This is a genomic window from Neisseria sp. S1 (genome assembly GCF_048060015.1).
GTDB lineage: Bacteria > Pseudomonadota > Gammaproteobacteria > Burkholderiales > Neisseriaceae > Neisseria > Neisseria arctica.
In genome coordinates this window covers 1-115,343 of the sequence record NZ_JBLUPI010000006.1, presented here as the reverse complement: position 1 = coordinate 115,343, position 115,343 = coordinate 1, and the positions used below count along the sequence as shown (strand labels likewise).

The window sequence follows — 115,343 nt, the reverse complement described above, 5'->3', positions numbered from 1 at the left end:
CTTGCGTGCGAAAAACTCTTGCGGCTGAGGCTCGAAAACCACGGCTACAGCCGGTAATCCGCGGCTTTTCGCTTCAGCTTTCAATCTTTGCAATATGTGAAGATGCCCCAAGTGCACACCATCAAAATTACCGATGGTTACCGCCGCACCCTGAGGAAAATTTGGGGCTTGGTTTTGCCCGAACCAAATGTTCATGAAGTAATTTTTTTACGTTTGGATAACGCGCTATTGTAAACGCAATCGGCGTTTTAATAAACCTTAACAGAAGACACGCTATCACCTGATGTAAAAACCATCCGCCGGCAAAACGCAGCAGCCGTCAACAGTGTTTCAAATCATATTAGGCACAACACCCCGTACCTGTCGGATCAGTATGTGGAAATTAGGGAAGTTATCTGTAAATTTAAACGCCCAATCATGTTTTTTTATTGTAAAATGGCGAGTTTTACGGCAAATATACTGCCTATTTCCTTATCCGTCCAACCACCTGAATTAAAGAAGCCGATATGGATTTCCGTTTTGACATTATTTACGAATATCGCGAGATGTTCTTTTACGGCGCGCTCACCACGCTCGGATTAACCGTAGCCGCCACTTTAGGCGGTACAGTATTGGGCTTGATCGGTGCTTTAAGCCGAATCATCCGCTTTGAAAAAGGCAACGCCCTGATGCGCGCCGTAGCTTGGCTGTTGCGCACTTTCTCGCTGATTTATGTCACCTTGTTCCGTGGTACGCCCCTATTCGTACAAATTTTTATTTGGTACTTTATCTGGGCGGTCGCTTTGATTAATCCTACTGATGGCTGGCTTATCAGCGGTGATTTGGCACAAGAATTACGCCGCAACTACGGCGCGCTGATTGCCGGTACTTTGGCACTCACCGCCAATGCCGGCGCTTATATTACCGAAATTATCCGTGCGGGTATCCAATCTATCGACAAAGGCCAAATCGAAGCGGCCCGCTCCCTCGGTCTCACCTATCCCCAAGCCATGCGCCATGTGATTCTGCCCCAAGCATTCCGCCGCATGCTGCCGCCTTTGGCTAATGAATTCATTACCTTGTTGAAAGACAGTTCGTTGCTTTCCGCCATTGCCGTTGCAGAGCTGGCCTATATCCAGCGTACTATTTCGGGCCGCTTTTCAATTTACGAAGAGCCGCTCTATACCATCGCGCTGATTTATTTGCTGATGACTATGTGCTTAAGCTGGTTTTTTGCTTGGCTGGAAAAACGTTACAACACCAAAGGCCAACGATAAAATCTATTTTTACCACCGTCTGAAATATGAAATATAAGCCCGCACATAATGCGGGCTTTTTTTACCAAATGCCGTCTGAACATTTCAGACGGCCTGTTTTTTATGATTCCAACCGTTTGCCTCTTTGTTATCTTGATATTTTCCGCCTTGATAACCATACGCAATCGGCTTGCCAGCTTAAGCACATAGCGGCCTAACCGTCTCCACAAAATATGAAACTTCACAGCAACAACCGCCACAACATTTTGTAATATTACAGCGACTCCGGCCACAAAAATCAATGTTTATAGATACGATCAAATACACCCCCGTCAGCAAAAAAACGCTGTTGGGCTTTCTCCCAGCCGCCGAACTCCTCATCAATCTTGACCAAACTGATGACCGGGAAAGCATTGGCAAACTCAGCTCGTACTTTTTTATTCACCGGGCGGTAAAAGTTTTTGGCGATAATGCGTTGGGCTTCTTCGCTGTACAAATGGCGCAAATATTCGCTTGCTACTTCCCTCGTACCTTTTTCATCAACATTTGCATCCACCACAGCAACCGAAGGTTCGCATAAAATCGATAATGAAGGAATGATGATTTCATAAGCTCCGCCCGACTGCCGCACTGCCAAATGCGCTTCATTTTCCCAAGCCAAAAGCACATCGCCCAAGCCGCGCTGGGTAAAGGAAATGGTCGAAGCCCTCGCTCCCGCATCCATCACCGGCACACGTTGATAAAGCTTTCGGACAAACTCTTCGGCTTTGGCATCACTACCTCCCGGCTGGTGTTTGGCATAAGCCCATGCCGCCAAAAAGTTCCAACGTGCCCCGCCTGATGTTTTCGGATTAGGCGTGAGCACCGCAACATCATCTTTTACCAAATCACCCCAATCGCGGATATTTTTCGGATTGCCCTTGCGCACCAAAAATACCACGGTCGATGTATAAGGCGCACTGTTATCAGGGAAAGCCTGCTGCCACTTGGGATTGACCAAAGGTTTGATTTTGTTTAACGCATCGATATCATGCGCTAAAGCCAATGTAACCACATCTGCTTTCAAGCCGTTCATCACCGCTAAAGACTGTTTGCCCGAACCACCGTTCGACTGTTGTACGGTTACTTCCTGGCCTGTCTTTTCACGCCAATATTTTTGAAACAGCGGATTGTATTCCAAATAAAGCTCACGGGTAGGATCGTAAGAAGCATTCAATATCGATACAGATGAAGCCGCGCCCTCAGCTCCTACCTTACCACTTCCGGGACTGCAAGCCGCCAATACCGGAGCCAACAAAAATACCTGCCATAAAGATTTGATGCCCATCACCTGCTCCTACTGTCAAAATTAGCCTGCAAGCAATATAGCAAGCGGTATTTACGGCAGGAAATATTGTTTTTTCATTTATTTATAACTAATTTACCTTCAAATAAAAATATGCCGTCTGAAACACTCATATTTTCAGACGGCATAATTGGTTTACGAGCCTAAACTATAATATATAACCAATTGCCAATACTATATTACAGCATCTATACATTCAGTCACAAACAGCCTTATTTTCCGGGCTCTGTCATAAATTTGACACACCCTATCAGAACGAAAATTTAAGTATCTGCTTTTATGCGGAGGTTTAAGTTTTCATTTTTATATAGCTATAGAAAAAATTAAATCCCAATTATAAATTATAATTGGGATTTAATTTTTTAGCTTAAATGGAATTCAAATGATTTTTTTATTTTTACATTTTTGCTATTAATAACTTTTAAAATACGAAAGGTATCAATATTATTCAACTCTCTGTAGATAAGCTCGCCATTCTCCTCATTATCTTTTTCATTACTTTCATAAATTGTATAGGTTAATTTTTCTAACCATATAACTTCAGAACCTTTTTTGGCAGCATAACGATTTAATACTTCGCACGTAGCACCTTTGGTTCTAGTTGCAGAGATAGCAATATCAGGTTTATGTTTATCAAAAAAAGCACAATTTTCTTCTAAGATATCAAGAATATCACCACCTGTTGCTATACAAATTTTTTTACCTTGATATCGTACACAACAAAGCTGATCTTTAGAGGTGCTGCCTTTTTGATAATCAATCTCTTTCCCAACACTTTTTAGCTGTTCTATCACTTGATTTAGTGTAGTAGTTTTCCCGCTATCTGAGCTACCGAATAATCCTATTACTACCATGTTATAACTCCTCGTTTTAAATTGTAAAAAATTTTCTTAAACTTGTTCCAGCCAGCTTTTTAATGCCGCACGCAAACGTTGCAATGCCGCATCCAAATCTTCATCATTCAGCAGCAAGCTAGGCGCCATCCGCACGACATCGCCGCCAGCCACCAATATCATCAAACCGTGTGCCAAGGCATGCTGCACGATTTCGGCGGCGCGGCCCGCATACTGCTCCGCCAACACGCATCCAACCAGCAAGCCCATACCGCGCACCTGCCGGAATACGCCCGTTTCCTCGCCCAATACCCGTAAAGCCGCTTGCAGCTTTTCGCCTTGCCGGCACACATGAGCCAAAGTTTCGGGAGACTGGATAATATCAAATGCACGCCCCGCTACTGCGCACGCCAACGGATTACCGCCGAAAGTGGAACCGTGCGTACCCGGGCCGAAGCTGGGGGCGACTTTATCGGTAGTCAGCATCGCGCCGATCGGGAAACCGCTGCCCAGTGCCTTCGCGCTGGAAAGAATATCCGGCACAACGCCGTAATGTTCATAAGCAAACAATTTTCCAGTACGACCCATGCCGGTTTGCACCTCGTCAAAAACCAACAACGCGCCGTGGGTATCGCAAACCCGCCGCGCTGTTTCCAAAAACGCCTTATCCGCCGGCAAAACACCGCTTTCGCCTTGAACCGGTTCGATAATCACCGCGCAAGTTTGCTGGCCGACTGCCGCTTCCAATGCAGCGGCATCATTGTAAGGTATATGGGTAATAGCAGGCGGCAGCGGGGCAAAATCGCGGCTGTATTTGGGTTGCCCGCCCACTGAAACGGTAAAGAGGGTACGCCCGTGAAAACCGTTTATACAGGCGACAATCTCATTTTTACTTTCGCCGTAATGGTCGCGGGCATATTTGCGCGCCAGTTTCAATGCCGCTTCATTTGCCTCCGCACCCGAATTACAGAAAAATACTTTGTCGGCAAAAGTATGCTCTACCAGTTTGTGCGCCAAATCCTGCGCCGCTTTGGTCGTATAGATATTGGAAATATGCCATAACTTTTGCACCTGTTTGGTCAGCGCTTCAATCAACGCCGGATGGCAATGCCCTAAGGCATTTACCGCAATTCCACCTGCCAAATCGATATATTCGCGCCCTTCACCGTCCCAGACACGGCTACCCGCACCCTTTTCCGGAACCATCGGCGCAAATGAAAAATTGGGGGTAAGGTAGTTTTGCATATCGTTATCCTTGCTTAAAAAGCACATCAGAAATTACGGAAAATGTATTGCCAACGCTGATTATAGCGATAAAACTTATCCGTATGCTTGATTATTTCCTTTTGATGAAAACGAAGTTTGTATTTATCGGATAATTTTCAGACGGCATCGGATCGAGGCCGTCTGAAATATTGCCATCTGCCTGAAAATGTAAAAGGCCAAATCCTTTTATCGAAGCAGGTTATAAAGCCGGGCGATATTTTCCGCTGCCGACAACAAATTATCATAGCCGTTTTGCAAGGCCTCTTCCAAAACGCCCGGGGTGCGGATAATCGGGAAAACCGCATCGATACCATATTCGTATACAACCTCATAACCCTGCCCTATGCTACCTACCACCGCAATAACAGGTTTTCCCAATTTTTTTGCCGCAAGCGCCACGCCCACGGGTGTTTTGCCGCGGATACTCTGACTGTCCATGCGCCCTTCTCCGGTCAACACCAAATCGGCATCACGTATTTTTTCTTCCAACCCCACCGCGTCCATCACAATCTGCACACCAGATTGCAGCATTACATCAGGCAACAGCAATACACCTCCGCCCATACCGCCCGCTGCGCCGGCCCCTTCGTGGTTAAGGATATTAATACCCGTATCACGCAATACAATATCGGCAAAACGGCTAAGCGCACCATCCAGCAATCCTACCATAGCCGGCGTCGCTCCTTTTTGCGGGCCGAAAACCGCCGAAGCGCCTTGCTCACCGCATAAAGGGTTACGCACGTCACACGCTACCCGTATCGAAACATTTGCCAAGCGGGTATCCAAACCGCTTAAGTCCACATATTCCAAATCCGCAAGACAGCCTCCGCCGTAACCCAAAGATACGCCGTGCTTATCGGATAATTTGACGCCTAATGCCTGCAACATCCCTGCGCCGCCATCATTTGTCGCACTGCCGCCTATGCCAAGAATAATATTTGTGACTCCTTGGTCCAAAGCTGCTGAAATCAATTCACCCGTACCATAGCTGGTGGTATAGAGCGGGTTTCTTCGTGCCGGCGGAACCAAATGCAAACCCGAAGCGGCGGCCATTTCGATAACCGCCGTTTTGCCATCCCCCGAGATACCGTATACCGCTTGTATTCTTCCGCCCAACGGATCGGTTACTTCCGCCTGCATCATCCTGCCTGCCGTAGCTTCAATCAACGACTGCACCGTTCCCTCGCCCCCGTCTGCCATCGGAACTTTCACATATTCGGCATGGGGAAACACCGTTTTCCATCCGGCTTCAAGCGCATCAGCCACTTGCAGCGCGCTCAAACTTTCCTTAAACGAATCGGGAGCAATAACAATTTTCACAAGATTTCCTTTTGTTGTGATAAATCACGAGGCCGTCTGAAAATCAATATTTCAAACCAATAAAAACACAAAATAATAAAAAACGGCCTGCAGGGAAAGCACCTGTCAGACCGTTTTCAATATTGCGCAGCAATCAATTAGCCAAATCGCCTTTCAAAGCCACACCGGCAATCACCGCACCCACATGGCATTCATATTCCTTAGTACTGCTAAACGTATTACGTTTGTAGTAACTTACTAAATTAACCACCCGCGAAGCACCGCTTGCTTTAGCCGAATCTTGAAACTGTTTTACAGCCGATAAAAACGCCCATTGGCAAGCTTTCTCATCCGATTTGCCAACCGCATTGGTTTTTTTGTTGCTCACCAATCCCTGCTTCACAATTTTACCGCCGCCGGAAGCAAAAGACACCTTGATAGAAGGATCCAATACCTTTTCCGCCTCAGGAGAACTCATAGCCTCCTGAATCGACAGCTTCAGCTGGGTGTCTCGGGCTTGGGCGGTAAATGCCAACGAAGCCAATACGGCACCCAATAATAATCCTGTTGCTTTTTTCATCGTTTTCTCCATAAGATTAACCGGTTCGGCAGCTACTTGAAAAATCGTGCGCACCGAAGTTTTAAAGATTGTACTGGATTTCTTGCCAAATGAATACAAAATACGGCCATACTATCAACATACTACTTGCCGGACCGGACTGTGCTTTCCGATATCAAGGCCAAAATCTGGATGAAGCGGATCAAATGCGCCTGAGCCGAAATCCCGCTTTAAAGCAACGCCCTGATTGGCAGACCAGCCGTTTTCTCAAACAAGAAAGCCGCCTGAACATCTTATCGCTTTCGCACAGCAAAGGTGCCGCTGTGCTGGCCGATGCCGCCATAGAGCTGCCGATCGGCGTAGATATCGAATATATATGCACGCGTGATTTTCCAAACTTGGCCGCTTATTCATGCAGCGGACAAGAGCAAACATGGTTGGCTGCACGGGGTTGGCTGGCTGTTGATTTTTATCGGTTCTGGACACTCAAAGAATCACTTATCAAAGCCGCCGCTTTGGATTTTCCGGCCGACATGGCCAAAGTCGGCATAGACATACAGACAGACGGCAATCCGAAAATTAAAAATCTCGGCGGATATTCATGGCATGGCATTTCGGCCTTGTGCGGCAATTGGGCTCTTGCCTGTGTATGGCGGGGCGAACCGAACCTTGCCCCCCAATGGCATATTTTCGGTAATTTGGGAACAAAAGGCTTACAAGATATTTGGTTGCTGTGAAACACAGCTAAAAAGCCACCAAAACAAAAATGCCGTCCGAATAGTTTTTCAGACGGCATTTTACATTCACATTCCGCGCCAGCGTTTGAATATCAATGAAGTATTAACTCCGCCGAAAGCAAAATTATTATTCATCACATAATCTGTTTCGATATATCTACCCGTGCCGCGAATATAATCCACTTTACCGCAACGGGGATCGATTTCATCCAAATTAATAGTCGGTGCAAACCAACCGCAATTCATCATCTCGATTGAAAACCATGATTCCAACGCACCGCATGCCCCTAAAGTATGCCCAAAATAACTTTTTTGCGAACTCATCGGAATACGGTTGCCGAAAACGGCCTCGGTCGCCAGCGTTTCGGCAATATCGCCCTGTTCTGTTGCCGTACCGTGGCCGTTGACATAACCGATGGCGGCAGCTTCAATGGCGGCGTCTTTCAAGGCCAACTCCATACAACGCTGCATGGTCTCTTTTTGGGGACGGGTAACATGACTGCCATCGCTGTTGGCTCCGTAGCCGACAATCTCTGCATAAATCTTCGCGCCGCGTGCTAAAGCGTGCTCCAATTCTTCCAGTACAAAAATACCCGCACCTTCTCCAATGACCAATCCGTCCCGCCCCGCATCATAAGGGCGCGGTGTTTTTTCCGGCTCGGCATTGCGGCGGCTCGCAGCATAAAGCGAATCAAACACATACACTTCCGATGGGCAGAACTCCTCTCCTCCGCCGGCCAGCATCATCGGAATCATGCCGTATTTAATGGCCTCATACGCATAGCCGATGCCCTGGCTGCCTGAAGAGCAGGCACTCGATGTCGGAATAATGCGCCCGGTCAGCCCGAAAAATATACCAATATTGGCCGCGGTGGTATGCGGCATCATCCGCACATAAGTGTTGGCGCTGAAATTCTGCGAAGTACCCGTTATCAGCAATTCGCCCACATCGCGGATATCTTTGGTACTTCCGGTAGACGAGCCGCACGCCACCCCCATACGTCCATCACAAATTTCGCTGTTACCCAGCAAGCCCGAGTCGGCCAATGCCTGTTCGGCCGCATCGACACATAAATAAGATACCCGCCCCATACTGCGCAACTGCTTACGAGTCCAATGGGCAGGCGGTGCGTACCCCTCAATAGGCGCCCCCAATCTCGCCTCTAAATCCGGATATTGCTGCTCCTGCCAATCCATCGCCCGAACGGCATTTTTACCTTGCTCGAAAGCCCTACGGATACTTGCCCAATCTCGCCCGAATGCGGTAATACCGCCTATTCCCGTTACCACTACCCGTTTCAACACAAACCTCCGTTCACCGCAATCACTTGTCTGGTAATATACGCCGCTTTTTCGTCCATCAGAAAACGTACGGCATGTGCCACCTCTTCGGGGCTACCCATACGCTGAGCCGGAATCATTTTTAAAATTTCGTCTACCGGCGTGTTTTCATCTAAAATATCGGTATCAATCAAGCCCGGCGCAACACAGTTGACGGTAATCTTGCGCTTGGCAAGCTCAATTGCCAAAGCTTTGGCCGCACCGATCAAGCCCGCTTTCGAAGCGCTATAGTTCACTTGGCCGCGGTTACCTATAAGACCTGATACAGAAGCCATACACACAATCCGCCCGGGCTTGCGCCGCCGTATCATCGGCATGCAAACCGGATGCAACACGTTGTAAAATCCGTCTAAATTCGTACGCAGTACATGATCCCAGTCGTCGTCTTCTAATGCAGGAAAAGCATTATCGCGGGTCAGCCCTGCATTCAACACCACACCGTAATATGCGCCGTTTGCTTCGATATCGGCAGTTAGCGTCTCACGACAGGCGGCACGGTCGGACACATCAAACTGCAATACCCGTGCTTGCCGCCCCAATGCACGCACTTGTTCCGCAACGGCTTCGGCCTCCTCTCGGCGGCTGCGACAATGTACGACAATATCATAACCATCTTGTGCCAAAGCTAATGCCACTGCCTTACCGATACCTCGGTTAGAGCCTGTGATTAAAATCGTTTCACTCATACGTTTCCCTTATTTTCAATATGTTTCAGACAGCCTGATTATCTTTTGGGCTAAATACATTCAATGCCGCCCGTATCAAAAGGCCATCGGAAGGCAGATTCGCTTTGGCATCCTCCGGTGCATCCGTCCAGCGGAGTTCGCAATCAAACACACCGAAACCGCCCGCATCCTGAGTAGAAGCACGCACATGGATTGACAACCGCATACCTACAGGTACGCCCTCGGCAAACAAATTCAGCTTGCGCGTACCCAACAAAAACCCCAAACGTACCGGCTCGCCTGCATTGCGGGCATGACACCCCGCCAATGCCGCAATCCCTTGCGCCATGATTTCCATGCCTGCCAACAGCGGCAAAACACCGTTTTGCAGCAGTATATGCTTTTCGCCAACCCGAGCTTCGGCATAAAGATAATCCTCGCCGTATTCGGTAATGACATCCAAAAGCACCATATGGCCGCTATGCGGCAGTAAAGGAGCGACTTCGTAGATAGGGCAAATTAATTTTTGCTGCATCTTTTATTCTCTAACTTTTTAGTACATTACTGGTTTGGCATTAATCCTGCCATATTTTGTAAATCACTAGCATTAAAACGAATACATTCGGTACCAACCTTTGAACCTGCCATTCTTATAGGATTATTCTTTTCATCAAAACCATCCGGTGGGCAAAGAATTTTTATATTTTTTGTATTAACTACTAAACTCCCATATAAATATAAATTATCCTGATTATTTTTTATATTTCTATTATCTTTTAAATTAGAAAACTTAATCAATAAAAATTTCAAGCCATCATCAGACATTCCCGTTCTTTCAAAAAAGCTTTTGTTAACCATAAAAAGAGAATGTTCATCATTAGAAAATTGAATTAACTCAAAGGGGGCACTAACCCTTAACCTATGGTCACTCCCCAATAAATTAGAAAGATTAAAAAATAAATAGCATACAAGGTACCATGAAAAAAATATTAATATTGGCATTAATATTTTTAAATTTTCACTCTTCCTATCAAATAAAAAATATAATAATTGCAGAAAAATAATACAAGCAACCCAAACAGCAGCCATGACCAATGCTGCATCTTTATCAAAAATAACAGCAAAACCAAAACCAGAAACAAAAAAGGTAAATATATACAATAAAACAACAAGAATCCATATCATTGAATTCTCAAAAAAATTTAATATTTTAAAAAAACCAGTATATATTTTTTTGTCCTCAAAAATTAATTTAGAATAAATAATAAAAATTGGAAAAATAAATTGAGTAAAAAAAATAAATAGACCAAATACAACCGAAATCCAAACACCAGAAATATCACTAGCAATATCTATGAAAATAGCTCCTAACCCAATATTATACAAGTATGCCCAAAGCAATATAAAACCTAAAAGATAAAAAATTGAAATAGAGGCTAAAAAAATAGTGGAAAAAAATATAATTTCTCATAATATTTCTTATCAGAAACTGTTTTTTCAGCCACTTCAATATTATTTAAACTTTTAGAAAGTTTAGATAGTTTACCCTTCATTTTCTTATATTGAATTTTTAAATCATCCTTCAAATTATTATTTTCTTTAATAAGATTTGAAATCTTATTCAAAATATAATTTTCTTTTATAATAATTTTACACTTAAGTACAAAAAATATAAAAAACAACAAAATCCATTTAATGCATAAAATTTTCTTACCAATTCTTTTTTATACAGCTTAATCTCTTTTTTATTAAAATTATTCCATTTTTCAATTTCATTTCTGCAAGCAAAAATCTTTCCCCTAATTTCCCTTATCTTCAAAACTACAAATCTATTGCTTTCAAATGCCTGACATTGTTCTAAATCGTGAATATCTTTTTGTATATCATCAATACTCTTAAAAATATCTTTTTCTTTAATCATTAACCTCTCCTAAAGCTATATATCAAAATACAATTATAAAGGTTAGGTATTTATATTTTCACTACCGCCAATCACCACTACTGCATTGCTGCCGCCAAAGGCAAATGACGAACTTGCGCCGATACGGGTTTCAGACGGCCAAAACCTTTCGTTATCCGTCAGCGAGATTACGGGTAAGGCGGTATCCTGTATGCCGTCCCACAATTGCGGCGGCAGCCTGCCGTGCGGGTTGTGGCGACGACTGACCATGCCCCATAAGAAAGCCGCCTCTAATGCACCGGCTGCTCCCAGCGTATGACCGGTAAGCGGTTTGGTTGATGTACAAGCGGTATGGCTTCCGAACACTTTATTTACCGCGATGCTTTCCATGCTGTCGTTATGTACCGTTCCCGTACCGTGCAGATTAATCCAGCCGATTGCTTCAGGCGGTAAATCCGCGCTTCTCAGTGCGGCTTCGAAAGCCATGATTGCTCCTAACCCGTCGGGACGTGGTGAAGACATATGGTAAGCGTCGCTACTGCTGCCGAAGCCTAACAAAGGCAGGCTTTCGGCAAAATCCGCTTCACGAGTCATTACAAAAGCAGCGGCGGCCTCACCTATATTAATGCCGTTGCGGTTATGTGAAAACGGATTGGCTATGCCGTCTGAAAGTACTTCCAACGAAGCAAAACCGTTAATCGTCAGAGGCGACAACGTATCCACACCACCGCATATAACGGCATCACATAAGCCCGCCCGTAAGAGACGAGCCGCGCTTATCAAAGCGCGCGCACCCGATGTGCAAGCGGTGGAAACGCTATAACAAAGGTTTTGCAGCCCATACACGGCGGCTGTGAAATCAGCAGGGGCAGATAAGGTTTGCTGCTGCTGGTTGAACGATACCTCCTCCCAACTACCGCCTGCGGCAATATGTCGAAACATGGGTAGGTTTTCATCCACGCCACTAGTGGATGTACCGATCACGACGGCAATACGGTTAGCACCGAAGCGTTGTTTGGCCGCCTCGATATCACCCTCGATTTGTGACAATGCATGCCACAGCAATTGGTTATTACGGCTTTTATGGCCGTCTGAAAGTGTTTCGGGAAAAGCCCTCAGCATTTCGTTAACCGCACCAAAAGCATAATTTTTTCCGGCTACCCATTGATCGGACAATGTCAGGGGAGATGATAGCGGAGGTCGTAGCAATACATCTATATGGTGTTGTAAACCGCTGCCTAGTGCGCTGGTAACGGCGGGGGTAGTGAGATAAACAGGTTGCATTTTTATTTTTCTTAAAAAATTCACACAACAAAATTAAGGCTCAATCTGGCTGACACGCCATTGTTTGCCATCAGGAAAAAGAATATCCGTATGGCCGTCTGAAACCCGAATACGCCATAATTCCCGGTTACCCGAGAGATATAAGGTTTCCCCATCATCACGGCGGATTTGCTGCTGCGGATACAAGGTGTCATCCGATTGGATCAATAACGGCAGCATCGCACCGAATAAGCGGCGCGACTCCCGATTCGGCGGAACGAAGCCTTCGTTTACCCATCCTTGGCGGTCTAATATCTGGCGCGATACCGGCGCACCCAATGCATCGGTTTGTACAAACCTGATATTTTCCGCTTCGGGCTGCACCGCCAGCAGACTGGTTTGCGCCACATTACCCGCCGGATCCAAAAGCTCAAGCCGAAACCATTGGGTTTCGCTGCTTTTCCATTGCGGCCAGCTTTGCAAACGGGGAATGTCGCCTGAAAAAGCACAAGCCGCCAAACACAACACCGCAGATGATACGGCTGCTTTTCTTAACAGAAAAAATATTTTCATCATTTCAGACGGTCTCTTCCGCTGCTTTAAACCAAACCTAATCAATCTTGTGAAGCCCAGCCGACAAGTTCGGCCAATGCATTCAACCGGCGTTCTGATTTTTCCACATAAGGATTGTTTTCATCCCAAGCGTAACCCGCCAAAATCGAACTGAGCATCCTGCTGATATCGGGATTGCGGTTTTTAGCATAAATCACATCCTGAAAACGGCCGTCATACCAACCGTTTACATAGGTTCGGAATGCATTTACCCCCACCATCAGCGGCTCCGCAAACTCGGCCTGCCAATCGGCACAACCGCCCTTCAACTGCTTCTCCAACAGATCCGCAGCTAATTTGGCCGAATGCAACGCAATGGTTACGCCCGATGAAAATACCGGATCCAAAAATTCGGCCGCATTACCTAACAAGGCAAAATTTTTACCGTGTAACGCTTTGACGTTTGCCGAATATCCCTGAATGCTGCGAAATGGAAATTCGTTATCCCACACCGCATCGGCCAACACATCGGCCAACATCGGACACTCGAGCGCAAACTTTTTCAATACGGTTTCGGAATCGCCGGTCAGCTTTTCGGGAGTACCGACAACGCCGATAGAGCAACGTCCGTCTCCAAACGGAATCGTCCATAACCACACATCCCGATGTTCCGGATGTGTGGTTATCAAAATTTTATTACGGTCGAATTTCGTGCTGGTAATGTTGTCATCAATATGGGTAAAGTGTGCCATACGCGGCGGCAGTTCGGATGGCGTTTCCAAATCCAACAAGCGCGGCAGCACACGGCCGTAACCGCTCGCATCCAATACAAATTTAGCATTCAGCGGGTAGCTCTCCCCTTTATCGGTTTCTACCCGAAGCAATACCTCGCTTCCGCTATTGTCAAAAGCCGTTACACCGTGACCGAAGCGGACTTCCACTCCCTGCTTGGCCGCTTCATCAATCAAAATTTTATCGAACAGCGCACGGCGTACTTGAAACGTAGTACCCGGCCCAGCGGTAAATTTGTCTGTAAAGTCAAAATAGGTGTAACGGTTGCCCCAAGTAAACGCGGCACCATTTTTAAATTGAAAGCTAGGTTCGGCCGTCACTGCCTCGGTAAAGCCCGCTTCATCCAAGATTTCCATACAGTGCGGCAACAAGCTTTCGCCAATCACGAAGCGCGGAAAATGCTGTTTTTCCAACACGCATACTTTAAAACCCTTTTTATGCAGCAAAGCCGCCGCCGCCGAGCCTGCCGGCCCTGCACCGATAATCGCAACATCAACAGAATGATTCATTTTTGGCTTTCAATCATTTAACTTTAAAAGATAATCTTATGCTTCCGGGTGATGTTGATTAAAACTTCTTGTTTTCCATATCCAACAGCCACGAAGCAAACAGCAAATTAAATACCACGCCCACCGCCACGCTGATACCGAATGCGGCAACGGCGGGCGTACTGCTCGTTGCCAACAATACAAATGAAATGCCGGTAGTGAGTGCGGCTAGCAGCATTCCACCCAACCTAGCTTCCGCCGTCTCATGTACGGCACCTGCATAAACAGCATAATCCACGCCGATGGCCGATACCAGCAGCAAACCGAACATCGCAAACAGGCTGACCGGCAAACCGATCCAACCCAATACGGCAACGGTACATAAAGCTGATGCCAGGGGTACGGCCAAAACCAACATGCCGCGCCATATCCCAAATATTTTCCACAACACCAGCAATGCCAAAGCATAAGAAGCCAGCTTCAACCAAGCGGCCTGATTTCGGGTGTGGTGGAACAACTCGTTGAGGTGTGCGCGCTTATCCGCCCAATGTATTCCGCTGATTCCGGTTACCACCGCTTTTACCGCAGAAACATCATGCACGCCGTTTAACCTCACTACAGCAGCCCAACGACCCGGTATAACTTCTCCCAGATACAAAGGCTGCCAAGCCTCGGCCAAAGGCGTTTGCAAGCTTTGCGATAATGTTACGGTTGGAGCCGAAGCCGCCTGCTCCAGCGCACTTTTCATGGTTTGGCGCGGTACGCCGATTTCACGCATCGAAGCCCAAGCGCGCGGAGTCAAAGCTAAATTTTTCAAGTGTGTTCTCAAAGTTTGCTGGTCGGCGGTATTTTGTATCCATTGGTTAAGCGATTGCACGCCATCCAATTTTTTATCTGCTATCAACGGTTGCAAAGCCGCCTCTACCCGCGCGCTTTGAAGCAATAGCCCGTCTTCGTCTGCCGCCTCCACCACTATATATTGCCCTCCGAAATCGGCACCGCTCAAGTGACCGATGGCTTGCGCCTCTGCCAACATTTCAGGCTGGACGGCTACCCATTGGCGGATATCGTCGTGCCAATCGCTGCGCCATAAACCTATGGCCAGCAATATACCTGCCAATATCACCCAACCGCGCTTTTGCAAACGTTTTTTCAGACGGCCCGCCAAAGGGTAGAGCTTATCCGTCAATGTTGCAAAAGGAACGCTTTTATTTTGGTAGCGCACAAACAAAAGCGGCAACCAGCACACGGTTGCTCCGAATGCGCCAAGTAAAGCGAAGCCTGAAAAAACAGCTGTTTGGCGCAATATCGGCAACGGTGTAAACCACAGTAACGCGTAACCCGCCACCGTAATAACCAAACTAACGGCAAAAGTCGGCAACACATGCTTCATTGCCCGCTCTGCCTGCCAAATACGCCCTTTAGCGGAAAAAACCGAGGGCGTCAGCCAATGCAGGGGAAAATCGACCAACATACCGATCAGGCTGGTGCCGATAACAATTGTCAGAATATGAATTTGTCCGAACACAGCTAATACGGCGGCCAACCCGGCCAACATCCCAGCCAAAAGCGGTAAGACCAAAACCAGCACCCTGCCGCTACGGAACACCCAAAGCAGCAAAGCCAAAGTCAGCCCCAAACCTGCCGTGCTCATCAGACGGCTTTCTCTTTCGGCATCCTTTTTTGCAGTGGCCGCAAAAACCGCGCCGCCGGCACTTAAAACCTCTGCCTGCTGTTTTGCCGCCAAAGCCCGACTCTCTTTCAACAGCTTCGGCAAATCGGCACTGGCATTAACAATATCATTGTTTTTCGGCAAGCGGCCTCGCAACCATACCCAAGTTTTTCCGTCTTCACCTTCGGTAAACAGCATTCCGCTGGCCGCATGCCATTGTAAACGGCTCTGCGGCGCGGCCTGAGTCATCGTAAAGCGGCCAAAGCCTAGCCAATCCTCATCTAAAGGCAAAGGTGAAGGAGCCGCGAAAGGATTAACCGCATCTTGTGCGCGCTCTTTAAAATAAGCTTTCGGATCGTCAAACAGCAAACGGCGGACATGAAGCGGCAATACGGCCAAGCCTAATTTGGCTGTATCACTGCGCACTTGCTCCAAATCCGGTGTGATTTCACTGTCTACCGCCTCAAATATGCCGCTGCTGCGCCACGATTGCGCCAGTTCGGAGGCCGTCTGAAAAGCTTTATCGGCGTCACTGCTGCCTACCAACAATACAACCTGCCCGTTTAGTTGGGCTTCGCTCACCCGATCCGCTGCCTGCAGTAAAACGTCTTGAGCCTGCTCCTGCGGCAGCAATGCGCTCAAATCGGTTTGCAACCACGAACGCGCCGCCAACATATAGGTTAAAAATACGGCGGCAGCGGCCATCGCTATACAATAAAGAATATGGGACGGCTTTTTCATCATAATCGGTTAATCTGCTTCAATAAGCGGGAATCGGCAAATCCGCACTGATTAGAGTATCGGCTGCAAGCTACTGCATACTAGCAAACCTCTTCAGCACAGATATTCATACGGCATTGAGATAAACTTATTGCAACGCTGCTTGCGCAAAAGCATCCAATGCCTGATTGGTATTGATACCGTTAAATGTCATAACGGTGCGATCTCCCTGTTTTTCATTCAGTTCGATTTTACGTACAACGCTGTCACCACTGATGTCGATCCGGGTAAAAACCTGTTTCATCACAACGGTTTTCGGAATCAGGCGCAATGTCCACTGACGTTCATTTCCCGAAAGTTGCAAATCAAACTGCTGCTGTAAGCCCGCCGTATTACCGCCCAGCAAATCCAAAAACAACTTAATCTGCTGTGACTGTGCACTTTTACTGCCTGATGCTGCCACCCAATTTTTACCGTTCCACTGCATAATGCCGTCCGAACGTACGCGCAAGCGGTTTTCAAAAGGTTTTTGCATCTGCCAGAGCAAGCCGCGGTGCGGCTGTAAAACGAAACGGCCCTGGGTCGTCATCGGTTTGGACAATGATTTCAAATAACGCTGCTGCACAAAGCTGCCTTGCACGTTCTGCGGTTTTTGCAGTGTTTGCGCCAATTCGGCAGTGTCAAAGGCCCATAAAAGCGGGCTGCACACAGTCAATACCACGCCTATCATCCATCTTTTCATCTTGAGCAATCCTTTCACTATTATTTCAGGCCGTCTGAAAACTCCGGTGCCGCTTAACCGCCTCCAGCCAGCTTGAAGGCGTTTGAAACTGCATTTCTCCGTTTTCCAATGAAACGGCCACCTGCGTAGTCGATGCCTTGGTCAGCTTCTGCCCGCTCTCCGAATCCACTATGGTATAGTCAATTCGCAAACAGCTCTCTATTTCCACAACGGCCAAGTCCACACGGATTTTTTGGCCGAAACGGGCAGGCTTCACATATTTCAAATTCAATTGTACAACCGGCCAGCTATAGCCGTTTTTTCCCATTTCGTTATAGTCATAACCGATAGAAGATAAAAACGCGCAACGGGCAACTTCCAAGTATTTCACGTAATGGCCGTGCCATACGATATGCATGGCATCTACATCAAAAAACGGCACTTCAATTTCAATACTGTGCCGGCAATAAATATGTTTAGCCATTATCTTCGTCTTTCCAAAAATCGTAAAAATTAAACCATTGCAAAGGATTTTCCGCGCATTCCAAGGCCAGGCGGTCTGCAAACTTTTGGGCCGCTTCGGCCACCGCCGCGCTACGATTGCTGCGCGTCCATTGTGCCGCATCGGCAAAACGATGTAATTTCAAATGGTAACGACCGTTATGCCAAACACAAAACAAAGTGTTTAATCTCGTTTTCAGCAGGCTGGCCAGCAACCATACACCTTGCGGCATTTCAGCGCTTGCCCCGAGAAAATCCACGGTTACCGTTTTTTCACCGCGTACCGGGATACGGTCGGCGGCAATGGCAATCCACTCACCCTCATCCAATCTACGGCTGAGCTCCATCATCAAAGCCGCATCCAAATCGGTTACCTGTATTAATTGGATACGGTCGGCTCCCGCCCTTACCAGTGCATCATTAAACGCCTGTGCATGACGACTGTGTACCAATACATTGAGTTTAAACCCTTGATGGTGCGACACTAACGCCCGACAGATTTCTACATTGCCCACATGCGAGCATACGAAAATCTGCCCGCGCCGTCCCGTCTGGTGCATATCAGCATAAATATTATCCGGGTCGTGCAACACCAAATCTTCGTAACGTAATTTACGCTGCCAAACGGCAAAACGATCACAAACTGCCCTGCCAAAAGCTACAAACTGCTTCAAAACCGGAAATCTTTTAGGCAGCGGCGCATCGGGAAACGACTCTTTCAACCGTAACTGATACCGGCTAATGTTGCGTCTTGGTTTTGGAGCGGTCAGATAAAAATATAATACGACAAACCAAATGCACGGGTTCATTAAAAAAGGTGGCAGATAGCGTACCATCAAAGTAGTAATACGGAGAAACAGTCGGTTTCCCCGTTCTTGTTGCTGCGCCCAATGATTCGACTGATTCATGGTTTTCAGACGGCCTTATTCCGTTTGTTCGACATATCGCCTAACCTCCTTCTCAGCATTTCAAAAAACAAGCGGGCATGCATTTTGCTGATGCGCACATTATCCGCCCATGCGTCAAAGTGGGAAATGCCGTCTGAAGCATATCTTACAGGTGTTTTTATCCAAACAGTTTTCACGCCGCGCCAATGAAGGCGTACTAAAATTTCGGTATCAAAATCCATACGGTCGCCGACACATTCCTGCCGTATCACGGCTAATACCGGATCCACGGGATACAGCCGGAAGCCGCACATTCCGTCTTTAATATCGGTAGATGCCGTATTAACCATATTCCAAAAGTCGGTGATTTTCCGACCGTATAGTCTTGCTTTTGGCGCATCGCTACCATACTGCGGCCAACCGCATACCACTGTCGAAGGCTGCTCCCTGGCAGCGGCCAATAATTTTTCAGTATCGGGAAAATGATGTTGTGCATCCGCATCCACCTGCAAAACATGGCTGAAGCCTTGTTGTTCGGCATATTTCAGCCCACACTTCACCGCTGCTCCCTTCCCCCCGTTAAGCGGACGGTACAGGACGTCAATACCCTCTTGGGCGGCCAATGTTTCTAAAGTGCGGCGGCTCTCCTCACCCGAACCATCGTCTACAATCAACACAGGCAAATCAAAACCACGCATCGCAAGCGCCACATCACCCACCGTATCGGGATGTTTGTAATGCGGTATCAGCACCAATACTTTCATTTCAGAAGGCCTCCTGAGAAAAACTGCCGAATACAATGCGCCCTGATGCGCAAACCGCTTCTTGGTTTTCCAGCTTAAATGTCAGCTTGTTTTTCGCACCATCATATTTCAATGAGAGTTTTATCGAATCGTACGGCCGCAAAAACTGTTGGTATTTCAAATTTTCTACGCATACAACAGCCTGTCGGCCCCAATCGAAACGTGCAGCTGCATCCCGTACCCACTGCAACTCCACCACACCGGGTACCAATGGGAAATTAGCGAAATGGCCACCGAAATAAACCAAATCCAACGGTACCCGACTTTCGAGCAGCCATTCATTATCTGAAATCTGCTTCATTTCGGACGGCCACACAGGGGCGGTTTGGCTATCTGTAAAAGCCGTCTGAAAATCTGCGGCGGCAATTTTAGCTTGGGTATTGCGTGGCAATATATCAGCAAACCGCCAATAACGCGGCACGGCAATCATATCCTGAGCCGCCGAAGTATGCCGTTTCAGATGGCTGACTATTGCCGCCCGCCCATGTTCACGCAATGCCGCAATACCCATTTCACTCAACGCCACCCAAACAGCCAGCCGTTTGTATTTCGGATGTATGCCGCAATAAGCATCAGCTACCCATTCATGCATCAGCAAATCTTGTTCGATTTGTGCCAATGAAACGCGCTTGTCTTCAAACTTGATAATACGGTCACTCCGTCCCAGCAATAAAAAACCGCCTTCTTGTTTTTCAACCACATCGGCAGTCTGTTGCTTTCCGTCACTCCACGGTGACTGCACCCACAAAGCACCCTCCCCCGCACTTTGGCCAAACGCTACTCCCGGTAAAGGCTGCCATGACTGAGAGCCATAACGCGAAGCGATAACGCCAGTTTCGGTGCTACCGTAAATTTCCAACGGCAGCATAAGATGCCGCTCAAGTAATTCTGCTGTCGAATAGGGTAATGCACCGCCTGCAGAGACAATACCGGACAACTTCGGCCTAACCGCCTCCCAATTCCGCTCCTCTCCCATGCGGTTTAGCAAAGCCGGACTGGTAATCCAAACAGTACGCACGCATGCCGACGTTTCCGCCAGCAAATTTTCAGGATATACGCTCTGTTTGCGCGAAATGGGCAAACCCGCACTAAGCGGCAATGCAAAACGGAAAGTAAAGCCATACAAATGCTGCGGGCTGACGCTGCCCATAACCACAGCACCCTTATCAGCAAATAAGGGTAACTGAGCCAACACTTTTGCTTCGGCTTGTATCTGAGCCAATGTTTTCACTACTACTTGGGCTTTGCCGCTGGAGCCCGAAGTTTTTAAATAAACCTCTGCCTGTTCATTTAAAAAATCGGTTTGCATCGCCGTAATACTATCGGGCTCCATTGCGTGAAAACAATCCGGCAACACAAAAGTAGAATGCTTTGAAATATCTACCGCCGCCAATTGGTCTACAACATCGGTTAACCATACCTCCGCCTCGCTATCTGCCCATCTTGTATTGTCGTACGCAAGGTTCGGCGGCAAGATTACCCTCGCCCCTGCATACCATACCGATAAAACGGCACATGCGAATAATGCCGCATCATCAAACCACAACGCGGCACTTTTTACACCTGCGGCTTTCAGACGGCCTGAAAGATAAAAAACCGTACGGTTAAAATCCGCACGTTTCCAATCCGGAGAAACGGCAATCAAATCGTCGCCAAACAAATTTTCAGAAAAGATCTGAGATAAACTATACATAACAAAACTACCGTTACCCTATGCGCAAAGCAAAGACGCAATAATGTTGATTAACGGATATCACAACTTGCATCAAAAATCTTTTTATACTTTTCCGTTTTCAGCCTTTTTAATGCAAAGTGCATTGTTTCCGGCAAAGTAACTAACGGCAACAAAAGTAATGCCAATAGCAATATAATAATTGGCAATAACCAAAAATCATAAATTCTATATTCAAACCCAAAGGCGAGCATATATATCGTTAATAGGGAAATTAAAATAGGACTAAAAGCTATCCAGCCCCAATATTCTTGTTTAATAAATCTATTGAGCCTTTCTCTTTTAAAAAATAATTTTTCTTCATATCTATACTCGGCCCCATTCCACTTAATCGCCGCCCCCATACCAAACCGCCTTTAGCAAATACCACATCCAAAATACCGTTCAAATCAATTTCTTTTTCCAACAAAAAATCCAATTCCTCTACCGAGAGTTCCTTTAAATAAGGAATTTTTTCTGCTCTATTTGGCGCATTAAAAAACCGCGGTAATCGTTTTTCATATGCTTGTTTCTTGTATCGGAAAAATACACGCTTGTTAAAAACCGCCTGATCTTGTCTAGCTCATCTTCCGTTGGCTCGAATTCGCCATGTACATATTTTTTTAGATTTTTTCTGCTCCAAAACGCAAGGATATTTTGCAAAATGTGATTTATATTCCCCATAGTACATATCCGTTATTCACAATAATCCGGCCATTACAAACGTAACACTATTTTCCTATACAGCCATTCGCCGCCCAACAGCATACCCATTAAAACGTAGGAAATGATACCGGTATAAAAAGCCCACCATTCATACTGTTCCGCCCACACCAAAACAGCGGCGGCTAATGCATTTAATATAAAAAACACGCACCATATTTGTGTTACCTTGCGAGTATAGCGCACTCCCTCAGGCGGCAAATCCGGATTCTGCAAACGTGCCAACCGCTCAATCACACTCTGCTTGGCAAACAAGCTACCGCCAAATACAGCCAGCATCAACAAACTCACGCCCACCGGATACCAATACATGGTTTGCGGCAAACGCAGCCACAACACTATGACAAAAAAAACAGCCACAATTACAGCTACCGTACGTTGGCTACTTTCTCGGCTGAAAAAGGCCCTCAAAAGCCACAAGCCGCACATCAACCCAGCAAGCCAATAAAAAGCGCCGTTGTCGCGCCCCCAATACCACAACAGCGGATAGGCCACGCTCAACAGCGCCAATATTATCTGCCAAACGGTACGCACTTATTCTGCCGCACCTTTACGCAACACGGCCTGTACGACATCTTCAACCGTACGTACGCTACGAAAATCTTCAGCCAACAATTTATGCCCGGTCTGTCGCTTGATATGATCGATTAAATCGATGGCATCGATACTGTCTATTTCCAAATCTTCATAAAGATTAGTTTCCGGCTTGATGCGCTCAGGCTCGATTTCGAAAAGATTTACCAAAGCATCACTTAGAATTTTTCGGATTTCTTGTTCAGTCATTTTTTATCCCCAATTATTGTGCCTGTTGGGTACGCACGAAGTCTGCCAAGGTTTTTACACTAGTAAAATGATCGCGCAAATTTTGGTTTTCTCCGTCCATTTGAAAACCGAATGCTTTTTGAACTGCCAAACCAAGCTCCAGAGCATCCACCGAATCCAACCCCAACCCTTCGTCGCCAAACAAAGGCATATCGGTTTCAATATCGGAAACAGTTATGTCCTCAAGCCCTAAACTGTCAATAATTAATTGTTTGATCTGATTTTCCAAATTCATGTTGTTTCCCGTATAAAATAATCTTGCAAATAAGCATTCAACCTTCTGGCTGCAATCGGTAACGGTTTTTCAGCAAGCCAGCTTTGCGGATCAATATCTTCACCGACATTAATCTCATAGTGAACTTTTCGGGATGGGATTTTATACCATGGCTGGCCTTTTTTAAAATTAGGAGGTGTCATTTTTATGACTACCGGCGTAATCACTGCAGCGCTACGCAAACCGATCGATACCGCTCCCCGATTTAATTTAACCTGCCCATCCCAGCCGGTACGCGTTCCCTCCGGGAAAACCAACAAAGATTGCCCGCCTTTTAAAACCGTATCAACCTCTTCCAACATTTCCATCGATTCATCGTTCGGAATATAGCCGGTTGCCAGAATCGGGCTCTTCATAGCCGGATGGTTTAATAAATCCTTTTTAACAATACAGTTCATACGCGGTTCGTGGCTAATTAGTAAGACGACATCCAATAAAGAAGGATGATTGGCCAACACCAGCTGCCCAGGTCGTCCTAGCTTTTCCAAGCCGTTAAACTTTACGCTCAACACACCGGAAACAAGCAGGTAACGTACAAAAAAATGCCAAATACCACCTACCAACCTGCGTGCTTGCAATTGACGTTTTAACTGCCCACGAGTGCTATTCAACGTATATGGCAGCAGCACCAATTTAAATAAAACACCCACTACTCCAAATAGTACGAATCCAAACAAAGTAGCCAAAAAACGGCGGCTATAATCCAAATACCTCATTATTTTTTCTGCCACAACCAACGACGTATACCGTAATCCTGTATATGCTCCTCGGCATCAGAATGTAAGAATGTCAACCAATCCAAGGCACCTTCATATACGGGCAAATCGCTATTTGCCTTTGGCGCAGCCGGAAGCATACTGAAAACATATTCGTTCCCTTCTTCCACCATCATCGCCATCGCATAGGCAAAAGGGGCTCGTGTTGCCACAACCGGGTATTCTTTCCTAAGCGGATCATCTGCCACAACAACAAGTACTCGGGAATGCCCCTCACCCAGCAGTGCATAGGCTTCTGCCAAAGCTGTTTCCAAGCCATCACAACATACCGATAATGCGGTATTTTCGCTCATATCACCACGCAGCATCGACCATTGGCCTGGCAAGGCATTATGTACGGACAAGCCGAAAGAGGTAGGAGAAACCGTACCTTCACGCAACAATGCCAGCCATAATTCGAAACTGCGGTTCAACTCACCATCGTGAGAGACAAACACCAAAGGAATATTGGAATATTGTTCCACCAGCGGCCAAGCCGCATCAAAAGCCAAACGGGCTGCGATACCGAGGCGGCGACGTTGCATTGCAGGTAAGAAAGCAAGGGCCGGCTTATACTCGACATCAAGATTAATCCGCCCTTCTTGCCCCCATAAACGCCATGCCTCATCATCCGAGAAATAAGGGCAAACGGCACGAAACTGAGTAATTTTTATAGAAAAACAACACGCCGTATCAGCCCGATTCATAGCAACTTTCAAAACTTTACAAAATGAACGTATTTTAACCTATTTGCCATATTTTAACCAGCAACAACCCTATTTCTTCCGGCTCATATTTCTATGTGAAATACATAGGCTTAATGTAGTTTTGAGAGGCAGGCTACACTTCATCTATAACCATAATCAACCAGGCTTAACAATGCCTTGTATCTTTATATAACCAAACCCTATTTAGATACAACCAGCCGTTCTTTCCCTTTTCAGACGGCCTATATTAAAGTAAAGCAATCCATAAATCCCTATCGTTCCAAGGAGAAACAACAATGTCTGCAGCTATCCGTACATTTAGGATTGCTACCTTATTGGGTATAGTAGCAACACTTGGTGCCTGCTCGCCCTCTAGCTCCAATGAGGCAGCTAACGAACCCTCCTCCCAAACTACCAATGGAGCCACAGCATCAAGCCAATCGGTCAAACTGCTGAATGTATCTTACGATGTAGCACGAGATTTCTACAAAGATTACAACCTTCTATTTAAAAAAGAGTATGAAACCAAACACAGCGGCAGCAGTATTGATATCCAGCAATCACACGGCGGTTCCAGCAAACAAGCTTTGGCGGTAGCCAACGGATTACAGGCTGACGTCGTCAGTATGAATCAGACTTCAGACATCGAATTACTACAAGACAAAGGTCTGGTGGCTCAAGATTGGGCAGGCCGGTTGCCAAACCAATCGGTACCCTTTACCAGCACAACCGTTTTTTTGGTACGCAAAGGCAACCCTAAACAAATCCGCGATTGGTCTGACTTAACCAAAGATAATCTTCAAATCGTTATTGCCAATCCCAAAACCACCGGCAACGGCCGCTATGCATTTTTAGGAGCATACGGCTATGCCCTGAAAACCAATAATGGTGATGAAGGCAAAGCCAATGAATTTACGCGTAAACTGTTGGCCAATGCTCCCGTTTTTGAAAACGGCGGTCGGGCTGCAACCACTACCTTTACCCAACGAAATATCGGTGACGTGCTGATTACTTTTGAAAATGAGGCAAATCATGTCAGCAGGGTATTAGCACCCAATCAGTTTGATATTGTTTATCCGAGCTACACGATTCTTTCCGAAAGCCCGGTAGCGGTAGTCGATAGTGTGGTGGATAAAAAAGGAAGCCGTAATGCGGCTAATGAATACCTGCAATATCTATGGAGCAAGCCGGCACAAGAGTTGGCAGCCAAGCTCTATCTACGCCCAAGTGATAAAGAAGTTTTGGCCGCCCACAAAGCAGATTTTCCCGATATAGAAACTTTCCGCCCGAATGATAAATTCGGCAGCTGGCCCGAAATTATGAAAAAATACTTTGCAGACGGCGGCCTTGTTGATCAACTCAGTCCAAAACAATAACCGCTTTATTTCTATAATGATAAATATGCCGTCTGAAAATTTTCAGACGGCATATTTATTCAAACCAATCAAAAGTTTTATAAACTTAAAATATATAGCCTACCAACCGCAATTTTGGGCTTAAAAACGACTCTTATATTACCTTTTATTGCTCTTACTCCCATCCTAACTAAAATAAATACGGCACGATATCGCACAACTTTATGCGTCAATATCGTACCGTACCTTACTTTATACCCGACTGCTAAACTGCTAAAACGCCATCAGGCTTCTTTAGTTTCCGCAGTTTTTTGGCGCAAACGCAAGCCCAGTTCGCGCAATTGCTTCTCATCTACATTATTCGGAGCATCAACCAACAAATCTTGGGCGCGTTGGGTTTTCGGGAAAGCAATCACATCGCGGATAGATTCTGCTCCGGCCATTAAAGTTACCAACCGGTCAAGGCCGAAAGCCAAACCACCGTGCGGAGGTGCGCCGAATTTCAAATTATCCAAGAGAAAGCCAAATTTATTTTGCTGCTCTTCCGGGCTGATTTTTAATGCGGCAAATACTTTTGCCTGAACATCCGCACGATGGATACGGATAGAACCGCCACCGATTTCCCAGCCGTTCAATACCATATCATAAGCACGCGCCAAACAATTCTCCGGGTCGGTTTCCATCAAATCTTCATGTCCCGGCTTGGGTGAAGTAAACGGATGATGTACTGCGGCATAACGGTTGTTTTCTTCATCATATTCAAACATCGGGAAGTCAACGACCCACAGCGGACGCCATTCATTATTGGTGAAATAGCCGTTTTCCGCACCATGCTCATGGCCGATTTTAATACGTAATGCACCAATGGCTTCATTCACAACCTTAGCCTTATCCGCACCAAAGAAGATGATGTCGCCATTTTGGGCACCCGTTTGGGCAATGATTTCTTTCAACGCGTTTTCAGACAAGAACTTCACGATCGGCGATTGCAAGCCGCTGTCTTCTCCGTTAGAAAGATTGCTGATATCGTTTACTTTGATATACGCCAAGCCTTTAGCACCATAGATACCGACAAACTTGGTATATTCGTCAATATCTTTACGGCTCAATTTCGCACCGTTAGGAACACGCAAGGCGACTACCCGGCCTCCTTTCATATCCGCTGCGGCACGGAAGACTTTGAACTCCTCCGTTTTCATCAAGTCGGTCAGCTCTGTAAATTTAAGGTCCACACGCAAATCGGGCTTATCCGAACCGTAATAATACATAGCCTCGCTATAAGGCATGCGCGGGAAATTACCAAGATCTACACCTAAAGCATCTTTAAACACTTTTTTGGCCATACCTTCGGTAATGTCCATAATTTCATCTTCACCCAAAAACGAGGTTTCCAAGTCGATTTGGGTAAACTCGGGCTGGCGGTCGGCACGCAAATCTTCATCACGGAAGCATTTGGTGATTTGGTAGTAACGATCAAAACCGGCCACCATCAACAATTGCTTGAAAAGTTGGGGAGATTGCGGCAATGCGAAAAACTCGCCCGGATGTACCCGGCTGGGAACAAGATAGTCACGCGCACCCTCGGGAGTGGAGCGCGTCAACATAGGAGTTTCAATGTCAATGAAACCTTGCGCGTCCAAATAGCGGCGTACACCCATAGCAACTTTATAGCGCAATTTCAAATTATTTTGCATTACCGGGCGGCGTAAGTCGATAACACGGTTTTGCAAGCGTACATTCTCGCTGATATTTTCATCATCGATTTGGAAAGGTGGCGTTGCAGCAGTATTCAAAACCTCGATTTCTTTAGCCAAAATTTCAATTTTGCCGGAAACCATTTTATCATTAGAAGTGCCTTCGGGACGATTACGCACCCGACCGGTAATACTCAATACGAATTCGTTACGAGAAGAATCAGCCTGTGCAAAAGCTTCAGGCGTATCAGGATCTACCACTACCTGAACGATGCCTTCCCGATCGCGTAAGTCGATAAAAATTACCCCCCCGTGGTCTCGCCGGCGGTGCACCCAGCCTTTAACGGTAACGGTTTGGTCAAGATACTGCTCGTTAATCAAGCCACAATAATTGGTACGCATAAAGATATAATCCCTTTGACAATCGGATTTAAATTCAAATAAATATTTCTCGAAATTGTTTGCTAACGGCTATTTTGCCGATACTTATTCGAGGCCGTCTGAAACATTACTCTTGGATTCATACGGTAGGTTTTCAGGCAAGGCAGCCGAGTTATTCTGAATATTTGCCTCAGGCAAAACCATTCCCAAGGAAATAACATACTTCAACGCATCGTCTACACTCATATCCAATTCACGGATATCGGTGCACTTTACCATAATGTAATAACCACCGGTCGGATTAGGTGTTGTCGGCACGTATACGGGTACATATTCCTCACCATGTCCCAAAGCCTGTTGCACAGCGGTAGGTATATTTCCCGATACAAACGCCAAAGTCCAAATATTAGGTTGCGGGAAAGGCACCAATACTGGTGTTTTAAACGATTGGCGAGAATCCGAAAGCAACGATTCGGATACTTTTTTCACACTCGAATAAATTGATTTCACTACCGGAATCCGGCCAAGCAAAGCATCCCAGGCAGCGATGATACGCTTCCCCAGCACATTCGCACCAAACAAGCCGGTTACGAATAATACGACTACCGCAACAATCACCCCCAAGCCGGGAATGTTAAACCCTAAAAAATGCTTAGGCTGCCAATGTTGCGGCAACAGATTAATTAGCTGATCAGATGCAGAAACAATATAGGTAATCACCCATACCGTAACGGCTATCGGCAGCCATACCAAAACACCTGTAATCAGGTATTTTTTCAGGGCCTTGGAAATTCCGCCGCTTTCTGCTGAATTTTTTACCATGCTATTTTATCCGTAAGCGTATTTTTGCCAAATCCGACATTATACGCCTTCAACCTGAGGGGAATGAAAATATTTTAATGCCTCTTGCAGATTGGTCTGCTGTTTTCAGACGGCTTTCCCAAATAGTTTGGGGTTTCAGTTTTATTTAGAAACCATCCCAATCATTTAACATCAGGCCAAAACCAATGCTGTTTTGTTTATGGTTGTAATCCAGCAAACTTTCGCCATAGCCATGATGGCCTTGAATATAGCCTTTGAGCTTTCCTTTGATTGGAAATGTGTAACCAAGTTGCACTCCGCCATAACCGCTTTTAGGGTTATATCGCAAAGTAGTGGCTACCGTTTGCATATCATTAAAACGGTATTGTAGTTTCAAATCACCATATCCCATATAGTTGGAAATATCAGCGTTATCATCCTCCTCGCCACTTTGATCAAATGCCCTCATCCATATGCGCGGCATCACCGTTAATTTACCCCATTCCATACCCGCCATACCATAGATACGATTCCACGACCGTGACAGCGGACGGCTTTTGCCGTTAGATTGATGTACGAAACCCAACCCAACCATCCGCAACTTACCGCCTCCCGGCAAATCAGCCTTTACCGGCTGGGTAATGAATACCTCGGGGCTATAATCATTGTTTCTAAACGGAGCAGATTCCTTTCCTTGGTTCCATACCTGCCAATTCGATACTTGGGTATAACCGAACCAAAGGTCGGCACGCGTTTTGAATAAGTCTTCCATCAACTTGGTTTTGAAGGAAACCTGCATTTTTGACTCAAGCCGCTTTTGCTGTTGCGAGACGTCGTCATCCGAAATTCCACGCGTAGTGGTTACCGGATATCGGTTGGGGCTGCTGTTATACCATACAGGCATCAAATACATCGGATTATGCTCACGCACCGAAAGAATACCGCGCGGGTCATTCTGGTCCAAATCGTACATTACGCTTAAAGGCGTATAAGCTTCCGCCGCCTCACGCAAAGCTTCCGTAGGCTCAGTATCTTCTGCCGTAGGCCGATCAAAAACAATCGTTGCCTGTTGGTTAGCCAAGCTGGCATCCACCGTACGAACCAAATCCACTGATTTAGACTCGACGGCAGCTGTCGTATCCGGCAATGCTTTTGGCGGAAACTGAGCCGCATAAATAGCATCAAAACAAGCCAAGCGCATGGCATTATCCCGCACTAGCGTACACTGCAAAGCCGCATCTTCCGCCGCTGCCGCAAAAGGAACGCCCAAAGCCAACCCTGCACCCAAAACCACCCAATATCGCATTAACATTCCCAGATTCTAAATACCACACAACGCCTGCGCCGGCATTTCATTTCCAACAAGTAGCGTTCGTACCGAAAACACTATCTAAAAATAAAGCAATGCCCCCGAAGAACAAGCAACTTGTCCGTTCGCGGGGCATCTACGCCGCAACGTTATCAGGCAGAAATTAAGCCAAAGCTTTAATTTTTGCAGACAGACGGCTTTTATGACGTGCCGCTTTGTTTTTGTGGAAAACGCCTTTATCGGCAATACGGTCCATTACTTTTACAGACTCGCGGTATACAGATTGTGCAGCAGCTTTGTCACCTGATTCAACGGCTTTCAATACTTTTTTAACCGCAGTGCGGAAAGCGGTACGCAAGCTGGCGTTGTGGGCGCGGTTTTTGATTGCTTGGCGGGCACGTTTACGGGCTTGTGCGCTATTGGCCATAGATTGTCTCCTGATATAAAAATCAAATTTCGTAAACGTGTAATTTTAAATAATAGCCAATACAAACGCAAGTATTTTAGTAAGTTTTTAAGATTTACAGCCTCCATGGTATGCGGATGCGACACCTCTGCACACCCGACACATCGGTTCAAATCCTTTTCATAACACTTCTTTCCATATCACTTTGATTTTTATAATTCATTCGGTTACAATACCAAATGAAAACCGCACTACCCAGCTCCAACCGGCCGGTCTTGCGGTTTTTCCGTTCGTTATACACACTTTCGTATCAATAAATTAAATATCCAACATCAGGAATCCGTTTTTATGAAAAAATCCGTATTGAGCGCGCTCACCCTGCTGGCATTGGCAGCTTGCGGCGGCAACAGCGAGACTGCCACCACCCCGACCACTCCGGCAAGCGGTGGGGATGCAAGTGCCGTTACAACCTCTGCCCTGCCCGAAACAGACACCCTCAATATCTATAACTGGTCAAACTATGTTGACGAAAGCACCGTAGAAGACTTCAAAAAAGCCAATAACTTGAAGCTAACCTACGATCTGTATGAAAACAACGAAACACTTGAAGCCAAAATACTGACCGGAAAATCAGGTTATGACCTAGTGGTTCCAGGTATCGCCTTCCTGCCCCGCCAAATTGGCGCAGGTGCCTACCAAAAAATTAATAAAGATCTGATTCCGAATTATAAAAATATCGATCCGAAGCTTTTGGAAATGATGCAGGTTGCCGACCCAGGCAACGAATATGCCGTTCCTTATTTCTCGGGCGTAAACACTTTGGCTATTACCGCCAAAGGTAAAGAAGCTTTAGGCGGACAATTGCCTGAAAACGGCTGGGATCTGCTTTTCAAACCGGAATACACCAGCAAACTCAAAGGCTGTGGCATCGCTTTATGGGATACTCCTAGCGAGATGTTCCCCATCGTGCTGAACTATCTCGGCAAAGATCCGAAAGGCAGCAATGCGGATGATATCAAAGCAGCAGCCGAGGTATTGCAAGCCATTCGCCCGGATATCAAACGTTTCAGCCCTTCGGTTATTGATGAATTGGCCCGTGGTGATGTGTGCTTGGCAGCAGGAAACGGCGGTGACCTGAATATGGCAAAAGCACGCTCGGAAGAAGTAAAAAATAATGTAGGCATTGAAGTATTGACGCCGAAAGGCATGGGCTTCTGGATTGAATCCTGGCTGATTCCCGCAGATGCAAAAAACGTAGCGAATGCGCATAAATATATTAACTATACATTAGATGCCGATATTGCTGCCAAAAACGGTAATTTTGTAACTTTCGCTCCTGCAAGCCTTCCTGCCCGCGAAAAAATGGATCCGGCTCTCGTTGCCACCCGCTCTATTTTCCCTAACGAGCAAGATATGAAAGATGGTTTCGTTATGCCGCAAATGAGCGATGATGCGAAAAAACTGACCGTAAACCTGTGGCAAAAAATTAAAGTGGGCACCCACTAACCTTTTGCCTAAGTAGCATAAAAAACGACTGCCTAAAATGCAGTCGTTTTTTTTATTTTCGCTTATTTTACGGCATTTGCCTCATCAAAGCATGGCCATACCTAAATCATTAAAATACCAATCAAAGGCCATCTGAAAATATTTTATGAGCGTGCCTCCATTAACCATTTTTGCGCTTCGGCAGCATCATCAAAATACTTGGGATGACTTTGGGTAATCAAGCTCGACAAGCGCGTACCTAACTTAATCCATACATCATCCACAACAACGGCAATACGCCCGAAGTCATTTTCATGATCACGCATGAAGCGCAACTGTTCGATAGCCATATCCACTGTAAAATCTTTCAGCATGGAAAGGTCCATCAGCATATCCGGGCGGTGGATTCGTTCAGCACATTTCAATGCCGCATTTTCAAATTCATGAAAATCTTCTAAGGTAAATTCATTATATAAAGCCACATTCAAACCGTATGACTGTTCTCTAATTGAAATCATCACCCACCTCTACTTCACAAAATAATATTTATTAACGGGTATAGAGTTTTTCGTGTATTCAGATGATTACCCGAAAACCTCATCTGCCTGTCATTCTCCATTCTACTTTAATATAGCGAAATTTCAATCGACTCTAAGCAGGAGGCTTACCCACTTCGTTTACGCAAAAATTTTCGGTAATCTACACTACTGAGCAAACCGCTAGCCACAATCAACACCATACCGAATATTTCCTGCCAACCGATTGCGTCACCCAGCATCCATACACCGACAAAAGTAGAAAACACAACAGTTAAATAAGAAAGCGCAGCCACAGTCAACTTGTCTCCTACTTTATAAGCCCTTGTCAAACATAATTGGGCTACCAATGCCGAAGCGCCAATACCTATCAAATATGGCGCCGCCTGCCAACTTACCCTATGCCAACCAGTCACACTAGCCCATACCGCCCCCATCAGCATACCCACCAAAGACAGATAAAAAACCACCCTCCATCCCGGCTCACCCAATAGCGATAACTCTCTTACCTCCATATAAGCCCAGCCGGCAAACAATCCACCCAGCAAGCCAATAAGAGCCGGCCATTCCTGACCACTGCCTACGGAAGGTTTCAACAACACCATCACTCCTAAAAAACCCAATACCAACATAGCCTGCTTGTATTTGGATAATTTTTCACGCAATACCAGCATCGACAACAATGCCAAGAATATCGATGAGGTATAACTCAACGTTACTCCAGTAGCCAACGGTAAATGTACTATTGCATAAAAAATAAAAAACATACCCAACGTACCCGACACGCTGCGCCTCATATGTGCGCGCCAATACGGCGTAGCAAATGTTTTACCTTGTGCCTTGGCTAAAATACCAAGCACAAAAGCAGAAAAGCCCATACGCCAAAAAACCAACTCTCCCGAGCCGAATGCGAAACGGTTACCTGCCTCTTTTACCCACCAGTTCATCAAGGTAAAACTTAAAGCTGCAATAATCATCCAGCCTGAACCGAGCGGATCTTTTTTTAATTGGATATCAAACATAACTGTTATATTTTCAGACGGCCTCTACCGCATATCCCTACAATTTAAATCATCAAGCGGCAAATTTATTTTGCAGACACAAAACACTAGCAGCTAAAGCAAAAACAAAACTATATTTTTCAAAATAATATGATAATCAATGTCAAACATTAAATCATCTTTTAAGGTTTATTATCCGTACAATAATTTTTAAAACAATATAAATATAATAAAAAGGCCGTCTGAAAATAATCATGATTTCAGACGGCCTTTATCAACAATTCAGATTAAGCATTATTTATTCTTGATCACTGTTATTCCCAACGGTATCCGCCGTATCGACAGCAAGAGCTTCACCGGCGCTGGCGGCTTCTTCGTCAGCTTCTTCCGGTTCAGCCACTCGTTCCAAGCTCACCAACGTTTCGCCCTCATCCAAATTAATCAAGCGCACACCTGCTGCGGCACGGCCGGTTTCACGGATTTCTTCCACTTTAGTACGGATCAACACACCGCCACTGGTAATCAGCATCAGATCATCACTTTGAGCCACCAATGTCGCCGCCACCAATTCGCCGTTACGTTCTCCCGTATTAATTGCAATATTTCCTTGTCCGCCCTTACCTTTGCGGCTGTAATCTGCAATCGGCGTACGCTTGCCGTAACCATTAGCCGTAGCAGTCAATACTTGCAATTCTTGCTGTTTTTCACATTCGGGAGCAAAAGTAATCAAGCTCACGATACGGCCGTCTTCCGGCAAACGCATACCACGCAAACCACCGCTGCCACGACCAGATGGGCGAACACCTTTGTTGGTTCGAGGAGCGGCACTCTCAATACCTTCCTCGTTATCTTGGGCTTCACCGTCAATATCACTTTCAATATCGTCTTCAGCTTCTTCACTGTCTGAACCACCCTCCCAATACTCGTTAAAACGAATGGCCTTACCGAGATTTGAGAACAGCATGATGTCATCGCTGCCGCCGGTACGCGCCACACCGACCAAGCTGTCACCTTCCTTCAAAGCAATGGCTTTGATGCCTTGGGCCCGTACATTTTTAAATGCGCTCAATTGTACTTTTTTCACCATACCTTGCGCAGTTGCGAAGAAAACGTACTCGGTCTCAGGGAAGTCGCGCACCGCTAAGATTGCGCTGACTTTTTCACCATCATCCAATTGGATAACATTATTAATCGGACGGCCACGGCTATTGCGCCCGCCTTCCGGTAACTTGTAAACCTTAATCCAATGACATTTACCAAAATTAGTAAAGCACATCAGATAGTCATGGGTATTTGCCACAAACAGGCTTTCAATGAAGTCTTCGTCTTTAGTAGCAGTAGCTTGTTTACCTCTACCCCCGCGACGCTGTGCCTGATAATCGCTTACCGGTTGGGTTTTAATGTAACCGCCATGCGTTAGCGTCACCACCATATCACGCGGAGGAATCAAATCTTCATCGGCAATATCACCGCCAAACGGGTTAATTTCACTACGCCGCTCATCACCAAACTGGCTTTTTACCTCCTCCAGCTCATTATGAATGATGGCGGTAATACGCTCAGGCTTGGCTAAGATATCCAGAAAATCAATAATCTGAGCCATAATATTTTTATAATCACCGATAATGCTGTCTTGATCCAAGCCGGTGAGGTTACGCAGGCTCATACGCAAAATTGCATCCGCCTGAATCTCACTTAAAAAATATCCCTCGCCTCGCAAACCAAGATCAACAGGCAATCCCTCCGGACGTGCCATACTCAGATCTAAATCGGCACGGTTCAGCATATCTTCAACCAAAGCCGAACGCCACGGACGCGCCAATAAGCGCTCTTTAGCCTGCGAAGCATCAGCAGAAGTTTTGATTAACTCGATCATTTCGTCGATATTAGACAAAGCAACCGCCTTACCTTCGGCAATATGGCCTTCATGGCGCGCTTTTTTCAAGCGGAAAAGCGTGCGGCGGGTTACCACTTCACGACGGTGGCGCAAAAACTCGCTTAAGATCTGCTTCAAATTCAGCAAACGCGGTTGACCGTCAACCAGCGCCACCATATTGATGCCGAAACTGTCTTGCAACTGGGTCAGTTTGTAAAGCTGGTTCAACACCACTTCGGCATTTTCATTGCGTTTCAGCTCGATAACGACGCGCATACCGGATTTATCCGATTCGTCACGCAGATCGGAAATACCTTCCAATACTTTGTCCCGAACCAATTCACCGATTTTTTCAACCAGCTTGGCTTTATTAACCTGATAAGGAATTTCATCGATGATAATGGCTTCGCGCTCGCCGTTTTTACCAATTTGTTCGATATGGGTTTTACCGCGCATTACGACACGACCGCGGCCGGTTTTATAACCCTCCCTCACACCGCCCAAACCGTAAATAGTTGCCCCTGTCGGGAAATCGGGAGCAGGCATATGCTGGATAAGCTCCTCTATACTCATCGCAGGATTATGCAGCAAGGCTACACAGGCATTAATGGTTTCGGTCAGATTATGCGGCGGGATATTGGTCGCCATTCCGACTGCAATGCCCGACGATCCGTTTACCAGCAAAGAAGGAAATTTGGCCGGCAAAACCAACGGTTCGCTTTCGCTTCCATCATAGTTCGGCCCGAAATTTACTGTTTCTTCTTCGATATCCGCCAACATTTCATGGGCAATCTTAGACATGCGGATTTCGGTATAACGCATTGCCGCAGCACCGTCGCCGTCAACGGAACCAAAGTTTCCCTGGCCGTCTACCAACATATAGCGCAATGAAAAATCCTGGGCCATACGCACAATGGTATTGTATACCGCAATGTCGCCATGCGGATGGTATTTACCGATAACGTCGCCCACAATACGGGCAGACTTCTTATAAGCACTGTTCCAGTTATTTTTCAGCTCGTGCATGGCAAAAAGCACGCGGCGGTGTACCGGCTTCAAGCCGTCACGCACATCAGGAAGCGCACGGCCTACGATTACGCTCATCGCGTAATCCAGATAGCTGCGGCGCATCTCGTCTTCTAAACTGATGGGGATGGTTTCTTTGGCAAAATGATGGTCGTTTCGTACGGTTGCGTCGGTCATGATTTATCTGACATTCTTTACAAAAAACTATCCGCCATTCTAACACAAAACCATACTTCTTGCGCTGCCGCCCCACTCGAAACATCTCTTGCAACCATGCATTTTTATCTTAGCCACAACTATAAACACGATATTTTTCCCATACTCTGATAACAAATAAAAAAGAAGTTTCAGACGGCCTATTTTTCAATTTGCTTTCACACTGAGACAAAGCCACTAAATGGTTTATGCTGATATCAACATTCAATTGAAACACGCTAAATATTCCAGCAACAATCTGTATGTAATCTACATGCGAAATATTAGCTTTTATTTAATATGTCCAATAAATACTCCGCCTGTTCATCTGAGTAGAAAACCATTCTTTCCTGAAAACCTATCTTTTTAAATTTTGCAATGCCAAAATCATAAAACAAGGCAGAACAAGGCTTTTCAGATTTACACACAAAAGCTGTGGATAACTTTGTGGACAGCATGTGGGATTTTGGGATTTTTCCCGAGAAATCAGGCATTGCACCAATATTGCACAAAAATTAAGCCAAAACAAATTTTATATAATTTTCATATGGTTATATATTTCAAAAAGTTGTCAAGCAATTAAATTAAAGTTTTTCTTAGTAAACGGGCCGGATTATTTGCCAATGTGGATAAGCAATTTTATTGCACGCCCGGCACTTGACAAAAATGTAGATGAGCGTAAAACCTTCACCCTTCTCAATTTTTATCCGTATCCCTTTTAAAATGTCCCTAATACCTTCCATCCAACCCGTATGCTGGCTGTTTTGCAACGTAATCGACAATTATGGCGACATCGGCGTTGCTTGGCGGCTCGCCCAAGGCCTGACGCACGAACTTGGCTGGCAGGTTTATCTTTGGTTGGATGATGAAACAGCCCTGCGCACACTCTGCCCTACTTTGCCTTCTTTACCTTGCCAATATGAAAATATCCGTATCCAGAAATGGCAGCCGGCCATTCATGCCGAAGGTCTTACCAATACCCCACCGCCTACTGTAGCCATCGAAACATTCGCTTGTGATTTACCACCCGAGGTTTGCCAAATTATCCGGAAACATAATGCGTTATGGTTGAATTGGGAGTATTTGAGTGCGGAGGAAAGTAACGAACGCTTACACGGCCTTTCTTCGCTACAAACCGACGGCGGACAAAAATACTTCTGGTTTATGGGCTTTAGTGAAAAAAGCGGTGGCCTATTGCGCGAAAAGAATTATGCCGAATCCAAATACATGGTAGCCGGCAATATGCGCCGCCAACTCCTTTTGCCCGTTAAAAAAACACCCGAATGGCTTTGGTTCGGCTATAAAAGCGAAGTGTGGGCAAAATGGCTGGATACGCTCAGATATCTTTCCAGCCCTGTCACCCTATTACTGGCCGGCAACCAAATCATTGAAAGCCTTAAAGAAAGCAAACACATACCTCAAAACGCTCTGCAATACGACGGCGATACATTTCAGATGGCCTCTGTAACATTGGTCAAAATCCCCTTTATTCCGCAAAAAGATTTCGACCATTTACTGCACATGGTAGACAGTGCGATCGTACGCGGGGAAGACAGCTTCGTACGAGCACAATTTTCCGGCAAGCCTTTTTTATGGCATATCTATCCCCAACAGGAAAATATCCATCTCGACAAACTGAGCGCTTTTTGGCAGCGTGTTTACGCCTATTATCCGACCGACATTATCCATGCCCACAATGCGTTGTCAGACGAACTCAACGGCGCGCGCCAGCTAAACAACACCCAACGCCTTGCAGCATGGCAAGAGCTGATCGGGCAGATGCCACGATGGCACGTTGCAACATCTGCCTGGCAGCAGACCTTATTCAAGCAACCGAGTGCTTTCGAAAAACTAGCCAAATTTGCAGAAGATAAGCTAAAATAACGCGTTTATTTTTGCCATAATTTTTTAATTGACTGGAAACACATAATGAAAACCGCACAAGAATTACGCTCTGGTAACGTATTTATGGTCGGCAACGATCCGATGGTGGTTCAAAAAACCGAATACATCAAAGGCGGCCGCAGCTCTGCCAAAGTCAGCATGAAGCTGAAAAACCTGCTGACCGGTGCCGCCACCGAAACCATCTACAAAGCCGATGACAAATTCGACGTTGTTATTTTGGCGCGCAAAAACTGTACTTACAGCTACTTTGCCGATCCTATGTATGTATTTATGGATGAAGAATTCAACCAATACGAAATCGAAGCCGAAAACATCGGTGACAATCTGAAATTTATCGTAGACGGCATGGAAGATGTATGCGAAGTAACCTTCTACGAAGGTAACCCGATTTCTGTAGAATTGCCCACCATTATCGTTCGCGAAGTAGAATACACCGAGCCTGCCGTTAAAGGTGATACCTCAGGTAAAGTGATGAAAACCGCACGTTTGGTCGGCGGCACCGAAATCCAAGTAATGTCTTACATTGAAAACGGCGACAAAGTAGAAATCGACACCCGTACCGGTGAATTCCGCAAACGCGCTTAAATATTCTAATGTTATAAACATGCCGTCTGAAATTTTTCAGACGGCATGTTTATTTTTGTTTATTTCAATAAAAACACTAAAACAGCCGCTGTCAGCTACCTTAGCGAAATAAAGGATACTACCCCCGCTTAAACCTGCCATAAGGCAAAATAGAAGCAGATATCCCCTAAAGTTCCCGAAAAGCACATGCTCCATTTTTGCGCTAGATCACATAGAAGTATACACAAATAAACTGTGCCAAGCTGCCGCCTAGCACAAACATATGCCAAATACCGTGCCCATGGCGGATTTTAGTATCATTTATAAACCAATAAATCCCACCACTATAAAGTAATCCACCCAATACCAACCAGAATAACCCTGCTCCCGGTAATGTTTTAATCAACGGATAAATCGCCACCACAACCAACCACCCCATTACCACATAGAGAATCATCGAAAGCAGGCGCTTTTCACTTTTTCTACTAATGGTCAATTCCTGAACGATTCCAAATAACGCCAATCCCCAGGAGACACCGAATAAAGACCACCCCCATACTCCATGCAACGTTACCAAAGTAAAAGGCGTATAACTGCCTGCAATCAACAAATAAATCGCACAATGGTCGAACTTCTGCAATACCCCTTTTGCGCCCGGATGGCTGATACTGTGATAAATAGTCGAGCCCACATACAGCACAATCAAGCATGCGCCATAAGCCGCCGAACTGATAATTTTATAAATCTCTTGAGTTTGTGCCGCTTTAACCAATAACAACACCATACCCGCCACCGCCAATATGGCGCCCACCAAATGACTATAAGCATTAAAACGCTCACCTGGATACATAATCAACCTATTTAATAATTATTTCTATTTGATAGTGTACTCTATTTTTCAGACGGCCATGCTTTTATAGCGGTTAAATCAGGATAAAAATATACTGTTACAAGAAAACCTGAAGCGAACAAAATTTCCTCAGGTAGAAAATGCTATGTGAATTTTATCGCCGGTCAACAAAAAACGGGCTATATCCATATTCGCCCGTTTGCCAAAATATTCATACGTAATGTATGGGGAAATCAACCTGCATCTGCCTCTTTTGCCGCAGCAATAGCTGCTTTTTCATCACCGTTGGCACCGTTGAAGAATACGTTCAACACCAATGCGCAGATTGATGCCAATACGATACCTGATTCAATCAACGGATGGATAGAATGCGGAATCCACTGAGAATACTTAGGAGCCACCAGCGGAATCATGCCTACGCCGATAGAAACGGCCACAATCAAACTGTTGTAGTGGTTATTTTTATAATCTACATTTGCCAAAATCCGTATACCGGTAGCAGCCACCATACCAAACATGACAATACCGGCTCCCCCCAAAACTACAGTAGGTACGGATTCAACCAAAGCACTCATCTTCGGCAGCAGCCCCAAAACCAGCAGAATGATACCGCCGGCAATACATACATAGCGACTGCGTACTCCGGTAACCGCTACCAAGCCCACGTTTTGTGAAAAGCTGGTATAAGGAAACGCATTGAAAATACCGCCAATCAATGTACCCAGGCCATCAGTACGCAAACCGCGAGTCAGATCGTCTCGCTCGATTTTCCGTCCAGTCATTTCACCCAAAGCCAAAAACATACCGGTAGATTCAATCATAACCACAATCATAACCAGCGTCATGGTTAGAATCATGATCGGGTCGAATTTAGGCATGCCGAAGTGGAAAGGAGTAACAAAATCAAACCAAGGCGCCTCACCTACTTTGTCGAAGTGCATCAAACCCAACGTAGTAGCAATCAAGCAGCCGATAACGATACCCAACAATACCGAGATATTAGACAAGAATCCGCGGGTAAATTTCACGATAAACAAAATCACCAGCATGACCGCAGCCGAAACCCCCATACCCTGCAAAGTGGCATAACGCGGGTTATCCAAAGTTGGCGCCAACTTCAAACCTTCCGGCAGAGGTGTGGCGACGGCGCCGGTAGCGGCATCCAACCAAGCCGCATGAACCGGATCAACAATTTGCGGTGCAGTCGGGCCTACCGGATTGCCAAAAATCCAGTTGATGCCCACACGCATCAGGCTGATACCAATAACGGTAATAATCGTACCCGTAACCACCGGCGGGAAAAATTTCAACATACGGCTCACTAAGGGCGCCAACAGCATCGACAAAATACCGGCGCCGATAATCGAACCGAAGATATACTGTGCACCGATATGCCCCGGATTGGCGTTACCCATAGCGACCATCGGCCCTACCGCCGCAAAGGTTACCCCCATCATTACCGGCAATTTAATACCGAACCACCGGGTAGCACCGGCAGCCTGAATCAGGGTAACAATACCGCAGCAAAAAAGGTCGGCTGAAATCAACACCGCCACTTCGTGCGGTGTAAGTTGCAATGCACGCCCTACGATTAATGGCACAGCCACAGCACCGGCATACATCACCAGCACATGCTGCAAGCCTAATGCGAATAATTTCCCGTTAGGCAGGCGTTCATCCACCGGATGAACTTTACTTGATTCTGAAACTGACGCAGCCATAGAAACTCCAAAACTCCAATTATTATGTTATTTGTTGTTAAATTTATAACAGAATTTGTAGAAAAATAAAAATATTTTGCAAACAAACCAACTAAAAACACAAAAAATATTTGTTTTACTTAATTATTATTGGGTAGAAGCATCTCTGATTGCCAACAAACCAACGCATACTGTTAACAATTAAATAAGGGCTACCGCCAAAAAGGCCGTCTGAATTTTCAGACGGCCTTTTAAATAACGAAACCATAAAAATCAATTTTTATCCGGTAAGCCTGCTACCAACCAGCGTTCCTCAAAAAACACTTCGTCACAGTTTGGTACACTGCCAGCCCGGTCAACTACAATAAATTCACCACGGGTACGAAAGCTCATTAGCGGATGGTGCCAAGTACCCAGATGGTAATTTACACCCTGATTACCTTCTGCATAAAACGCACGCATCCGGCTAGTATCCGGGCGGTCATCAATACCGTTTGGCGCAACCACTACCACAAAAGGGGTTCGGTTAAACGGAATCCATGCCTGCGAGCCCAGAGGATGGCGCTCCAGCATACAGATTTCAATCGGCGTATCAAACGCATCTCCGCGCGCCAAACTGATTACCGGTTTGCCATCGCTGCCTTCAATCTGAACATCCCCCAAACGGTGGTAACGCTCGGTAGTCCCGTTGTTGATATGAAACCAGCTACTGCCCTCGATTTCAATCACATCGCCGAAAGGTGCAAAAGCTTCTTTAGTTAAGGGTTCAACAGATAAGGTTTTCACAGGCTTCCTTTTAAACAGTTGGCAGAATATCCCAGCCGTCTGAAAATATATCAAAATGCCACAGCCGCATTTTGGAAATCCCTGTGCGGCTGCGACAATGATTTAACGGAAATTTAGCGGACAGGTTTGCCCCACACACGCAAGCGGCTAACGCCACCATCGGGGTGGATATTCAATTTGATATGGGTAACAGCACCCAAATCATTGAAATCCGCTTGGGTATAGAAATGCTGCTTGTCCATTTCGGTTTTGATTTGTGGCAACAAAGTCTGCCAAAACATAGATTGGGTTACTAGAGATTCATCAGTGCCAAAAGTCACATCTGCCGCTTGAATACTGATGGTATCCGGATAGTTGCCCTTGAAATGTGCGGTATCTACTTCGATTTTTTCAATCAAGGTTTTGGTGCCTAATTCGATAATACACCATTCGTTACCCGGCACACGGCGGCGGGCTGTTTCCCAACCGTCGCCCATATTAATACCGCGCCCGGGCATGTTCAGGCGGAACGGTACACCGTAATGAGCATTGGACACGGCAACAATACGGCCGCCGTTTGCCACTGCCGAAGTTTCATAAACTTCATCTTTAGGCAGCGCATCCCAGTCTACTTTCGGCAAGCCGTATACACGCAAACGGGCTACACCGCCATCCGGATAAGTATTAAGGCGCATATGCGTCCATTCGCGCTCATCATCCACTTCTACAAAGCGGTGGGAATCACCTTGCAAAGAAACGGCTTCCACCAAAGTTACCCACTCGGTTGACTCATCGGGAACGCCCGTACAGCGGCAAGCATCCAGTGAAGCAGCAGGCGGGAAGTTACCCGTAAAGTGGCTGGTATCGATATCCACACCTTTGATCACACCGGGCAAACCGAGTTTTACGATCGCATGATCATAACCTTCATAACGTTTACGGCGAGTTTCCCAACCGTCCATCCACTTGCCGTGATCGTCAAACTTACCCACTACGAATACCGGCGGCGCGGTTTGCAACATACGGTTGGCTGCGGCGAACCACTCGTCCGAACAGCTCAAAACTTCGGCACCGAAATCAGCCGAAGCCAAATTAACGAAACGGGTAGCAAAATCAGGCAGCTCCACCGCCTTGGCCTGAACTACGTAACCATCGGGCAAATACGTTTGCGACATAAAAACTCTCTTTCTCTATTGAAGACAAAACCTTGCCTTTTATATTTTCAGTGATAAAAAAGCCGCACCAAATTAATATGGCAGCCTTATTCTTCGATCAAATCCTGCAAGCGGAACAAACCGATACGGTAAATCTGGCGCAGGCTTTCCTGCTGCTCTTCCTGTACATTCAGTTCAATTCTGCGGCGGAATTCGCCAATAATACTTTGGCGGTTATGGCCGCGCACAGCCAAAATAAACGGAAAGCCGAATTTTTCGCCATAACGGGCATTCAATCCGGTAAGCTCCTCAAACTCTTCGGGCGAGCATTGGTTCAGACCTGCTCCGGCCTGCTCTTGCGTTGATTCGGCAGTTAATTCACCGCGTACCGCAAGTTTTCCTCCCAACTCGGGATGAGCGCGTATCAACTTTAATTGAGCCTCTTCTCCCGCTGCTTCTATTTTCTGCACCATTGTACTGTGCAAAGCTTCGATATCTAGAAATGGACGGCTCGCCGCAGCCTGTTCGGCCACCCAAGGGGAATGCTCAAAGATTCCGCCCAAAGCCGCAACAAAATCGGCGGCAGGCATACTGTTTAATTCGGATAAACGGATTTTAGCGTTCATTATCGGTTTTCCTTACTTGAATGAATCATTAGAAGGCCGTCTGAAAGGCTCGTACCTTTAACTGACTTAAGCTACCGGATTAGCTGCAACCTCAACCTTGGTAAGGATGCTTTTCCGCCCAATGCCGGGCGATATCGGCACGGGTAGCAACCCATACGCGATCATGTTGCTGGATATAATCCAAAAATTTAACCAATCCCATAAACCGCCCCGGACGGCCGATGAGGCGGCAATGTAAGCCGATACTCAGCATCTTCGGGCGTGTTTCGCCTTCGGCATATAAAACATCAAAAGCATCTTTCAGATAATGGAAGAAATCATCGCCGTTAACAAAACCATGCCCGTTGGCAAAGCGCATATCATTGCTATCCAACGTATAGGGGACGACCAACTGGGGGTGTTTCGTTCCGTCGCTTTTTTCAACCAGCTGCCAAAACGGCAAGTCGTCGCCGTAATAATCCGAGTGATAGAGGAACTGCCCGTCATCAGCCACCAAGCGCGCGGTATTCGGACTGTCGCGGCCGGTATACCAACCTTCCGGATGACGTCCGAGCAAACGAGTAAACAGCGCTACGCATTTCTGCATATGCTCGCGCTCCTCTTCTTCGGATTTATTTTGATAGTGAATCCAACGATAGCCGTGGCATGCCAACTCATGGCCGCCGTCTATAAATGCTTGAGTGACTTCGGGATGGCGTTCCAAGGCCATTCCGACACCAAAGATCGTCAGCGGAAAACCACGTTTCTCAAATTCATTAAGAATACGCCATACTCCGGCACGCGAACCGTATTCATAAACCGATTCCATACTCATATGACGGGCGGGATACGCTGCTGCGCCGATGATTTCCGATAAAAACTGCTCTGAAGCGGGATCGCCGTGCAACACACAGTTTTCACCGCCCTCTTCGTAGTTCAAAACAAACTGAAGGGCGATTTTCGCCTCTCCCGGCCATTGCGCATACGGCACGTTACGGCCATAACCGATTAAATCACGTGGGTAATTTTCAAACATCGCACAACCTTTCGCCATTTCATTAGACAGCCTGCCCCAAACACTATTATGCGCAAAGCCGGCAGAAAACCGATAATAAATTGTTGACAATTATGCAAAACAACAGGCAGAATTGTCAATATCCTAACATTTTTTAAAAAATATTGATGTACTGTCCGTATAAATTTACCTGAAACGGCCGATTTCGGATAAAGTGCACCAAAGAGCAAATACAAAGGTGATAATATGGGTAAACTTTCCACGCACGTTCTCGATACCATGCACGGCAAACCCGCCCAAGGCGTGGAGATCCGCCTTTACCGCATCTCGGCGGCAGGCAGCGAATTAATCAAAACCGCACAAACCAACCACGACGGCCGTTGCGACGAACCACTCTTGCAGGGCGAAGAATTGCTGCCCGGCCGCTACGAGCTTGTTTTTGCCGCAGGCGATTACTTTGCCCGCCTCGGCGTACAAAATATCGAAAACCGTTTTTTAGACGAAATCCCCATCCGCTTCGGTATCGCCTCTGCCGATGAAAACTATCATGTTCCATTAGTTATGACACCTTGGACTTATTCCACCTACCGCGGCAGCTGATACATTTTTTCAGACGGCCTCAAGCAATATTCAGGCCGCCTGAAAATACTTTTCATTTATTTCACGTTTATGTTGGGTAATACGGCGGCTCCCTTCAGGGATTCTGCCTGCTGCCAAACGTAGAACCGTTCGATTTAGAGAGATCATTATCTATATAGAGAGGGACGCCGAATCATGAGCGCATACCTGCTTGACTTCACCAATCTGCTCTTTCGCTGGCTGCACGTAATTGCAGCCATTGCTTGGGTTGGGGAATCGATTTACTTCGTGATGCTCGACAACAGCCTGAAAAAACCCGAATCCGAAGCAGACCGTAACAAAGGCGTAGCCGGAGAAATGTGGGCGGTGCACGGCGGCGGCTTTTATCACAACCAAAAATACCAAACCAGCCCTGAAAAACTGCCCGATGATCTGCATTGGTCGTTTTGGAAGTCCTACACAACCTGGCTAACCGGTTTCGGGCTGTTCTGCGTCCTTTATCTGAGCAATCCCTCGATGAATTTGGTTGATCCTTCCGCCGATTGGCAGTGGGCAGCCAAAATGACAGGCGGCGAAGCTACCTTTATGGCACTGCTGTTCTTATTTGGCGGTTGGATGGTTTACAACAAACTGTGCAAACTCATCAGCCCGAATATGACGCGCGACGGCTGGTTGAGTGTAGCCGTGGCAGTGATGATGGTAGTGGTTTCCTATTTGGCCACGCATATTTTTGCAGGCAAAGCCGCTTTCCTGATTATCGGCGCGGTGATGGCTACCTGTATGAGCGCCAACGTATTTTTCTGGATTATTCCCGGCCAACGCCGTATGGTTGCCGCTATGAATGCCGGTGAGGCCCCCAACCCGCTCGACGGCAAACGCGGCAAACAGCGTTCGGTACATAACACGTACTTCACCCTGCCCGTAGTTTTCCTAATGCTCTCCAACCACTATGCCGCCACATACGGCGCCGATTGGTCGTGGTTGATTGCAGTATTGTTTATTTTTGCAGGTGCTTCTATCCGCCAATTCTTTGTAGTGATGCACCAAGGCAAAAAACAATACGGCTATTGGGCATTCGGTATTGTCTGCCTGCTCTTTGCAGCGCTGTTGGCCGCACCGAAATCCGCACCGCCTGCTCCCGTTTCGGATAACGGTACTCCCCAGGCTGAAGTTTCCATTGATCAGATTATGATGATCTCGCATCAACGCTGTACCGCATGCCATGCGGCTAAGCCCAATACAAAATACGGCTTTGCCGCTCCGCCCTTAGGCTTGAAACTGGAAACCGCCGAGGAAATCCGGGCGGCCGCAGACAAAATCAAATTGCGTGTTGGTAACCATACCATGCCTATCGGTAATCTGACCCAGATGACCGAAGAGGAACGCGCCTTGATCGCCCGCTGGCAACCTTAGCAATCAAAAAAACCGCAGGATCGCCTCTTGCGGTTTTTTATTAAGATATCAAAGCTTTTAAAGTTTACGTTACCTGCCCATCCGGCAAATATGCCGTCTGAAAAAATTTCAGACGGCATATTTTAATTTCCGAGTAAGCTTTCAATCATTGGCCGTTCAGAAGCCAGTATTGCAAGCCAATCAGCGTTTTAGCATCGGCAATCTCATCATTTAATAATGCAGCGCGCACTTCCTCGCGGCTCATCAATACGGTTTCGGTAAACTCATCTTCATCCGTTTCCAATTCGCTGCCCTCACGCACACCCTCTGCCAGATACAGATACATTTTTTCATCGCAAAACCCCGGCGCGGTATAAAACGTATGCAGCAATTTCACTCGCTCGGCAGTATAAGGCGTTTCTTCCGCCAATTCGCGCAAAGCGCATTCCGCAGGATCTTCACCCGCAATATCCAATTTGCCTGCAGGCAGTTCCAACAAAGGTTTGCCAACGGCATAACGCCATTGGCGCACCAATACCGCTTTATCTTCCGCCGTTACCGCCAATACACAAGCAGCCCCGGGATGGCGCACAACCACACGCTCGCTTTGCTTGCCGTTGGGTAAACGAATGCTGTCGCGGCTAATTTTGAGAAATGAAGTTTCGACAATAGATTCTGAATCCAAGCAGGTTTCTGTTAAGTCCATGATTGTATCCTTATTAATTTGAAAGCCTTACGCCTGTAAAGGCCGTCTGAAAAAAATCAGCGGCCTATATTTATGAAACCGCAAACAATGTAGTATCCGCAACGGCAACGGCAACGGCAACCGCATCCGTCAGCTGCCGCAATTGTTCGGCATCGACAATATAAGGCGGCATCAGGTAAACCAATCTGCCGAAAGGCCGTATCCATACGCCTTGTTTCACAAAAAACGCCTGCATCGCCGCCATATCCACAGGGCGGCGCGTTTCGACCACGCCGATTGCGCCGACAACACGTACATCGGCTACGTTTTCCAAATTGCGCAAAGGCATCAGAGTATCTCTGAAATGCGCTTCTATAGCAGACACCTGCGCTTGCCATTCGTTGCGTGCCAAAATCCGCATATTGGCTTCGGCTACGGCGCAAGCCAATGGGTTGCCCATAAAGGTCGGTCCGTGCATAAATACGCCCGCTTCGCCGCTGCAAACGGTTTCTGCAACTTTTCGGGTAACGGCCGTAGCCGATAAAGTCATCATGCCGCCCGTAAGCGCTTTACCGATACAGATGATATCCGGTGAAATATCCGCATGTTCACAGGCAAACATTTTGCCCGTGCGCCCGAAACCGGTAGCGATTTCATCCAAAATCAGCAATATTCCGTATTGGTCGCATAAGGTACGTACTTGCCGCAGATATTCGGGATGATAAATCCTCATGCCACCGGCTCCCTGTACCACCGGTTCCAAAATCACGGCGGCAATCTCATGCCGGTGGGTTTCCAAGGCCGTCTGAAACGCCTCTATATCATCTGCCAACCATTCACCGTCAAAACGGCTTTTCGGAGCAGCCACAAAAATATGCTCGGGCAGAAAACGACTATACAGGCTGTGCATAGAGTTTTTTGGATCACACACACTCATCGCGCCAAAGGTATCGCCGTGATAGCCGCGCTCCACAGTTAAAAACTTAGTGCGCGGGTCGCCTTTGGCATGCCAATATTGCAGTGCCATTTTTAACGATACTTCTACCGCAACAGAACCGGAGTCGGCCAAAAAAATACATTCCAAAGATTGTGGCAGAAAGCCCCGCAAACTGTTGCACAAGCGTATGGCCGGTTCGTGGGTGATACCGCCGAACATCACATGGGGCATAGTATCTAGCTGCCGCTTTGCCGCCGAAACCAATTCGGGATGATTGTAACCGTGCTGTGCGCACCACCACGAAGACATACCGTCCACCAACCGTCGGCCATCGGCAAGCTCGAGATACACACCCTCGCTACGCACAACGGGATATACGGGCAGAGGATTAATCATAGAAGTATAAGGATGCCAAATATGGCGGCGGTCGAATTCGAGATCTTGCGGACTGAACATAACAGATTTGGGCCGTCTGAAAAGCTTCATTATAACGGAAAAGCCCGCAACCTTTCTCTCGTGCTTTCAGACGGCCTTTGCGCCGTCTTGCCAATCGGCGTTAAAATGACCGCAACAACAACACACCGTCAGGAATATCCATGCAAACCCGATTGCCATTTTTCGGAGTTGTCCGCGTTCACGGCGAAGATGCCGCCGCTTTTTTACACGGCCAGCTTTCCAACGATATCCAAAACCTTGCTGCCGGCCAAGCCTGTTACGCTACTTACAATACTCCCAAAGGTCGCGTAATCGCCAATATGCTGGTATTAAACCGCGGCAATGATTTTCTGCTGGTCATGGCTGCCGACCTAACCGAAGCCGTTACCAAACGGCTGAGAATGTTCGTTTTGCGTGCCAAAGCAGTATTCGAAGCACTGCCGGATGAAGCAGTAGCCGCGCAACTCAACGATAACGCAGCCCCGTTACCCGCACAAACTCCCTCTTTGGCATTCTCTGCCGAAGAAGAAAACGGTATCTGGCATATTACCCTACCGCATCAAGGGCGCATCAGTATCGGCAACGTATCCGCCCTTCCTGAATATGATGCCGCCGCCGAGAACGCTTGGAATACGCATGAAATCCGCAGCGGCTATCCGTGGATTAGCGCGGCTACCAGCGAAGCCGCCGTTGCCCAAATGCTCAACCAACACACCATCGGCGGAGTGCATTTCAAAAAAGGCTGTTATCCCGGCCAAGAAATCATTGCGCGCGCCCAATACCGCGGCCAAGTGAAACGCGGTTTGGCGGTTTTATCCTCAACCACTCCTGAAGCCGCGGGTATTACCGTACGCCAATCAGATGAAGAGGCCGGCATAATACTCAATAGCGCGCTAACGGCGGAAGGCAGTATTAATCTTGCCGTAATCAAACACGGTGCCGCCCAAGCAGCCTTAAGCGATGCCGACGGCAATCCGCTACACCGGCAAACGCTTTTCTTCCAAACGGAAACCGATTAATCGAGCCTACACTCGAAGGCAAAATCCGCAAAACAGCGGAAATATGTTTAAATCAGGCGGCGCAATGTTTTAAACTTTGCGCCGCCCTTGTATTCAAAATACTATTTTACGAAAAAGGCCGTCTGAAATATTCTGCCTGTCAAACCCGGCGGCCTTACTTGCGGCAACGGGTAAAAATCTCTAATTAATTAAAGAAATACCATGAGAAACTGGATACTTAAAAATTCAAACCGTGTACGCCACATTCTAAACTTGTGGCCGCCCTTTCTCTTTAGCGGCATACGCATCACCGAAATCAGCCCCGATTACCGCCGCTGCCGCGCCGAATTGAAAAACTGGCCCGGCACGCGCAATGCCAACGGCAGCCAATTCGGTGGCAGCCTGTTTTCAATGACCGATCCTGTTTATTCACTGATGCTGATGGGGCTTTTAGGCGAACGTTATTTTATTTGGGATAAATCCGCCCACATCGACTTTATCAAACCCGGGCGCAGCAAAATATTTCTCGAATGTATGATTGGTGATGATTTGCTGCACGATATCCGTACCCACACCGCAAACGGTGAAAAGTATCTGCCGGAAATCGAAATGATATTGACCGATGAAAAAGGCGATATCATCGCTAAAGTCAAACGTACACTGTATATCCGTCTCAAACCCGCATTCAGGCCGTCTGAACATTCAGCCTCTTGATTTCTATTGACTGCAAAAAGCCGCGCGAAAACCACGCGGCTTTTTTATTTTTGAAAAAGAGGGTTTTCAAGATAATTCCGCTTTATGAAGGTACGGTTATATTGCTTGGAATCTGAAAACCTAAAACCCTATCATTGGTAGAATAACCGCACCGTTTTGATGTGCCGAAAGGGAAAGCACGGCCTACTAGCTTTAGGTTTTCAGAAGCTGATCTTTTTACTAAGCCATATTCGTCTGGCAATGCGGCAAATTGTCGCAGTCCCCTACTTTTCAGGCGGCACGGAGATTGTTTGTTCCTCCGCTTTAGGCTACATTGCAAAGTTAGGCAAGAACATCGCATCACGCCCTGTAAAATACGCCGCCTGAAATACTTGCAAAAGAAACTGATGAACAGCTCATCCCAACCTTTTACCCGACAAGCCTACCCTACCGCCGTTCGCTTGACCTTATGGTTAAGAATAGGCATGGCCGCCTTATGCCTGCTGATACTCTTTTGGGTCCAAGCAGCCGGGCAAAATTGGCCTTTTATCCCTCTTTACGCCGCTATACTGACACTCACTGTTGCAAACGGCGTATTGACCTATTATTACCGTATCGGGCAAATCAAAAGGCTGCTGGAGTGGGGGTTATGTGCCGACATGTTGGTTTTAAGCGAGATACTCTATTTCAGCGGCGGCGTAGCCAACCCTTTAGTTTCCCTTTATCTGCCGCCTCTTCTCCTGGGAGCGCTTTTGTGCCCGCCCCACTTTACTTGGTCACTCACAGCCTTTTCTGCGGCAGCCTATCTGCTTTTGCTCCGCTTTCACCAGCCGTTTCCATTAGAAAGCTCTGCAGAACAGCTGTTTCAAATCCATATCGGCGGTATGTGGTTAACCTTTGTTTTATCCGCCATTCTGATTACCGCTGGCATTACCCGCTTGGTTCATGTTCTCAACCGGCAAAGCACTGCTCTGGCCCAAGCACATGCCTGCCAGCAGCAAAACGAACAAATCCTCAGCATGGGAATGGAGGCGGCCCATCTGGCCCATCGGCTTTCCACACCGTTAAACAGTCTGTTTCTACTACATGAAGAATGGCGGCAGCGGCAAGATTGGCCGCATGAGTTACAAGAAGACCTTACTCTGATGGAAAAACTATTACACCAAAGCCGCGATACGCTTTGGCAACTCAAACCCAAACAGCCCGGCCATACTGCGGCAGTCCCCCAAATGCTTTACCAAACCCTACAAACACATTTGCAACAATGGCATAACCTTCGCCCCGATGCCGTTTATCGTTGGCAAAAACCTGCCGAAGAAGATATCTGCGTACAACTGGATCCTTTATTCTGGTCGGCACTGCTCAACCTCTTAAATAATGCTGCCGATGCCGGCGAAGGAGAAATCACTCTTGATACGTACCGCCAAGGTAACGAATGGCATATCGGTATACGCAACCGCAACGGCTGTTTGAACCCAGGCCAATTACAGGCGGCCGGATTAGATGCCCAAACCTCAACCAAACCTGCCGGATTAGGTGTGGGCGTATTACTTTCACATGCAACCTTTTCACGCATGGGCGGCAGCCTCAGCCTGCAAAACCACCCGGCCGGGGGCGTTTATGCTGAAATCCGCATCCCGCTTTACTTATATACCTCTTCCGACAAGGCCGTCTGAAATGCAACATTTCCTTTTAATCGATGACGATGAAACATTCTCTTCACTGCTCCAACGCCGCTTTAAAAGCCAAGGGCTGATACTTGATTATGTTGCCAACGAAGTTTCTCTATCGGCCTATTCAGAGCAACCTCAAGGCATTATTTTGGATTTGAATCTCGGCAACAACAGCGGGTTGCAGCTATTACCTGCTTTGCGCCACCGCTTTCCCCATGCCAAAATCGTCGTACTGACTGGCTATGCCAGCATCAGTACCGCCGTTTCGGCAGTCAAACTCGGCGCATGGCAATACCTGCCCAAACCTGCCGGCGTCGAAACCATTCTCCAAGCTTTTAATAACCAAAGTGAAACCAATGCCCATACGGAAACCGCACCACCCGACACCATGCCCTCACTGCAAAGGTTAAAATGGGAGCATATCCAATTCGTACTGCAACAGCACGACGGCAATATTTCAGCCACTGCCCGTGCCTTAAATATGCACCGCCGCACACTGCAACGGATACTGGCCAAATATCCGGCAAAGCGTTAAAGCACCACTATTTTTCAGACGGCCTCAACAATACCGTTAAAAACGTTATAATCACCGATAACAACCATTCCCATATAATAAGGAAACAGTATGTCTACCCCTCAAAGCGCTATCCTACCCGATCACTGCAAAGCCGGTATTTTTATTGAAGCCGACGTCGTTCCCACCCAAGAAGCACATCTTAAAAAAGCCGCGCCCGAAGCTCTTGATGCTTTGGCAAAACTGCAAACCCAATATCCGGAAGCAGCCCTTGGCCTAACCATTGCCTTTGGCAGTGATTTATGGAAAAGCTTCGGTCACTCCGGCGAAGGCAGCGAAATCAAACCTTTCCGCCCTCTCGGTAATGGCTTGGCTCCGGCTACCCAACATGATGTGATGTTCCATATCCAATCTCTGCGCCCCGATGTTAACTTTTCTTTAGCCATGTCGCTTTTGGAGATTTTCGGCGACAGTATCAAAGTAGCGGATGAAACACATGGTTTCCGCTGGATTGAAGAACGCGGTTTAGAAGGCTTTATCGACGGCACGGAAAACCCTCAAGGCGACGAAGAAATCACCCGGGTCGGCACGATCGCTACCGAAGAGCCCGGCGGCGGCGGCAGTTATGTCTTACTGCAAAAATACCGCCACGACTTAAAAAAATGGAATACATTCGACCTCAACCTACAAGAAGACTGCGTAGGCCGAAGCAAAGCTGAAAATGAAGAATTCGAAGGAGAAAAACTCAACCCGCGTGCCCACATTGCCCGAACCAATCTGAAAGAAAACGGAGTAGGCTTGAAAATCGTACGCCGCAGTCTGCCCTATGGCACTGCCTCAGGCGAACACGGCCTGATGTTTATCGCCTATTGCGGCCGGCTATACAATATCGAAGCTCAATTACTGAGTATGTTTGGAGAAACCGACGGCAAAACCGACCTACTATTGGAACACGTTACTACCGCTGTATCCGGTGCTTATTATTACGCACCAAGCGTAGAACGCATGCGTAATCTGTAAAACATTTGCCTCCAAAAGGAAATCATGCCGTCTGAAAAGTTTTCGGACGGCATGATTTCTAGTCAGTTTTTTTGCAATAATTAAAAAATATCTACCTTATCCGAAAGCAGTAAGCCGTTGCTTTGAACGGATAGGTAAGCCATATCCGGAAAATGTACTTTAAAACTGCCGTTCAAATACCTAAGCCTGACAACTCCGTCTTTATTTGGATTAGTAATTCAAAATATCAAAAAAATAGTCACCTTCTATCTTTTAGAAAACGGACACGGCACACATAACAAAGGCCGTCTGAAAACAGCACCTCCAAGGTAAGTTTTCAGACGGCCTAAATATTCAACCGCTATCTTGAAAATCTAAAGTTTACAAATTAATACCATCTAATTTGGCAACGGTGTTGATATCTTTATCCCCGCGGCCGGACAAATTAACCAAAATCACTTGCTCGGGCGACATTTTCGGTGCTTCGGCAATTGCCCATGCCAACGCATGGCTGCTTTCCAACGCAGGAATAATTCCTTCGTAATGGCATAAATCGTGGAAGGCATCCATAGCCGCTTTATCGTCTGCCGCATAGTATTCCACACGTCCTAAATCAGCCAAATGACTGTGTTCAGGGCCGATACCGGGATAATCCAAGCCTGCCGATACGGAGTGTGTCCCCAATACTTGGCCGTTTTCATCCTGCATCAGATAGCTGCGAAAACCGTGCAATACACCGATAGGAGATTTTGAAGAAATCGGCGCCGCATGATTCTGTGTCTGCAAACCCAAGCCGCCGGCTTCCACACCCACCAAACGGACATTCTCTTCGGCGATATAAGGGTAAAACAAACCGATTGCATTGGAACCACCTCCCACACAAGCAACCGCTACATCAGGCTGGCGGCCTATGGCCTCCAACATTTGCTCTTTGGCCTCTTCGCCAATCACACATTGGAAATCACGCACCATTTCAGGATAAGGAGCCGGGCCCGCTGCCGTACCGATAATGTAAAAAGTATCATCCACACGGGCAACCCATTCACGCATGGCTTCGTTCATGGCATCTTTCAATGTGCGCGAACCGCTGGTCACGCCGACTACATTTGCGCCCAACAACTTCATACGGTACACATTCGGAGCCTGGCGCTGGATATCATCCGCCCCCATATAAACATGGCACTCCATACCGAAGCGGGCCGCAACCGTAGCCGAAGCGACGCCGTGCTGCCCGGCTCCAGTTTCGGCGATCACCCGTTTTTTACCCATGCGCCGTGCCAGCAAAGCCTGCCCGATCGTATTATTTACCTTGTGCGCACCGGTATGGTTCAAATCTTCACGTTTCAACCAGATTTGCGCTCCGCCCAACTTTTCACTCAACCGCTTGGCATGATAGACAGGGCTGGGGCGGCCTACATAATGTTTCAAATCATGACGGTATTCTTCCCAGAAAGCAGGATCGTTTTTGGCATCTTTATAAGCTTCCGCCAATTCTTGCAAAGCCGGAATCAGGGTTTCCGATACATACACCCCGCCGTGTTCGCCAAAAAAGCCGTGCTCATCAGGAAATTGATAATCTTTCATTATAGTATCCTCAAAATCATGCTACCTTCTGGAAATATCCTTGTTCATCCCCAAGGCCGTCTGAAACATTCGGACCACCGCTAAAACTTTTAGCTGTCTATCCCAATCAATAACAAAAATTCTCATTAATTTTTAATACGCTATAGTTGCGCATTGGCAATAAACGCCCTTACTTTCTCTTTGGATTTAATGCCTGGTGCAAGTTCCACACCACTGGAAACATCTACTGCCCGCGCCCCGGCCAGCTTAACGGCTTGAGCCACATTCTCCGGTGATAAGCCGCCCGATAAAATCCAATGATGGTTAATTTTTTCGGGCAGCAACTGCCAATCAAAACTCAAACCCGTACCGCCATACTCACCCTCAATATGGGCATCAAACAAAATACCGCGCGCATCAGGATACGCCTGGGCGGCATCTAGAATATCCTGCGTATTACGTACACGCACCGCTTTCAGGTAGGGCCGCCCGAAACTACGGCAAAAATCCGCAGTTTCATCGCCGTGGAACTGAAGCACATCTATCGGTACTGCCGCCAATACCTCCTGAATCCGCACTTGGCTTGCGTTAACAAATAAAGCCACCACACTGACAAACGGCGGTAATGCGCGTACTACCGTTTGAGCAGTTTCAATATCTACAAAGCGTTTGCTTTTTTCATAGAATACCAACCCTATCGCATCGGCTCCCGCCTCCGCAACCATATATGCATCTTCGGGGCTGGTAATGCCACAGATTTTAGTACGAACCTGATTCATAAATTTTTCCGTGTTGTTCCGGTTACTTTTCGCCCCACAACCAATCGGGCAAGGGCGGTGTTTCAACGCCCCATTGTTTTGGATAATCCACTCCGGTCAGATAAAGGCCGTCCGGCATAAAGGTAGGAGGTGCTTTCAGGCGGCTTTTTTCGGCAAGCAACTCAGCAAAACCCTCTACGCTTAGACGTCCGCAACCAACGTAGACTAATGCGCCGACAATATTACGAACCATATGGTGCAAAAACGCATTGCCGTGCAAATCAAGAGTCATAAACCTGTCCGTGCCCCTTAAAGCCACGTCATATAATGTTTTCACCGGTGATTTGGCTTGGCATTCTGCCGCACGAAAACTGGAAAAATCATGCTCTCCTACCAATAAATCTGCTGCACGCTGCATTAGAGCCATGTTCAAAGGCAAATGCGTCCACCCCACCCTTCCCGCCAATAATGGCGGGCGAACAGGCGAAGAGTTCAATATATAACGATAACGCCTTCCGCAAGCATCAAAACGTGCATGAAACCGTGCATCAACCTGCCGAGCCTTCCACACCGCAACCCCTTCGGGCAAATGCGCATTCACACCGCGAATCCAAGCCTGCTCCCCCCTCATGGCAGAGGTATCAAAATGTACCACTTGTGCAGTAGCATGCACTCCCGTATCCGTACGACCAGCGGCAATTGTCGAAATAGGCTCATTGGCAATTCGGCCAAGTGCATATTCTAATGCAGCCTGCACGGTATTAATGCCTTCAGCTTGCTTTTGCCAACCGTAAAAATGGCTGCCATCATATGACAAAGTTAAAGCCCAACGCTGCAGTGCGGATTCTGTGTGGTTTAATAATTCAGACGGCATCGCGTTTGATTCTGTAAAAATAAATTATTATAGCAATAAGCGCCTTTCAATGCCGTCTGAAAGCCAGATTTATTTTCTAAACAATATATCGATATTAAGTGAATATCAAAACCGTTATTTATGTAAACTACAGTTTAGAGCGAATGAAATATCGTTTGAATATTCATTGAAAAATAAACCGCTTTAAATTATCCAAGCATTCCGATGCTCTAATTACGCCCTAAAATGAATTTTGAGTAAAATAAAAAAGTTGGCAATTCATACTTACTCAATCACCGAATCATTTTTCCGAAACAAAACAGCCCGGGCCTAATTGCCCGGGCTGCTCATACGAGAGTTTTAATTACCCAACTCTTTCAGCAAAACCTCCGCTTTACTGAGGATATTACCGTCAGACTCTTCCATCAACTCCATCAACGTATCTCGTGCTGCATCGGGGTCGCCAATTTCGATATACATCTTAGCCAATTCGTATTTGGCCTCTAACGGAGCGGTCATCCCTACAGATTCAGATAAGAATCCGTTACCTTCCTCCGAAACATTGGCAGCCGTCGAAGTAATCGAACTCTCATCAAAATGGATACTATCATCCCACTCGATAGTGGAATCCTCAGCAGATTCAGCCGGAATATCCTTCAACCAATCATCGGCATCCTGAACCGCAATCTCACCCTCTGAAACCACAGCTTCGGCTGTCGCCATCTTAGACGGCCACTCAACAGCTTCTTCAACCGGTACGGCTGCTTCTACTACAGGTTCCGATATCGGCGCATCAAATTCAAGTGCCGGCAGCTCTTCTGTTTCATGCTTTTTCTCAGACTCCACGAACTCCGGCACTTCGGGTTCGTCGACTGTCCACTCCAAAGGTTCTGCTTCGGGTGCGACCTGCACAGTGGTTTCTGCCACAGGCTCTACCACAGGCATGGCCGGCACAGTGGCTTCTACCACAGGTTCTACTGCAGACATAGCCGGCATAGTGGTTTCCGCCACAGATTCTACCGATGCAAACTCTTCAGCAAATGATACGTTTTCGGCCAAGTCGCTTGGGGCGTCAGTCAACTCCGCAATATGATTGAAGCTGCTATCTTCAGGTTCATATACGCTTTCGGTTGATTCAATTCGATCCCAATCGGCATTTTTGCGTTTTTGAGTTTCCTCATCCAAAGTAACCGCGCCCGAAACAATACCACTTTGCTGACTGTCGATATTGCCTAAGTCCAAACGGAAATTATCCGCTTTAGGTACTTCGGTTTCAGTGACTTCCGTAAAGAAGATGTCATCTTCAAAATCATCTTCTACACTTAGCTCATCCTCTGCTTTAGCCTTGGATTGCTTGCCGGAAGCTGCTTTAGCTGCAGTCAACGTAGCAGCAGCTTCGGCACGGGTCAGGGGCGCCGTATTGCTGGGACGGACAATAGGCTGATGAGTACGAATACCCTCATCTGCCGAAGCTCTTTCTTCTTTTACCGCGACTTTGACCGGAGTTGTCTCTTCAACATCAAATGTACCATCCTCCGCATCCGGAGTGGCAACAACTGCCTTTTTACGATTGCCGAGAGATTTGCCCACCAGCCACAGTGCCAAAGCACCTGCGCCAGCCAATAATAGCCAACGCCACCAAGAACCCGAAGCCGTATCATCAACTGCCGGCATTGCCGATGCTTCTGCAGGTTTAGCCTCTGAAGAAGCCATAGGCTCCGAAACAGCAGTTTCAGAAGAAGCTGCGGCCACAGCCACATCAGAAGCAGGCATATCCGATGCCATAGATACAGGAGATACAGGCGCGGAAGCAGCTGTATCAGCCTGAGTAACCACAGGCATACTTGCTGCGGCAGAAGCCATATCCGTAGCGGCTTCAGAAGCTGCTTGTGCGGTTGTTGCAGGCGTTGTAGTTACAGCCGGCGTTTCAGACGGCATAGCTGCGGGCTGCTGCGCCAAACGGCGTAACTGTGCGGCGGAAGGAATATTTAATACATTACCCGGCCAAATTTGATCGGCATTGCCGTTTGTAAATAAATTGGGGTTAGCTGCAACCAAAGCTTGAACGGTTTGGTATGTAGTCATACCGTTCGGGCGCACTCGGGCAGCAATTCCGGTAAGTGTTTCGCCTTGACGAACAGTATAATTTCCCGACATAGCTCGGCGAGGCTCTGTTCGGGTCTGAGTATGTTCCGTATTTTTTGCGGTTTTAATCTTTTTATCTGTGGAATGAGCAGCGGCTTGAGACGGTGCCGTTTTTTTACCGTCCGAGATATTGCTTCCGCCGACGACAGCCGCAACGCGGTCTCGGGCGGCTTTAGGATCAAACGGAGATACCGAGCGACCGCCGTTATTCGAAGCATAACCCGGAGGATCGATAATTGCCGTATATTGGCGTGATTGTGTTCCTACTCCTAATTGAAACACCAATACAGGATCTTGTACGGCTGATTTTGAACGAATGCTGACAACAGCATTATCACCCGATTTACGCACACTACTGCGCAAGCGGTTGTCTGAAAGGTTCACTTTTCCGCCGTTGAGCAAGATGCGTGCTTCTTCTCCGGTTACCGTCACCGTACCCGAGAAGGGCTCACCCAAATTTGATTGGACATTCAAACCGCCCAATCCTGCAAACGAACCGAATGATGTCATCAATGCCACAGATGCGGCAATAAGCTTGAGCTTGGTATTATTCTTCAAAACTTAGATCCCCTGTTGATTGCAGCATATCTTACGGCTGCTATAATTTCAGCACAGCCTACATGATATATGCGAATCAGTTTCTCTGCAAAGCGGCGGTGCTAATTTATGTAAAAACATTTTGTACGTTGCAGCTTTATAACCACGGAATACCGCCGTTTCACAATAATTTCCACTGAAAATTAAAGTTAAACTAATTATTTCGCAACATACAAATATGTCGGCAATGATGTAAAATCTTACGATCTTCCGTATGATAATCATTTATACTGAAATCTTTTATACACCACACACTGCTATCCGTTATGAAAATACTTAGCGATTTTATCGCCGTCATCCTCTTTTTCACGACATACATTCTTACTAAAAACATTATTTGGGCCACAGCCGTTGCCGTTGTCATAGGCGTTTTACAGGCGGCCTTCACTTGGATGAAATATAAAAAGCTCGATACCATGCAATGGGTCAGCTTGATTCTTATTGTCGTATTCGGCGGCGCCACCATCATATTCAAAAACCCGCGCTTCATCATGTGGAAACCGACTTTACTATTTTGGTTCGGCATGTTGGCATTGGCCTCAAGCCATCTGCTGGGTAAAAACGGACTCAAAGCATTAATGGGCAAAGAACTCTCTTTATCCGATAGTGTCTGGCAGAAGCTTACCTACGCCTGGCTGACCTTTTTATTTATAATGGGTGTAATAAACTTGATCGTTGCCTATACCTTTAGCGAAGAAGTTTGGGCTTATTACAAATTTATCGGGTCAACCGCCCTAATGCTTGTTTTCTTTTTCGGCCAAGGTATCTACCTCAGCCGCCACTTACCGCAGGAGAAATAACTATGGAATATTATATGCTGCTGGCTACGGACGCCGATGATACCCATGAGGCTCGCGCAGCCGCCCGCCCGGCACATCTCCAACGCCTAGAGGCTTTGAAAGCGGAAGGCCGCCTGCTTACTGCCGGCCCGACTCCTCTACCGGATAACCCCGAGCGCGTGTCAGGCAGCCTGATTATCGCAAGCTTTGCATCTTTAGATGATGCGCAAAGCTGGGCAGAGCAAGACCCTTATGTGGATGCCGGCGTATATGACGAAATCCTGATCAAACCTTTCAAAGCAGTGTTTAAATAAAGCCGATGAAAACTATGCAATCGAATATCGAAAATCGCCTTCAGGTTTTAAAACCGTTGGTATTCGAATTTCATGACGACAGCCATCTTCATGCCGGCCATGCGGGTAACCGTGGCGGCGGGCATTACTCGATTTTGGTGGTCAGCGAAGAATTTACCAGCATTTCCCGCATCAACCGGCAGCGTATGGTCAATGCGCCCCTGCAAGACCTTTTTTCAGACGGCCTGATTCATGCTTTAAGCATAAAAGCATTAACACCTGAAGAATATTTCAATTCATAATCCATTTTCCGAAAGATTACACGATGAAAACAATCAAGCTCACCTCTATGTTGGTATTGGCAGCCCTTTCCGGCAGCCTGGCTGCACAAACTTTGGTAACCGTAAACGGTACTAAAATCGACAGTAAAGATATCGATGCACAAGTAAAAATGCTGCAAAGCCAAAGCAACGGCCAAATCCAAGATTCACCCCAATTACGCGACAACCTGACCCGTCGCCAAATTACAGGTATCATCATCGGTCAAGAAGCCAAGCGCTTGAAGCTGCACGAGAGTACCGAATACAAACAAGCTATCGAACAAGCGCGTGCTGCGGCGAAGGAACAAGGGGCAGACAAGAAGCCGAATTTCAAACAAGAATGGGCAGCTTATGAAAATGATCTGCTTAGCCAAGCCTACGTTGCACATATCGTACGCAGCAATCCGGTTACCGAAGCCGATGTAAAAACAGCCTATAATGATTTCAGCAACTTTTACAAAGGCTCTTCCGAAATACAATTAGGCGAGATCATAAACCGTGACAATACTGTTATCCAAAAAGCCCTTAGCGAACTGAAAAACAAAAAAAGCTTTAAAACCGTAGCCGGCCAATACAGTGCGGACCCGCAAGCCAAACAAACCGGCGGCATCAGCTCGGGTTATGTCAACTTGAAAGATTTGGAACAAGGCGCACCTGTTGTTTACAATGCCGTTAAAGATTTGCGCAAAGGCAGCTATACCGATGTTATGCAAAGCCAAGACGGCCTTTACGCTATTTTCTACGTAAACGACAAGCGTGCCGCGAAAATCCCCTCCCTTGATGAGGTAAAAGAATCTTTAGGACGTGATTTACAGGCAGCCCGTATTGATCAGGCCATACAAGCCCTTTACGGAAAAGCGGATGTCAAGCCGGCCAAATAATACCGACAAAAGCCGCCCTCATGAAAATGAGAGGCGGCCGAATACTTTTCAGTACAACATATAATAACCAACGGAAATCAATATGAAATTAAAACATTCCGCTCTATCCGGCGCATTGGCATTGGTACTTGCAGGTGTCGCCCTAGCCGCTCAAGCTCCCCAAATTGACAGCGGACGCATTGACAGTATGGTCAATCAGGTTTTGAAGCAGGTTGAAAATAATCCCCAAGCAGCCCAACAGCAAGACGGCAAACTTATCCGTGAAAATGTAATCAAGCAGCTGCAAAGTTTTGAAATCCTAAAAAACGAAGCCATTAAAATTGGTTTGGATAAAGATGCCGACATACAAAATCAATTGAAAAACCTAGAGGCTGAATTTTATGCCAACCAATATATCGCACACTTGGAACGAAGCACCGAAGTAAGCGAAGCAGATATCTATCGTGCCTACCAAGAACAAACCCGAATGGTGCAAATCCAGCAAGTTCATTTCGATAGCGAAGCACAAGCCCGTGAAGCGCAAGCGCTGCTTTTGAAAGGTCTGAGTTTCGAACAGCTGATGCAACGTTATCCCAATCCGGAGCAAGACTTCAAAGACTTTGTTTCGCCGCAACAGTTAGCACCAGAAATCGGCCAAACAGTTGCACAGATGACCCGCGGAGAAGTCAGCCGTGATCCGCTTATGTTTAACGGGAAATACTATTTATTAAAAGTATCAGCAGACGAACGCAACCCGAATGCTCCTCCGTATGCCGAAGCCAAGCAGCAAATCGAGCAGCAAGTAAAACGGCAGCGCGTACAAGAAAAGATTACTTCCATACTGAATGCATATGGTTTGAAATAAAGCGATACTGCTTAAACTCAGCATATATAAAGAACCTCTGTATTACCTACAGAGGTTTTTCTTTCAAATACTTCGGCGAAAACAGGGATAAATACGCCCTACTTACAATAACGCTGTATAATGCCGTCTGAAATCATTCTCAAATATCCGATATGTCCAACCAAAGATTAATATACGGTTTTCATGCCGTTAACGCCCGCCTGTGGCAAAATCCCAAAAGCATTACCGAACTCTACATCCAAGAAGGCAAAAACGATGCCCGTACACGCGAAGTTCTTGAAAAAGCGGCTGGTGAAAACGTACGTATCCATTTTGTAGATCAAGCCAGACTCGACAACTTGACCAAAGGAGCACGCCACCAAGGTGTGGCGGGCTTTATTGATGCCTCAAAAAACCATGTTCATTTGGAAGACGTATTGGAAAATCTCAGCGAACCGCCCCTTCTGCTGGTATTAGACGGCATCACTGATCCCCATAATCTGGGGGCGTGCTTGCGCACCGCAGATGCCATGGGCGTACATGCGGTTATCGCACCGAAAGACAAGAGTGCGGGACTCAACGCAACGGTTAGCAAAGTAGCTTGCGGCGCCGCCGAAACCGTACCTTATATTACCGTAACCAATCTGGCTCGTACCTTACGTGAACTAAAAGAGTACGGAATTTGGATTATTGGCACCGATATGGGTGGCGATGCAGACTTATTTCACTGCGATTTACCCGCAAGCACCGCTTGGGTGATGGGAAACGAAGGAGAAGGTATGCGCCGCCTCACTCGCGAACACTGTGATATGCTGGTTTCCATCCCGATGTTCGGTACGGTAGAAAGTATGAATGTATCCGTATCTGCCGGCATGGTGCTCAGCGAAACACGCCGTCAGCGTACCTTAAAATCAGAAAATTGAATTGATTCCGAGATACCTGATATTTCAAGGTAATACAGCTAAATGTTCATGCCGTCTGAAAACTATTCAGACGGCTCCTTTGTTATAAAACCCTAATTATCCGTTCCTTTTTCAATCATATTTTTCTGAGGTTCCTGTTTGCCACACCTCAAGCAATAGTGGCCGGAAACTGTCAGAAAATTGACGCCTCCACCGGTATCTTCTGTTATCATCTTGTAAATATCAAAAAAAATCACAATATTGCATACAAATAAAAATAACTGCCTATTGGTGTTTATACGTTATTTGCAATGCCCTGACTGAAACCGTTATACCCCGCCTGAAGGATATGCTCATGCTCACGTGGTTTATTGCCGCCTCTCTGATTTTAATTTTTGAATTATTCGTCGGAACGATCTATTTGTTAGTTGTCAGCGCTGCCCTTTTCGGAGCAGGTTTGGCCGAACTTTTATTTGCCAATACATCTATCAGCGTACTAACCGCAGCAATTTTATCGGGTATCGGTATTTGGTGGGCCCGCGGCTGGATACGCCGAAAGCGTCGCTCTCCCGAAATCGAAACCGCCCGCAGTGATTTGGATGTCGGCCAAACCGTACGAATTCTGCGCCATTTGCATACCAACCGCTATGAAGTTTTTTATCGGGGCACTCAGTGGCAGGCAGAGGCTGTTAACGAACATACTGTCTCCGCAGCCCAAACCGGCACCATTACAGGTAAAAACGGTAATATTCTTTTAATCCAACTTCACCCAACACATTAATTTTCAGGAGAACTCATGGAATTTATCAGCTTCCCCATTCTTATCTTGATGGCCGTGATTATTTTCGGCTTCAAGGCCTTTACCGTTGTACCGCAACAAGAAGCTTATGTAGTCGAACGCTTAGGCCGTTTTTACAAAGTACTGAAGCCGGGTTTGAATATCCTTATTCCTTTCATCGATCGCATTGCCTACAAGCATACGTTGAAGGAAATTCCGTTGGATGTTCCCAGCCAAGTCTGCATTACCCGTGACAACACCCAACTAACCGTTGACGGTATTATCTATTTTCAAGTAACCGACCCCAAGCTGGCTTCGTATGGCTCTAGCAACTACATTATGGCGATTACGCAATTGGCTCAAACCACCCTGCGTTCGGTGATCGGCCGTATGGAGTTGGATAAAACTTTTGAGGAACGCGACGAAATCAACAGTATCGTTGTTTCCGCTTTAGATGAAGCTGCCATATCGTGGGGCGTAAAAGTTTTACGATATGAAATCAAAGATTTAGTTCCACCCCAAGAAATCTTGCGCGCTATGCAGGCGCAGATCACAGCCGAACGCGAAAAACGCGCCCGAATCGCCGAATCCGAAGGCCGTAAGATTGAGCAAATCAATTTGGCCAGCGGTCAACGGGAAGCCGAAATCCAGCAGTCCGAAGGTGAGATGCAAGCTGCCATCAATGCTTCACGTGGTGAAAAAGAAGCCCAAATCAACCGTGCCGAAGGTGAGGCGCAAGCCTTGCGTTTGGTGGCCGAAGCCAATGCCGACGCTATCCGCGCGGTAGCGCAAGCACTGCAAACCGAAGGGGGTAGTGAGGCAGTAAACCTGAAGGTAGCCGAACAATATGTAGAAGCCTTCAGCAAACTGGCGAAAACCAACAATACCCTGATTATGCCTGCTAATGTAGCTGATATCGGTTCATTGGTTTCCGCAGGATTGAAGATTGTCGAAGGCAATAAAAATACCGCCAAATAAAATACGAATACCCAATAAACTTACCTAAAAATATGCCGTCTGAAATGCTTTTTCAGACGGCATGTTTTTTCTGAAACCAGCTACAGGCCTAAAGTAAGTATTTGCCGATATACCCGGTAATCTTATTTGAAGAGCTGGCAAACGTGTTATCAAAATATCTATCAGCCCCGAAAGCTCATAAAATATTGCTCAACCATCCAGCAGTATTTTTAATACCTTCGGCAGCAAACAACAAACCATCACCTATTACCAAACGCAGGCATATCATTGTATAAGCACGCTTAGCTTATCGGAAAGGCTCAGCGTAATTTAGCCGGTACGGAAGGCGCAGGCAGCCGTTTTAACCCCGTACCTGCTAAATCAATATGGCCGAAACGCGAATGACCTTGGTTCCAATCTTCTACTGCAAGGCACAAAGATTCCCTGTTGTCGGCAACAAAATTCCACCAAATTAGCGTAGGATGCGGCAACGGTTCACCACCCAAAAGCATCACATGGCAATCAGTTTCCGCATGCAGCAGAAGGCTTGACGCGCCGTTAAGCTCGATAAAGGCCAATTCATTTTCGACAAATACCTGCCCAGCAACCTGCAAGCTGCCAGAGATGACCAAAACACCGTATTCCCAACCGGAATTTAATGCTACAACATTTTCACCACCTGCTTTTAAGCGTATATCCAATCCAAGCAGAGGGCTGTATTGCCGCGTAGGAGCGGTATGGCCGCCGTAACTGCCTGTGGTTAAGGTATAATCCGCCCCGTTTTCCGTCCATGCGGGTAATTTGGAATAATACTCAAACGAAGGTTCGATTTCTTGATTCAATGGTAGCGCAATCCAAAGCTGTACGGCATGCAGGTGTTTTATATCCTCAGGAGTTTGCTCGGTATGACTGATACCTCGGGCATCACCGGTACCGGCAGTCATCAGATTAACTTGGCCGGGGCGGATTAATTGCTTGTATCCCAAACTATCTTGATGCCACACTTCCCCCTGAATCATCCAAGTAAAAGTTTGCAGGTTAGTATGCGGATGAGCGCCAACCTGCATACCATCTGAACCCGGATCGAACACGGCAGGACCTGCATGGTCTAAAAAACACCATGCGCCAATCGTGCGACGGCCACTTTGCGGTATCAGGCGTGCAACTGGTATGCCGCCTACATCTTTCAACCGCGCGCTGACTTTTTCTATCTGCATGGATTTTCCTCTTAACCGGCTGTACCGGCTTGTTATTTCACTATGATGTTTGCTATCTTTAAAATACCGACTGCCATTCAGTATAATGGCTTTTAGGTAACCCTAACAAATAACCCTGCCACGGTATTTTTCATTTACAGGCCGTCTGAAAACTCACCGGCCGATATTTCAGACGGCATTCAGTAAATAATTTTTTTACCGTAACCCTCTAAAATTTCTTTAATCCTCAATACGGTTTCCCGCGCAGGCGGGTGTATACCTTCGAGCTTGTAAGTATCGCCGCACAATGCCCACTTATGTGCGCCCAGTTCGTGATACGGCAACAATTCCACCGTATCGATATTACCCATATCGCCGATGAACTCACCTAACAGATGAGCCGACCTTTCGTCGTCGGTATAACCCGGCACAATCACAAAACGTACCCTTACCGCTTGATTGCGTTCCGCCAAATAACGGGTGAAATTCAAAGTTTTGGTATTGGCTATACCGACTAATGTTTTGTGGATTTCCGGATCTATCTGTTTCAAGTCGAGCATGACCAAATCGGTATTATCCAGCAGCTCTTCCAATATATTGTCATAATGCAAAGCATAGCCGTTGGTATCCAAGCAGGTGTGGATATCATAAGCGCGGCAGGCTTTAAACCAATCGCGGATAAATTCGTATTGCAGCAACGGTTCGCCGCCCGTTGCCGTTACACCGCCGCCCGTTGCTTTCAAATAATGGCGGTAAGAGAGTACCTGCTTCATCACCTCTTCTACGCTTAATTCCAAAGCCTTATCGGTATGCATGTCCCAAGTATCACGGTTGTGACAATAAAGGCAACGCATCAGACAACCTTGCATAAATAAAACAAAGCGCAAACCCGGTCCGTCTACCGTTCCGCAACTTTCGATAGAGTGCACGATGCCTTTGCCTTGGTAATGGCGGCTTCTGGCTTGGGATACCGCCCCTTTTGAGCGGATAATCGGTATATTTTTCATTTTTCGAATATTTGTGATTATTTCTTCAGACGGCCTGGCATACCCTAAAGCAGAACATGTTTAAAAATCATACTTACAGGCCGTCTGAAAACCAAAGTAAACATATTGACTGCCCTGACTATTTATTTGCCATCCGCATGAAAAGTGCCGGAAATACTCCGGCACTTTTATCTTCAGATAATGGCAGCTGCGGTTTACATACTGGCCGTAAAGGTACGGGTGATGACGTCTTGTTGCTGCTCTTTTGTGAGCGAGTTAAAACGCACGGCATATCCCGAAACACGGATAGTCAGCTGCGGATACAGCTCCGGATCGTTCATGGCTTCGAGCAGCATTTCACGATTGAGTACGTTCACATTCAAATGCTGGCCGCCTTCAATACCTTCTTCATGATGGAAATAACCATCCATCAAACCGGCCAAGTTTTTCTCGCGGGATTCGCCGTCTTTACCCAATGCGCCCGGCACAATCGAGAAGGTATAGGAAATACCATCTTTGGCAAACTCAAACGGCAGTTTGGCTACAGAGCTGAGCGAAGCCACCGCACCATTGACATCACGTCCGTGCATCGGATTTGCCCCCGGGCCAAACGGCGCACCGGCGCGGCGGCCATCGGGCGTATTACCGGTTTTTTTACCGTATACCACGTTGGAAGTGATGGTCAGCACGGATTGAGTGGGGAGAGCATTGCGATACATTTTATGGCTGGCCACTTTTTTCATAAACCGCTCTACCAAATCGCAAGCAATGCTATCAACCCGATCATCATTATTGCCGAATTGCGGATATTCCCCCTCAATTTCAAAATCAACGGCAATATTGTTTTCATCACGAATCGGGCGCACTTTGGCGTATTTAATCGCCGAAAGCGAATCCGCCGCTACCGACAAACCGGCAATACCGCATGCCATCGTACGCTTCACATCACGATCATGCAGCGCCATCAGTGCAGCTTCGTAAGCGTATTTGTCGTGCATATAATGAATGATATTCAAGGCGGTAACATATTGGGTAGCCAGCCAATCCATGAAATTATCCATACGGTTCAATACGGTATCATAATCCAGTATTTCATCAAGAATCGGCTCGGCTTTGGGGCCGACTTGTTCTTTCGATTTTTCGTCTACGCCGCCGTTAATCGCATAAAGTATGGTTTTGGCCAGATTGGCACGCGCTCCGAAAAACTGCATGTGTTTACCCACCACCATCGGGCTAACGCAGCAGGCAATCGCATAATCATCACTATCGAAATCCGGACGCATCAAATCATCGTTTTCATATTGGATAGACGAAGTATCAATCGATACCTTGGCACAGTAGCGCTTGAACTGCTCAGGCAGCCGCTCCGACCACAATACGGTAATGTTTGGTTCGGGCGACGCTCCCATGTTGTAAAGCGTATGCAGGAAGCGGAAGCTGTTTTTAGTTACCAATGTCCGACCATCCAATCCCATACCGCCGATGGATTCAGTGGCCCAAATCGGGTCGCCTGAAAACAGCTCGTCATATTCTGGCGTACGCAAAAAGCGTACCATACGCAGTTTCATAACCAAATGGTCAATTAGTTCTTGAGCCTGCAATTCGGTCAACGTGCCGTTTTGCAAATCACGCTCTATATAAATATCCAAAAACGAGGAAACACGCCCAAACGACATCGCTGCGCCGTTTTGTGATTTTACGGCAGCCAGATAGGCAAAATAAGTCCACTGAACCGCCTCACGGGCATTTTGAGCAGGGTCGGAAATATCAAAACCATAGCGTGCCGCCATCTCTTTCATCTGACCGAACGCACGGTATTGCTCACTGATTTCTTCGCGGCGGCGGATTACCTCTTCCAAATCATTGCCCGCTTCCAAATCTGCCTGCAAAGAATCAAACTGAGCCGCTTTATCGGCCATCAAGCGGTCGATACCGTAAAGAGCCACACGACGGTAATCACCGATAATCCGTCCGCGTCCGTAAGCATCAGGCAAACCGGTTAATACGCCCGATTTACGGCAGCGACGGATATCGGGGGTGTAAACGTCAAATACGCCCTGATTATGGGTTTTACGGTATTCGGTAAATGCTTTTTCCACTTCCGGATTCAGAGGGCTGTTATAAATACGGCAAGAGTCCATCACCATTTTCAAACCGCCGTAAGGCATGATGGCACGTTTGAGCGGTTCATCGGTTTGTAATCCGACTACAGCCTCCAAATCTTTATTAATATAACCCGCTTCATGGCTGTTGATACCGGCCACAATTTGTGAATCGATTTTATAAGGTGCATGGGTACGGTTTTCGGCCTTGATACATTCCATCACTTCATGCCACAACTTTTTCGTTGCTTCAGTAGCCGGCTGTAAAAACTCCGCCCCGCCTTCGTAAGGCGTGTAGTTTTGCTGAATGAAGTCGCGCACATCAATGCCCGCCTCCCAGCTTCCCGATTTAAAACCTGTCCAAGCGGCAGAGCGTGTTTGTGTGGTCGCACTCATGCTTTAACTCCTATTTAACAATTCAAACCAATAAGATAAATAATTTTCTGAGTATTTAGCATAGCACCACAATATGGCACGGTTAATACATAAAAACGAAATAAAATTACTTTATTGACTTACATCATGAAACAAAATGTAGTCTAAAAAACAAGCGTTCCGAATGCTGGCAATCACTTTTCTACAAGCGTAAAATAAATAAATTACGCGCGTTAACATATTTCAAAAGTTTCCCCGTATACCAACCCATCTGCTTTGGTTCCAAACGTAAAAAGGCCGTCTGAAAAATTTCAGACGGCCTTTTTACATCTCAAAAGAATACCCTGTTCACCATTCTAATCGGGATATATTTTCAATCTGCGGCAGTAAAATAGTGATTATATTTTCGGCGGTAATAATTTGCCCGGATTAAGCAAGTTATGTGGATCCAATGCCGCCTTTACCATACGCATCAAAGCAATTTCCGCATCGGTACGAACACGCGGCAACCAATGGTTTTTTACTTGACCGATACCGTGTTCGGCAGCAATGGTTCCCTCGCAGGCCAATACGTTTTCATACACAATAGCATTTACCGCATCTTCATAAGCATATACTTCATTACTTAATACGTCAGGCAGGAAAGTATTGTAATGCAGGCTGCCGTCACCCAAATGCCCGAATACGACAATGCGGATATCAGTAAACACCTTTTCCAAGGCAGAAGCGCAACCGTTTACAAACTCGGCTACGCGTGCAATCGGTACGGCAATATCATGCTTGATACTGGCACCCAAGTTACGCTGCGACGCTGAAATATTTTCACGCAATTTCCACCAATCGGCCCGCTCTGATTGTGACTTCGCCAAAGCGGCATTTTCAAAACCTTGCTCATATAAAAACTCAGCCAGCAAATTACCCAAGTCATCTCGCGGCATAGAATCGGTTAATTCCAACAAAATATGCCACTCGGCATCTACAGGCGAGCGGATTCGACTAAATTCGGCAGACAGAGATAGCGCAAAGCGGCTGACCAACTCAAAACTACACAAGCGTTCGGCAAAACACCCCTGAATCAAAGTTAGCAATTCAACGGCTCTATCAATATTTTCCACGCCCACCCAAGCAGTTTCGACAGTTTGCGGCTGTGCAAACAATTTCAGAGTCGCTCCCGTAATAATGCCGAGCGTTCCTTCGCTGCCGATAAACAAATGGCGCAGGTCATAACCCGTAGTATTTTTGTGCAACGGCTGTAAATGCGATATCAGCGTACCGTCGGGCAGCACCACCTCCAATCCCAACACCAAATCACGCATACTGCCGTAACGTAATACATTCAAACCACCTGCATTACAAGCAATGTTACCGCCGATTTGACAAGAACCCTCACTAGCCAAGCTCAAAGGGAATAAACGTCCGGCGGCGGCGGCGGCCTGCTGAACACTCTGAAGCACGGCACCCGCATCTACCGTTATGGCATTGTCGGACAAATTAATCTGACGGATTCGGTTGAGTTTGCTTAAATTCAACAATACCCCGCCATCCGGAACTGCCGCCCCGCACAAACCGGTATTGCCCCCTTGTGGCGTAACCGGAATACGGTTTTCATAGCAAAAGCGCATCAGTGCCTGTACACCTTCTACACTGGCAGGCTGTACTACCGCATCAGCCCGCCCCGTATAACGGCGGCGCTGATCGGTTAACCAAGCTTCCGTATCTTCAGGCAATTCAACAGGAGATAAAATTTGTTGCAGCTTTTGCTTAAGCGACATTTGTCATTTCCCTAAATCAAATTTTTCAGACGGCATCAATTAAAAGTAATCAAAAGAATATTAAAGCATTATGTTTGTTTATATTCATTTACCATATTTTTACCGTCTGAAACCCATATTATGGAGGATATTTACAATTTACCGTAAGTACAGAAATAAGCAGTATCTACCGCTACTTTCAGCTGAAATTTGCTGTTTGCATCAACGGTAAAACTTTCCCCCGCGGAAAATATTTGCCATTCATCCGAACCGGACAATTTAACTGTTAACGCACCGCTGATTACTGTCATTGTTTCAAAATCGTCGGTACCGAACTCATATTCTCCCGCCTCCATCACTCCGACCGTTGCCGGTAAGGTTTCGGTTTGCAGTCCGATAGAGGCAACTCTACCGTCGAAATACTGATTGATTTTCAACATAATTTTCTCTCTATTTTTCTCCAAAAGTTACGATATCTACTATTTTGCCAATATGTTTATTAAATACCTTTATCCGATATCTGAAACCCTACTTTTACCAACAAATATCTATTTTACTTGTCTACTATCATAATAAAAGCCGGATAAGCAGATTCAAACCTTACCTAAAACCACTCTCATTCACATATTTTGCCCACGCCTTTTACATATAGCAGGCAAAACAAAAGCAGGATACTAGAAGTATCCTGCTTTGCAATCTATATTCGGATAGATTATTTAGTAGCAGCAGAAGCAGCTTCGGTAGCAGCAGAAGCAGCAGCTTCAACAGCAGAAGCAGCAGCAGTAGCGGCTGTATCAGCAGCAGAAGCGGCTTCAGTAGCAGCAGAAGCAGCAGCTTCAGTAGCAGCAGAAGCGGCTTCGGTAGCAGCAGAAGCGGCAGAAGCAGCAGCCTCGGTAGCGGCAGAAGCAGCAGAAGCAGCAGCTTCGGTAGCTTTAGTAGCGCTATCGCCACAAGCAGCCAATACCAAAGACATCAGGGCAGCAGCAAACAATGATTTTTTCATTTCCATTAACCTTCTTTATTGATCAATTTTAAAGATAACTAAAATTTGGCCGGTCAGTATTGCACGGCCATATTACAAATCCATGACTGAATTTTCAGCAATTATGCCGCACGCCCCACGCCAACGCAATCATGCTGATTGAGGTTGCCGTAGGTTGTGTTTCTTTTAGTGTGCCTTCAGACGGCATAAGTTCACATAAAATCACCCCTTTTATTCGAAACAACTGCCCAAACTCTTTTTTTAATCTATTTTTTCAATTAGTTATATTAATTTTTAAAAGAATTGATAATTTTGCAAAGGTTCTGTTTCTTTTGTTATCTTTTTTACAAAAGTTGCGAAAAAGCAACATACAAAAATTTTCATGGGTATTTCTTTTGACACCGGCACCGCTTTACATACCCGCAAAGAAACCTTTTATATAGATTTCGTATGCTACAATTAGTATGTTATTCACCTACTCCGAGAGGATACCTCATGGCTATTGCAAAAAACTCAGCCGTTACCCTGCACTATGAAATGTTTGATGCCAACGACCAGCTCATTGATAAAACCGAACAACCTATTGCCTATCTGCACGGCGGTTACGACGGTATTTTCCCGTTGGTTGAAGAAGCACTCCATGGTAAAGATGTCGGCGATGTAGTCGATGTCGTACTTTCTCCCGATGACGCCTTCGGCGAACAGGATCCCGAATTGGTTCGCATCGAAGACTTAAGCGTATTCCCCGTAGAGGTGGAAGTCGGCATGATGTTTGAGGCAGATGATCCCGAAACCGGCGATGTGTTTGTTTACCGTGTAACCGATATTGCCGATGGCAAAGCCGTAGTAGATGGCAACCATCCGCTGGCAGGGATGAAAATCCGCTTTAAAGCAACTGTTGACAGCGTACGTGATGCGACAGCCGAAGAAATTGAGCACGGTCATGTACACGGTCCACACGGACACCACCACTAAGCATTTGCCCCTATCTTAAAAATACCAATGCCGTCTGAAACTTTTTCAGACGGCATTTTTAACCGCACATGTTATAAAAAAGAATATTTCAACGATAATAAAAATCCGAATATTTCATTACTTTTTAAACATAAATCATAAGTAAACAAGCCATCTGTATTTTCAGACGGCCTGTTATGATCAAAATAAATTATGCAAGGTTTTGCAGGTAATTCAGCAATAAAGGTACGGGGCGGCCGGTTGCGCCTTTTTCCTTACCTGATTTCCAGGCCGTACCGGCAATATCCAAATGAGCCCACGGATAATCTTCGGTAAAGTAAGATAAGAACGTAGCTGCCGTAATCGTACCCGCTCCGGGGCTGCCGATATTCGCCAGATCCGCAAAGGGTGATTTCAACTGCTCTTTATAGGTGTCAAACAACGGCAACTGCCAAGCCTTATCATTCACCTCCAACGAGGCCGCCAACAAACTGTCGACCAACTCCTGATTATTACCCATCAAACCGCTGACATCATGACCCAATGCCACAATACATGCCCCTGTTAAGGTAGCGACATCAATCACGGCACGCGGTTTGAAACGCTCCACATAAGTGAGTGCGTCACACAAAATCAAACGACCTTCGGCATCTGTATTCAACACCTCTACCGTTAGGCCCTTCATAGTTTTAACCACATCGCCCGGTTTGTTGGCGCCGCCCGATGGCATATTTTCACAAGTGGGCACAACCGCCACCAAGTTAATCGGCAGCTTTAATTTGACGGCGGCACAAAATGTACCGATTACGCTTGCCGCACCGCACATATCAAATTTCATCTCATCCATATTCAAGCCGGGCTTGAGCGAGATACCGCCGCTGTCAAACGTGATACCCTTACCCACCAGAACCACAGGGGCTTCATCTTTATCAGCGGCACCATGGTAACTCAGTTCAATCAGATAAGGTTTTTGACGGCTGCCTTTCGCTACCGCCCAAAACGCACCCATATGCTCTTTGATAAAGTCTTTTTTACGGATTTTTACACCCGCTCCCAGCTTGGCCGCTTCTTGTTTTGCTGTTGCAGCCAAAAACTCGGGAGTACATTCGTTCGGTGCTGCATTTCCGAGGTCTTTAGCAATACGCATACCGTAAACTTGAGCTTCCGCTACGGCAACTGCACCGCTTAAATCTTCGCTACCATGATAAAACACGGTTTTTTCCAATTTTGCCGGTTTGGCTTCTTTTTTATAACGGTCAAAACGGTAAACCGCCATGCCTAATGCCACCGCAAAAGCTTCGGCTACGCGCGGAGCCTCCACTTCATCAAATGCCCCCACATCCACATGTACCTCATGCTGCTTTTGCGCCCACGCGGCAGCTTCGGCTGCGGCTTTATCCAAAGTAGCCCGCTCTTCATCTTTCAAGCGCACCACTGCCAGCGACTGAAAACCTTCACCCGCAGGCAATTTGGCCTCGGCAAAAACCTGTCCCTCTTCTAAAGAAGCACAAAGTGCTTTAGCGGTTTCATTGCTGCCGGATTGGGCACACGGGCAAGCATCACTGCACACATATAACAACGCGCCTGTTTGTTGCGGCTGCAATTTTTCAACTTTTGTGCTAAATTCCACGCTTAATCTCCTAATCAAATCCACGGTATGTTCAGACAAAGGCTCCGCAAAACGGAAAAGCCGTCTGAAACAGGAAAACGGCTGTGGTTGATTGTACCCTATTCGACAGGCCGCCTGAAAGCCTGCATAAACGATACTGATACGGCGCATCTTACCCGAACACGGTCAGAACCTTGCACCATCGCCGTATCAAATCTTCCCGGCCGTTAATTAATATATGATTTACCAACGCAACTTTATCAAAGAACTGTCATTTACGGCAGTCGGAATTTTCGTGGTGCTGTTGGCCGTACTGGTCTCCACGCAAGCTATCAATCTTTTGGGACGCGCCGCAGACGGCCGGGTTGCCATCGATGCGGTTGTCGCACTGGTCGGCTTTTGGGTAGTCGGTATGACACCGCTTCTGCTGGTACTTACCGCCTACATCAGCACCCTTACGGTTTTAACCCGCTACTGGCGCGACAGTGAAATGTCGGTTTGGCTCTCGTGCGGCCTATCACTAAAGCAGTGGATTAATCCTGTTTTGCGTTTCGCCGTGCCGTTTGCCATACTGCTTACCCTGATGCAGCTGTTTATCATACCGTGGGCAGAGCTGCGCAGCCGCGAATATGCCGAGCTTTTGAAACAAAAACAGGAGCTCTCAATGATAGAAGCCGGGGAATTCCGTGCTTTGGGTAAAAGTAACGGCCGGGTGTATTTCGTCGAAACCTTCGATACTGATTCGGGGGTAATGAAAAACCTATTTCTGCGTGAAACTGACAGCAAAGGCCGCGATAACATTGTATTCGCCAAAGAGGGTTCATTTGCTTTAAACGACAACAAGCGTACTTTAGAGCTCACGCAAGGCATACGTTACAGCGGTACCCCCGGCCAAGCCGACTACAATCAGGTTTCATTTGAAAAACTCAGCCTGATTATCAGTACCTCGCCGAAGATTATCGACCCCGTTTCCAACCGCCGTACTATTCCGACCCTCCAGCTTATCGGCAGTAACAATCCCGAACATCAGGCGGAATTAATGTGGCGCTTGTCTCTGCCTATCAGCATATTGATTTTGAGCATACTGGCCATTCCGTTATCGTATTTCAACCCGCGTACCGGCCACACCTATAATATTCTGTTTGCCATTGGTTTTTATCTGATTTATCAAAACGGCCTTACTTTTCTGCGCAATGCCGTTGAAGACGGCAAACTCAATTTCTGGATAGGGCTATTACCGCTGCATATACTGATGCTGGCGGCCGCACTTGCTTTACTGCATGTGCGCAGTATGCCTGCACAGCCGTTTTGGCAGGCTCTGAAAAACAGTACGAAAGGCGATGCACAATGATGCTTCTAAGCCGCTACCTTATCCGCCAACTTACCATATCGGCACTCTATGCCCTACTGGCCCTTTTGGCCTTATACAGTTTTTTCGACATCATCAGCGAAGCGGGAGATGTAGGCAAAGGCAGCTATACCGGCATGAAAATGATGCAATATATTTTTATGCAGGTTCCGGCACATGCCTATGAACTAATGCCTTTAGCCGCATTAATAGGCGGCCTGATTGCGCTGAACCAATTGGCTTCCGGCAGCGAACTGACCGTTATGAAAGCCAGTGGCATGAGCACCCGCAAGCTGATTACCATTTTGCTGCAATTTGGTTTGATTTTTGCCCTGGCCACAGCCGTATTGGGCGAATGGCTGGCACCCGCGGCCAACCGCTATGCCGAAAATATGAAAGCCGGCGCCGTAAACGGAAAAATCAGCACGGGCAGCCAAGGTTTATGGCTTAAAGAACAAAATAATATTATCAATGTCCGCGAAATGCTGCCCGACCATACTTTATTGGGTATTAAAATTTGGCGGCACGACGATCAGTTCCGCCTGATTGAAGCCATGGAAGCCGAATCAGCCCGCCCGGGAAACGGCAGCTGGCAGCTGAAAAACGTTCGCCGCAGCGTCATTGGCAACGACCGGATTCTTGCGGAAAAACAGCCCGAACAAAATTGGCCCGTTTCCCTGCAAAACAATCTGCTTGATGTTTTATTGATTTCACCCGAACAAATGTCGGTATCCGCACTCACAACTTACATCAGCCATCTGAAAGACAACCAACAGCAAACCCGCCCCTATGAAATCGCCTGGTGGCGTAAATTAATGTATCCGCTGGCAGCCATGGTGATGGCCTTGGTAGCATTGGCATTTACCCCCCAATCGACACGGCACGGCAACATGGGGCTGAAACTGTTTTTCGGCATATGCTTGGGACTGGGCTTTCACTTTGCAGGCCGTCTGTTCGGTTTTACCAGCCAACTTTACGGCGTACCGCCTTTTATTGCCGCCATGCTGCCGACAATATTATTCGCTGTTTTGGGCATATATCTCATCCGCCGGCAGGAAAAACGCTAAACCGCCTTATTTACATTTACTGATACAGAAAGCAAATTTATGTTCAGCATTCTCATTATTCTTGGCTTGATTGCACTGCTTATCGGCTTACTTGGCACGATTTATCCCGCCATCCCCGGTTTAGGTCTGATGTTTGCCGGCGCATGGCTGATAGCCTATGCAGGCGACTATCAGATTATCGGTACCGCTACTTTGATATTCCTCGGCATTGTCGCCGCGGTGGGAACCGTCATGGATTATGTAGCAGGTATGCTTGGTGCCAAATTTACCGGTGCCAGCAAAACTGCTGTTTGGGGTGCTTTGATCGGTGGCATAGCAGGTGCATTTTTTTCCCTGCCAGGCTTGCTGCTTGGGCCATTGGTAGGGGCCGGCATTGGTGAATTTTGGGCTCGAAAAGACTTGCTCTCTGCAGGGAAAGTCGGCTTGGGCACATTTATCGGCTTTATCGTCGGCGTTATCGCCAAACTCGGTTGTGCATTGACCATCATATTCACTTTGGCAGTAATGGGAATCATCAGCCTTTTCCAATAACAGGACAGATTTTCCCAAGGCCGTCTGAACACGTTTCAGACGGCCTTTTATCATACCGCCAACAATGTTAATATCTGCAAACACACCAACAAAAATGGAGAAACAGATGACCACTCTGCCACGCCCGGAAATCGATGAAAACGGCCTGCTTGAATATTCGGTAGTTTATACCGACCGCGCTTTAAACCATATGTCGCAAAAATTTCAAACGGCTTTCCGCTATATTTCCGCCACACTGAAAAAAGTTTACGGCGCACAACATACCGCCGTCATTCCCGGCAGCGGCACCAGCGGTATGGAAGCCGTTGCACGCCAGCTGGCCCGTAATGAAAAATGTTTGGTGATTCGAAACGGTTTTTTCAGCTTCCGTTGGAGCCAAATTATTGAAAAAGGTGCGATTGCAGCCGAAACTCGTGTTTTCACCGCTCGGCAGGCCGATGAAACACAAGCACCTTTTTCTCCTGCGCCTATTGAGGAAGTCACCGCCGCAATAGCCGAATACCGCCCGGCCGTAGTATTCGCGCCTCATGTAGAAACCGCATCAGGCATTATGCTGCCCGATAACTATATCAAAGCTTTAGCAGATGCCGTACACGCTGTCGGCGGCCTGCTGGTTATCGACTGTATTGCATCCGGCTGTATCTGGCTGGATATGCAGCAACTGGGAATTGATGTATTAATTTCCGCTCCGCAGAAAGGCTGGAGCGGCGCTCCATGCTGCGGTTTGGTAATGCTAAACCAAGCGGCTTATGAAAAAGTACAGGCAACCGAATCCGACAGCTTTAGCCTGGATTTGAAAAAATGGCTGCAAATTATGGAAGCTTTCGAAAACGGTGGCCATGCCTATCATGCTACACCGCCTACCAACGCGCTGATGGTATTGCACGATGTTATGAAAGAAGCCGAAGCCATCGGTTTCGATGTTCTAAAAGCCAAACAAACCGAACTCGGCCTGAAAATGCGTGCCTTACTGGCGCGCGAAGGATTTGTCAGTGTAGCCGCTCCCGGCTTCGAAGCTCCCGGGGTCGTTGTCAGCTATACAGACAAAGCCGATATCCACAACGGCAAAGCCTTCATCGCCGAAGGTATGCAGATTGCCTCGGGCGTACCACTACAATGCGGCGAGCGCAGTGATTTCCAAACATTCCGCTTGGGGCTGTTCGGATTAGACAAGTTACAAAATATTGACCGCACAGTCGCCTTATTTGAAGAAACTTTGGCAAAAGTAAAATAATGCTGCCAATTGCCTGATATAAATCGAAGGCCGTCTGAAAACTATTTTCAGACGGCCTTTATTCAAATATGCACATCACCAAAGTGGTACTGTTTTTTCAATTGCATACACGGCAAAAGTAAGCTGTTACAAACCCTCTATATACTTAAGCTACCCACTTCAAGAAAATAATGCCGTCTGAAAATCATTTACCTTGCCTTTCCGGCATATCCTTAACACCAGAAGGCAAACTACGTTAAAATAAGCCGGTTCATTTCCAATATTGCCCTACCACAACACTATGCAAGAATTACTTGATTTATTCCGCACCGAAAGCCCCGGAACGGTAGCTGAAACCCTGGATTTTTGGCTTTACGAATGCAGCTTAGACGAAGCACCCGGCGCCGAAGAAGTGAGCCTCTGGCGTGACATCTTGGCTGCACGCGGCGGAAAATTTTCCCGCTTGGCTACAATCTGCCAAACTTGGTTGGACGAAGAATGCTGACTCCAACCATCCCCCGTAACCGCTGGCTACTTTTTTCAGTCTTATGGCTGACAGCCATGCTCTACCAACTACTGCAAGAATCATCCGGCGGCACGGCTCCATTTCCCCATTTTGATAAAATCGCCCATTTCGCTATATTTTTTGCTCAGTTTTGGCTTCTATCCAAAATATGGTTGAACGAAAGGTACAACATTCCGATACGGAGTTTGGTTATTACTGCCGTATGTTTAGCTGCCGTCACCGAAACCGCGCAGGCCTTGTTTACCAACACGCGCCAAGGTGATTGGCTGGATGCAATAGCTGATATTGCTGGTGCGACAACTGCCTTATGGCTAGCGCAAAAAGTACAAAACGCACACCGCAACATATACACAAGCCATCATCACAAAACCCACTAACATCACCCCGTCTGCTTTCAGACGGCCTTAAGATAAGAAAGTCTGCCATGACCATTTACCTACAACGCCGCGAACACTTATTACAACAAATCGGCAACGACGGCCTTGCCGTTTTATTTGCCGCCGCAGAACAAACCCGCAGTAACGATACACACTTTCCCTATCGGCAAAACAGTTATTTCCACTATCTCAGCGGCTTTCCCGAACCGGAAGCAGTCATCGTATTAGACGGCGCCAACGGAACGTCCACACTCTATTGCCGGGAAAAAGATGCTTTACGTGAAATTTGGGATGGTTTCCGTTACGGCCCGGATGCGGCACAAGCAGAATTTCATTTTGATGCCGCCCACAGTATCAAAGAGTTTAGCCGGCATATAGAAAAAGCCATTCTCAACAAACGCCGCCTATTCGCTTTGTGGGGCGAAAATCCCGAACATGACCGCGTCCTACTGAAACATTGGCATCATGTGCAGCAAACTGCCGGCCAACGCATGCTCGGCGAATGTACCCGCGCCCCCGACAACCTCGGTGATCTTGCGGCCCTACTTACCCCCATGCGCCTGATAAAAGACCCGCACGAGATCACCCTACTCAAAAAAGCGGGCAGCATCAGTGCCCAAGCCCACATCCGTGCCATGCAGAAAACCCGACCCGGAATCAGCGAGATGCAAATCGAAGCCGAACTGTTGCACGATTTTATGCGCAACGGAGCACGCTTTCCCGCTTACAATAGTATTGTTGCCGGCGGTAAAAACGCATGCTGCCTGCACTATGTGGAAAACAAAGATATTCTGCAAGACGGAGATTTACTGCTTATCGATGCAGGTGCCGAATATGAAATGTATGCGGGCGACATTACCCGTACCTTCCCGGTAAATGGTAAATTTACCTCTGCCCAAAAAGACGTTTACGAAATCGTTCTTGCCGCCAACCAAGCCGCTATTGCAGCCGTACAACCGCAAGCAAATTGGGCAGACATACACAATATCGCTCTCAATATTCTCACCCAAGGATTGATAGATTTGAAATTACTTTCAGGCAGCCTTGATGAGAACCTCGAATCACAAGCCTACAAACGCTTTTATATGCACGGGCTAGGACATTGGATCGGGCTGGATGTACATGATGTCGGCGGCCGTTGGCGTGATGGTAATCCCCTGCTGCTGCAAACCGGCATGTGCACTACTATCGAACCCGGGTTGTATATTGCTGCGGCAGACGATATCCCGCCCCATTTCCATAATATCGGTATCCGTATTGAAGACAATATTTTGGTGACCGAAAACGGCGCAGAAAACTATACTGCAGAAGTACCCAAAACCATTGCAGAGATTGAAGCACTGATGTGCTGATGTTGCAAAACCGGTAAATTTAAGCACATGATAGGCCGTCTGAATTTTTCAGACGGCCATTAAAAATAACTTCATTATTATTAAAATATTTAATAACGAATATAAATACAATTATACAGCCGTCTGAAAGCGTTCTGGCATAAAAAAATCGCCGCTACTGCTCTTTCCCCTTATATTTGCAAACCGTATTAAACCAGCCGTATCGAAAGACATCTTAAGTGTCTGCCAATAAACACCAGCACGGAGTTCCTCCATGTCAGCCTCTCCCCTGATTATCGCCACATACAATATGCACAAAGGCATGTCGGCGCTTAATCGTAAAGTACAAATCGAACTAATGGCAGATGCCCTAGAAGGCCTCCACCCCGATATATTATTTTTACAGGAAGTACAAGGCGAAAATCTCAACCGACAATTCAAAATCGATACTTTCCCCTCACAGCCCCATTACGACATCATCAGCGACCGCCTAGCCTTCAACAGCAGCTATGGACAGAATGCCGCTTACAAAAAACGCCACCACGGCAACGCCATTCTAAGCCACATGCCGATAACAACGCGCCGTAATTTCAACATCAGCGTCAATAAAATGGAGCAGCGCGGTCTATTACATTGCGAAATCCATCCCGAAGATTGGCCGCTCCCGCTCGTATGCTTGTGCGCACATCTCAATCTGCGTGAGCCCGACCGCATCAAACAGTATCATGCGATTTTCGATTATGTCAGCAAACATATTGATCCCATGAGCCCGCTGGTTATTGCGGGTGACTTTAACGACTGGCGGCACAAATCCTGTATTTCCTTTGGCAGCGCACTCAATTTAGACGAAGTATTCGTCGTAGCTCATGGTAAACGGCCAAAAACCTTTCCTGCCCGCATGCCTGTGTTAAGCTTGGACCGTATCTATACGCGAAACCTGAGCATCCTTGATGCACAAATCCACAACGGCAAAATTTGGCAGGCCTTATCCGACCACCTGCCCCTTTCGGCCAAAGTCCTCCCCCGCCTTCCCTAAACCGCTATTTAACGCTAACCTATACAAAAACACGATACCGACGAAGACACACCATGGATTACTTACGACGCATGCCATTTACTGTTGCATTCATCGATAAAAAAGGCCAAACCTACCAAGACAGCAGCAAAGGCTTAAACGACTATATCGAACGGCATCCCCTTGCAGCAGCGCGCCTGCATCAGCCCAAATTTGCCGCAAAGTTTTTAGAAATGGCCGCACACAACAACGGTATGCAGGTTGTACGACGCCCGGCAGATACCCAAGTTAAAAGAGAGCTGGTTTACATCATACGCAAAGGCGTGTTCAAAAATGAAGAAGCCATGTGGCGTTTTATCAATGATCCGAGCAATCTGAACATAGTCCGTTAAACGCGCTATAATCGTACTTTCAAACGTACAGCACACAATAATACCCGCCGATAAATCATACCGCAGGCAACCAATATGCTTTTAATGATTGATAACTACGACAGTTTTACTTATAACATCGTGCAATATTTTGCCGAGCTCGGGCAAAAAGTCGAAGTCCGCCGCAACGATGACATCACAATTGAAGAAATTGCCGCCATCAACCCGAACTACCTTGTCATCGGCCCCGGCCCTTGCTCACCGAAAGAAGCCGGTATTTCAGTAGCCGCTATCAAACATTTTGCCGGCAAATTACCGATTATGGGAATCTGCCTCGGCCATCAAGCTATAGGAGAAGCATTCGGCGGCAACATCATCCGAGCTAAAACCCTGATGCACGGCAAAGTTTCTCCAGTATCCCATCATAATAAGGGTATGTTCCAAAACCTACCCAACCCCGTTACCTGTACCCGCTACCACAGCTTGGTAATTGAACGCGATACACTGCCTGCATGCTTGGAAATCACCGCATGGACGGAGGATCAGGAAATTATGGGTGTCCGCCACAAAGAATATCCGTTGGAGGGCGTACAATTCCATCCGGAAGCACTGCTCACAGAACACGGACATGACATGCTAAATAATTTTCTAAATGAATTTAAAACTTTACCAACCACATAAAGATAGGCCGTCTGAAACCGCTCGGACGGCCTAAACTAACGCACCTATGCAAAACAAAAACTAAAAAACTCAAGCGGTAAGATATGTTCTGATTTTTATCACCAGTTTCAATCACCGCTATTTCTGCCTCAGCCGCAAACTTATCAATACTTTGGAAAATATTATGATTACTCCTCAGCAAGCACTAAACCGCCTACTTAGCAATAACGAATTATTCCACGACGAAATGACCAGCCTGATGCGGCAAATCATGAGCGGTGAAGTCGCTCCGGAACTGATTGCCGCCATCCTAACGGGCTTACGTATCAAAGTAGAAAGCGTTTCGGAAATTTCAGCGGCTGCAGCCGTTATGCGCGAATTTGCCACACCGGTTCCCTTGGAAAACACCCAGGGCTTGGTTGATGTAGTCGGTACAGGAGGAGACGGTGCGCGTACATTTAATATCTCGACTACCGCTATGTTTGTGGCTGCGGCGGCAGGAGCAAAAGTTGCCAAACACGGAGGCCGTTCCGTATCCTCATCATGCGGCGCCGCCGATATCATGGAGCAAATGGGAGCTTCACTCAACTTGGCTCCTACAGATATTGCCCACTGTATCAATACTACGGGTATGGGCTTCATGTTTGCTCCCAATCACCACCGGAGTATGCATTATGTAGCCCCTGTACGCAAAGCCTTGGGAATACGTACTATCTTCAATATCTTAGGCCCGTTAACCAACCCAGCCGGTGCACCAAACCAATTACTCGGCGTGTTTCATATCGACTTAGTCGGTATTTTGGCCCGCGTTTTGCAACAACTGGGATCCAAGCATGTTTTAGTCGTACACGGTAGCGATGGTCTGGATGAAATTACCATCACCGGCTCCACCCATATTGCTGAGCTAAAAAACGGTATGGTTCATGAATACAATATTTCTCCAACGCAATTCGGCCTTCCGGTATATGAAAATCTAAACCAAATCAAAGTAAATAATGCCGCCGAATCACTGACGATGATGGACAATGTATTGAAAGGCAAACCGGGAGCTGCCCGCGATATCGTTATATTGAATGCCGCAGCAGCACTTTATGCTGCTGATGCAGTAGAATCATTGGAGGCGGGTGTAGCAGCCGCCCACACAGCCATTGACTCGGGCAAAGCTTTGCAAAAACGGCAGGAATTCATTCAAACTACTCAAAGCTTGGTCTCCCAAGCCGAAAAATAAAAGTAAAACCAAACCTAAAAATAAGAAGCCGTCTGAAAATTCAGACGGCTTCTTATTTCACTATTTTAACAGATTATTGTAACGGCTTCATATTCATTACTTCCATTAGGAAGTTTGTAAAAGCTGGATTTTTCGGTTTATTACGCATATTGGGCCAACGCTGCTGCCAACCGCGTAACGCATTTTGAATATAAAGCTTAGATTGTTCTGTACTGATTTCACCGCGCTGACTATCTACCGCAGAACGCAGATACACTTCATACATACTGTCATCTACTGCATTGCGACCAACCAACTGAATACGGTAACGATTCAGATATTGGGCAGCCTGAACTTTTGTGAGCTGTCCCTGGCTGACTTGATAACTTAAGCGTGTGGCTTCATCACGGATTTTAGACACATCCGACCAATGGCTTGCTGCCAAGCGGTATTCACCGGCAGACGCTTCCACGTTAGTCGGGCGAACAGGCACTTCTTTCAACGTAGGCAGGTAAATAGAACTACAGCCGCCAAGTGCCGCCAATACGAATAAGAGGGGGATATGTTTTTTCATGGTTGCTATTATAATCAGGTTTGTTCACGCAAGCCATATGTAGCGCAACAAGCGGTATTTTTTTCAACCTAATTGCAACAATATCATATAAATACTATAAATTATTAAAACAATGGCACAACACCTGTACTATAGCGCGGCTTACTATCCGGTTAATAACCTGTTTTTTACCGATTACCTTAACTTCTCCCGCCGTCTTAATAATATGGTTTTAATGAATCTGCCAATCTGGCACACACCCTATTAACCTAATTCTCCATTTTGAAAGTAACTCAGAGCTTTTCCAAATAAAATACTAAAGAAAAAGGCCGTCTGAAAAGAAGATCTGCTCCTTATCAGGCGGCCTTGCATATTAAAATCGCAACTTATTTAAAGAAATCTCCCATACCCGCCGGTAAGCCTTGGGTAAACGCTCCCATCGTTTTATTAGTAGTCTCTTCAGCTTTTTCACCTGCATTATTGATCGCTGCCAAAATCAAGTCTTCCAACATTTCTTTGTCGTCTACAGCTTCTTTAATCAAATTTTCATCGATTTCCAGCTTACGCAAAACATGGTTACAAGTCATGGTCACTTTCACCAAACCATTACCTGCTTCGGCACTCACTTCGGTTTCTGCCAATTTCGCTTGTGCTTTTTTCATATTTTCTTGCATTTGTTGGGCTTGCTTCATCAAACCGCCCAATCCGGCTTTTCCGAACATAAATTAAACTCCTATAGTGTTATTCGATTAGCTATACTGACTTTGGAAATTAAAATTCAAACGACATTAAAAATTAACTATCCTGACCTGCCAATACTAAAGTATCTTCGCGCCACTGCGCAGAAAATAAATTCAGAATATTTTGCGCCGCTTCGTCTGCCTCCAGCAAGGTCTTAGCGTGCTGGCGGCCTTCTATCTGTAAGCGTTTGCGTCGCATCGCGGGTGTTTCCCAACCTTGCTCATCGCGCCATGGCTCTGTTTGCAATTGCAGTACCATTCCGTATGCATCGGCTAATACGTTCCTAATTTTATCCAAACGCTCTTTATTTCCGGTAGCTCTGCCTTCATCCGTCATCGACAATATCAATAATTGCCTTTCTTCGTCATAGCGCACCCATGCGGTATAGTATGCAGTCATCTGAGCGGCCCCAAGCTTGGTGGACAAACGACGGATTATAGCTGCCCAATTTTTTTGTTCAAATGACGGCAGTGGCTCAAACAAAGGTTCATCTTCAACGCTGTCATCTTCATCATCTTCTACTAATTTGATCAATGCTTCAGAAGCAGCTGTTTCATTATAGGCTATATGAGAATCCTCTTCCTCCTGATCAAAGAAAGCCTCTTCCCTAGACTGCCTCACGGTTTCCGTATGAGAATATTCATCAGCATATAAAATATCTGCGGCATAAGCAGGTTCGGAACGCTCTGGCGGTATATTACCGTATTCATTATTTTCCGGCTGCAATTTACCATTGTGCTGTGCCAACGATGTTTCATATGTCTGATATTCCGTAGGCAATGGCTCTGTTATCGGTAACTCTTCCCAAGGCGGTATATCGTTTTGGCTAAGCTGTTTCGTATCCTTTTTTTCAGCGGTAATAGCTGGCGACTGGATTAAATCGACCGTTGGTTTCGGAGCCTCTACAGATATTTCCTGCACCACAGTTTCATTTTCTCCAGATGGTGCTTTTGTTTCAGTTTCAACCAATCCGCCTGATAGACTTTCTGCTGAAGTACTCTGCTCAGGCAAGGTCAAAAGCTTTTTTTCAGTATCATCTCTCCCTTTTGTCGAGTGCAGCTGAGTACCTTCGATCACTCCATCCGAATTATGATCTTTGGCCGCAAACGGCGTGAATGCCAACATACGCAGCAATGTCATCACAAAGCCGGCATACTCATCAGGCGCAAGACTTAAGTCTTGCTTCCCGTGAATGGCGCATTGGTAATAAAGCTGAATTTGTTCAGCACCCAAATAATGCGCCAATCGGCTTAATATTTGATATTCAGGATCTTCTGCCAGCGCTTCAGGTACGGTTTTTACTAAAGCCAAACGTTGCAGCAACATTGCTAATTCACTTAAAGCACTATCAAAACCGATCGCCCGCGCTGCCATTTCTTGGGCCTTGGCTACTAATGCTTCACCATCTTGATTCACAATATATTGAAGCAGTTCATATAAGTAGCGTTTGTCTACCGCCCCTATCATTTGACGTACATCTAGTTCGGTAACTTTGCCGGATCCCATTGCGATTGCCTGATCCAACAAACTCAATGCATCACGCATCGAGCCCATAGCTGCACGCCCCAACAGCTGTAAAGCAGGAGCTTCAAATGGAATTTGCTCTTGCGTCAACACATAAGCCAAATGCTCCGCAACCTGTTGGGTTGTCATATTGCGCAAAACAAACTGTAAGCAACGGCTCAAAACTGTAATCGGCACCTTATGCGGATCTGTTGTAGCTAAAATAAACTTTACATGTTCAGGCGGCTCTTCCAGTGTTTTCAACATAGCATTGAACGCACTTTTTGAGAGCATATGTACTTCATCGATAATGTAGACTTTATACTTGCCAACCGTAGGAGCATATTGGGCGTTTTCTAATACCTCACGAATATTATCAATGCCCGTATTGGAGGCTGCGTCAATTTCCAGCAAGTCGACATAACGCCCGCTATCGATTTGCATACAACTTGTACATTGTCCGCAAGGTTCACCATTATGGGCATGCTCGCAATTCAAACTTTTCGCCAGAATGCGTGCAATAGTGGTTTTACCCACCCCCCTTGTACCGGTAAGTAAATAGGCGTGGTGCAGACGACCTTTATCTAAAGCATTTTTCAATGCTTTGACGACATGTTCCTGCCCTACTAAATCAGCAAAAGTTTTCGGGCGCCATTTTCGCGCCAAGACTTGGTAAGCCATATTATTCCGCTTGAATTTAGAGACGGTAATTACCGCTGACACCATTTGCAATGTCACGCACGGCAGTTACATACATACGACTGTGATTATACTGCCATACCGCATAGAAATTATTTAAACCAAGATAATACTCATATACTCCCGGACTGGTTTCCAAGCGGTATAGCAAAGCTTTTTCGTCATCAGCCACATACTCTTGGGGCACCACCCCCATACGTTTGAAATCGGCAACCGTACGGCTAAGCTCCGTTTTTTCATCAATAATATTTTGCAATTCTTGATTAATAGTAAGCGATACCGGCACAATCATTTTACCGTTGGCCTTCCACCCATGGGCTTTCATATAGTTAGCAACTGAAGCGGCGACATCACCGATATTATTCCAAATATCGTGAAAACCATCTCCGTCATAATCAACCGCATACTTACGAAAACTAGACGGCATAAATTGCGGCATTCCCATTGCACCGGCATAACTACCTTTGAAACTAAAGATGTCCCGCTTCTCAGCTTTGGCCATCAACAAAAATTCATTAAGTTCTTTTTGAAAAAATTCTGCGCGGCGTGGGTAATCAAAAGCTAAAGTACTTAAAGAGTCTGCCACTCGAAAACTGCCCATATTAGAGCCATAATTGGTTTCGATACCGACTATGGCAACGATAATTTCAGTAGGTACTCCATAGCTTCGTGCGACAGCATCAATCACACCTTGGTTTTGTTGATAAAAACGTTTACCGCTGGCAATCCTATTACCCCCTGCATTAGCTTGACGAAACTCGTACCATGGGCGAGAAGTACCGGGGCGATTCATAATGTTGATAATATTGCCTTTATAATCAACACCACTAAAAAAATTCTCTAACTCGTTACGTGAAAAATTACCACTACTTACTTCATAATCAATAAAACGCTGCACATTAGCATTGCCATTAAAGCCACTGATTGCGACCGATTCGGCAGCATCACTAAATACCGGCCGTTTAACCGAAGGCAAAACCGGGCTTTCCAAAGCAGCAGTATTATTAATATTTCCAGAAGTACTACAGCCAGCCAGAATCAGCGCTGCAGCCAAATAGGCAGCAATTTTTTCCATATATAAATCCAAATAATTCAATCAAGTTGAAAGTAGCTGAAGTGTATCAAATTTAAGAAGGCGGTTAAAGCAAAGAATCAGCACATAGTAATCAATGATGTTGCAACAATAGCCAATTAATACAATAAAATTTTGCATCCGGATATTTAAGCGGTAAATTGATAATAATTTGATTCAAATATCATCATCGCCACTCAGCACAAAAAACAAAATAAAAGGCCGTCTGAATTTCAAACGGCCTTTTATTGAGATATCTAAACTTAAAGCAGATATTATTCGGCAGCAGCAACAACCGCTACAGTAATTTTTGCTACCGCATCAGTGTGCAGAGCAACTTCAACTTCATACTCACCCACAGCTTTCAAAGGACCATCAGGCAAACGCACATTTGATTTAGCAGCATCAATACCGGTAGCTTTAATAGCTTCAGCAATATCGGCATTAGTTACCGAACCAAACAAACGGCCATCAACACCGGCTTTTTGAGCAACAGTGATCGTTTGTCCATCTAATTTTTCTTGGCGGGCTTTTGCATCAGCCAGGATTTCAGCTTGCTTAGCTTCCAGTTCAGCACGACGTGCTTCGAATTCTTTCATATTGGCTTCAGTTGCACGTTTCGCTTTACCTGTAGGGATCAAGAAGTTACGGGCATAACCGTTTTTTACGGTTACCACGTCACCCAAATTGCCCAAGCCACCGATTTTTTCTAACAAAATAATTTGCATTTCACTAATCTCCGTCAATTATTTATGTTGGTCGGTGTATGGCAACAGTGCCAAAAAACGGGCACGTTTAACCGCAACAGACAGTTGACGTTGGTAACCTGCTTTAGTACCGGTAATACGAGCCGGAATAATTTTACCGTTTTCAGCGATAAAATCTTTTAACAGGTCTACTTGTTTATAATCCACCTCTTGGATTTTTTCAGCCGTAAAACGGCAGTATTTTCTACGTTTGAATGATTGACGAGCCATTGTCGTTTAACCTTTATATTCTTGAATGTTTTGTATCCGCAACACCGGTTTTGGAAAGCGTTGGCTTCTCTGTGCAAGAAAACCTTTTACTTCAACCATATCATTTTTTCGGCATTGCCACTGCAGAGCTTGCTCACCGATAATTTTTGCAGGAAGTTCAAACTTTACCAAGCATTTCTGCCCGTTTTCTTCCTGCCAAGATTCATGTTTCAGCACCAAATCCAGCACCGGAATCCCAGCCGGTGTATAGCGTAAAATGCCACATTCAATGATTTGAGCAGTGAGATCAAGCTGATTTTTCAATCTTGGATTAAGCCTCTGCAGCTTCTTCTTTAGTTTCTGCAGCCACGCTGTTATTCAACAGGCTTTTAGACTTCTCCTCTTTCATCATCGGAGAGGCTTCAGTAACAGCATGTTTGGTTTTGATGGTAAGATGGCGCAAAACCGCATCATTAAAGCGGAAAGCCGTTTCCAGCTCTTCAACCACTTCAGGTGAGGTTTCAATATTCATCAAAACATAATGTGCTTTATGAATTTTATTAATTGGGTAAGCCAATTGACGGCGACCCCAATCTTCCAAGCGGTGGATCTTACCACCAGCCTCGGTAATCATGGTTTTGTAACGCTCAACCATAGCGGGTACTTGCTCGCTTTGATCAGGATGAACGATAAACACGATCTCATAATGACGCATGTTATCTCCTTACGGTTTAAAAACAGCCTTCCACCATGCGAAAAGTAAAAGGCAAGGTTGAAAACGAGATATTTTATCAATACCAATACTTTTTCGCAAGCATTACTTTTTTCATTACGTCCCGTAAAGCGCTGCTTTTTCTTACTAACAAGCAATTCACTTATAAAATCTTAGAAACAGAAATCCCCGGCCCACCAGCCTCTTTCTGCTATAAATGTATATCTCAAGTTATAATAATGACGTTCGCACACATCTACCATCTTTTTAATTTTTTGAAATTTTATTTATGCTCAATACATTATTTTCCATCAGCGGCCTCCGTAGTTACCTCAACGTTAGCGCCTCGGAGCTAATCGTATCAGGAAGCTCAGGAATCACGGAATTTTTCAATAGCCTGTTTGCCCGGCAATACTTCACCAGCAAGCTCTTAGAGCGTAGCTTTACTCATTTATCCAGTTGGATTGAGCTGGGGTTATGTTTTTTATTACTCTTTCTAACCGCCTGGCTGGCACAATATTGGGTAAACCGCTACCGGAGGAACCAACAAGGTTTTTTACGCCATTTGCTCCAACGCGCCGCATGGCCTTTAATACTACTGGCAAGTGCGGTCGCCAGCCTTTCATTATGGACTATTTTCATAGGCAATCCACTATGGTTCCATTTATTAGTTATGGCCGCACGCTGGCTACTGATTATAAGAATCACACTTGCCATTATTAACGCCGCACTTCCTACCAACCGCTATACGGACTGGTTAGAGCGAAGCATGTCGGGCGTTTTGTGGATTACCTTTCTATTTTGGATTTCAGGCATCGACGACATGATTATTGACGGCATGAAGTCTGTCAAAATCCCGCTTGGGGCGACTACCCTAAACCTATACACCATACTTACCGGCTTGCTCTGGATCGGTATTATTATCGTATTGGCCTTATGGTTGGCACGCTTTATAGAAAACCGCTTAATGAATAGTGAGCGTATTGATTTAAATCTACGCATCGTATTCTCAAAAATCATCAAAACCGTGATGATTTTCCTCTCTGTATTAATCGCCCTTCCTTTAGTCGGCATTGATTTAACGGTCTTATCGGTATTTAGCGGCGCACTTGGCGTCGGCATAGGTTTTGGGCTGCAAAAAGTCGCCAGTAACTATATCTCCGGCTTTATTATTTTGGGCGACCGCTCCATCCGCCCGGGAGATCGTTTAACTGTAAACAATTTTACTGGCTATGTAACTAAAATCACTTCCCGCTTTGTCGTATTAAAAAGTGCCAGTGGTACAGAAGCATTGATTCCAAACGAAACATTTGTCACCTCTACCGTTATCAACGAATCCTATACCGAAAAGGCTTTATGGCAAGGGATTGACATACAAGTCGCTTACAAAACCGATCTAAACAAAGCGATGACCATCCTAGAAGCAGCTGCCGCAGCCCAAGAACGCATACAAAACGATCCTGCTCCTAAAGCTTTTTTGGTTAACTTCGGTGAAAACGGCATTGATTTGCGACTCGGTTTCTGGGTTAAAGATCCCGAGAACGGCTTTGCCGGATTATTTTCAAATATACTGATGGATATTTGGCAACAGTTTAATGAAAACGGTATCGAGTTCCCCTACCCCCAGCGCGATGTACGGATCGTTCATGAAACCGCCGAAACAAAGGCTGATGATCTGGCGACTACAATGCATAATGACATACAAAGTAACAATGAATAAAACTGCAAAGCCTCTCAAACAACCCATATCCGTTTTAGTGGTGCTGCACAACGAGCAGGGTGAAATCTTATTGCTTGAGCGCGCCGACAACCCCGGTTTTTGGCAGTCGGTTACAGGTAGTATTGAGCTTGGAGAAACCCTCGCCGATACAGCCTGCCGCGAAGTAATGGAAGAAACCGGAATTGTTTTGGAAAAAAGCGGGCTTCTCAATTGGCACCAACAGCAGGAGTATGAAATTTTTGCACACTGGCGCCACAGATACCCGCCCGGAGTAACCCACAATACCGAGCACGTTTTTTCCGCCTGCATCCCGGCTGATACCGCTATCCGGTTAAGTGCAGAACATACCCGCTATCAATGGTTAGCGATATCAGAAGCTGCCAAGTTGGTATTCTCCCCCTCTAATCGAGAGGCGATTTTGGATTTACCATCCAAATACCAATCATGTTAGTGATTACCGCTTGAATTATAGACAAATAACAGCGTATTAAAACAATGCCGTCTGAAAAGAAAAATTTCAGACGGCATTTTATTTTTTATATAGACAATGATTTTCAGACGGCATCAAAAATATCTGAAAATGCAGCTCGCTTCAAATCCGATAACTGATTGTCGTCATAATTTTTGAAGTTAACTTCATCATTTCCTTTACTGGCAAAGGTAGCGGAGCCGCGCCGAAATGATTCGCCATTTCGGCATGCTGCATTTCGTCCAAACGCATCTGAGCTACAATTGCGCGGCTTTTCACATCTTGCTCGGGCAAGCCCTGCAAGTGTTCCTCCAAATGTGCCGTTACCTGATTTTCGGTTTCCTCCAAAAATCCCAAATTCCACTTATCACCTAAGAGCCCTGCACCCACTCCGATTGCCAGAGAACCCGCATACCACAGCGGATTCAACAAACTGGTACGCCCGCCCAACTCTTTTACCCGCTTTTCAGTCCATGCCAAATGCTCCACCTCTTCGTAAGCGGCATGCTGCAAAGCCTCTCTGTTGGTTTTATCGCGCGCTGTTAATGCCTGCCCTTGATACAACGCCTGAGCACAAACTTCACCCACATGGTTTACCCGCATCAAACCCAAAGCGTGGCGCTTTTCCGCCTCGCTGAGTTCACCCTCCTCCAACCCCGCATCCGGGTAAGGGCGTGAGGTCGTAGCGGGTGCAAATAATGTTCTTAACACGGTATCTATATGGGGAATCAGTTTATCTGCCAACATGGCACTTTCCTTAAAACTATAATGGCCTCAAGCGCAAGCTTGCCACATTATTATCGTTGGCAATGCCCTACACTATTTCTCAGCCGATATTATAACCGCGTTTCAGGCCGTCTGAAAAACTGCTATACTTGCGCCCGTTCAACTCTTAGTGATTAAAGGAACCGAAATGGCTGATTTTAACCAAATCCTTACCCCTGGTGATGTAGACGGCGGTATTATCAATGTAGTAAACGAAATTCCTGCCGGCAGCTGCCACAAAATCGAATGGAACCGCGAAGTAGCCGCATTCCAACTTGACCGCGTAGAACCCGCTATTTTCGCCAAACCCACCAACTATGGCTTTATTCCCCAAACTTTGGATGAAGACGGCGACGAACTGGATGTTCTATTGATTACCGAACAGCCCTTGCCTACCGGTATTTTCTTAGAAGCCAAAGTCATCGGCGTAATGAAGTTCGTTGACGATGGCGAAGTGGACGACAAAATCGTCTGCGTACCTGCCGATGACCGCAATAGCGGCAACTGCTACAAATCATTGGCCGACCTACCCCAACAACTCATCAAACAAATCGAATTCCACTTCAATAACTACAAAGCTTTGAAAAAACCGGGCTCTACCAAGGTAGAAAGCTGGGGTGATATCGAAGAAGCCAAAGCAGTGATTAAAGAATCTATTGAGCGTTGGAACAAACGCTAATCAGCGGAACCTCAACACAATAAAAAGCCGTCTTTTCAGACGGCTTTTTATATTTTAGTGTATATAAAAATCGCAATTAACGCTTGCGAAATACCAAATCCCATACCCCATGTCCCAACCGCTTGCCACGTGCCTCAAACTTGGTTTCGGGACGGTAATCTGGCGTTGGTACATAGCCTTCGCCGGCTGCTGCCGTATTTTGCAAATTATCAAAACCGCTTAATACTTCCAGCATTTGTTGGGCGTATTCTTCCCAATCCGTTGCCAAATGAATATAACCGCCACTTTTCAATTTCGGCAACAGCTTGGCGACAAAGGCCGTCTGAATCAAACGGCGCTTGTTATGGCGCTTTTTATGCCACGGATCAGGAAAGAAAATATGGATACCATCCAAACTGCCGTCTGCCAACATATTCTCCACCACCTCTACGGCATCATGACGCATCACACGAATATTCTGAACGCTTTCTTCCTCAATCAATTTCAAAATATTGCCTACACCCGGGCCGTGCACATCAATTGCTAAAAAATCTTTATCCGGCAATCGCTTGGCAATCTCCACTGTTGCAACGCCCATACCAAAACCGATTTCCAGTACTTTATCATTGCCCCCACCGAAACATTGCTGCAAATCGACAAGAGAATCACAGTAATCCACACCAAACCGCGGCCACAAAGTATCGATTGCACGCTGCTGTGCAGCAGTCATATGCCCTTGCCGCAAAACAAAACTACGGATGCTGCGTTTATGCTCCTCAGGAACCTCGGTTACCGAACGCTGGTTATTGTTTTCATTCATATAATATGCCTAGCCCATCAAATAAATCACAAGCCGTCTGAAAAACCTTCAGACGGCCTTTAAAAATAAAGCCTTATTATAAAGAAAGCCTACAGCGAAAACAATCCGCACACTCTTTCGCTGCCCTAATTAAAAAACCGGTTTTTACAACACATAAAGATCTCTTCACTCATACCAAACAAATAGGCCGTCTGAAATATTTTTCAGACGGCCTATTGCAAAACTCAATATTCAAATCAAGCGGCAGGTTTGGATTTTTTATGCTTGGCTAAAGTTTTCACACCTTCCGTCACATATTCGGAACCATCTTCGCGTAACAATTTCGGTGCGGCACCCTCATTAATCACTTTTTCATTTACCACCACTTTTTTCACATCTTTCAAATCAGGCAGCATATACATGGTATTGAGCAAGCAACGTTCCACAATAGAACGCAAACCGCGGGCACCCGTTTTACGCTCCATAGCCTGCTTGGCAATTGAATGCAAAGCTGAAGGCAGCACTTCAAGCTCCACGCCTTCCATCGCAAACAAAGCCTGATATTGCTTCACCAGAGCATTTTTCGGCTCAGTCAGAATATTCACCAGTGCATCTTCATCCAGCTCAGCCAAAGTCGCAATCACCGGCAAACGGCCGATCAACTCCGGAATCAAACCGAATTTGATTAAATCTTCAGGCTCTACAGTTTCAAAAAGCTCGGAAATATTGGTGTTTTCATCTTTACTGCTTACCACCGCACCAAAACCGATACCGCCTTTTTCGGTACGTTGGCGAATCACCTTCTCCAATCCGGCAAACGCACCACCGCAAATAAACAAAATATTGGTCGTATCGACATTAATAAATTCCTGATTCGGGTGTTTTCGTCCGCCTTGGGGAGGCACGCTGGCAACCGTTCCTTCAATCAACTTCAATAGTGCCTGCTGAACGCCTTCCCCTGACACATCACGGGTAATCGAAGGGTTGTCGCTTTTGCGTGAAATTTTATCGATTTCATCGATATACACAATACCGCGCTGTGCTTTTTCAACATCGAAATCGCACTTACCCAAAAGCTTGGTAATGATTTGTTCGACATCCTCGCCCACATAGCCGGCTTCTGTCAGCGTAGTCGCATCTGCCATCACGAACGGAACGTCAAGTTTGCGAGCCAAAGATTGAGCTAAAAGAGTTTTCCCCGAACCGGTGGGCCCAATCAGCAAAATATTGCTTTTCGACAGCTCCACATGGTTGCTGCTTTTAGGATGGCGCAAACGTTTATAATGATTGTAAACAGCAACAGCCAAAGCCTTTTTCGCTTCTTCTTGACCAATTACATGTTCATTAAGATTAGCCACGATTTCCGCCGGCGTAGGGAGTTTGCCCAACTCTTCGGACAAAGCCTCCAGCGAATCTTCCCCGCTTTCTTCGCTGCTTTGCAGCATAATGCCACAGGTTTCTACACACTCGTTACAAATATAGGCGTGCTCGCCTTCAATTAAATTTTTAACTTCATTTTCGGGTTTGCCGCAAAACGAGCAAACATGTTTATCGTCAGCCATACTATCAATTTCATTAGATTAATCGTATCGGCATTCTGTGCCGAGAATACCGAAGTATAATAACTATCGGCCTGATTATCAAACACCAGCGCCATATCACAAGCTTTGTTTACAACTTCTCATAACATCCAACTTCCGTCGAATCTATCCTAGTAATGAAAACAATATGTTTGCTACATGCAAACATACGAAAATTTCAGCTACATTACTTTACAAGACTACGTTTTTTCACCACAATCTATCGACTAAAGCTTACAAATTCCTTCCCCAAATACAGCTACAGCGCCTGATCGCAAATAACCCTCAACAACAGCCGGAACTACTACCATGATATTTACTTCCATCCGTAAAACCATCGCTGCAGCATGCCTGAGCCTTGGAGTCGCTGTAATCTCCTTACCGGCCAATGCCGATGACTTAGACGTACTCGGTCAATTTTTAGAGCAAAACTTTCCCACGCCCAATGATCCCATAGGAACATTTGCAAATCAGAATCAAGCGGATCGTGTTGAAATACAAGCCTTACAGGCGGGTCCCTTGCTGACATCACAATCCGCCTTAATCGTCAACAACCGTACTGGCGAAGTGTTGTATCAGAAAAACCCCAACCGCGTGATGCCGATTGCATCTATTTCAAAACTCATGAGTGCTATTGTCGTATTAGATGCCGGCCAAAGCATGAATGAACCGCTGACCATCACCGAAGCCGAAATTGACAGATTGAAGGGCACTGGCAGCCGCCTATCAATTGGCACCACACTAACCCGCGGTGAAATGCTACACCTAAGTTTGATGAGCAGCGAAAATCGCGCCACCCATGTATTAGGGCGCTACTATCCGGGAGGAATGGCTGCCTTTGTTGATGCGATGAACCGCAAGGCTCAAAGCCTCGGCATGAATAATACCCGTTTCTACGAACCAACCGGATTGGATTTCCGTAATGTTTCCACTGCCAATGATTTAAACAAACTCGTTCAGGCGGCAAGCCAATATCCGCTCATTCTCCGCAACAGCACCTCCAACTACGGCACCGTATACACCAGCACAGGCCGCCAACAAAACTACCGCAACTCTAACGCGCTTGTCCGTGAAGGCAGCTGGAATATCGAACTGCAAAAAACCGGTTATATCCGCGAATCAGGACGTTCGATGGTCGTAAAAGCAAACGTGCAAAACCAACCTATTACCATTGTCCTACTCAACTCCCCCTCATCTATCAGCCGTGTCAATGATGCACGCAATATCGAATCTTGGATGTTGCAACGCCGCTCTTAAGATTGGCGCCTAATAAAATGCCGTCTGAACATTCAGACGGCATTTTATATACTTATATACTTAAAACAGTGTTACGCTTCGGGCATACTGCCTTCGTTTTGACACAAGCTGAACAAATTTACACCCTTGCTTCGGATCTTATTACCTCCGGGCAAATCGGTAAACTCAAGAATCGCCGCGGCCTCAATTACCTCACCACCCAATCTTTGAATCAGTTCAACACCAGCAAGCATCGTTCCACCTGTAGCGACTAAGTCGTCTACCAGCAACACCCTAGCCCCCGGCTGTACTGCATCAGTATGCATTTCAACTGTTGCTTCGCCATATTCCAAGGCATAACTTTGCGATACCGTTTCAAAAGGCAGCTTGCCTTTTTTGCGAATAGGTACAAAGCCCACATTTAACTGATAAGCCAATGCCGCACCGATAATAAAACCGCGTGCATCCAAACCGGCTACCACATCGATTTTCTGACCCATATAGCGGTAAACCAACAAATCTACTAAAAGGCGGAAATACTCCGGGCTTTGCAATACAGGCGTAATATCATGAAATAAAATGCCTTCTTTAGGCCAATGAGGCACTTTGCGAATCTTTTCCGCCAAAGCATTGACACCCATTACATCCGGATGAATCAACATAATCTATTCCTATTATCGAAAACATTTAACGGTGTATTGTAACCGATTTTACAAAGGCCGTCTGAAACTCGGTTCGGATGGCCTTTAGCCATCTGGTTATATTTTGCAAAATACTAAATATAACCTAAGAATTTCCAATAAAAGCCCTAAAACATATTACCTCTTTAACAAAATGCCGCTAGAAAGTACGACAACAATCAAGATAAAAACAAAGCTTCACACTCTTTATAAACCACACAGCCCTTTTCATTTCTTAAAGACAACGATAATTAAAATATTGATTCTAAACAATAAATATCAATCAACAATACAGTCCCACCAAAAGCAGACACACTACTAAAGTATTTATAATTTCAAAAAAATGAATTAAATAGCAAATAAAAATGATAAAATTACAAACTGCGGCCTAGGTCGCCGCCTGAAAAACAAAACCGCTTGTTGCTATGTTATAATTCGGAGCATAAATATCTAAATGGCAACACATTATGCACAGTAAGAAAAAAGGCAATATATTTATCATTACCGCTGCATCAGGCACTGGTAAAACCACATTGGTATCCCGCCTTGTCAACAATCGTCCCGATATCCGTGTTTCCGTATCGCATACAACCCGTGCGCCCCGCCCTGGAGAAATACACGGACAACACTACTATTTTATCGATACAGAAAAATTTGAATCTCTGATTCAAGAAGGCGCGTTTCTAGAACACGCCAAAGTGTTTGATAATTATTACGGCACCAGTATCGAAGGGGTAAATCAATTAAGCAAACAAGGTTACGATGTTATCTTGGAGATTGATGTACAAGGCGCAGAACAAGTGCGCCGCACTTTGGTTGATGCATGCAGTATTTTCATACTACCTCCCTCTTTCAAAGTTTTGGCCGACCGTTTACGTGGCCGAGGCACCGAAAGTGAAGAAGTTGTCAATAAGCGCCTCAGCAAAGCCCGTCATGAAATCGAGCAGGCATTTTTATTCGATTATGTAGTGGTGAACGAAGACTTAACAACCGCCGAAGCCGACTTACTGCACATCATTAAATCTTACCGGTTGAAACAACCCTCACAGCAATTATTTATTGAAAATCTATTGGAAAACTCATAAAAATTAGCGACAATATTTCATTAATCGATTTAACTCAACATTCCACTTTAATTAATTTCAGAAAGAAAGCACAAAGAAAATGGCTCGTATTACCGTAGAAGACTGCATTGATAAAATCCCTAATCACTTCGATCTTACCTTAACCGCCGCACGCCGCGCACGCCAACTGGAAAATGGCACCGCCCCGCTGGTAGAAGACATCCGCAACAACAAACCGACCGTTACTGCATTGCGCGAAATAGCCGCAGGTCAAATCGGCACCGAACTTTTAAGCCGCAACAAATAAAAGCCGAGGCCGTCTGAATGCCTGTTCCAACACCGCTGCCTACCGCTCCTTATGATCCGCTAACCGCACGAGAACGCGAACTATTGTTTCGCGCAGCAGATTATCTGACGACAGACGACAAACAATTGCTTGAAAAAGCCTGTGCCTACGCTTTTCATGCCCACGACGGGCAAACCCGAAAAAGTGGAGAGCCCTATATCACTCATCCGTTAGCAGTGGCTGCACAATTGGCAGCCTGGCATATGGATGTTCAGGGATTGTGCGCGGGCGTCATGCATGATGTTCTGGAAGACACAGGTGTTACCAAGCTGGAAATGACGGCCGAATTCGGCGAAACCATTGCCGAAATGGTAGACGGCCTATCCAAGCTGGAAAAACTCGAATATAACGATCAAGCCGAACACCAAGCGGAAAGCTTCCGTAAATTAATTCTGGCAATGACAAAAGACATACGCGTTATTGTCATTAAACTTTCAGACCGCCTGCACAATATGCGTACCCTTGGTTCAATGCGCCCGGAAAAACGCCGCCGCATTGCCCAAGAAACCTTGGAAATTTATGCACAGATCGCTAACCGGATCGGTTTAAACAGCGCCTATCAGGAATTGCAGGATTTATCATTCCAGAACTTACACCCCCGCCGCTACGAAACCCTTCAAAAGGCTATGAAAGCCAGTCGGAGAAACCGCCGTGACGTAGTCGGCAAAGTATTAAGAGCATTCAGCCAACGCTTGGTCAGCGCCAATATCGAAGCCAAAATCAAAGGCCGTGAAAAAAATCTCTACAGTATCCATCAGAAAATGCAGAGTAAAAACCTACGCTTTGCCGAAGTAATGGATATTTACGGTTTTCGCGTAATAGTCAATAGTGTACCGGCATGCTATGCGGCACTCGGCGCACTGCACAGTCTCTACCAACCGAAACCAGGCCGTATTAAAGACTACATTGCCATCCCCAAAAGCAATGGTTACCAAAGCCTTCATACTACCTTAGTCGGCCCTTACGGCCTACCAATTGAAGTACAAATAAGAACCAGAGAAATGGATGCCGTAGCCGAAGGAGGCATTGCAGGCCATTGGATTTACAAATCTGGGGAAAATACAATTGACCAAGCCACCCTGCGTACCAACCAATGGCTACAGAATATTCTTGACTTACAAGCACGAAGCTCTAATGCAATGGAGTTTCTCGAGCATGTTAAAGTCGACCTCTTTCCTGATGAAGTTTACATTCTTACTCCGAAAGGCAAAATTTTGGTTTTACCCGAAGGGGCAACACCTATCGATTTTGCCTATGCAGTACATACCGACATAGGCAATCGCACTGTTGCCGCCCGTGTCAACAACACTATGATGCCGCTGCGTACAGCATTAAAAACCGGCGACACAGTAGAAATTATTACTTCCGAACATGCAAAACCCAACGCCGCATGGCTAAACTTCGCTGTTTCCAGCCGCGCTCGCAGCGCCATACGCAACTATATTAAAAATATGAACCGCCAAGATGCCATCCTGCTTGGTGAAAATCTATTACAGAAGGCTCTCTCCAGCCTTTTACCTCAAAACGTTTTGCTATCAGACGATTTAAAAGAAAAATATCTGACCGATCTCAACAACAAACAAACATCTTTTGAAGATGTGCTGTACAACGTGGGCATGGGACACACTCTACCCGTTTCCGTCGCTATGCATATTGCCGAATTGGCAGGAGAGCATTTTGGCGACGAAGTCAAACTTAGCCCAATCAAGATTAACGGTAATGAAACCGGTCGTGTACATTTGGCACAATGCTGCAACCCGATTCCGGGTGACAGTATCCGTGCCGTTATTATCAAAGATCAAGGTATGATTATCCACCGCGATACCTGTCCCAATGTATTGAAAGCGGATCTCGAACAGCAACTGGAAGCCGACTGGGACAGCATACACAACCGCACCTACCGCACCTCGATTACCGCCGGAGCACGTGATACCCACGGCCTGCTTGCCGCGATGGCGCAAGCAATATCAGGGGCCAATGCGGATATTGAGTCAGTTGAAACCCCCTCTCAAAAACAAGCCGGAACAGAAGGGTTTATCGAGTTTAAATTTTTTATCAAAACAAAAAATCTCGAACAGCTTAATGAAATTATCCGCGCACTATATGCAATCCCACATGTCCGCCGTGTTGTCCGAAATTAAACGATAATTAATATGAAAGGCCGTCTGAAATGCAATCTTTCAGACGGCCTTTTATCGTTCTTGACAATCACATCGCAATAAAAGATAATTTCGGATTAATTTTAAGTCTAAAACTTACAACCTTATTTTCAGCTGCCGATACACAACAACGCTGCAGCATTGTTAGGAGGTGATGTTTCACATCACGGCGCGTATCCCGCCCGCACTCTAATCCAAGTGCATATTTAAGCGATACACTCAAATTCCATCAAAGCCGTCTGAAATACAGCGGTCAAACCAATTAAAAATATGTAAGGAAATACAATGCCTGCTATTCGTGTAAAAGAAAACGAACCTTTTGAAGTTGCAATGCGCCGTTTCAAACGTGCCGTAGAAAAAACCGGTTTGCTAACCGAGCTGCGTGCTCGTGAAGCTTACGAAAAACCAACTACCGAACGTAAGCGCAAAAAAGCTGCTGCTGCAAAACGCCTGCAAAAACGCCTGCGCAGCCAACAGCTGCCTCCGAAAATGTACTAATCACGGCTTAAGCCTTGATAAGATCCAAACACCGTAAGGCTACTGTCTTGCGGTGTTTTTACTTATCATTTAAAAGCATGTACAAAATATCTTTTCACCCTTTACTGCTACCCTGCATCTATACAAAGCACCAGCATAAAAAGATAATACGGATCGGTGATCCTTTAACAAAACCATATCCTCTATCCAATTTTTATTTCGAGAACAATTATGAGCCTGAAAATACAACTAACCGAAGATATGAAAAACGCCATGCGCGCAAAAGACAGCATAACACTTTCCACTATCCGCTTGGTTAACGCTGCCATCAAGCAATTCGAAGTTGATGAACGTGCTGAAGCCGACGATGAAAAAATCACTGCAATTCTTACCAAGCTGGTAAAGCAGCGTAAAGACTCCGCTAAAATTTATACCGATGCAGGCCGCCAAGATCTGGCAGATAAAGAAAACGCAGAAATCGAAGTTCTAAACCGCTATTTGCCGAAAATGCTGTCTACCGAAGAAATCGAAACAGCCGTTCGCCTTGCTGTTAACGAAACCGGTGCCGCAGGCATGGCCGATATGGGCAAAGTAATGGGTATTTTAAAAAACAGATTGGCAGGCAAAGCCGATATGGGCGAAGTAAATAAAATCTTAAAAGCCGTTTTAACCGCTTAATTAAAACGCCGTCTGAAAATTTCAGACGGCGTTTTAATAACTATATACATTTATTTGTCAAAAATCTTCTCACCCATATCACCATGCAAATGTTTTTGTCGGAGAGCCGCCACTGCGATTACAGCAGGAATCGTTACCCGGTACGCCGCTCCTGCAATATCAACTGCAGTCCAGATCCCGGTAACCACCAAACCGATAGGACCTGTGATAATGGATAATATCCGTACCAATATAGTGTTACCCAAAATAGACAACCCTCTGCCGATTAGGGCTTTTAATATGGCATTCACAATGATTACGGTTAACTGATATGAATAAAAACCACCGAAATTAAAAATTTTTATGATAACGGCCGCCAATGCTCCCTTACTCATCATTTCTACATTGTTTACACCCAACTCGCTAGCAATTTCCTTTAATTGTTCCTGCGTCATTTTATTCAGCGCATCTTCTAATATTTTAGACAACAGTGCCAATTCTATTCTCTCTACGCTAGATTTCTCATGATAATTTACTTTTAATTTATCACACACATCCGTCAATACCTCTCGATATAAGACCCCCTTTCCACCACGAAATATGGTTGCGAAGGTATTGGCGCCAAAGCATTGGATTTCTGCAGCAATCTCCTGCCAATATTACTGGTGATCAGGATAATGCATTTTATATTTCTTACTACTGGTAAGCGCTTCAGTCCATCGGGCTTTGCCATTTTTATCATGAGTTAAGCAGTACACCAAATCACCCAAATCTTCAGACTTCATCTCTCCAAGGAATTCAAGGTCAATATCGTTACGATAAGCCATTACTCTCATCTCCTAATAGCCATTAGCAAAATACAAAATAAAAGTTTATTTTTTATTATTTTACAAATTAAATGATATTTAAACAAGAGTAAATTTAAGGAAACATTCAATAGACGAGTATTTTTAACGAAAGCAATATCAGTGGCCCAACTTCCTGTTTCCGATTTCGACAAAGCCATCGGCAAACGTATCCAAATCCGGCGTAAAGAATGCCATTTAACAGCCGATGTACTATCTGAAAAGATCGGCATGTCCCAGCAACAACTCTCCCGCTATGAGCGTGGAGCCAACAAGGTCAACATTACCCATCTGATCCACATCGCCCAGATTTTAGATACTCCGTTATTTTGGTTTTTACAAGATTGCATACCGGCAGAAAATTTTGATTCAGACGGTCTCAAACACCGTTTAGACTTTCATTGGCGGCATATCAGCCAAGAACAAAAGCAATCTATTATCAATCTTTTAGATACCTTCCATACCATCGAATAAGCAATTTCAAAATTGATTTTGTTTTGCTTGAATCCGCTAATGGCGCAACCTATAATAATCGGTTAACCAATTGGCAGATCCAATCCGCTATGATTCCAACTAAATTTATAGACGAGCTTCTTTCCAAAGTTGACATCGTCGATATTATCGATGAACACGTACCGCTAAAAAAAGGCGGTGCCAACTATATGGCCTGCTGCCCGTTCCATAAAGAAAAATCACCGTCATTTTCAGTAAGCCCGCAAAAACAGTTTTACCATTGTTTCGGTTGCGGTGCGCACGGCTCTGCTATCGGCTTTATCATGGAATATCAAGGTTTAAGTTTTACCGAGGCCGTGCAATACCTAGCCGACCGCGTCGGCATGGCGGTGCCCAAAACCAAAGGGCGAGAAGAAAGCCCGGAAATACGGCAGGAGCGTAAGAAAAAACAACAAACCTTAGAAGAAACAACCGAAGCCTCAGCTACTTACTACATTTCCAAACTGGCTCAAAATCCGCGTGCCCAAGCCTACCTCAGCCAACGCGGCCTTTCCCCCGAAATAATCGAACATTACGGTTTGGGTTATGCTCCCGATGGTTGGCACCCGTTATCCGAAGCATTCCAGCCTTACCCCAATACGGCATTGGTAGAAAGCGGCATGGTAATAGAAAAGGACGGCAAGCATTATGACCGTTTCCGTGACCGTATCATGTTCCCGATACGCAACCAACGCGGTCAAGTTATCGGCTTTGGGGGACGCATACTCGACAAAGGCGAGCCCAAATACCTAAATTCACCGGAAACACCGCTGTTCGATAAAGGGCGCAACTTATACGGTTTGCACGAAGGGCGGGCCGCGATAAAAGACGCCGGCCGCATTTTGGTTGTTGAAGGCTATATGGATGTAGTCGCACTGGCACAATTCGGTATCGGATACGGTGTTGCCGCACTCGGTACCTCCACGACCGCTGAGCATGTGAAAATTCTCATGCGCCAAACCGACAGTATTTACTTCTGTTTCGATGGTGACCGTGCGGGCAGAAAAGCTGCCTGGAGGGCACTCGAAAACGCCCTGCCTCAATTAAAAGACGACAAATCATTACACTTTCTGTTCCTTCCGGAAGAACATGATCCCGACAGCTATATACGAGCCTATGGCAAAAATCAGTTTGAAGATGCCCTGCTCAACCAAAGCAAACCATTATCCGAATATTTTTGGCAAGCACTTTCAGACGGCCTTAATTTAGATACTCATGAAGGCAAAGCCGAATTAGTCAAAAAAAGCGCCCCTCTATTAGCACAAATTACCGCTCCTGCGCTTGGCTTTCTACTCAAGCAGCAATTAAGTGAAATTGTCGGCATCGACCCTGCCAACCTCGCACAACTCATCGGTCAAGATGCCCCCAAGCAATATATCAAGCAAAAAAGCTATAAACTGCCGCAAGCAACATTCCGCCAACCGCCTATGCTCAGCTTGGAGCAGAAGCAAATACGCTCCTTACTGGCTTGTCCCTCATGGGCAAAATACGCACTTCTACCCGAATATCTGCAGCTCTCCGGCGAGATGGCCTGTTTGGCAAACCTTGCCGAGCTGATACACAACCTGCCCGCCATACCCACTACAGCCCAAATCCTCGAACATATCCGCGGCAGCGAACACGAAGCCATGTTACTGGAAATTTTCCGGAATACCGAACCAGACAATGAGCCAGACAGTCAAAACGAAGAAGCAGTCGAAGAATTCAAGCACGGCATGCTAAAACTTCAAAACAAGTTGAAAACAGCCCAGCTCAACCGCCTAAGAATCAAGCTCAATGAAAGCGGGCTGACCGAACACGAAGAAAATCTGCTGCGAACGTTACTACAAAGCAAATAACTGCTTACCCAGAGCCTTCCTTGCCTTGTTTGCAGCATATAAATTTAATATAATTAGCGCCTTCTATCCGCCGCTTGTAATTTTTTCAGACGGCCCCACCTTAGCACCACAAATTCTTTGCCTGAAAGCCATTAATCGGCTATTGCAGGCCGTTTAGAGAAAAGCCTGCCGAAAATACGCTGCACAAACTGCAGAAACCATTCAATACCTTCCGCCGGCCTTCTAACCGAAACTACCGAGTAAACCTATGGCCAACCACACTTCTGATTACGATGAACAAGACGATATCCGCCCGCTAAGCCTTGAAGAACAACGCGCACGTTTGCGCCAACTGATTATCATGGGCAAAGAGCGCGGCTACATTACCTACGCAGAAATCAACGATGCCCTGCCTGACGATATGTCTGATGCAGAACAAATCGACAACATCGTTACCATGATTTCCGGACTAGGCATACAAGTTACCGAACAAGCTCCCGATGCCGAAGATATTCTACTTAGCGACAATACCGCCAACCTTACCGATGATGATGCGGTAGAAGAGGCCGAGGCCGCCCTTTCCAGCGCTGACAGCGAGTTTGGCCGCACGACTGATCCTGTCCGTATGTATATGCGGGAAATGGGGCAAGTCGACCTGCTCACACGTGAAGACGAAATCATCATTGCCAAAAAAATTGAAAATGCTCTGAAAAATATGGTTCAGGCCATTTCTGCCTGCCCCGGTTCAATTGCGGAAATTTTGGCATTAATCGAACGTATTCGTGCTGATGAAATTAAAGTAGACGAGGTTGTAGAGGCTATCATCGATCCCAACGAAGTATTACTGAATGAACTCGGCTTAAGTCATCTTGAGGGAACATCGGAAGACGGTTCCGCCGATAGCACCGTTGACGACGAAGACAGCGCCGATGACACAGACGAAGATGATTCGGAGGGCACAGATAGCGAAGCCATGTCCGCAGCAAATTTAGAAGAGCTAAAACAAAAAGTGCTTGAACACTTCGCGGGTATCCAACAAGACTACGATAAGATGATCTCCGCTCTGGATAAACACGATAGCAAACATCCATCTTATCTCGAACACCGCGATGCTATTGCGGCTAAATTACTTGAAACCCGCTTCGCAACACGTCAGATTGAAAACCTAAGCAGCAATCTGCGTACCCGTGTCGACAACATCCGTAAATTGGAGCGTGAAATCCGCGACATATGTCTGAACAATGTTCACATGGATCGTGAGTATTTCATCAATAACTTCCTGCCGCACGCTACCAATCTGCAATGGGTGGAAGACGAGATTGCCAAAGGTCGCGTATGGAGCGATGCACTGGGCCGTTTCCGTCACGATATTATCGAAAAGCAAAGCGAAATGGCACAAATGGAAAAAGAAGCACGTATTTCCATTGAGGAGCTGAAGGAAATCAACAAAAATATGGTTGTCAGCGAAAAAGAAACCGCGGCTGCCAAACAAGAGATGATTCAAGCAAACCTGCGTCTGGTTATTTCAATTGCAAAAAAATATACCAACCGTGGCTTGCAATTTCTTGATCTTATTCAAGAAGGCAATATCGGCTTGATGAAGGCGGTAGATAAATTCGAATACCGCCGTGGCTATAAATTTTCGACTTATGCTACTTGGTGGATCCGTCAGGCCATTACCCGTTCGATTGCGGATCAGGCACGTACTATTCGCATTCCGGTTCATATGATTGAAACCATCAATAAAATGAACCGTATTTCGCGCCAATACTTACAGGAAACCGGTGAAGAGCCTGATTCTGCAAAACTGGCCGAATTAATGGAAATGCCTGAAGATAAGATCCGTAAAATCATGAAAATCGCAAAAGAACCGATTTCCATGGAAACACCAATCGGTGATGATGACGATTCACACTTGGGCGACTTCATTGAAGATGTAAATAATGTCGCTCCGGCAGATGCTGCCATGTATTCGAGCCTGCGCGAAGTAACCAAAGATGTATTAGAAAGCCTGACTCCGCGTGAAGCAAAAGTGTTACGTATGCGCTTCGGTATCGATATGAATACCGACCACACGCTGGAAGAAGTAGGTAAACAATTTGATGTAACGCGTGAACGTATCCGTCAAATCGAAGCCAAAGCTTTACGTAAACTGCGTCACCCTACCCGCAGTGACCGCTTAAAAAGCTTCTTAGATAGCGAAGACAATAAACAATAATTACAAAATTAAAATAATTTTCAGACGGCCTAAACTATTAAACAAGGCCGTCTGAAAATTGACTTTCGACATCAATAAAACAACACCTGACAAATTGCCAGGTGTTGTTTTATATAATCTTATGCTAGCAAATTACGCCAACGCTGTACTTGTAAACATACTTGCTCCGGGGCTGTTCCGCCCAAATGGTTTCGAGCCTGTAAACTACCTTCGGGAGTCAATACACTGTAAACATCCTCAGCAATCAGAGCTGAAAAACCTTGCAACACCTCTAAAGAGAGTTCACTCAAATCTACACCTTGCATATCTGCATGACGTACCGCCAGAGCTACTACTTCATGACTGTCACGGAAAGGCATTCCTTTTTTCACCAAATAATCAGCCAAATCCGTAGCCGTTGCAAAACCCTGCATAACAGCCGCCCGCATATTATCCGGCTTCACAGTCACGCCCCGCATCATATCAGCATAAATACGCAAAGTATCAATTAACGTATCTACCGTATCAAAAAGTGGTTCTTTATCTTCCTGATTATCTTTGTTATAAGCCAATGGTTGTGATTTCATCAGCATAATCAATCCGGTAAGATGGCCAATTACACGACCTGACTTACCTCGTACCAGCTCCGGTACATCCGGGTTTTTCTTCTGAGGCATAATACTTGAGCCTGTACAGAATCTATCCGCAATATCGATAAAACCAAAACGCGGGCTCATCCATAGAATTAACTCTTCCGAAAGACGGCTTAAGTGTACCATTACCAAGCTGGCCGCTGCAGTAAACTCAATGGCGAAATCACGATCAGAAACGGCATCTAATGAATTTTGGCAGATCTGTTCAAAATCTAACAACTTAGCTGTTGTTTCGCGGCAAATAGGATAAGTAGTGCCCGCCAAAGCCGCAGCCCCTAAAGGCATTCGGTTGACCCGTTTACGACAATCAACCATACGCTCGTAATCTCTTCCCAGCATCTCTACATAAGCCAACATATGGTGGCCGAAGCTAACCGGCTGGGCAACTTGCAAATGTGTAAAACCAGGCATCACTACATCAGCATTTTGTTCGGCCAAATCTAATAATGCAGCTTGCAAATCACGAATCAATTGTTGAATGGTGGTAATTTCATCACGTAACCACAAACGAATATCCGTAGCTACTTGATCGTTACGGCTACGCCCTGTGTGCAAGCGCTTGCCTGCATCGCCGATTTTCTCAGTTAAGCGGCGTTCGATATTCATATGAACATCTTCCAAATCTAATGACCAAGGCATCTCACCGCCTTCTATTTCTGCTATAATTTCAGTCATTCCTTGGCAAATCGCAGTCAAATCAGACTCGCTCAAAACCCCTGCCTGCTGCAACATTTTTGCATGTGCCAAAGAACCTTGAATATCCCATTTGGCCAAACGTTTATCAAAGTCGATTGAACCAGTATATTTTTTAACCAGTTCGGAAACAGGCTCATTGAAACGGCCCGACCAAGTTTTACTGTTGTTCATTTAGTTATATCCATCTAAAAATATTGTTACAGATTAAGGTTGATTGTTCATGGCTATTATACGTCAAATAGCATCTTGTTTTGCAATTCCGGACATGCGCAATGCAAGTACTATCTCGCGACTGATTATCCTATCGACTACAGCTTGCTTTCTTCTGCCAATATTAAGCTATCCTTACGATAGCTATATAGAAATGCTTATTGAAACAGTAAGCTGGGCCGTTCCCATGATGATTTTTTCCACATTACTGGGTTTCCCTTTATGCCATCGTCTGTCTAAATATTCTCTAGGGCCATTCTTTTGGTATATCAGCCATCTCCCTATTTTTGCTGTAACAGAATATTTTATAGTGCCTCCCCCTCACCATTACTTATCACATTTCGTCCAATTTACTGTCTTCTTCTTTTTATGTATGTATATTGAAGCCAACCGTATTTACAAACTTCAGCCTGCCTTATCGGAAGCGCGTTTAACAGCCTTAACGGCTCGTATCCGTCCACACTTTTTATTTAATAGTCTGAATGCGGCCATCAGTCTCATCCGTCTGCGCCCATATGATGCTGAAACACTACTCGAAAATCTAGCCAACTTATTTCGGGCACAACTAAAAGATGGAAATCAAAACAGCACCTTGGGACAGGAAATCGAATGGGCTCAAGAGTATATTGCAATTGAACAAATCCGTATGGGGCATACCCGCTTACAAGTCATGTGGCAGCACAATGCCCCTGATAATGCCATTACTCCTCATTTGCTTTTACAGCCGCTTTTGGAAAATGCTGTATTTCATGGTGTCGAATCCAGCCACCGTCCGGGTTTGATCTCTGTGCTTACTCAACAAGAGCGCAACTGGATCTATATTTGCATTGAAAATCCATATATTCCCCCAAGTGATCCTAATAATGCAAAGCCGCATAAAGGAAATTCAATGGCTTTAGTTAATTTAAAAGAAAGGCTATCTCTGCTTTACGATAAAGATGCCTGGTTAAAATGCAAACAAGAAGATGGTGTTTTTCGAGTAGATATTCGTATACCCTATCGAAAAAAAGAACAGAGTGATGTGCAACGCTTATTCGGTTAATTTATAGCTAACTTCATATAAATATTATTTATATTTCATATAACATAAGGGCCGTCTGAAAACATTTTCAGACGGCCCTTATGTTATATGAAGCTATTCAGTTGAAAATACTTTTATTTATTTTCCAACAAACTGGCCATAAGCCATAATTCGATCAAAACGTCTAGTCAATAAATCCCCCATAGTCAGGTTCTGAGCTTCACGTAACTGCTCAGCCAATACTTCCTTCACACGCTTGGTGATTTCTTCATGGTTGCGATGTGCACCACCTAAAGGTTCTTCGATAATGCGATCAATAAGCTTCAACTCAAACAAGCGCTTGGCAGTAATCCCCAAGGCTTGTGCAGCATCGGGAGCTTTTTCCGCAGTTTTCCATAAAATAGAAGCACAGCCTTCGGGAGAAATAACTGAATAGGTAGAGTATTGCAGCATATTCACATAATCGCCTACAGCAATTGCTAAAGCCCCTCCTGAGCCACCCTCACCGATAATAGTACATAAAACCGGCACTTTCAAACGTGTTAATTCATATAGATTACGCCCAATTGCCTCCGATTGTCCGCGCTCTTCTGCTCCGATACCCGGGTAAGCTCCCGGCGTATCAACAAAAGTCATAACGGGCAAATTAAATTTTTCTGCAGTCTCCATCAACCGTAATGCTTTACGATATCCTTCAGGACGCGGCATACCGAAATTACGACGAATTTTTTCTTTGGTATCTCGTCCTTTTTGATGACCTATGACTACAACACTTTGTCCATTAAAACGAGCCAAACCTCCGACAATAGCCTTATCGTCAGCAAAATGGCGATCTCCATGTAATTCTTCAAAATCAGTAAAAATTGCATCAATGTAATCAAAAGTATAAGGTCTTTGAGGATGACGGGATACTTGTGAAATTTGTGCCGGAGTCAACTTATTAAAAATAGATTTGGTCAGGTCTGTGCTTTTTTTCTGCAAACGGGTAATTTCATCGGAAATATCAACCGCAGATTCGCCTTGCACAAAACGCAATTCATCAATTTTCTTAGTCAATTCGGCAATAGGTTGTTCAAAGTCAAGAAAAACAGGTTTCATAATATAACTGCCACTCTTTATTATTAAAAGATTTTTACGTAATCATACGCGAAGATATGCTTTTTAGCAGCATTTACATGCATGGTTTTCACTATTTAGCATTAACGCCCAACTGTGCTACCTAAAGTTAGAGTATTTAGATGATATCCAAATCAAAAACTTAACAAATTAGTGCTTTAATACTACTCCTAAAGAATATGCTAAACTTTATATTTATGCAACTGATATGCCCCGATACATATATGAAATCCACTTCTGAGAATCATGCCCATAACTCTATGCGTTTAGATAAATGGCTATGGGCTGCTCGTTTTTTCAAAACACGAGCACTTGCACAAAAACATATTGAACTTGGTAGAATACAAGTAAATGGCGCTAAAATAAAAAATAGTAAAAGTATTAATGTAGGCGATACTATTGATCTAACATTAAACTCATTACCATACAAAATCAAAGTGTTGGCACTAAATCACCAACGCCGACCAGCCTCTGAAGCTCGTTTACTTTACGAAGAAGATGAAAATACAGCACTCAAACGTGAGCAGCAAAAACTTTTAGATCAAGCCAGCCGGATTAGTGCCGCCTATCCGGAAGGCCGCCCTACGAAACGTGACCGTCGGCAGTTAGATAAAATTAAACGGGATTGGTAAAACTTACCCATCCCAACTATAGAATAAAACATGAAAAACCTACTCACACTTAGCACATATACACACCTAAATAAAAATTATCTTTTTGATATTAGTATTTTTAAACCTTATATACTATTAATACAACATTCAATATCAACAATATCAAATTATTCTTATTCTAAGTAAGGTACTTAATTTTAAAAGGATCGCAAAAATGCGCTGGGAAGGAAGAAAGCAAAGCTCAAATGTAGAGGATCGCCGTAGGCAGCGCCATATTAGTGGAAAAAGCACAGGCATAATCGGACTCATCGTATTATTAGTAGGTGCCTACTATGGTATCGATTTATCCGGGGTTGTAGGTACGCCTAGTATTGGCAATGCAAGCATACAACAATCTTCTTTAAGCACCGAACAAGAAGCTCAATTAAATGAGCTATCACGAGTAGTTCTAGCCGATACAGAAGATACTTGGCGAGAATATTTTTCAAAAAATGGATCTGAATATTCGCCTCCTACTCTTACTCTTTATAATGCTGGTACACAAACAGCATGTGGTACTGGACAAGCTGCAATGGGGCCATTTTATTGTCCTACTGACCAAAAAATATATTTAGACTTATCCTTTTATGAAGATATGCAAACAAAACTCGGTGCATCAGGTGATGCTGCCTTTGCCTATGTAATTGCACATGAAGTTGGCCATCATGTACAAAACCTTATGGGTATATTGCCCCAAGTAAATCAGGCACAGCAAAACACTGACCAACGTCAGGCGAATGCACTCTCTGTTAAGTTAGAGTTACAAGCTGATTGCTTTGCAGGCATTTGGGGAGCACATGCGATTTCACAAAATTTATTTGAACAAGGAGACTTGGAAGAAGCATTAGCTGCTGCAGAATCTGTAGGTGATGATCGCCTACAAACACATAGTCAAGGTTATATTATGCCCGATAGCTTCACACATGGTTCTTCTGCTGATCGTATGGCCTGGTTTAAACGTGGTGTACAAAGTGGTAATATAAATCAATGTAATACTTTCAACTCTTAATTTTTTAATTCAAATATAACCTCAATTTATATGCCGCCTAAATTTTTTCGGGCGGCATATTGCTTTTTAATCATTCCTATAACTAACTGTCGATACAGGGTTCCGCCGACAGGGAACCTGCTACTCAAAGGAGGCGTTTACCGTCAGGTAGAAGGCGCGGCGGTATTAAGAGGAGCGGCCCAACCGGCACTGGCCGGCGAGCTGGTGGCCTTTCTACAGGACCCCGAGGCGCAACAGGCGCTACCCGCCGAAATGTGGGTCTACCCGGCCATCAAAGACACCCGCCTTCCTCCCGCCTTTGGCTTTGTAGAACCGCCGCCGGAGCACAGTACACCCGGTTACAGCACCATCACCCGCAAACAGCAGCAGTGGGTCAACCGCTGGATACGCACGGTTTTGCGCTAAAGCTAAGTATGCGGGACCGAAGCAAAGCCAAACA

Annotated in this window: 116 protein-coding genes and 1 pseudogene (1 of these 117 running past the window's edge); 49 read left to right on the top strand and 68 right to left on the bottom strand. The window is 45.9% G+C overall.

Features of this window, described 5'->3' with window-relative positions; all coding sequences use genetic code 11:
* Window positions 1-195 carry the start of a bifunctional riboflavin kinase/FAD synthetase gene (ribF, locus tag ACEPPX_RS06170; RefSeq protein WP_416623351.1) on the bottom strand. Its footprint begins 735 nt before the window's first position, so only the first 195 of its 930 coding nucleotides appear in the window; the start codon lies at window positions 193-195; the stop codon falls past the left edge of the window.
* 311 nt (window positions 196-506) lie between these two features.
* Here ribF and ACEPPX_RS06165 point away from each other — a divergent pair, with 311 nt between their 5' ends.
* The gene (locus ACEPPX_RS06165) at window positions 507-1,256 is read left to right on the top strand and encodes an amino acid ABC transporter permease (RefSeq protein ID WP_047761556.1); all 750 of its coding nucleotides are present in this window, start codon (window positions 507-509) and stop codon (window positions 1,254-1,256) included.
* Window positions 1,257-1,533: 277 nt separating this feature from the next.
* On the opposite strand, the gene ACEPPX_RS06160 is transcribed toward ACEPPX_RS06165, so the two are convergent.
* The 5 genes from ACEPPX_RS06160 to ACEPPX_RS06140 form a co-directional block, all read right to left on the bottom strand.
* Window positions 1,534-2,562 (bottom strand): sulfate ABC transporter substrate-binding protein, encoded by a 1,029-nt coding sequence (locus tag ACEPPX_RS06160; RefSeq protein WP_416623350.1) that lies wholly within the window; start codon window positions 2,560-2,562, stop codon window positions 1,534-1,536.
* A gap of 380 nt (window positions 2,563-2,942) precedes the next feature.
* Window positions 2,943-3,434 carry a hypothetical protein gene (locus ACEPPX_RS06155; protein WP_416623349.1) on the bottom strand — a complete coding sequence of 164 codons (492 nt, stop codon included), beginning with the start codon at window positions 3,432-3,434 and terminating at the stop codon, window positions 2,943-2,945.
* A gap of 36 nt (window positions 3,435-3,470) precedes the next feature.
* Window positions 3,471-4,658, bottom strand: coding sequence for an acetylornithine/succinyldiaminopimelate transaminase (locus ACEPPX_RS06150; protein ID WP_416623348.1), 1,188 nt, complete (start codon window positions 4,656-4,658; stop codon window positions 3,471-3,473).
* A 207-nt stretch (window positions 4,659-4,865) separates the two neighbouring features.
* Window positions 4,866-5,999: a glycerate kinase gene (locus ACEPPX_RS06145; RefSeq protein WP_416623347.1), complete on the bottom strand. Its 1,134-nt coding sequence runs from the start codon at window positions 5,997-5,999 to the stop codon at window positions 4,866-4,868.
* A gap of 133 nt (window positions 6,000-6,132) precedes the next feature.
* A complete protein-coding gene (locus ACEPPX_RS06140) occupies window positions 6,133-6,558 on the bottom strand; it encodes a hypothetical protein (protein ID WP_047761576.1) in 426 nt (141 codons plus the stop codon).
* Between the two features lie 89 nt (window positions 6,559-6,647).
* Between ACEPPX_RS06140 and ACEPPX_RS06135 the strand changes: the two genes are divergently transcribed.
* A complete protein-coding gene (locus tag ACEPPX_RS06135) occupies window positions 6,648-7,274 on the top strand; it encodes a 4'-phosphopantetheinyl transferase family protein (RefSeq protein WP_416623346.1) in 627 nt (208 codons plus the stop codon).
* Between the two features lie 66 nt (window positions 7,275-7,340).
* Here the strand turns inward: ACEPPX_RS06135 and ACEPPX_RS06130 are convergent, their stop codons facing one another.
* From ACEPPX_RS06130 to ACEPPX_RS06035, 20 genes are all read right to left on the bottom strand, one after another.
* Window positions 7,341-8,579: a beta-ketoacyl-ACP synthase gene (locus ACEPPX_RS06130; protein ID WP_047761551.1), complete on the bottom strand. Its 1,239-nt coding sequence runs from the start codon at window positions 8,577-8,579 to the stop codon at window positions 7,341-7,343.
* Window positions 8,573-9,301, bottom strand: a complete 729-nt coding sequence (fabG, locus tag ACEPPX_RS06125) for a 3-oxoacyl-ACP reductase FabG (protein WP_416623345.1) — start codon at window positions 9,299-9,301, stop codon at window positions 8,573-8,575. Before fabG ends, ACEPPX_RS06130 begins: the two co-directional genes overlap by 7 nt.
* Window positions 9,302-9,326: 25 nt before the next feature.
* Window positions 9,327-9,815: a thioester dehydrase gene (locus ACEPPX_RS06120; RefSeq protein WP_416623344.1), complete on the bottom strand. Its 489-nt coding sequence runs from the start codon at window positions 9,813-9,815 to the stop codon at window positions 9,327-9,329.
* 26 nt (window positions 9,816-9,841) lie between these two features.
* Window positions 9,842-10,681, bottom strand: a complete 840-nt coding sequence (locus ACEPPX_RS06115; RefSeq protein ID WP_416623343.1) for a hypothetical protein — start codon at window positions 10,679-10,681, stop codon at window positions 9,842-9,844.
* A gap of 238 nt (window positions 10,682-10,919) precedes the next feature.
* A complete protein-coding gene (locus ACEPPX_RS06110; protein ID WP_416623342.1) occupies window positions 10,920-11,201 on the bottom strand; it encodes a hypothetical protein in 282 nt (93 codons plus the stop codon).
* Between the two features lie 42 nt (window positions 11,202-11,243).
* Complete coding sequence (locus ACEPPX_RS06105) at window positions 11,244-12,464, bottom strand: beta-ketoacyl-ACP synthase (RefSeq protein ID WP_416623341.1); 1,221 nt, start codon at window positions 12,462-12,464, stop codon at window positions 11,244-11,246.
* A gap of 33 nt (window positions 12,465-12,497) precedes the next feature.
* Entirely contained in the window at window positions 12,498-13,019 is a 522-nt protein-coding gene (locus tag ACEPPX_RS06100; protein ID WP_416623340.1) for a hypothetical protein, read from the bottom strand.
* 38 nt (window positions 13,020-13,057) lie between these two features.
* The gene (locus tag ACEPPX_RS06095; RefSeq protein WP_416623339.1) at window positions 13,058-14,296 is read right to left on the bottom strand and encodes an NAD(P)/FAD-dependent oxidoreductase; all 1,239 of its coding nucleotides are present in this window, start codon (window positions 14,294-14,296) and stop codon (window positions 13,058-13,060) included.
* Between the two features lie 58 nt (window positions 14,297-14,354).
* Window positions 14,355-16,691 carry an MMPL family transporter gene (locus ACEPPX_RS06090; RefSeq protein WP_416623338.1) on the bottom strand — a complete coding sequence of 779 codons (2,337 nt, stop codon included), beginning with the start codon at window positions 16,689-16,691 and terminating at the stop codon, window positions 14,355-14,357.
* A 124-nt stretch (window positions 16,692-16,815) separates the two neighbouring features.
* Window positions 16,816-17,409 (bottom strand): LolA family protein, encoded by a 594-nt coding sequence (locus ACEPPX_RS06085; protein ID WP_416623337.1) that lies wholly within the window; start codon window positions 17,407-17,409, stop codon window positions 16,816-16,818.
* Between the two features lie 25 nt (window positions 17,410-17,434).
* On the bottom strand, window positions 17,435-17,872 hold the full coding sequence (locus tag ACEPPX_RS06080; protein ID WP_416623336.1) for an acyl-CoA thioesterase: 438 nt from the start codon (window positions 17,870-17,872) through the stop codon (window positions 17,435-17,437).
* Window positions 17,865-18,797: a glycosyl transferase family 2 gene (locus ACEPPX_RS06075; protein WP_416623335.1), complete on the bottom strand. Its 933-nt coding sequence runs from the start codon at window positions 18,795-18,797 to the stop codon at window positions 17,865-17,867. Before ACEPPX_RS06075 ends, ACEPPX_RS06080 begins: the two co-directional genes overlap by 8 nt.
* A gap of 5 nt (window positions 18,798-18,802) precedes the next feature.
* Window positions 18,803-19,540: a glycosyltransferase family 2 protein gene (locus ACEPPX_RS06070; RefSeq protein ID WP_416623334.1), complete on the bottom strand. Its 738-nt coding sequence runs from the start codon at window positions 19,538-19,540 to the stop codon at window positions 18,803-18,805.
* A 1-nt stretch (window position 19,541) separates the two neighbouring features.
* Entirely contained in the window at window positions 19,542-21,272 is a 1,731-nt protein-coding gene (locus tag ACEPPX_RS06065; RefSeq protein WP_416623333.1) for an AMP-binding protein, read from the bottom strand.
* A 50-nt stretch (window positions 21,273-21,322) separates the two neighbouring features.
* On the bottom strand, window positions 21,323-21,655 hold the full coding sequence (locus ACEPPX_RS06060) for a hypothetical protein (protein WP_416623332.1): 333 nt from the start codon (window positions 21,653-21,655) through the stop codon (window positions 21,323-21,325).
* A gap of 352 nt (window positions 21,656-22,007) precedes the next feature.
* Entirely contained in the window at window positions 22,008-22,547 is a 540-nt protein-coding gene (locus tag ACEPPX_RS06055) for a hypothetical protein (RefSeq protein WP_416623331.1), read from the bottom strand.
* Window positions 22,548-22,796 (bottom strand): acyl carrier protein, encoded by a 249-nt coding sequence (locus ACEPPX_RS06050; RefSeq protein WP_047761537.1) that lies wholly within the window; start codon window positions 22,794-22,796, stop codon window positions 22,548-22,550.
* Between the two features lie 13 nt (window positions 22,797-22,809).
* Complete coding sequence (locus ACEPPX_RS06045) at window positions 22,810-23,070, bottom strand: phosphopantetheine-binding protein (protein WP_047761536.1); 261 nt, start codon at window positions 23,068-23,070, stop codon at window positions 22,810-22,812.
* Window positions 23,067-23,825 carry a lysophospholipid acyltransferase family protein gene (locus tag ACEPPX_RS06040; RefSeq protein ID WP_416623330.1) on the bottom strand — a complete coding sequence of 253 codons (759 nt, stop codon included), beginning with the start codon at window positions 23,823-23,825 and terminating at the stop codon, window positions 23,067-23,069. The genes ACEPPX_RS06045 and ACEPPX_RS06040 overlap by 4 nt, the downstream gene beginning before the upstream one ends.
* A complete protein-coding gene (locus tag ACEPPX_RS06035) occupies window positions 23,825-24,571 on the bottom strand; it encodes a beta-ketoacyl synthase chain length factor (protein ID WP_416623329.1) in 747 nt (248 codons plus the stop codon). Before ACEPPX_RS06035 ends, ACEPPX_RS06040 begins: the two co-directional genes overlap by 1 nt.
* Before the next feature lie 308 nt (window positions 24,572-24,879).
* Between ACEPPX_RS06035 and ACEPPX_RS06030 the strand changes: the two genes are divergently transcribed.
* The gene (locus tag ACEPPX_RS06030) at window positions 24,880-25,947 is read left to right on the top strand and encodes a sulfate ABC transporter substrate-binding protein (protein ID WP_416623406.1); all 1,068 of its coding nucleotides are present in this window, start codon (window positions 24,880-24,882) and stop codon (window positions 25,945-25,947) included.
* A gap of 263 nt (window positions 25,948-26,210) precedes the next feature.
* On the opposite strand, the gene aspS is transcribed toward ACEPPX_RS06030, so the two are convergent.
* From aspS to rpsT, 4 genes are all read right to left on the bottom strand, one after another.
* A complete protein-coding gene (aspS, locus tag ACEPPX_RS06025; RefSeq protein WP_416623328.1) occupies window positions 26,211-28,022 on the bottom strand; it encodes an aspartate--tRNA ligase in 1,812 nt (603 codons plus the stop codon).
* 84 nt (window positions 28,023-28,106) lie between these two features.
* The gene (locus ACEPPX_RS06020) at window positions 28,107-28,823 is read right to left on the bottom strand and encodes a DUF502 domain-containing protein (protein WP_416623327.1); all 717 of its coding nucleotides are present in this window, start codon (window positions 28,821-28,823) and stop codon (window positions 28,107-28,109) included.
* A 145-nt stretch (window positions 28,824-28,968) separates the two neighbouring features.
* Window positions 28,969-30,114: a phospholipase A gene (locus ACEPPX_RS06015; protein WP_416623326.1), complete on the bottom strand. Its 1,146-nt coding sequence runs from the start codon at window positions 30,112-30,114 to the stop codon at window positions 28,969-28,971.
* A 160-nt stretch (window positions 30,115-30,274) separates the two neighbouring features.
* The gene (gene rpsT / locus ACEPPX_RS06010) at window positions 30,275-30,538 is read right to left on the bottom strand and encodes a 30S ribosomal protein S20 (protein WP_047761529.1); all 264 of its coding nucleotides are present in this window, start codon (window positions 30,536-30,538) and stop codon (window positions 30,275-30,277) included.
* 327 nt (window positions 30,539-30,865) lie between these two features.
* On the opposite strand from rpsT, the gene ACEPPX_RS06005 reads away from it, so the two are divergent.
* Complete coding sequence (locus tag ACEPPX_RS06005) at window positions 30,866-32,023, top strand: extracellular solute-binding protein (RefSeq protein ID WP_047761528.1); 1,158 nt, start codon at window positions 30,866-30,868, stop codon at window positions 32,021-32,023.
* 143 nt (window positions 32,024-32,166) lie between these two features.
* Here the strand turns inward: ACEPPX_RS06005 and ACEPPX_RS06000 are convergent, their stop codons facing one another.
* From ACEPPX_RS06000 to gyrA, 3 genes are all read right to left on the bottom strand, one after another.
* Window positions 32,167-32,520: an STAS/SEC14 domain-containing protein gene (locus ACEPPX_RS06000; RefSeq protein ID WP_047761527.1), complete on the bottom strand. Its 354-nt coding sequence runs from the start codon at window positions 32,518-32,520 to the stop codon at window positions 32,167-32,169.
* A 146-nt stretch (window positions 32,521-32,666) separates the two neighbouring features.
* Window positions 32,667-33,560, bottom strand: coding sequence for a DMT family transporter (locus ACEPPX_RS05995; protein ID WP_416623325.1), 894 nt, complete (start codon window positions 33,558-33,560; stop codon window positions 32,667-32,669).
* A gap of 277 nt (window positions 33,561-33,837) precedes the next feature.
* A complete protein-coding gene (gyrA, locus tag ACEPPX_RS05990) occupies window positions 33,838-36,618 on the bottom strand; it encodes a DNA gyrase subunit A (RefSeq protein WP_416623324.1) in 2,781 nt (926 codons plus the stop codon).
* A gap of 741 nt (window positions 36,619-37,359) precedes the next feature.
* Between gyrA and earP the strand changes: the two genes are divergently transcribed.
* Together earP and efp are read left to right on the top strand one after the other, a co-directional pair.
* Window positions 37,360-38,520: an elongation factor P maturation arginine rhamnosyltransferase EarP gene (earP, locus tag ACEPPX_RS05985; RefSeq protein ID WP_416623405.1), complete on the top strand. Its 1,161-nt coding sequence runs from the start codon at window positions 37,360-37,362 to the stop codon at window positions 38,518-38,520.
* Window positions 38,521-38,565: 45 nt separating this feature from the next.
* Entirely contained in the window at window positions 38,566-39,126 is a 561-nt protein-coding gene (gene efp, locus ACEPPX_RS05980) for an elongation factor P (RefSeq protein ID WP_047761523.1), read from the top strand.
* A 202-nt stretch (window positions 39,127-39,328) separates the two neighbouring features.
* Here efp and trhA read toward each other — a convergent pair whose 3' ends face one another.
* From trhA to puuE, 6 genes are all read right to left on the bottom strand, one after another.
* Window positions 39,329-39,955, bottom strand: coding sequence for a PAQR family membrane homeostasis protein TrhA (trhA, locus tag ACEPPX_RS05975; RefSeq protein ID WP_416623323.1), 627 nt, complete (start codon window positions 39,953-39,955; stop codon window positions 39,329-39,331).
* Window positions 39,956-40,188: 233 nt separating this feature from the next.
* Entirely contained in the window at window positions 40,189-41,676 is a 1,488-nt protein-coding gene (locus ACEPPX_RS05970; protein ID WP_416623322.1) for a nucleobase:cation symporter-2 family protein, read from the bottom strand.
* Window positions 41,677-41,928: 252 nt separating this feature from the next.
* Window positions 41,929-42,441: an ureidoglycolate lyase gene (locus ACEPPX_RS05965; protein ID WP_416623321.1), complete on the bottom strand. Its 513-nt coding sequence runs from the start codon at window positions 42,439-42,441 to the stop codon at window positions 41,929-41,931.
* A gap of 113 nt (window positions 42,442-42,554) precedes the next feature.
* Window positions 42,555-43,595, bottom strand: a complete 1,041-nt coding sequence (alc, locus tag ACEPPX_RS05960) for an allantoicase (protein WP_416623320.1) — start codon at window positions 43,593-43,595, stop codon at window positions 42,555-42,557.
* 86 nt (window positions 43,596-43,681) lie between these two features.
* A complete protein-coding gene (gene uraD / locus ACEPPX_RS05955) occupies window positions 43,682-44,200 on the bottom strand; it encodes a 2-oxo-4-hydroxy-4-carboxy-5-ureidoimidazoline decarboxylase (protein WP_416623319.1) in 519 nt (172 codons plus the stop codon).
* Between the two features lie 91 nt (window positions 44,201-44,291).
* Entirely contained in the window at window positions 44,292-45,233 is a 942-nt protein-coding gene (gene puuE, locus ACEPPX_RS05950; protein WP_416623318.1) for an allantoinase PuuE, read from the bottom strand.
* Window positions 45,234-45,440: 207 nt separating this feature from the next.
* Between puuE and uraH the strand changes: the two genes are divergently transcribed.
* Window positions 45,441-45,794 carry a hydroxyisourate hydrolase gene (gene uraH / locus ACEPPX_RS05945; RefSeq protein ID WP_416623317.1) on the top strand — a complete coding sequence of 118 codons (354 nt, stop codon included), beginning with the start codon at window positions 45,441-45,443 and terminating at the stop codon, window positions 45,792-45,794.
* A 174-nt stretch (window positions 45,795-45,968) separates the two neighbouring features.
* Window positions 45,969-47,186 carry a urate hydroxylase PuuD gene (locus ACEPPX_RS05940; protein WP_416623316.1) on the top strand — a complete coding sequence of 406 codons (1,218 nt, stop codon included), beginning with the start codon at window positions 45,969-45,971 and terminating at the stop codon, window positions 47,184-47,186.
* Between the two features lie 145 nt (window positions 47,187-47,331).
* Here the strand turns inward: ACEPPX_RS05940 and ACEPPX_RS05935 are convergent, their stop codons facing one another.
* Both ACEPPX_RS05935 and bioA read right to left on the bottom strand, forming a co-directional pair.
* Window positions 47,332-47,871, bottom strand: coding sequence for an NUDIX hydrolase (locus ACEPPX_RS05935; RefSeq protein WP_416623315.1), 540 nt, complete (start codon window positions 47,869-47,871; stop codon window positions 47,332-47,334).
* A 70-nt stretch (window positions 47,872-47,941) separates the two neighbouring features.
* The gene (gene bioA, locus ACEPPX_RS05930) at window positions 47,942-49,243 is read right to left on the bottom strand and encodes an adenosylmethionine--8-amino-7-oxononanoate transaminase (RefSeq protein ID WP_416623314.1); all 1,302 of its coding nucleotides are present in this window, start codon (window positions 49,241-49,243) and stop codon (window positions 47,942-47,944) included.
* Window positions 49,244-49,383: 140 nt separating this feature from the next.
* Between bioA and ACEPPX_RS05925 the strand changes: the two genes are divergently transcribed.
* The 5 genes from ACEPPX_RS05925 (at window position 49,384) to ACEPPX_RS05905 (ending at window position 54,120) form a co-directional block, all read left to right on the top strand.
* Window positions 49,384-50,241 (top strand): YgfZ/GcvT domain-containing protein, encoded by an 858-nt coding sequence (locus ACEPPX_RS05925; protein ID WP_416623313.1) that lies wholly within the window; start codon window positions 49,384-49,386, stop codon window positions 50,239-50,241.
* Between the two features lie 201 nt (window positions 50,242-50,442).
* Window positions 50,443-50,934 (top strand): DUF4442 domain-containing protein, encoded by a 492-nt coding sequence (locus ACEPPX_RS05920; protein ID WP_047761507.1) that lies wholly within the window; start codon window positions 50,443-50,445, stop codon window positions 50,932-50,934.
* Window positions 50,935-51,320: 386 nt separating this feature from the next.
* Window positions 51,321-52,589 carry an ATP-binding protein gene (locus ACEPPX_RS05915; protein ID WP_416623312.1) on the top strand — a complete coding sequence of 423 codons (1,269 nt, stop codon included), beginning with the start codon at window positions 51,321-51,323 and terminating at the stop codon, window positions 52,587-52,589.
* Between the two features lies 1 nt (window position 52,590).
* The gene (locus ACEPPX_RS05910) at window positions 52,591-53,121 is read left to right on the top strand and encodes a response regulator transcription factor (protein WP_416623311.1); all 531 of its coding nucleotides are present in this window, start codon (window positions 52,591-52,593) and stop codon (window positions 53,119-53,121) included.
* A 90-nt stretch (window positions 53,122-53,211) separates the two neighbouring features.
* On the top strand, window positions 53,212-54,120 hold the full coding sequence (locus ACEPPX_RS05905) for a Dyp-type peroxidase (protein ID WP_416623310.1): 909 nt from the start codon (window positions 53,212-53,214) through the stop codon (window positions 54,118-54,120).
* Between the two features lie 360 nt (window positions 54,121-54,480).
* On the opposite strand, the gene trpB is transcribed toward ACEPPX_RS05905, so the two are convergent.
* The 4 genes from trpB to ACEPPX_RS05885 all read right to left on the bottom strand — a co-directional run bounded on the left by trpB (window position 54,481) and on the right by ACEPPX_RS05885 (window position 59,976).
* Window positions 54,481-55,683 (bottom strand): tryptophan synthase subunit beta, encoded by a 1,203-nt coding sequence (gene trpB, locus ACEPPX_RS05900; RefSeq protein WP_416623309.1) that lies wholly within the window; start codon window positions 55,681-55,683, stop codon window positions 54,481-54,483.
* 140 nt (window positions 55,684-55,823) lie between these two features.
* Window positions 55,824-56,528: a phosphoribosylanthranilate isomerase gene (locus ACEPPX_RS05895; RefSeq protein ID WP_416623404.1), complete on the bottom strand. Its 705-nt coding sequence runs from the start codon at window positions 56,526-56,528 to the stop codon at window positions 55,824-55,826.
* Window positions 56,464-57,294 (bottom strand): tRNA pseudouridine(38-40) synthase TruA, encoded by an 831-nt coding sequence (gene truA, locus ACEPPX_RS05890; protein WP_047761501.1) that lies wholly within the window; start codon window positions 57,292-57,294, stop codon window positions 56,464-56,466. Before truA ends, ACEPPX_RS05895 begins: the two co-directional genes overlap by 65 nt.
* Before the next feature lie 339 nt (window positions 57,295-57,633).
* Window positions 57,634-59,976, bottom strand: a complete 2,343-nt coding sequence (locus ACEPPX_RS05885) for a FimV/HubP family polar landmark protein (protein ID WP_416623308.1) — start codon at window positions 59,974-59,976, stop codon at window positions 57,634-57,636.
* A gap of 305 nt (window positions 59,977-60,281) precedes the next feature.
* Here ACEPPX_RS05885 and ACEPPX_RS05880 point away from each other — a divergent pair, with 305 nt between their 5' ends.
* The 8 genes from ACEPPX_RS05880 to ACEPPX_RS05845 all read left to right on the top strand — a co-directional run bounded on the left by ACEPPX_RS05880 (window position 60,282) and on the right by ACEPPX_RS05845 (window position 65,769).
* Window positions 60,282-60,815 (top strand): septation protein A, encoded by a 534-nt coding sequence (locus ACEPPX_RS05880; RefSeq protein WP_416623307.1) that lies wholly within the window; start codon window positions 60,282-60,284, stop codon window positions 60,813-60,815.
* A gap of 2 nt (window positions 60,816-60,817) precedes the next feature.
* Window positions 60,818-61,108, top strand: a complete 291-nt coding sequence (locus tag ACEPPX_RS05875; protein WP_416623306.1) for a YciI family protein — start codon at window positions 60,818-60,820, stop codon at window positions 61,106-61,108.
* A 5-nt stretch (window positions 61,109-61,113) separates the two neighbouring features.
* Window positions 61,114-61,389 (top strand): BolA family protein, encoded by a 276-nt coding sequence (locus tag ACEPPX_RS05870; RefSeq protein ID WP_416623305.1) that lies wholly within the window; start codon window positions 61,114-61,116, stop codon window positions 61,387-61,389.
* 23 nt (window positions 61,390-61,412) lie between these two features.
* Entirely contained in the window at window positions 61,413-62,288 is an 876-nt protein-coding gene (locus tag ACEPPX_RS05865) for a peptidyl-prolyl cis-trans isomerase (protein WP_416623304.1), read from the top strand.
* Window positions 62,289-62,370: 82 nt separating this feature from the next.
* Window positions 62,371-63,132, top strand: a complete 762-nt coding sequence (locus ACEPPX_RS05860; protein ID WP_416623303.1) for a peptidyl-prolyl cis-trans isomerase — start codon at window positions 62,371-62,373, stop codon at window positions 63,130-63,132.
* Window positions 63,133-63,284: 152 nt separating this feature from the next.
* A complete protein-coding gene (rlmB, locus tag ACEPPX_RS05855) occupies window positions 63,285-64,034 on the top strand; it encodes a 23S rRNA (guanosine(2251)-2'-O)-methyltransferase RlmB (protein WP_416623302.1) in 750 nt (249 codons plus the stop codon).
* A gap of 334 nt (window positions 64,035-64,368) precedes the next feature.
* Window positions 64,369-64,794, top strand: coding sequence for an NfeD family protein (locus ACEPPX_RS05850; protein WP_416623301.1), 426 nt, complete (start codon window positions 64,369-64,371; stop codon window positions 64,792-64,794).
* A gap of 24 nt (window positions 64,795-64,818) precedes the next feature.
* On the top strand, window positions 64,819-65,769 hold the full coding sequence (locus ACEPPX_RS05845) for an SPFH domain-containing protein (RefSeq protein WP_152667066.1): 951 nt from the start codon (window positions 64,819-64,821) through the stop codon (window positions 65,767-65,769).
* A 299-nt stretch (window positions 65,770-66,068) separates the two neighbouring features.
* Here ACEPPX_RS05845 and ACEPPX_RS05840 read toward each other — a convergent pair whose 3' ends face one another.
* The 6 genes from ACEPPX_RS05840 to ACEPPX_RS05815 form a co-directional block, all read right to left on the bottom strand.
* A complete protein-coding gene (locus ACEPPX_RS05840; RefSeq protein WP_416623300.1) occupies window positions 66,069-66,965 on the bottom strand; it encodes a pirin family protein in 897 nt (298 codons plus the stop codon).
* Between the two features lie 179 nt (window positions 66,966-67,144).
* Window positions 67,145-67,951, bottom strand: coding sequence for a pyruvate formate lyase 1-activating protein (pflA, locus tag ACEPPX_RS05835; protein WP_416623299.1), 807 nt, complete (start codon window positions 67,949-67,951; stop codon window positions 67,145-67,147).
* A gap of 194 nt (window positions 67,952-68,145) precedes the next feature.
* Window positions 68,146-70,428 (bottom strand): formate C-acetyltransferase, encoded by a 2,283-nt coding sequence (gene pflB, locus ACEPPX_RS05830; protein WP_416623298.1) that lies wholly within the window; start codon window positions 70,426-70,428, stop codon window positions 68,146-68,148.
* 377 nt (window positions 70,429-70,805) lie between these two features.
* Entirely contained in the window at window positions 70,806-72,179 is a 1,374-nt protein-coding gene (locus tag ACEPPX_RS05825) for an FAD-binding oxidoreductase (protein ID WP_416623297.1), read from the bottom strand.
* Between the two features lie 131 nt (window positions 72,180-72,310).
* The gene (locus ACEPPX_RS05820; RefSeq protein WP_416623296.1) at window positions 72,311-72,598 is read right to left on the bottom strand and encodes a pyrimidine/purine nucleoside phosphorylase; all 288 of its coding nucleotides are present in this window, start codon (window positions 72,596-72,598) and stop codon (window positions 72,311-72,313) included.
* Between the two features lie 272 nt (window positions 72,599-72,870).
* Window positions 72,871-73,161: a hypothetical protein gene (locus ACEPPX_RS05815; protein ID WP_416623295.1), complete on the bottom strand. Its 291-nt coding sequence runs from the start codon at window positions 73,159-73,161 to the stop codon at window positions 72,871-72,873.
* Window positions 73,162-73,635: 474 nt separating this feature from the next.
* On the opposite strand from ACEPPX_RS05815, the gene ACEPPX_RS05810 reads away from it, so the two are divergent.
* Window positions 73,636-74,115 (top strand): FKBP-type peptidyl-prolyl cis-trans isomerase, encoded by a 480-nt coding sequence (locus ACEPPX_RS05810; protein ID WP_416623294.1) that lies wholly within the window; start codon window positions 73,636-73,638, stop codon window positions 74,113-74,115.
* A gap of 190 nt (window positions 74,116-74,305) precedes the next feature.
* Here the strand turns inward: ACEPPX_RS05810 and ACEPPX_RS05805 are convergent, their stop codons facing one another.
* Window positions 74,306-75,724 (bottom strand): leucyl aminopeptidase, encoded by a 1,419-nt coding sequence (locus tag ACEPPX_RS05805; RefSeq protein ID WP_416623293.1) that lies wholly within the window; start codon window positions 75,722-75,724, stop codon window positions 74,306-74,308.
* A 217-nt stretch (window positions 75,725-75,941) separates the two neighbouring features.
* Here ACEPPX_RS05805 and lptF point away from each other — a divergent pair, with 217 nt between their 5' ends.
* The 11 genes from lptF (at window position 75,942) to trpD (ending at window position 85,370) form a co-directional block, all read left to right on the top strand.
* Window positions 75,942-77,054, top strand: a complete 1,113-nt coding sequence (gene lptF / locus ACEPPX_RS05800) for an LPS export ABC transporter permease LptF (RefSeq protein ID WP_047761483.1) — start codon at window positions 75,942-75,944, stop codon at window positions 77,052-77,054.
* Window positions 77,051-78,118: an LPS export ABC transporter permease LptG gene (lptG, locus tag ACEPPX_RS05795; protein ID WP_416623292.1), complete on the top strand. Its 1,068-nt coding sequence runs from the start codon at window positions 77,051-77,053 to the stop codon at window positions 78,116-78,118. Before lptF ends, lptG begins: the two co-directional genes overlap by 4 nt.
* Window positions 78,119-78,157: 39 nt before the next feature.
* The gene (locus tag ACEPPX_RS05790) at window positions 78,158-78,649 is read left to right on the top strand and encodes a DUF456 domain-containing protein (protein WP_416623291.1); all 492 of its coding nucleotides are present in this window, start codon (window positions 78,158-78,160) and stop codon (window positions 78,647-78,649) included.
* Window positions 78,650-78,755: 106 nt separating this feature from the next.
* Window positions 78,756-79,883 carry an aminotransferase class V-fold PLP-dependent enzyme gene (locus ACEPPX_RS05785; protein WP_416623290.1) on the top strand — a complete coding sequence of 376 codons (1,128 nt, stop codon included), beginning with the start codon at window positions 78,756-78,758 and terminating at the stop codon, window positions 79,881-79,883.
* A 280-nt stretch (window positions 79,884-80,163) separates the two neighbouring features.
* Window positions 80,164-80,367 carry a hypothetical protein gene (locus tag ACEPPX_RS05780; protein ID WP_047761479.1) on the top strand — a complete coding sequence of 68 codons (204 nt, stop codon included), beginning with the start codon at window positions 80,164-80,166 and terminating at the stop codon, window positions 80,365-80,367.
* Window positions 80,361-80,765: a VanZ family protein gene (locus ACEPPX_RS05775; RefSeq protein ID WP_416623289.1), complete on the top strand. Its 405-nt coding sequence runs from the start codon at window positions 80,361-80,363 to the stop codon at window positions 80,763-80,765. The genes ACEPPX_RS05780 and ACEPPX_RS05775 overlap by 7 nt, the downstream gene beginning before the upstream one ends.
* 47 nt (window positions 80,766-80,812) lie before the next feature.
* On the top strand, window positions 80,813-82,117 hold the full coding sequence (locus tag ACEPPX_RS05770) for an aminopeptidase P N-terminal domain-containing protein (RefSeq protein WP_416623288.1): 1,305 nt from the start codon (window positions 80,813-80,815) through the stop codon (window positions 82,115-82,117).
* Between the two features lie 253 nt (window positions 82,118-82,370).
* The gene (locus ACEPPX_RS05765; protein WP_416623287.1) at window positions 82,371-83,132 is read left to right on the top strand and encodes an endonuclease/exonuclease/phosphatase family protein; all 762 of its coding nucleotides are present in this window, start codon (window positions 82,371-82,373) and stop codon (window positions 83,130-83,132) included.
* A gap of 53 nt (window positions 83,133-83,185) precedes the next feature.
* Window positions 83,186-83,503: a hypothetical protein gene (locus ACEPPX_RS05760; protein WP_047761475.1), complete on the top strand. Its 318-nt coding sequence runs from the start codon at window positions 83,186-83,188 to the stop codon at window positions 83,501-83,503.
* Between the two features lie 75 nt (window positions 83,504-83,578).
* A complete protein-coding gene (locus ACEPPX_RS05755) occupies window positions 83,579-84,163 on the top strand; it encodes an aminodeoxychorismate/anthranilate synthase component II (protein ID WP_416623286.1) in 585 nt (194 codons plus the stop codon).
* Window positions 84,164-84,326: 163 nt separating this feature from the next.
* Complete coding sequence (gene trpD / locus ACEPPX_RS05750) at window positions 84,327-85,370, top strand: anthranilate phosphoribosyltransferase (RefSeq protein ID WP_416623285.1); 1,044 nt, start codon at window positions 84,327-84,329, stop codon at window positions 85,368-85,370.
* Window positions 85,371-85,443: 73 nt separating this feature from the next.
* Here the strand turns inward: trpD and ACEPPX_RS05745 are convergent, their stop codons facing one another.
* From ACEPPX_RS05745 to rpsF, 8 genes are all read right to left on the bottom strand, one after another.
* Window positions 85,444-85,923 (bottom strand): prokaryotic membrane lipolipid attachment site family protein, encoded by a 480-nt coding sequence (locus ACEPPX_RS05745; protein ID WP_047761472.1) that lies wholly within the window; start codon window positions 85,921-85,923, stop codon window positions 85,444-85,446.
* Window positions 85,924-86,288: 365 nt separating this feature from the next.
* Window positions 86,289-86,624, bottom strand: coding sequence for a YbaB/EbfC family nucleoid-associated protein (locus tag ACEPPX_RS05740; protein ID WP_047761471.1), 336 nt, complete (start codon window positions 86,622-86,624; stop codon window positions 86,289-86,291).
* A gap of 73 nt (window positions 86,625-86,697) precedes the next feature.
* On the bottom strand, window positions 86,698-88,827 hold the full coding sequence (dnaX, locus tag ACEPPX_RS05735; RefSeq protein WP_416623284.1) for a DNA polymerase III subunit gamma/tau: 2,130 nt from the start codon (window positions 88,825-88,827) through the stop codon (window positions 86,698-86,700).
* A gap of 16 nt (window positions 88,828-88,843) precedes the next feature.
* On the bottom strand, window positions 88,844-89,920 hold the full coding sequence (gene mltB, locus ACEPPX_RS05730; protein WP_416623283.1) for a lytic murein transglycosylase B: 1,077 nt from the start codon (window positions 89,918-89,920) through the stop codon (window positions 88,844-88,846).
* A gap of 272 nt (window positions 89,921-90,192) precedes the next feature.
* Window positions 90,193-90,645, bottom strand: a complete 453-nt coding sequence (gene rplI / locus ACEPPX_RS05725; protein WP_047761468.1) for a 50S ribosomal protein L9 — start codon at window positions 90,643-90,645, stop codon at window positions 90,193-90,195.
* Window positions 90,646-90,663: 18 nt separating this feature from the next.
* On the bottom strand, window positions 90,664-90,894 hold the full coding sequence (gene rpsR / locus ACEPPX_RS05720; protein ID WP_047761467.1) for a 30S ribosomal protein S18: 231 nt from the start codon (window positions 90,892-90,894) through the stop codon (window positions 90,664-90,666).
* A 6-nt stretch (window positions 90,895-90,900) separates the two neighbouring features.
* Window positions 90,901-91,197 (bottom strand): primosomal replication protein N, encoded by a 297-nt coding sequence (gene priB, locus ACEPPX_RS05715; RefSeq protein ID WP_047761466.1) that lies wholly within the window; start codon window positions 91,195-91,197, stop codon window positions 90,901-90,903.
* Window positions 91,198-91,204: 7 nt separating this feature from the next.
* Window positions 91,205-91,588, bottom strand: a complete 384-nt coding sequence (rpsF, locus tag ACEPPX_RS05710) for a 30S ribosomal protein S6 (RefSeq protein WP_047761465.1) — start codon at window positions 91,586-91,588, stop codon at window positions 91,205-91,207.
* A gap of 286 nt (window positions 91,589-91,874) precedes the next feature.
* On the opposite strand from rpsF, the gene ACEPPX_RS05705 reads away from it, so the two are divergent.
* Together ACEPPX_RS05705 and nudB are read left to right on the top strand one after the other, a co-directional pair.
* On the top strand, window positions 91,875-93,305 hold the full coding sequence (locus ACEPPX_RS05705) for a mechanosensitive ion channel family protein (RefSeq protein ID WP_416623282.1): 1,431 nt from the start codon (window positions 91,875-91,877) through the stop codon (window positions 93,303-93,305).
* Entirely contained in the window at window positions 93,298-93,756 is a 459-nt protein-coding gene (gene nudB / locus ACEPPX_RS05700; protein ID WP_416623281.1) for a dihydroneopterin triphosphate diphosphatase, read from the top strand. The genes ACEPPX_RS05705 and nudB overlap by 8 nt, the downstream gene beginning before the upstream one ends.
* Before the next feature lie 141 nt (window positions 93,757-93,897).
* On the opposite strand, the gene coq7 is transcribed toward nudB, so the two are convergent.
* Entirely contained in the window at window positions 93,898-94,521 is a 624-nt protein-coding gene (coq7, locus tag ACEPPX_RS05695; RefSeq protein ID WP_152667065.1) for a 2-polyprenyl-3-methyl-6-methoxy-1,4-benzoquinone monooxygenase, read from the bottom strand.
* A 166-nt stretch (window positions 94,522-94,687) separates the two neighbouring features.
* Between coq7 and ACEPPX_RS05690 the strand changes: the two genes are divergently transcribed.
* A complete protein-coding gene (locus ACEPPX_RS05690) occupies window positions 94,688-95,218 on the top strand; it encodes an inorganic diphosphatase (protein ID WP_416623280.1) in 531 nt (176 codons plus the stop codon).
* A 76-nt stretch (window positions 95,219-95,294) separates the two neighbouring features.
* Here the strand turns inward: ACEPPX_RS05690 and trmB are convergent, their stop codons facing one another.
* On the bottom strand, window positions 95,295-96,017 hold the full coding sequence (gene trmB, locus ACEPPX_RS05685; protein WP_416623279.1) for a tRNA (guanosine(46)-N7)-methyltransferase TrmB: 723 nt from the start codon (window positions 96,015-96,017) through the stop codon (window positions 95,295-95,297).
* A 236-nt stretch (window positions 96,018-96,253) separates the two neighbouring features.
* Window positions 96,254-97,558, bottom strand: a complete 1,305-nt coding sequence (clpX, locus tag ACEPPX_RS05680; RefSeq protein ID WP_416623278.1) for an ATP-dependent Clp protease ATP-binding subunit ClpX — start codon at window positions 97,556-97,558, stop codon at window positions 96,254-96,256.
* 327 nt (window positions 97,559-97,885) lie between these two features.
* Here clpX and ACEPPX_RS05675 point away from each other — a divergent pair, with 327 nt between their 5' ends.
* Complete coding sequence (locus ACEPPX_RS05675) at window positions 97,886-98,833, top strand: serine hydrolase (protein ID WP_416623277.1); 948 nt, start codon at window positions 97,886-97,888, stop codon at window positions 98,831-98,833.
* Window positions 98,834-98,904: 71 nt separating this feature from the next.
* Here the strand turns inward: ACEPPX_RS05675 and ACEPPX_RS05670 are convergent, their stop codons facing one another.
* The gene (locus ACEPPX_RS05670) at window positions 98,905-99,474 is read right to left on the bottom strand and encodes an adenine phosphoribosyltransferase (RefSeq protein WP_416623276.1); all 570 of its coding nucleotides are present in this window, start codon (window positions 99,472-99,474) and stop codon (window positions 98,905-98,907) included.
* 485 nt (window positions 99,475-99,959) lie between these two features.
* Here ACEPPX_RS05670 and gmk point away from each other — a divergent pair, with 485 nt between their 5' ends.
* From gmk to ACEPPX_RS05645, 5 genes are all read left to right on the top strand, one after another.
* Complete coding sequence (gene gmk, locus ACEPPX_RS05665; protein ID WP_416623275.1) at window positions 99,960-100,577, top strand: guanylate kinase; 618 nt, start codon at window positions 99,960-99,962, stop codon at window positions 100,575-100,577.
* 79 nt (window positions 100,578-100,656) lie between these two features.
* Entirely contained in the window at window positions 100,657-100,863 is a 207-nt protein-coding gene (gene rpoZ, locus ACEPPX_RS05660; RefSeq protein WP_047761458.1) for a DNA-directed RNA polymerase subunit omega, read from the top strand.
* 17 nt (window positions 100,864-100,880) lie between these two features.
* Window positions 100,881-103,043: a RelA/SpoT family protein gene (locus ACEPPX_RS05655; protein ID WP_416623274.1), complete on the top strand. Its 2,163-nt coding sequence runs from the start codon at window positions 100,881-100,883 to the stop codon at window positions 103,041-103,043.
* A 303-nt stretch (window positions 103,044-103,346) separates the two neighbouring features.
* A complete protein-coding gene (rpsU, locus tag ACEPPX_RS05650; protein ID WP_003680926.1) occupies window positions 103,347-103,559 on the top strand; it encodes a 30S ribosomal protein S21 in 213 nt (70 codons plus the stop codon).
* A 210-nt stretch (window positions 103,560-103,769) separates the two neighbouring features.
* The gene (locus tag ACEPPX_RS05645; protein WP_416623273.1) at window positions 103,770-104,216 is read left to right on the top strand and encodes a GatB/YqeY domain-containing protein; all 447 of its coding nucleotides are present in this window, start codon (window positions 103,770-103,772) and stop codon (window positions 104,214-104,216) included.
* Window positions 104,217-104,266: 50 nt separating this feature from the next.
* Here the strand turns inward: ACEPPX_RS05645 and ACEPPX_RS05640 are convergent, their stop codons facing one another.
* Together ACEPPX_RS05640 and ACEPPX_RS05635 are read right to left on the bottom strand one after the other, a co-directional pair.
* On the bottom strand, window positions 104,267-104,842 hold the full coding sequence (locus tag ACEPPX_RS05640; RefSeq protein ID WP_416623403.1) for a YaaW family protein: 576 nt from the start codon (window positions 104,840-104,842) through the stop codon (window positions 104,267-104,269).
* A gap of 12 nt (window positions 104,843-104,854) precedes the next feature.
* Window positions 104,855-105,022, bottom strand: a complete 168-nt coding sequence (locus ACEPPX_RS05635; protein WP_416623272.1) for a DUF3944 domain-containing protein — start codon at window positions 105,020-105,022, stop codon at window positions 104,855-104,857.
* 141 nt (window positions 105,023-105,163) lie between these two features.
* On the opposite strand from ACEPPX_RS05635, the gene ACEPPX_RS05630 reads away from it, so the two are divergent.
* The 3 genes from ACEPPX_RS05630 (at window position 105,164) to rpoD (ending at window position 109,567) form a co-directional block, all read left to right on the top strand.
* Complete coding sequence (locus ACEPPX_RS05630) at window positions 105,164-105,514, top strand: helix-turn-helix domain-containing protein (RefSeq protein WP_416623271.1); 351 nt, start codon at window positions 105,164-105,166, stop codon at window positions 105,512-105,514.
* An 89-nt stretch (window positions 105,515-105,603) separates the two neighbouring features.
* Window positions 105,604-107,370 (top strand): DNA primase, encoded by a 1,767-nt coding sequence (dnaG, locus tag ACEPPX_RS05625; RefSeq protein WP_416623270.1) that lies wholly within the window; start codon window positions 105,604-105,606, stop codon window positions 107,368-107,370.
* A gap of 247 nt (window positions 107,371-107,617) precedes the next feature.
* On the top strand, window positions 107,618-109,567 hold the full coding sequence (gene rpoD, locus ACEPPX_RS05620) for an RNA polymerase sigma factor RpoD (RefSeq protein ID WP_416623269.1): 1,950 nt from the start codon (window positions 107,618-107,620) through the stop codon (window positions 109,565-109,567).
* 119 nt (window positions 109,568-109,686) lie between these two features.
* On the opposite strand, the gene argH is transcribed toward rpoD, so the two are convergent.
* Window positions 109,687-111,066 (bottom strand): argininosuccinate lyase, encoded by a 1,380-nt coding sequence (gene argH / locus ACEPPX_RS05615; RefSeq protein ID WP_416623268.1) that lies wholly within the window; start codon window positions 111,064-111,066, stop codon window positions 109,687-109,689.
* A 49-nt stretch (window positions 111,067-111,115) separates the two neighbouring features.
* Here argH and ACEPPX_RS05610 point away from each other — a divergent pair, with 49 nt between their 5' ends.
* Window positions 111,116-112,147: a sensor histidine kinase gene (locus tag ACEPPX_RS05610; protein ID WP_047761449.1), complete on the top strand. Its 1,032-nt coding sequence runs from the start codon at window positions 111,116-111,118 to the stop codon at window positions 112,145-112,147.
* Between the two features lie 117 nt (window positions 112,148-112,264).
* Here the strand turns inward: ACEPPX_RS05610 and ACEPPX_RS05605 are convergent, their stop codons facing one another.
* Window positions 112,265-113,224: an acetyl-CoA carboxylase carboxyltransferase subunit alpha gene (locus ACEPPX_RS05605; protein ID WP_416623267.1), complete on the bottom strand. Its 960-nt coding sequence runs from the start codon at window positions 113,222-113,224 to the stop codon at window positions 112,265-112,267.
* Window positions 113,225-113,466: 242 nt separating this feature from the next.
* Between ACEPPX_RS05605 and ACEPPX_RS05600 the strand changes: the two genes are divergently transcribed.
* The 3 genes and pseudogenes from ACEPPX_RS05600 to ACEPPX_RS05590 all read left to right on the top strand — a co-directional run.
* On the top strand, window positions 113,467-113,874 hold the full coding sequence (locus ACEPPX_RS05600; protein WP_416623266.1) for an RNA-binding S4 domain-containing protein: 408 nt from the start codon (window positions 113,467-113,469) through the stop codon (window positions 113,872-113,874).
* A gap of 196 nt (window positions 113,875-114,070) precedes the next feature.
* A complete protein-coding gene (locus ACEPPX_RS05595; RefSeq protein WP_416623265.1) occupies window positions 114,071-114,904 on the top strand; it encodes a neutral zinc metallopeptidase in 834 nt (277 codons plus the stop codon).
* 90 nt (window positions 114,905-114,994) lie between these two features.
* Window positions 114,995-115,309, top strand: a pseudogene (locus ACEPPX_RS05590) (thiamine ABC transporter substrate-binding protein); the annotation flags it as partial.
* Between the last annotated feature and the right edge of the window lie 34 nt (window positions 115,310-115,343).

Bases quoted from the DNA above. Each gene is read 5' to 3' on its own strand.
- ACEPPX_RS06165 (WP_047761556.1), top strand. From the start codon at position 507: ATGGATTTCCGTTTTGACATTATTTACGAATATCGCGAGATGTTCTTT.
- ACEPPX_RS06160 (WP_416623350.1), bottom strand. From the start codon at position 2,562: ATGGGCATCAAATCTTTATGGCAGGTATTTTTGTTGGCTCCGGTATTG.
- ACEPPX_RS06155 (WP_416623349.1), bottom strand. From the start codon at position 3,434: ATGGTAGTAATAGGATTATTCGGTAGCTCAGATAGCGGGAAAACTACT.
- ACEPPX_RS06150 (WP_416623348.1), bottom strand. From the start codon at position 4,658: ATGCAAAACTACCTTACCCCCAATTTTTCATTTGCGCCGATGGTTCCG.
- ACEPPX_RS06140 (WP_047761576.1), bottom strand. From the start codon at position 6,558: ATGAAAAAAGCAACAGGATTATTATTGGGTGCCGTATTGGCTTCGTTG.
- ACEPPX_RS06135 (WP_416623346.1), top strand. From the start codon at position 6,648: ATGAATACAAAATACGGCCATACTATCAACATACTACTTGCCGGACCG.
- fabG (WP_416623345.1), bottom strand. From the start codon at position 9,301: ATGAGTGAAACGATTTTAATCACAGGCTCTAACCGAGGTATCGGTAAG.
- ACEPPX_RS06120 (WP_416623344.1), bottom strand. From the start codon at position 9,815: ATGCAGCAAAAATTAATTTGCCCTATCTACGAAGTCGCTCCTTTACTG.
- ACEPPX_RS06110 (WP_416623342.1), bottom strand. From the start codon at position 11,201: ATGATTAAAGAAAAAGATATTTTTAAGAGTATTGATGATATACAAAAA.
- ACEPPX_RS06105 (WP_416623341.1), bottom strand. From the start codon at position 12,464: ATGCAACCTGTTTATCTCACTACCCCCGCCGTTACCAGCGCACTAGGC.
- ACEPPX_RS06100 (WP_416623340.1), bottom strand. From the start codon at position 13,019: ATGATGAAAATATTTTTTCTGTTAAGAAAAGCAGCCGTATCATCTGCG.
- ACEPPX_RS06095 (WP_416623339.1), bottom strand. From the start codon at position 14,296: ATGAATCATTCTGTTGATGTTGCGATTATCGGTGCAGGGCCGGCAGGC.
- ACEPPX_RS06090 (WP_416623338.1), bottom strand. From the start codon at position 16,691: ATGATGAAAAAGCCGTCCCATATTCTTTATTGTATAGCGATGGCCGCT.
- ACEPPX_RS06085 (WP_416623337.1), bottom strand. From the start codon at position 17,409: ATGAAAAGATGGATGATAGGCGTGGTATTGACTGTGTGCAGCCCGCTT.
- ACEPPX_RS06080 (WP_416623336.1), bottom strand. From the start codon at position 17,872: ATGGCTAAACATATTTATTGCCGGCACAGTATTGAAATTGAAGTGCCG.
- ACEPPX_RS06075 (WP_416623335.1), bottom strand. From the start codon at position 18,797: ATGAATCAGTCGAATCATTGGGCGCAGCAACAAGAACGGGGAAACCGA.
- ACEPPX_RS06070 (WP_416623334.1), bottom strand. From the start codon at position 19,540: ATGAAAGTATTGGTGCTGATACCGCATTACAAACATCCCGATACGGTG.
- ACEPPX_RS06065 (WP_416623333.1), bottom strand. From the start codon at position 21,272: ATGTATAGTTTATCTCAGATCTTTTCTGAAAATTTGTTTGGCGACGAT.
- ACEPPX_RS06060 (WP_416623332.1), bottom strand. From the start codon at position 21,655: ATGGGGGCGGCGATTAAGTGGAATGGGGCCGAGTATAGATATGAAGAA.
- ACEPPX_RS06050 (WP_047761537.1), bottom strand. From the start codon at position 22,796: ATGACTGAACAAGAAATCCGAAAAATTCTAAGTGATGCTTTGGTAAAT.
- ACEPPX_RS06045 (WP_047761536.1), bottom strand. From the start codon at position 23,070: ATGAATTTGGAAAATCAGATCAAACAATTAATTATTGACAGTTTAGGG.
- ACEPPX_RS06040 (WP_416623330.1), bottom strand. From the start codon at position 23,825: ATGAGGTATTTGGATTATAGCCGCCGTTTTTTGGCTACTTTGTTTGGA.
- ACEPPX_RS06035 (WP_416623329.1), bottom strand. From the start codon at position 24,571: ATGAATCGGGCTGATACGGCGTGTTGTTTTTCTATAAAAATTACTCAG.
- aspS (WP_416623328.1), bottom strand. From the start codon at position 28,022: ATGCGTACCAATTATTGTGGCTTGATTAACGAGCAGTATCTTGACCAA.
- ACEPPX_RS06020 (WP_416623327.1), bottom strand. From the start codon at position 28,823: ATGGTAAAAAATTCAGCAGAAAGCGGCGGAATTTCCAAGGCCCTGAAA.
- ACEPPX_RS06015 (WP_416623326.1), bottom strand. From the start codon at position 30,114: ATGTTAATGCGATATTGGGTGGTTTTGGGTGCAGGGTTGGCTTTGGGC.
- rpsT (WP_047761529.1), bottom strand. From the start codon at position 30,538: ATGGCCAATAGCGCACAAGCCCGTAAACGTGCCCGCCAAGCAATCAAA.
- ACEPPX_RS06005 (WP_047761528.1), top strand. From the start codon at position 30,866: ATGAAAAAATCCGTATTGAGCGCGCTCACCCTGCTGGCATTGGCAGCT.
- ACEPPX_RS06000 (WP_047761527.1), bottom strand. From the start codon at position 32,520: ATGATTTCAATTAGAGAACAGTCATACGGTTTGAATGTGGCTTTATAT.
- ACEPPX_RS05995 (WP_416623325.1), bottom strand. From the start codon at position 33,560: ATGTTTGATATCCAATTAAAAAAAGATCCGCTCGGTTCAGGCTGGATG.
- gyrA (WP_416623324.1), bottom strand. From the start codon at position 36,618: ATGACCGACGCAACCGTACGAAACGACCATCATTTTGCCAAAGAAACC.
- earP (WP_416623405.1), top strand. From the start codon at position 37,360: ATGTCCCTAATACCTTCCATCCAACCCGTATGCTGGCTGTTTTGCAAC.
- efp (WP_047761523.1), top strand. From the start codon at position 38,566: ATGAAAACCGCACAAGAATTACGCTCTGGTAACGTATTTATGGTCGGC.
- trhA (WP_416623323.1), bottom strand. From the start codon at position 39,955: ATGTATCCAGGTGAGCGTTTTAATGCTTATAGTCATTTGGTGGGCGCC.
- ACEPPX_RS05970 (WP_416623322.1), bottom strand. From the start codon at position 41,676: ATGGCTGCGTCAGTTTCAGAATCAAGTAAAGTTCATCCGGTGGATGAA.
- alc (WP_416623320.1), bottom strand. From the start codon at position 43,595: ATGTCGCAAACGTATTTGCCCGATGGTTACGTAGTTCAGGCCAAGGCG.
- uraD (WP_416623319.1), bottom strand. From the start codon at position 44,200: ATGAACGCTAAAATCCGTTTATCCGAATTAAACAGTATGCCTGCCGCC.
- puuE (WP_416623318.1), bottom strand. From the start codon at position 45,233: ATGGCGAAAGGTTGTGCGATGTTTGAAAATTACCCACGTGATTTAATC.
- uraH (WP_416623317.1), top strand. From the start codon at position 45,441: ATGGGTAAACTTTCCACGCACGTTCTCGATACCATGCACGGCAAACCC.
- ACEPPX_RS05940 (WP_416623316.1), top strand. From the start codon at position 45,969: ATGAGCGCATACCTGCTTGACTTCACCAATCTGCTCTTTCGCTGGCTG.
- ACEPPX_RS05935 (WP_416623315.1), bottom strand. From the start codon at position 47,871: ATGGACTTAACAGAAACCTGCTTGGATTCAGAATCTATTGTCGAAACT.
- bioA (WP_416623314.1), bottom strand. From the start codon at position 49,243: ATGTTCAGTCCGCAAGATCTCGAATTCGACCGCCGCCATATTTGGCAT.
- ACEPPX_RS05925 (WP_416623313.1), top strand. From the start codon at position 49,384: ATGCAAACCCGATTGCCATTTTTCGGAGTTGTCCGCGTTCACGGCGAA.
- ACEPPX_RS05920 (WP_047761507.1), top strand. From the start codon at position 50,443: ATGAGAAACTGGATACTTAAAAATTCAAACCGTGTACGCCACATTCTA.
- ACEPPX_RS05915 (WP_416623312.1), top strand. From the start codon at position 51,321: ATGAACAGCTCATCCCAACCTTTTACCCGACAAGCCTACCCTACCGCC.
- ACEPPX_RS05910 (WP_416623311.1), top strand. From the start codon at position 52,591: ATGCAACATTTCCTTTTAATCGATGACGATGAAACATTCTCTTCACTG.
- ACEPPX_RS05905 (WP_416623310.1), top strand. From the start codon at position 53,212: ATGTCTACCCCTCAAAGCGCTATCCTACCCGATCACTGCAAAGCCGGT.
- trpB (WP_416623309.1), bottom strand. From the start codon at position 55,683: ATGAAAGATTATCAATTTCCTGATGAGCACGGCTTTTTTGGCGAACAC.
- truA (WP_047761501.1), bottom strand. From the start codon at position 57,294: ATGCCGTCTGAATTATTAAACCACACAGAATCCGCACTGCAGCGTTGG.
- ACEPPX_RS05880 (WP_416623307.1), top strand. From the start codon at position 60,282: ATGAAAATACTTAGCGATTTTATCGCCGTCATCCTCTTTTTCACGACA.
- ACEPPX_RS05875 (WP_416623306.1), top strand. From the start codon at position 60,818: ATGGAATATTATATGCTGCTGGCTACGGACGCCGATGATACCCATGAG.
- ACEPPX_RS05870 (WP_416623305.1), top strand. From the start codon at position 61,114: ATGAAAACTATGCAATCGAATATCGAAAATCGCCTTCAGGTTTTAAAA.
- ACEPPX_RS05865 (WP_416623304.1), top strand. From the start codon at position 61,413: ATGAAAACAATCAAGCTCACCTCTATGTTGGTATTGGCAGCCCTTTCC.
- ACEPPX_RS05860 (WP_416623303.1), top strand. From the start codon at position 62,371: ATGAAATTAAAACATTCCGCTCTATCCGGCGCATTGGCATTGGTACTT.
- rlmB (WP_416623302.1), top strand. From the start codon at position 63,285: ATGTCCAACCAAAGATTAATATACGGTTTTCATGCCGTTAACGCCCGC.
- ACEPPX_RS05850 (WP_416623301.1), top strand. From the start codon at position 64,369: ATGCTCACGTGGTTTATTGCCGCCTCTCTGATTTTAATTTTTGAATTA.
- ACEPPX_RS05840 (WP_416623300.1), bottom strand. From the start codon at position 66,965: ATGCAGATAGAAAAAGTCAGCGCGCGGTTGAAAGATGTAGGCGGCATA.
- pflA (WP_416623299.1), bottom strand. From the start codon at position 67,951: ATGAAAAATATACCGATTATCCGCTCAAAAGGGGCGGTATCCCAAGCC.
- pflB (WP_416623298.1), bottom strand. From the start codon at position 70,428: ATGAGTGCGACCACACAAACACGCTCTGCCGCTTGGACAGGTTTTAAA.
- ACEPPX_RS05825 (WP_416623297.1), bottom strand. From the start codon at position 72,179: ATGTCGCTTAAGCAAAAGCTGCAACAAATTTTATCTCCTGTTGAATTG.
- ACEPPX_RS05820 (WP_416623296.1), bottom strand. From the start codon at position 72,598: ATGTTGAAAATCAATCAGTATTTCGACGGTAGAGTTGCCTCTATCGGA.
- ACEPPX_RS05815 (WP_416623295.1), bottom strand. From the start codon at position 73,161: ATGAAAAAATCATTGTTTGCTGCTGCCCTGATGTCTTTGGTATTGGCT.
- ACEPPX_RS05810 (WP_416623294.1), top strand. From the start codon at position 73,636: ATGGCTATTGCAAAAAACTCAGCCGTTACCCTGCACTATGAAATGTTT.
- lptF (WP_047761483.1), top strand. From the start codon at position 75,942: ATGATTTACCAACGCAACTTTATCAAAGAACTGTCATTTACGGCAGTC.
- lptG (WP_416623292.1), top strand. From the start codon at position 77,051: ATGATGCTTCTAAGCCGCTACCTTATCCGCCAACTTACCATATCGGCA.
- ACEPPX_RS05790 (WP_416623291.1), top strand. From the start codon at position 78,158: ATGTTCAGCATTCTCATTATTCTTGGCTTGATTGCACTGCTTATCGGC.
- ACEPPX_RS05785 (WP_416623290.1), top strand. From the start codon at position 78,756: ATGACCACTCTGCCACGCCCGGAAATCGATGAAAACGGCCTGCTTGAA.
- ACEPPX_RS05780 (WP_047761479.1), top strand. From the start codon at position 80,164: ATGCAAGAATTACTTGATTTATTCCGCACCGAAAGCCCCGGAACGGTA.
- ACEPPX_RS05775 (WP_416623289.1), top strand. From the start codon at position 80,361: ATGCTGACTCCAACCATCCCCCGTAACCGCTGGCTACTTTTTTCAGTC.
- ACEPPX_RS05770 (WP_416623288.1), top strand. From the start codon at position 80,813: ATGACCATTTACCTACAACGCCGCGAACACTTATTACAACAAATCGGC.
- ACEPPX_RS05765 (WP_416623287.1), top strand. From the start codon at position 82,371: ATGTCAGCCTCTCCCCTGATTATCGCCACATACAATATGCACAAAGGC.
- ACEPPX_RS05760 (WP_047761475.1), top strand. From the start codon at position 83,186: ATGGATTACTTACGACGCATGCCATTTACTGTTGCATTCATCGATAAA.
- ACEPPX_RS05755 (WP_416623286.1), top strand. From the start codon at position 83,579: ATGCTTTTAATGATTGATAACTACGACAGTTTTACTTATAACATCGTG.
- trpD (WP_416623285.1), top strand. From the start codon at position 84,327: ATGATTACTCCTCAGCAAGCACTAAACCGCCTACTTAGCAATAACGAA.
- ACEPPX_RS05745 (WP_047761472.1), bottom strand. From the start codon at position 85,923: ATGAAAAAACATATCCCCCTCTTATTCGTATTGGCGGCACTTGGCGGC.
- ACEPPX_RS05740 (WP_047761471.1), bottom strand. From the start codon at position 86,624: ATGTTCGGAAAAGCCGGATTGGGCGGTTTGATGAAGCAAGCCCAACAA.
- dnaX (WP_416623284.1), bottom strand. From the start codon at position 88,827: ATGGCTTACCAAGTCTTGGCGCGAAAATGGCGCCCGAAAACTTTTGCT.
- mltB (WP_416623283.1), bottom strand. From the start codon at position 89,920: ATGGAAAAAATTGCTGCCTATTTGGCTGCAGCGCTGATTCTGGCTGGC.
- rplI (WP_047761468.1), bottom strand. From the start codon at position 90,645: ATGCAAATTATTTTGTTAGAAAAAATCGGTGGCTTGGGCAATTTGGGT.
- rpsR (WP_047761467.1), bottom strand. From the start codon at position 90,894: ATGGCTCGTCAATCATTCAAACGTAGAAAATACTGCCGTTTTACGGCT.
- rpsF (WP_047761465.1), bottom strand. From the start codon at position 91,588: ATGCGTCATTATGAGATCGTGTTTATCGTTCATCCTGATCAAAGCGAG.
- ACEPPX_RS05705 (WP_416623282.1), top strand. From the start codon at position 91,875: ATGCTCAATACATTATTTTCCATCAGCGGCCTCCGTAGTTACCTCAAC.
- nudB (WP_416623281.1), top strand. From the start codon at position 93,298: ATGAATAAAACTGCAAAGCCTCTCAAACAACCCATATCCGTTTTAGTG.
- coq7 (WP_152667065.1), bottom strand. From the start codon at position 94,521: ATGTTGGCAGATAAACTGATTCCCCATATAGATACCGTGTTAAGAACA.
- ACEPPX_RS05690 (WP_416623280.1), top strand. From the start codon at position 94,688: ATGGCTGATTTTAACCAAATCCTTACCCCTGGTGATGTAGACGGCGGT.
- trmB (WP_416623279.1), bottom strand. From the start codon at position 96,017: ATGAATGAAAACAATAACCAGCGTTCGGTAACCGAGGTTCCTGAGGAG.
- clpX (WP_416623278.1), bottom strand. From the start codon at position 97,558: ATGGCTGACGATAAACATGTTTGCTCGTTTTGCGGCAAACCCGAAAAT.
- ACEPPX_RS05675 (WP_416623277.1), top strand. From the start codon at position 97,886: ATGATATTTACTTCCATCCGTAAAACCATCGCTGCAGCATGCCTGAGC.
- ACEPPX_RS05670 (WP_416623276.1), bottom strand. From the start codon at position 99,474: ATGTTGATTCATCCGGATGTAATGGGTGTCAATGCTTTGGCGGAAAAG.
- gmk (WP_416623275.1), top strand. From the start codon at position 99,960: ATGCACAGTAAGAAAAAAGGCAATATATTTATCATTACCGCTGCATCA.
- rpoZ (WP_047761458.1), top strand. From the start codon at position 100,657: ATGGCTCGTATTACCGTAGAAGACTGCATTGATAAAATCCCTAATCAC.
- ACEPPX_RS05655 (WP_416623274.1), top strand. From the start codon at position 100,881: ATGCCTGTTCCAACACCGCTGCCTACCGCTCCTTATGATCCGCTAACC.
- rpsU (WP_003680926.1), top strand. From the start codon at position 103,347: ATGCCTGCTATTCGTGTAAAAGAAAACGAACCTTTTGAAGTTGCAATG.
- ACEPPX_RS05645 (WP_416623273.1), top strand. From the start codon at position 103,770: ATGAGCCTGAAAATACAACTAACCGAAGATATGAAAAACGCCATGCGC.
- ACEPPX_RS05635 (WP_416623272.1), bottom strand. From the start codon at position 105,022: ATGGCTTATCGTAACGATATTGACCTTGAATTCCTTGGAGAGATGAAG.
- dnaG (WP_416623270.1), top strand. From the start codon at position 105,604: ATGATTCCAACTAAATTTATAGACGAGCTTCTTTCCAAAGTTGACATC.
- rpoD (WP_416623269.1), top strand. From the start codon at position 107,618: ATGGCCAACCACACTTCTGATTACGATGAACAAGACGATATCCGCCCG.
- argH (WP_416623268.1), bottom strand. From the start codon at position 111,066: ATGAACAACAGTAAAACTTGGTCGGGCCGTTTCAATGAGCCTGTTTCC.
- ACEPPX_RS05610 (WP_047761449.1), top strand. From the start codon at position 111,116: ATGGCTATTATACGTCAAATAGCATCTTGTTTTGCAATTCCGGACATG.
- ACEPPX_RS05605 (WP_416623267.1), bottom strand. From the start codon at position 113,224: ATGAAACCTGTTTTTCTTGACTTTGAACAACCTATTGCCGAATTGACT.
- ACEPPX_RS05600 (WP_416623266.1), top strand. From the start codon at position 113,467: ATGAAATCCACTTCTGAGAATCATGCCCATAACTCTATGCGTTTAGAT.
- ACEPPX_RS05595 (WP_416623265.1), top strand. From the start codon at position 114,071: ATGCGCTGGGAAGGAAGAAAGCAAAGCTCAAATGTAGAGGATCGCCGT.